Raw genomic sequence first — 114,461 nt, forward strand, 5'->3', positions numbered from 1 at the left:
TTGAGGCTTTGCAGCACGTGACGGTGACCGGGCTCGGCACCGCGATGGCCGAACAGCAGCCATTCGCGGCAGGCCGGATTGAGGCGCGTGGCGACCAGCGCCGCGACCGTGCAGATAAAGCCGTCCACCAGCACCACGACGCCCTCTTGGGCACAGGCCAGGTAGGCGCCGACCAGCGCGGCAATTTCGAAGCCGCCGAGGTTGAACAGGGTTTTCAGCGGGGCATCACGCTCGCCTGCGTGCAGTGCCAGGGCGCGTTCGATGACGGCGACTTTGTGGCTGACACCCTGGGCGTTCAGGCCGGTGCCGGGGCCGGTGAGGTCACTGACCTGGCAGTCCAGCAGCGCGCAGGCCAGGGCGCTGGCGGCGGTGGTGTTGCCGATGCCCATTTCGCCGCCAATAAACAGCTGCGCGCCGCTCGCAATGGCGCGGTGCACGCTGTCGCGGCCGGCTTGCAACGCCAGTCGGCCCTGAGCTTCAGTCATTGCCGGGCCGTTGACGAAGTTGGCGGTGCCGGCACCGATGTTGAGGTGGCGCACGCCGGGCAGGTTCAGTGTGGGGGTGATGGTGCCGAGGTCGACCACTTCCAGTTTCGCGTCCAGTTGGCGGGCCAGCACGCTGATGGCGGCGCCGCCGGTGACGAAGTTGTGGAGCATCTGGCCGGTGACTTCCTGGGGGAAGGCGGAGACCCCTTCGGCGACGACGCCGTGGTCGCCGGCGAAGATGGCGATCCACAGGTGGTCGACGCTGGGTTTGACCTGGCCTTGGAGGCCGGCTAATTGGACGGCTACGGCTTCCAGTTGGCCGAGGGAGCCGGCGGGTTTGGTCAGTTGCTGTTGGCGAGCCAGGGCTTGTTCGTGGGCTTGGGCGTCGATTGCTTTGCAGGGGTTGAGCCACCAGGTGTCGGTCATAACGCAGTACCTTTCAGAGTCAGGGGCAGGCCGGCGACGGTCAGGACAACGCGCTGACAACGTTCGGCCAAGGCTTGATGCAGCCAACCGGCTTCATCGACGTAGCGGCGAGTCAATTCGCCCAGCGGCACGACACCCATACCGGTCTCGTTGCTGACAAAAATGATTTCTCCCGGGAGGGTGGCCAGGGTTTGCAGCAGGGTTTCGCGCTCTTGCTTTAGACGGTCAGGGTCTTCGAGCATCAGCAGGTTGGTGAGCCAGAGGGTCAGGCAGTCGACCAGCAGGCAATGGTTGGGGCTGGCGTTTTCCCTGAGGACGCGGGCCAGTTCGATGGGCTCTTCGATCAAGCCCCATTCGGCTGGGCGACGCTCGCGATGGTGGGCGACGCGCGCACTCATTTCGCCGTCCAGGGGTTGGCTGGTGGCGATGTAGGTGACGCTCAGGCCGCTGTCGGTGGCGAGCGTTTCAGCCAGGCGGCTTTTGCCGGAGCGGGCGCCGCCGAGGATCAACTGGAGCATGGGTTGTGCCTCTGCTTTGTGTGTATATCCGTTATTTAGGTAACGGCCACTATTGGTTCCGCTCTTACAGCGGCTCACTTTTGAAAAGCGCAAAAGTAAGCAAAACGCTCTTGCCCCACCACTCGGCACCTCGCCTAGGCTCGGTGTGCCCTCAGCTCCGGTAGCACGAAGCGGGCCGCCGCGACGGGGCGTCCCTGCCCCGTCGCGGCTAAACCGGCGTCCTGCCGGTTTACCCGCTCCGTACTACCTGCGTTCGGCCAGCGTGGTTTAACGGGGCGCCTAAGATCAAGATCAAAAGCAGATCAACAGCACAGCGGCCTGCAGGCCGGCTTGAGTGTGGTGAAGCAAAGGCAAAATCTAAAGCGGGCACGATCCCCTGTAGGAGCTGGCTTGCCGGCGATGGTCGTTAACGATGACGTTGGCGTCCTGAATGAACGCGGCGTTCTCAGGTTCTTCGCCGGCAAGCCGGCTCCTACAGAAAAGCAGCTCTTGCCTTTGCTTCTACCACTCAGGTCGGCTTTCAGGCCGCCGTGCTCTTGCTTTTGATCTGCGGGCCCCGTCAACCACGATGGCCGGAGTGCGGGCATGCCGAGCCTAAGCGAGGCACCGAGTGGTGGGGCAAAGACCTTTTGGTTACTTTTGGGGCGTTTGGGTGACCCGCTGTAAGAGCGGAACCCTAAGCGGCCGTGACCGCAGGAATGGATATGTACACAGTCCAAAAAAATCAAACCCCACACAAATCAAGCAGCAACCCGGTATCCAAATGCTGCTCTACAAGGTCCGCCAACCGCTCGATATCCCGCTCCCGCAACCCGTGATAATCCACCTCTTGCACATCCTCCAACCCAGCCCACCGCAACAACGCACTACACGCAGCCGGCGTCTCAAACACCCCATGCAGGTAAGTGCCAAAGATCTGCCCATCCTCACTCTGCGCCCCGTCACTGCGCCCATCATCCAACTGCACCGCAGCCCGCAATAGACCTGCGCCACTGGTTACGCCCGCGTGGATCTCATACCCACTCACCTCGGCATCCTCCAGCAACAACCGCCCCCGCACATTGCGCAATTGCTTCTCTTCTTCCAACGTCGTACTGAACGCCAGCAACCCCAAACCAACACTGGAACCGCTGGGCCCTTCCAACCCAAGCGGGTCATGCACCTGCTCCCCGAGCATCTGCAACCCACCACAAATCCCCAACACCTTCCCGCCGTAACGCAGGTGCCGCGCCAAAGCCGTATCCCACCCATTGGCCCGCAAATACGCCAAATCACTGCGCACACTTTTCGAGCCCGGCAAAATAATCAGGTCCGCCGCAGGAATCGCCTGCCCCGGCCCGACAAACTGCAAATCCACCTGCGGATGCAACCGCAGCGGATCAAAATCCGTGTGATTACTGATGCGTGGCAACACCGGCACCACCACCTTGAGCACCTGCGCCGCCTTGTCGATCTGACGCTGGTCGATACCGTCCTCCGCCTCCAGGTGCAAATCCATCACATACGGCAACACCCCCACCACCGGTTTGCCGGTACGCGCTTCCAGCCAATCCAGCCCCGGCTGCAACAGCGCAATATCCCCACGAAACCGATTGATGATGAAGCCTTTGACCCGCGCCTGTTCGGTCGGCGACAACAATTCCAGCGTGCCCACCAGGTGCGCAAATACCCCGCCACGATTGATGTCGGCAATCAGCAGCACCGGGCAGTCCACCGCTTCGGCAAAGCCCATGTTGGCAATGTCATTCGCCCGCAGGTTGATCTCGGCCGGCGAACCCGCGCCCTCGACTATCACCACCGGATACGCCGCACTCAACCGCGCATGGGAGGCCAGCACTGCCTGCATCGCGATGGCTTTGTAGTCGTGGTAGGCCACGGCATTCATGGTGGTCACGGCACGCCCATGGATAATCACCTGGGAGCCCGTGTCGCTGTTGGGCTTGAGCAGCACCGGGTTCATGTCGGTGTGGGGCGCCAGGTTCGCCGCCTGGGCCTGCACCGCCTGGGCGCGGCCGATCTCGCCACCTTCGGCGGTCACGGCGCTGTTGAGGGCCATGTTCTGGGGTTTGAAGGGCACCACGGGGATGCCCTGGCGCACCAGCCAGCGGCAAAGTGCGGTCACCAGCGTGCTTTTGCCCGCGTCGGATGTGGTGCCCTGCACCATCAAGGTACTCATGTGGCGTCCTTGTAGGCGCTGAGCGCCTGTTCCAGTCGCAGCCAGTCGGCCTCGGTGTCCGGCAGGCCAAACCGCAAGCTGCTGTTGTCAACAAACAGGCGCAGCAGAATCCCGCGCTGGGCCATGAATTCATGCAACAGCTCAGCCCGGTCGGTGATCATCCACTGGAAAAGCGCGCAGCCGCCCTGAGGCCGCAAGTCGTGGCGTTCGAGCACATCAAACAGGCGCTGGCTGGCCGATTCGCAACGCAGCCGCTGTTGCGCATGGCCGGCGGTATCGCGCAGGCACACTTGCCCCAGCACCCGCGTCGGCCCGCTGACGGCCCACGGTCCCACCTGTTCGGCGAGCAGTTTGAGCAGCTTGCGCTCGGCCAATACAAACCCCAGCCGTACCCCGGCCAGACCAAAGAATTTGCCAAACGAGCGCAGCACGATCAGCCCGACTTGATGAGCCTGGCTCGCCAGACTCAACTGCGGAGTGATGTCCATGAAGGCTTCATCCACCACCAGCCAGCCACCGCGCTGGGCCAGGCGTGCGTGCCAGTCCAGCAAGCGTTGGGGCGCAAGGCTCAGGCCGGTGGGGTTGTTGGGGTTGACCACCACCAGCACGTCGAGGCTGTCGAGGAAGAAGTCGACTTCCTGCTCCAGCACTTCGCGCACGATATAGCCGGCGCGACGCCAGGCCTCCGCGTGCTCGGCGTAGCACGGCGACAACACACCGACCTTGCCCGCCCGGCGCAGGCGCGGCAGTAACTGGATCGCGGCCTGGGAGCCAGCAACCGGCAGCACATGGGTCGCCCCATAATATTCGCAGGCGGCCTGTTCCAGGCCGTCATCGGTTTCAGGCAGGCGCGCCCAGGCCCGCAGCGGGATTTCCGGGATCGGAAACGGCCACGGCGCCAGGCCGCTGGACAGGTCCAGCCATTCGGCTTCTGGAATGCCGTACTGCATCGCCGCCTTGCGCAAGCGGCCACCGTGCTCAAGCATAAAACTCAGCCCCCACGCACAGGATCAACAACCATAGCCACACGCCGCGCTGCACCAGTTGCCAGCCACGCTCGATGGAGTCTGCGTCCGCTGGCGGGCCTTCGCCCAGTTGCGGGCGCTGGTGCAGTTCGCCGTGATAAATCGCCGCGCCGCCCAGTTCGACGCCGAGGGCGCCGGCACCGGCCGCCATCACCGGACCAGCGTTGGGGCTGTCCCAGGTCGGGCCCTGGGTGCGCCAGCATGTGAGGGCCAGGCGGGTTTTGCCCAGCAGCGCGTAGGTCAACGCCACCAAGCGTGCAGGAATGTAGTTGAGTACGTCGTCGATCTTTGCTGCGGCCCAGCCGAAACGTTCAAAGCGTTCATTGCGATAGCCCCACATGGCGTCCAGGGTGTTGCTCAGACGATAGAGCACCACGCCGGGCACGCCTGCGACCACAAACCAGAACAAGGCGGCAAATACCGCATCGCTGCCGTTCTCCAGCACCGATTCGGTGGCCGCGCGGGCGACTTCGGTGCGGTCCAGTTCGCTGGTCTGGCGGCTGACCAGGTAGCTGACACGCTTGCGCGCCTCGTCCAGGTCGTCGCTGCGCAGGGCTTGCGCCACCGGCAGCACGTGCTCGCCGAGGCTGCGCATGCCGAGGGCGCAATACAGCGCGAGGATTTCCAGTACCCAGCCGATGTAAGGCGCCCACGACAGGGCCGTGGCCAGCAGGGTCAGCGGCACCACCGCGATCACCCACGCAGTGACACCATGGCTGCGCCAGCCACGACCGCCGGAATTGAAACGCTGCTCGATGCGCCCGGCAAAATTGCCGAACGCCACCAGCGGATGCCAGCGCCTGGGCTCGCCCAGCAGCGCATCCAGCGCCACCGCAGCGACACTCAGCAAGGCCACACTCATTGACTCACTCCCCAAACATTCTCATACAACATGTCACTCAGTGGCCGTGGTTCGGTCCAGCCTTCGAGCTGCAACATCGGTGCCGGGTAGAACTCGGTCACCGGGCCCAGGCACAACACGGCCAACGGCTTGGCGCCGGGCGGCAGGCCCAGCAGTTCGGCCAGGGCCTGGGGCTCGAACAGCGAGACCCAGCCCATGCCCAGGCCTTCGACGCGGGCCGCCAGCCATAGATTCTGGATCGCACAGGACAACGACGCCATGTCCATTTCCGGCAAGGTGCGTCGCCCGAAGATATGCCGCTCGCGGTCGTCCATCAGGGCAGCCACCAGCACTTCGGCGCAGTCGTTAATGCCTTCGACCTTGAGCTTCATGAACTGGTCGGAGCGCTCGCCGAGGGCTTCAGCGGTGCGTACGCGTTCTTCTTCCACCAGTTGCTGGATCTGCCCGCGCAAAGTGCGGTCGCTGATGCGGATAAACCGCCAGGGCTGCATCAAGCCGACGCTCGGCGCCTGGTGCGCGGCTTGCAGCAGGCGATGGAGCAATTGCGGCGCGACGCTGCCGCCGCTGAAGTGACGCATGTCGCGGCGTTCGGCGATGGCGCGGTAGACGGCTTCGCGGTCGGCCTGGGGAAAGGCGTTGTCAGTCATGGCCTCATCGCGGGCAAGCCCGCTCCCACAGTGGATTGCGTTTCAACTCGGTCAAGTGTGGGAGCTGGCTTGCCTGCGATGGCGGCCTGAGGGTCCGGCGCAAACAAGGCAGCCACCGCCACCGGGTTGGACGGGAAATAAAAGTGCACGTAGGACGCCGTCATCCGGCCCTGACGGTAAACCGCCTCGGCGCCGCGCCCGCCATTCGGGCTCAGGCCCCGGGCAATCGGCTGCCACTCGGTAGTGGTCAGCGAGTGATGGTACGTGTGGCCGCGCAACAGGCCTTCAGGCAGTTCGACGTTTTGCAGCGCCAATGCCGCCAGACGCTTTTGCATCACGGCATCCCCCTGGAGCAGGCCGACCAGTTCAGCACGGGCGCCATCGACATCGGTGAGCGAGTCCAGCAGATAGAGCATGCCGCCGCATTCGGCCAGCAGTGGCTTGCCGGCAGCGTGGTGGGCGCGGATGGCGTCCAGCATCGCGGTATTTTCCGACAGCGCCTGGTGATGCAGTTCCGGGTAGCCGCCGGGCAGGTAGAGGCTGTCAGCTTCAGGCAACGCGCTGTCGCGAATCGGCGAGAAGAATCGCAACTCAGCACCCATCGCCCGCAGCAGGTCGAGGCTGGCGCCGTAGGTAAAGGCAAAGGCTTCGTCGCGGGCCACGGCAATGCGCACGCCGGCCAACAACGGCTGGGCCTCGATCACCTCGGGCGCGGCGAACTCCACCGGCGGTGGCAGTGCTACCTCGCAGCTGCTGCCCAGGGCCTGGGCGGCTGCGTCAAGGCGCAGGTCGAGGTCATTCAGTTCGCTGGCCTGCACCAGGCCAAGGTGCCGGCTGGGCAACTCGATGCCGGTTTCCCGGGACAGTGCGCCATACCAGCGCAGGCCTTCGGTGAGGCTGCCTTCGAGCAATTGCGCGTGGCGCAGGGTGCCGACGCGGTTGGCCAGCACACCGGCAAACGGCAGGTCCGGCTGGTAGCGCGCCAGGCCCAGCGCCAGGGCGCCGAAAGTCTGGGCCATGGCGGTACCGTCGATCACGGCCAGTACCGGCACGCCAAAATGGCGCGCCAGGTCGGCACTGGACGGCGTGCCGTCGAACAGGCCCATCACGCCTTCGATCAGGATCAGGTCGGCTTCCCCCGCCGCTTCCCACAGCAACCGGCGACTTTCCTGCTCGCCCACCATCCACATGTCCAATTGATAGACCGGCGCACCACTGGCGCGCTCGTGGATCATCGGATCGAGAAAGTCCGGGCCGCATTTAAACACCCGCACCTTGCGCCCCAGGTTGCGGTGCAAACGGGCGAGCGCGGCGGTGACGGTGGTTTTGCCCTGGCCGGATGCCGGTGCGGCGATCAGGACTGCAGGACAGTGACGGGGCTGATTCAAAGTTCGATGCCTTTCTGTGCCTTGATACCGGCCTGGAAGGCGTGCTTGAGCATGCCCATTTCCGTCACGGTGTCGGCCATTTCAATCAATTCGGGTTTGGCACCCCGGCCGGTCACCAGCACGTGTTGCATGGCCGGGCGGGCCTGCAGGTCGCTGAGCACCTGGTCCAGGTCGAGGTAGCCGTGCTTGAGGGCGATGTTCAGCTCATCCAGCACCACCAGGCCGATGGCCGGGTTTTGCAGCATTTCACGGGAGACCGCCCAGGCGGCTTCGGCAGCCACGATGTCGCGGGCACGGTCCTGGGTTTCCCAGGTGAAACCTTCGCCCATCACGTGGAACCGCACCTGCTCGGGGAAACGGCGGAAGAACAGTTCTTCGCCGGTGCTGTTGCGGCCCTTGATGAACTGCACCACGCCGCACTGCATACCGTGGCCCATGGCCCGGGCCAGCATGCCAAAGGCTGAGCTGCTCTTGCCTTTGCCATTGCCGGTGAGCACCAGCAGCAACCCGCACTCGTTCGGTGAATTGGCAATGCGCTCGTCAATCACGGCTTTTTTGCGCAGCATGCGCGCCAGGTGGCGTTCGTCACGATCGGGGGATTCAGTCATGGCAGCTCTCCGTTGGGGCTGGACAAAAACGGCGGGCAGGAAAAAGGTACAGATAGACAGCCAAGCATCGCCCACCGTGATGCTGTTGGATGGATCAGGCCGGTCTCCGGGCTCATGAGTGACATGCAATGCCGAGGGTGCGCCTTCCCATATCGCGGGCGATACAGTGGCTTAAGGCACCGTCTTGACTCATTTACCGTTGCGGGGGCAGCGCCGGGATCGTGGCTGCACTGTAGAAAAGTACGCTCACTCACCGGCTTCCCTGTTTCACTCAGTCGACGCGTACGCCACAGAGCACCTGAAACAAGCCGCGAAGGTTAGTGGGTTGGGGGTGGAGCGTCAATTAAAGCCGGACACGCGCGTGAACCATCCGGCCGCTACACGCCTCTACCCCTACAGGTATCAAGGAGAAAACCATGCACAAGACCCGACTTGCCCTACTGATCATGCTCGCCGGCACCCTCGCCGCCTGTGGTGAAAGCTCTACCCTGCAAGTGTCCGACGGCACCGGGCCGTCGCCCAAGCTGCCGGAACCGAATAAAACCCTGATTCCCACGGTGAATATCGCACCGGCGATCGGCTGGCCGGAAGGCACCAAGCCGACCCCGGCGGCGGGCACCCAGGTGGCAGCGTTTGCCGAAGGCCTGGATCACCCGCGCTGGCTGTATGTGCTGCCCAATGGCGACGTGCTGGTGGCGGAAACCACCGCGCCGCCCAAGCCGGACGACTCGAAGGGCATTCGTGGTTGGGTGATGGAAAAAGTCATGGGCCGTGCCGGCGCTGGCGTGCCCAGCCCGAATCGCATAACCCTGCTGCGAGACGCTGATCACGATGGCGTCGCCGAGACCCGCACGGTGTTCCTGGAGAACCTGAATTCGCCCTTCGGCATGACGCTGGTGGGCAACGACTTGTATGTCGCCGATTCGGACAAGCTGCTGCGTTTCCCTTATCAGCCGGGCGAAACCTCGATCAAGGAAGCCGGCACCACCGTGACCGACTTGCCGGGCGGCAGCATTAACCATCACTGGACCAAAAACGTGGTGGCCAGCAAGGATGGCAGCAAGTTGTACGTGAGCGTGGGCTCCAACAGCAACGTCGGGGAAAACGGCCTGGAAGCCGAGCAAGGCCGGGCCGCGATCTGGGAAGTGGACCGCGCCACCGGCGAGCACCGCATTTTCGCCTCCGGGCTGCGCAACCCCAATGGCATGGCTTGGGAACCGCAAAGCGGCAAGCTGTGGACGGCCGTCAACGAGCGCGACGAGATCGGCAGTGATCTGGTGCCGGACTACATCACCTCGGTCAAGGACGGGGCTTTCTATGGCTGGCCGTTCAGCTACTACGGGCAGCACGTGGATGTGCGGGTGAGCCCACAGAACCTGGATCTGGTGGCCAAGGCCATTGCGCCGGACTATGCGGTAGGGCCGCACACGGCGTCCCTCGGGCTGACCTTTGCCGACGGCAGCAAGTTGCCGGCGCAGTTCAGCAACGGCGCGTTTATCGGCCAGCATGGCTCGTGGAACCGCAAGCCCCACAGTGGCTACAAGGTGATCTTCGTACCGTTTGAGGCAGGCAAGCCAAAAGGCCAGCCGGTGGATGTGCTGACCGGGTTCCTCGACAGCGATGAGAAAGCCATGGGCCGCCCGGTCGGCGTGGTGATCGACAAGCAGGGGGATTTGCTGGTGGCGGATGATGTGGGGAACAAGGTGTGGCGGGTGTCGGCGGCGAAATAGCCGATTCAACTCACCACACAAAACAATGTGGGAGCTGGGCTTGCCCGGCTCCCACATTTTGATTAGCGTTTTTCCTAAGGGTTTCGCGCCAGGTGCTCAGCCGGCAACACACGCTTGGCGCTCAGGTAGGCATTCTGCCAATAGGCCTTGGACAGCGTGTCCAGCTTCACCGTACCGCCGGTTTGCGGCGCATGCACAAAGCGCCCTTCTCCCACGTAGATCCCGGCATGGCTGACCTGGGAGCCGCCACCGGTGGCGAAGAAGATCAGGTCACCGGTTTGCAGGTTGTTTTCGCTCACGTCCTGGGCGCGCATCACGATCAGCTCGCGGGTGGTGCGCGGCAGGGAGATGCCGGCTGCATCACGGTAAACAAAACCGATCAGGCCGCTGCAATCAAACCCCGAGTCCGGCGTATTGCCGCCCCAGCGATAAGGCGTGCCCACCAGGCCCAGCGCACGAAAGAGCACGTCTTCGGCTGCCGGCGAGAAACTTTGGGTGGCGTAGGTGTTGAACACCGGCTTGGGCTTGACGGCCACGGGAGCAGGCGGAGGACGACTTGCGCAGGCGCTGAGCAGCGCGGCGCAAACGAGAAGAATTAGGCGGGCCGAGGTCGACATGGGCAGAACAATCCTGATCTGGATGCGGCTTTCGCTGCCGAACGTTGAAAAACAGAACGCGCAAGCAAAGCTCGCGCGATCGATTTACAACAATGTCCAGGGATTCTAGCGCTTACACGTCAAACTTCAAGTATCACTTTAACTTTACTTGCTGGCGGTAACGGTAGTCGGGGCCATCGCCAGGGCGCGCTTGGCTTCGATGAAGGTTTTGCTCCAGTAGCTGTCACCCAGGTTGTCGACTCGCACACCACCGCTGCGGCGGCTGCTGGAGTGGATAAACTGGTTGTCGCCCAGGTAGATACCGGCGTGACTGACACGACCACGGCCAGCCGTACTGAAGAAAAGCAGATCACCGGGCTTGAGGTTGTTCCGTGCGACCAACGGTGCATTAACGTTGATCATTTCGCGGGTGGAGCGCGGCAGGTTCATGCCGGCTTCCTCACGGAACAGGTAGCCGATGAAACCGCTGCAGTCGAAACCGGCTTCAGAGGTACCGCCGAAACGGTAACGGGTACCGATCAGGGACATGCCGCGTTCGAGAATGCTGTCGGCCAGAACTGGAAGCTGGTAAGGCTTGGCGCCGGCGAAATCGGCAAGTTCTTTTTCAGTTGCGATCTCTTCCTGATAAACAGTGGAAGACTGCGATGCAACGAATTTTGCCTGGGACTGTTGTGCCGGTTTTTGCTGCTCAGCCACGTTTTGAGTGTGGGTGGCGCAACCAAACAACAGGGTAACGAGTGCGAGAGGCACGAGGGGTGCGAAGCGATTTAGCATGGGCACGACCGTGGCTGATGTGTAAAGAAGCCGAGACTATGCCTTCTATCACATCGATTTGCAAATTCAATCGTGATCTATGTGACTTCTTGTTTGGACTATGACATCTAAGCCCTTAACACCCTATACAAGCCATTTGCGTGGCCAAAACGGCCCAAACGCAGGTTTTCTGGCGCCTGGAATTTGCCGAAAGCCCCGATTTTGAAGGGCTGGCTACCAGCCGAGGGTTTCTTTAAGGAAGGGAATGGTCAGCTTGCGCTGGGCCTGCAAGGAGGCCTGGTCGAGCTGTTCGAGCAAGTCGAACAGTGCGCTCATGCTGCGGGTGCCACGGGTGAGAATAAAATGCCCGACTTCGTCGGTCAGGTGCAAGCCGCGACGGGAAGCACGCAACTGCAGGGCGCGCAATTTGTCTTCGTCGGACAAAGGGCGCATCTGGAAAATCAGCGCCAGGGTCAGTCGTGACTTGAGGTCGGCCAGCTTCACCGGCAACTCTCGGGGCGAGGTGGATGCGGCAATCAACAAACGCCGGCCGCTGTCACGCAAGCGGTTGAACAGGTGGAACAGCGCCTCTTCCCAATCCGCCCGCCCCGCCACTGCCTGCAAATCGTCCAGGCAGACCAGTTCGTATTGTTCAAGGTTGTCGAGGATCTCGATACCGCGGTCCAGCAGCTCCGCCAACGGCAGGTACACCGCCGGTTCGCCCATCTGCTCGAAACGCAGGCACGCGGCCTGCAACAAGTGGGTACGCCCCACGCCGTCCTTGCCCCAGAGGTAGATCAGGCTTTCGGTCCACCCGGCGTCGGCTTCGCAGAGCCGCTCGACATAGCCGAGTGCAGCGGCATTGGCGCCTGGGTAGTAATTGATAAAGGTGGCGTCGTCACGCAGACGCACACCTAGGGGCAGCTGAATCGGTTTCATGCTGACTGAACGGTTCCAATCGAACCGTTAGTGGCCTCTGTGTAAAGTTTGCAAAGTTTATACCCGTGACGCCGGGCGCACAATGCAGCAGACCACAAGCAAAATCAAAGGTTTGCGTTAACTTGTTGGATTTGGTGAAGATTGTTTGACGCATCGGCAAAACGCCAGAGCCGTTAAATGACAAACCCGGCCTTGAGCCGGGTTTGTGATGCTGCGGTTATAACTCCGGTTCGTCTGTTCCGGCGTACATGTCCGAATCCTTGTACAAGTCGTGCACATGGCGCACCAGCACCATGATCACGGCCGCCACCGGCAGCGCCAGCAGGATGCCGGTAAAGCCGAACAGCTCGCCGCCCGCCAGGATCGCGAAAATCACCGCCACCGGGTGCAGGCCGATCCGGTCGCCCACCAGCAACGGCGTCAGCACCATGCCTTCCAGGGCCTGGCCAACCATGAACACCGCGACAATCCCGAGCATCGGGTACAGGTCGCCGTGGAACTGGAACAACCCAGCCACCAGTGCCGCACCAATCCCGATCACGAAGCCCATGTACGGCACGATGGCCGCCAGGCCGGCGATCAGGCCGATCAACAGCCCCAGCTCCAGGCCGATAGCCATCAGCCCCGCCGCGTAGATAATCCCCAACGCCAGCATCACCAGCAACTGGCCACGGACGAAGGCGCCGAGCACCTCATGGCACTCCCCGGCCAGGGAAACCACACGCTCTTCGCGGTCGCGCGGCAGCAGGCTGCGGATTTTGGCCATCATGATGTCCCAGTCCCGCAGCAGGTAGAACGCCACCACCGGTATCAGCACCAGGTTGGTCAGCCAGCCGATCAGCGCCAGGCTCGACGCCGTCGCCTGGCTCAGTACCACGCCGACGATGTCAGTGGTCTGGCCCATATGCTCGCTGATGGCCGCCTTGACCTTGTCGAACTTCCAGAAGCCGTCTGCCAGCCCCAACTTGGCCTGCGCCCACGGCATGGCCGTGTGTTGCAGCCAGTCGAGCATCTGCGGCGCCAGTTCATAGAGCTTGAACAATTGCTTGGCCAGCATCGGCACCAGCACCAGCACCAACGCCGTGATGATCAACGTGAACAAGGCAAACACCGCCACCACGCCCCAGGTACGTGACAGGCCGAGCTTTTCCAGGCGATCCACCACGGGATCGAACAGATAGGCCAGCAGTAACGCAACCAGGAACGGCGTCAGGATCGAATGCAGCAGGAACACAAAAACGCACAGCAGGACAATCCCGCCAATCCACACCCAACGACGCGTATCCGCCATATACCACTCCGTCTGTTATTTGCTTCCTGCTTCTATATAAGGAGGAAGAACGCTTACCAATGAAAACGTAACTGCGGCGTCGGCTCGACCGGCGCCGGTTGTGCACCTTCCACCACCGGCTGCGGAGCCGGCGCTTCACCTGCCGGGACTTCCTGCAACTTGGCCAGGCTCAACTGGGTACGCAACTGCTCGGCGCTGCCATTCACGCGATAGACAATGCGAGTACCGTCCACGCGTACCGGCTGGGCGCCAAACGGCTCCAGCAGATGACCGAGGGCGGCGTAATGCTCCAGGTTCATGCCCTGCACTTCCAGCAACTGATCGCTGGTGGCAGCGCCGGCCTTGACCGCAAAGCGCGGCGCAAGGCGTTCGCTCACGGCCAGCAGCACGGCGTCGGCCAATGCGCCGGTGTCTGTGCCGGTGGCAGTGCCCTGCTCGCTTTTATCCCCCAGCCACAGGCGCCATTTGGCCGACCATTGGCCGCCGTCTTCGCGGGCGTGCACCGCCAGCAAGGCGTCGGCGCCATAACGTTCGGAGGCGGCACGCAGCGGCGTGGCGTCGGGGCTTTCAAGATTCGGCGCGGTGGCGACGATTTGCTCGTCCAGGTCACCCAACGGCAGGCGCAACGGCAAACCACGGTGCTGGGCCGCACGGCGCAGCGGTTGGGCGACGGCCTGGCCATCGCCGACCAAACTGCTGCCTTCAACGGAATCGTTCAACCACCAACCGAGGATCGACGGCCGATTGCTGCCCCACAGCGCCAGGCCCGCGCCACGCAAGGCGCGATCAGTGCTCACGGGATCGAAATCCACCTGCAGGCTTTCGGGCGGGCCGGCGTCGTAGCCGTATTGGCTGATGATCTGTTGCGGGTCCTTGCGGATCGCCGCCAGGGCTGGGCCATCGGCGGCCTTTGCGTCGCCGGTCAGGCGGATCACCAGGGTTTGCAGGGCACGCTGGGTAGCCTGGTCACGCTCCTGGGGAGACTGACTGCTGACCGGTTCCAGCACTTGATAGAGGCCATTGAGGGTTTCGGCATGACTCGCCAGGCTGACCAACGACAAACAGCCCACAAAAAAATATTTACTCAGACCCATGAAAGAAGATTCCCGAACGGCAAAATAAGCGGTTGGAACAGACCGCGTGAACAGTGTTTAGCAAGGCTGTGACCACAGCGACCGGCAAAACATTCACAGGGCCTCGGCAAGTTTTTGTACTGTCATAACGATAGCGAGTTAAAGGCTATACCTTAATACGGCCCGTGACCGACTCGATTAGCGATTTTTTTAACAGCTATTGCCCCTGCCCGTCGGCCCGAGGATGGCCGCTGCCCCTCAAGCCTGATAAAATCGCGCGCCTTCGCAGACCGTCAATGGCAGGCCATGCTGAAACTTCAGGTTTCGGTATACCCGCCGCATTCGGTCGTTACCCAGAAATCCCCCCTAAAGGCCTGGATCATGAGCAAGCAACCCTCCCTGAGCTACAAGGACGCCGGTGTAGACATCGACGCCGGTGAAGCATTGGTCGAACGCATCAAGAGCGTCGCCAAGCGCACTGCGCGCCCCGAAGTCATGGGCGGCCTGGGCGGTTTTGGCGCCCTCTGCGAGATCCCGGCCGGCTACAAGCAGCCTGTACTGGTCTCCGGCACCGACGGTGTGGGCACCAAGCTGCGCCTGGCACTGAACCTGAACAAGCACGACAGCATCGGCATCGACCTGGTTGCCATGTGCGTGAACGACCTGGTGGTGTGCGGCGCCGAGCCGCTGTTCTTCCTTGACTACTACGCCACCGGCAAGCTCAACGTCGAGACCGCGACCCAAGTGGTTACCGGCATCGGCGCCGGCTGCGAATTGTCCGGCTGCTCCCTGGTCGGCGGCGAAACCGCTGAAATGCCAGGCATGTACGAAGGCGAAGACTACGACCTGGCCGGTTTCTGCGTCGGCGTTGTAGAGAAATCCGAAATCATCGACGGCTCCAAAGTCGCTGCCGGTGACGCCCTGCTGGCCCTGCCATCCTCCGGCCCGCACTCCAACGGCTACTCGCTGATCCGCAAGATCATCGAAGTGTCCGGCGCCGACATCGAAACCATCCAGCTCGACGGCAAGCCTCTGACCGACCTGCTGATGGCCCCGACCCGCATCTACGTGAAGCCGTTGCTCAAGCTGATCAAGGACACCGGCGCGGTCAAGGCCATGGCCCACATCACCGGTGGCGGCCTGCTGGACAACATCCCGCGCGTTCTGCCAAAAGGCGCCCAGGCCATCGTCGACGTGGCCAGCTGGCAGCGCCCTGCGGTATTCGACTGGCTGCAAGAGAAAGGCAACGTCAATGAAACCGAGATGCACCGCGTGCTGAACTGCGGCGTGGGCATGGTGATCTGCGTGGCTCAAGAGCACGTTGAAACCGCGCTGAACGTACTGCGTGAAGCCGGCGAGCAGCCTTGGGTCATCGGCCAGATCGCCACCGCCCCCGAAGGCGCTGCTGCGGTTGAACTGAAGAACCTCAAGGCACACTGATGCAAGGGCAGATGTCCCAGACCTGTGATGTCGTGGTGCTGCTCTCCGGCACCGGCAGTAACTTGCAGGCCCTGATCGACAGCACGCGCGCCGGCGACAGCCCGGTGCGCATCGCTGCGGTGATCTCCAACCGGAGCGACGCCTACGGCCTGCAACGCGCCAGGGACGCAGGTATCGACACCCGCTCCCTGGATCACAAGGCTTTCGAAGGCCGCGAGGCCTTCGACAGCGCCTTGATCGAACTGATCGACGCCTTCAATCCCAAACTCGTGGTACTGGCTGGCTTCATGCGCATTCTCAGCGCTGACTTCGTACGCCACTACAACGGGCGCCTGCTGAATATCCACCCGTCCCTGCTGCCAAAATACAAAGGGTTACACACCCACCAGCGTGCCCTGGAGGCCGGCGACACCGAGCACGGTTGCAGCGTGCACTTTGTTACCGAGGAACTCGATGGCGGGCCTCTGGTCGTACAGGCAGTAGTTCCGGTAGAGTCTGCGGACTCTGCGCAGACGCTTGCGCAACGGGTTCACACCCAGGAACACAGGATTTACCCGCTGGCTGTTCGCTGGTTCGCTGAGGGGCGGTTGATTCTTGGCGACCACGGTGCATTATTGGACGGTCAGTTACTTGCGGCCAGCGGCCACTTGATTCGAACCTAGGAGACTTTATGCGTCGCGCCCTGCTCTTCGCTTTTGCGCTGTTCGCCTTGCCTGCCGTGCAAGCGGCAGACCTTCACCCTTTCTCCGCCAGCTACACCGCCGACTGGAAACAGTTGCCCATGAGTGGTTCGGCAGAACGCAGCCTGACCAAGAATGACAACGGCACCTGGACCTTGAATTTCAAGGCGTCCATGATGATCGCCAGCCTGACCGAAACCAGCGTGATCCGCTTCGACAAGGACGCCCTGCAGCCGCAGAGCTACACCTTCGAACGCGGAGGCCTGGGCAAGGCGAAGAAGATCAACCTGGACTTCGACCGCACGGCCAACAAGGTCACCGGCTTCGAAAACAAGGACCCGGTCAATGTCGCCCTTGAAAGCGGCATGATGGACAAGTCGACCTACCAGCTTGCCCTGCAGCGCGATGTCGCAGCCGGCAAGAAAAGCATGAGCTACCGCGTGGTCGAGGGTACTGATACCGATACCTACGACTTCCGCGTGATTGGCCCGGAAAAGGTCCAGACCAAAGCCGGCTCCATCGATGCGATCAAGGTCGAGCGCGTGCGTGACCCGACGCAAAGCAAGCGCATTACCCAAATGTGGTTTGCCAAGGACTGGGGCGGCATCCTGGTTGCCCTGCGTCAGGTCGAGACCGACGGCAAGGAATACAACATCATGCTGCAAGACGGTACCGTTGACGGCAAGGCTGTCAAAGGCAGCTGATCCGCTGCGCAATGAAAGAGCCTCGCTATTGCGGGGCTTTTTTTCGCCTGCCGACTGACGCCAACATGAAACTTTTGTCATAAAACTCAGCGCCCTGCGACGCAATGTCGCGGTTTACGGGGGCCCGGTGATTGTTCCAGCTTCTGTAAAGGTGTGTTGCAAATTCTGGTTATTTACTTAGCAAGCTAACAAATCATATAACAAAGGCCTGCGACGCCTTGCCGCAGATCAACCAGAGATTGGAGCAAGCAGATGACTGTAAAAGTAACTGAACGCGACGATGAACATATGTCCCATGAAGCAGTAGCCCACGGGATTCACATCTGGGATGTACACCAGCAAGACCTGCTGGTCGGCATGTTTCACGACGAGACCGAAGCTCATAATTATAAAAACGAGCTCGAGACCCTTGAGATGAAACGCCAGGCGCAAAGCTCCTGAGACTCTGAAATCCTTAGACACCCGGCCCCACGCAGCTGGAGTGTTTATAAACACAAACCCCGCCTTTTGAGCGGGGTTTGTGTTTTTTGGGGGGCGGGGGGATTTTTGGGGGCGCTTCGCGCCCCAGCGGGAGCAAGCTCCCTCGCCACAGCAAGCCCCCTTGCCACAGCAAGTTCACTCACCACAGCAAGCGCCCTTGGCACAATGTCGTTTCTACAGCCTTACCACATCAGGTCATCAGGGATCTGGTAGGCGGCGTATGGATCATCCTCATCCGGCACCTGGCTTTCGGTCAGGACGTTCATCTGCACGATGCGCTCCGGCGCCCGCTCCTGGATCTTCAGCGCTGCCTCGCGCGGGATCACCTCGTAACCGCCACCGTGATGGACGATTGCCAGGGAGCCGTTGCTCAGCTTGTTACGCATCAGGGTGTTGACCGACAGGCGCTTGACCTTCTTGTCGTCCACAAAGTTGTAGTAGTCCTCGGTGGTCAGCTTGGGCAGGCGCGAGGTTTCGATCAACTGCTTGACCTGGGCAACACGGGCCTTGGCCTCGGCTTTTTCCTGCTGCTGACGGTTCAGCTCCTGGTCACGCCGGACCTTCTCGGCATGGGCTTCAATGGCCAGGCGCGCCTGGCTGTCATCCGCTTCAGCCTGGCCTTTATGCACCAGACGCTGCTGTTTCTGTTTCTCTTTGCCGACCTGCTTGGCCTGCTTTTGATTGACCAGGCCTGCTTTGAGCAACTGGTCGCGAAGGGAAATGCTCATGGTGCTTACTCACTTGGGCAACGGCTCAGCCGCAGCTGGACAGATTCTTTTCCTGGCGTTTGGCTTCGCCCCACAGGGCGTCCAACTCTTCGAGGGTGCAATCTTCTATGGGACTATGGGTCTCGCGCAATGCCTGTTCGATAAATCGGAAACGTCGTTCGAATTTAGCGTTGGCTAAACGCAACGCAGCTTCCGGGTCGACCTGCAGATGACGGGCCAGGTTCACCGCCGCAAACAGCAGGTCACCCACCTCGTCGGCGATGGCTGCCGGGTCGTTGTCGGCCATGGCTTCGAGCACTTCATCCAGCTCTTCGCGCACGTTATCCACCACCGGCAATGCGGCGGGCCAATCAAAGCCGACCTGACTGGCGCGCTTTTGCAATTTGGCGGCACGGGACAACGAAGGCAGGGCTGTGGGCACATCGTCCAGTAAGGACAACTGCTCCGGCGCGTCGGATTTTTCCGCACGCTCCTCGGCCTTGATCTGCTCCCAGCGTTCCTTGACCTGTTCTTCGCTCAGTTGCGGGATATCCAGCGGCGCATACAAGTCGCCGGTGGGGAACACGTGGGGATGACGACGAATCAGCTTGCGGGTGATGCTGTCGATCACCCCGGCGAACTCGAAGCGCCCTTCTTCCCGCGCCAGTTGGCTGTAATACACCACCTGGAACAACAGGTCGCCCAGCTCACCTTGCAGGTGATCGAAATCCCCGCGCTCGATGGCGTCGGCGACTTCATAGGCTTCTTCCAGGGTGTGGGGCACGATGGTGGCGTAGGTTTGCTTGATGTCCCACGGGCACCCATATTGCGGGTCGCGCAGGCGGTTCATCAGGTGCAGCAGGTCTTCAAGTGAATACATCGATCAATCTCTATCCGTGTTCTGTGGGAGCTGGCTTGCCTGCGATGGCATCGACTCAATACATCTGAAATACCGAGGCGTCTGCATCGCAGGCAAGCCAGCTCCCACACAAGCCCGGCTCCCACAAAAAAATGGGTTATGGCGTGCGGTTGCGCCGGGTCTCAATGATGTTCGGCAACTGGGAAATACGCCCCAGCAACCGCCCCAACGCGTCCAGCCCCGGAATCTCGATGGTCAGGGACATCAACGCGGTGTTGTCCTCTTTGTTCGAGCGGGTGTTGACCGCCAGCACGTTGATCCGCTCATTGAGCAGCACCTGCGACACGTCACGCAGCAGGCCGGAACGGTCGTAGGCGCGGATGACGATATCCACCGGATAGGTCAACACCGGCACCGGGCCCCAGCTGACCTGGATGATCCGCTCCGGCTCGCGCCCGCCCAGTTGCAACACCGAGGCACAGTCCTGGCGGTGAATGCTCACCCCACGGCCTTGGGTGATGTAGCCGACGATGGCGTCCCCCGGCAATGGCTGGCAGCAGCCGGCCATCTGCGTCATCAGGTTGCCCACACCCTGGATCTGGATATCGCCACGCTTGCCCGGCTTGTAGCCGGTGGCCTTGCGTGGAATCAGTTCCAGTTGCTCGCTGCCGCGCTCCGGCTCCACCAGTTGCTGGGCCAGGTTGACCAACTGCGCCAGGCGCAGATCGCCAGCACCGAGGGCGGCAAACATGTCTTCGGCGATCTTCATGTTGGCCTTTTCGGCCAGCTTGTCGAAGTCCACCTGCGGCAGGCCCAGGCGCGCCAATTCGCGTTCGAGCAAGGTCTTGCCGGCGGCGACGTTCTGGTCGCGCGCCTGCAACTTGAACCAGTGGACAATCTTCGCCCGCGCCCGGGACGTGGTGATGTAGCCCAGGTTCGGGTTCAGCCAGTCGCGGCTCGGCGTACCGTGCTTGCTGGTGATGATCTCGACCTGTTCACCGGTCTGCAGGCTGTAGTTGAGCGGCACGATGCGCCCGTTGATCTTCGCGCCACGGCAGTTGTGGCCGATCTCGGTGTGCACGCGGTAGGCGAAATCCAGTGGCGTGGAGCCCTTGGGCAGGTCGATCGCGTGGCCGTCGGGGGTGAAGATGTAGACCCGATCAGGTTCGATATCCACCCGCAACTGGTCGGCCAAACCGCCGATGTCGCCCAGCTCTTCATGCCATTCCAGCACCTGGCGCAACCAGGAGATTTTCTCTTCGTACTGGTTGGACCCGGCCTTGACGTCGGTACCCTTGTAGCGCCAGTGGGCGCATACGCCCAGCTCCGCTTCCTCGTGCATGGCGTGGGTGCGAATCTGCACTTCCAGCACCTTGCCCTCGGGGCCGATCACCGCTGTATGCAACGAGCGGTAGCCGTTTTCCTTGGGGTTGGCGATGTAGTCGTCAAATTCTTTCGGGATGTGCCGCCACAGCGTGTGGACGATACCCAGCGCGGTGTAGCAGTCGCGCATTTCCGGCACCAGCACGCGCACGGCGCGCACGTCGTAGATCTGGCTGAAGGCCAGGCCCTTGCGCTGCATTTTGCGCCAGATGGAATAGATGTGCTTGGCCCGGCCGCTGATGTCGGCTTCAACCCCGGTGGCCTGCAATTCCGTGCGCAGCTGGCTCATCACGTCGGCGATGAAACGCTCACGGTCCAGCCGCCGCTCATGGAGCAGCGTGGCAATCTGTTTGTATTGATCGGGTTCGAGGTAACGGAAGGACAAGTCCTCCAGCTCCCACTTGATATGGCCGATGCCCAGGCGGTGGGCCAGCGGCGCGTAGATGTCGAACACCTCGCGGGCGACACGGTTGCGCTTTTCGTCGTCGGCGGTTTTTACCGCACGAATCGCGCAGGTGCGCTCGGCCAGCTTGATCAGCGCGACGCGGACGTCGTCGACCATCGCCACCAGCATCTTGCGCAGGTTTTCCACCTGGCCCTGGGTGCCCAGCACCATGGATTGGCGCGGGCTGAGGCTGGCACTAATCGCCGCCATGCGCAGCACGCCGTCGATCAGCTTGGCCACCACGGTGCCGAAACGCTGGCTGACGGTGGGCAGTTGAATATGCCCTTCGCGCACGCCGCGATACAGCACCGCCGCGATCAGCGAATCCTGATCGAGCTTGAGATCGGCGAGGATCTCGGCGATCTCCAACCCGGTGCGAAAGCTTGAAGTGCCTTCGGCCCACAGGTTCTTGGCCGCATTGTCTTGCTGTTCAGACTCACGAGCGAACTCGCAGGCTGCTTTCAAGGCTTCACGGTCCAGTGCCGGGTCGACACTGATGGCATGATCCAGCCATGCCTCGAGATTGATACTGCCGTCGGTGTTGATCGGCTGGTGTGCTCTCACCTGTACCATCTTGCTTACCTTCCCTACGACGCACCTTTTAGTGCGTCAAAATCATCGCTGACCTGCTTTACAAAAAAGCTTGTGCACGCTCCCTGGCAGGTCACAGGCCCAGGAGATGCAGGCCAGTCGGATTAAACGGGCATCCTAGCCCGCTTCAAATAACGCCATGGCCTCGACATGGGCCGTCTGGGGAAACATGTCGAGGATCCCGGCACGTTTTAGCCGGTAGCCTTGCTTGACCAACTCGACCGTGTCCCGCGCCAGCGTTGCCGGATTGCAGGACACATACACCAGGCGATCGGCCCCCAGAGTGGCGAGCTTGCGCACAACCTCCAGGGCACCATCACGGGGTGGGTCCAAGAGTACCGCAGAAAAGCCCTCTTTGGCCCATTCCGCGTCGGTCAAAGGCTGGGACAAATCGGCCTGAAAAAAATGCGCATTATGCAAATTATTGCTGGCGGCATTTTGTGCCGCCCGGTCCACCATGGCCTGTACACCCTCCACCGCCACCACTTCCCGCACCTGGCGGGCCAGCGGCAAGGCGAAGTTGCCCAAGCCACAAAACAAATCCAGCACCCGCTCGTCGGGCTTTGGCGCCAGCCATTCCAGGGCCTGGGCGACCATTGCCTCGTTGACCCCGGCGTTGACCTGCACAAAGTCTCCCGGGCGGTACGCCAACTGCAGATCCCACTGTTCCAGACGATAGCCCAGGGCCTGGTCCGGTTCGAACGGTTGCGGCTGGTCCTCGCCATGCAGCCACAATTGCGCTTCATGGAAGGTACAAAATTCCTGCAGGATCGTCAGGTCCGCTTCGGACAACGGCGCCATGTGTCGCAACAACACGGCAATCGACGACCCGCTGAACAATTCCACATGGCCCAACGCCTGAGGTTTGCTCAAGCGCCGCAGCATGTTGGGCAACCGCTGCATGATCGGTTGCAAGGCCTGTACCAGCACCGGGCAATCATCGATGGCGACGATGTCCTGGCTGGCCACGGCGCGAAAGCCCACCTCGAGTTTCTTCGCCTTGGCATCCCAGCGCACGGCCACGCGGGCACGCCGGCGATAGCCGAATTCCGGCCCGCTCAACGGCGCTGCCCACTCTTGGGGTTCGACACCCGCCACACGGGATAATTGCTCGGCGAGCATGCGCTGTTTCAGGGCAAGCTGTTCGTCATGGGGCAAGTGTTGCAGGCTGCAACCGCCACAGCGGCCGGCGTGCACACAGGGTGCCGGGCGGCGCAGTTCACTGGCGGTAAATACGCGCTCGGTGCGTGCCTCGACCACTTTGCCATGGGCGCCCAATACCCGCGCCTCAACCTCTTCACCAGCCAGGGCACCCACCACAAACCAGGTGCGGCCTTCGAAGAACACGATGCCACGGCCGTCATTGGCCAGGCGTTCGATGGTCAGGCGTTGCTTCTTGCCTACTGGAATCTGTGGGGCCCGGCTGCCGCCCGTCGGTTGGAAGCGCAGGCCTCTCTCGTGCTTGGCCATCAGTTGGGCGCGTCGAAAATGCCGGTCGACAGGTAACGGTCGCCACGGTCACAGATGATCGCGACGATCACCGCGTTTTCCAATTCCTGGGACAAGCGCAACATCCCGGCCACGGCGCCACCCGACGATACGCCGCAAAAGATGCCTTCTTCACGGGCCAGGCGGCGGGTGGTGTCTTCGGCTTCACGCTGGGCCATGTCGATGATGCGATCAACGCGGGCCGCGTTGTAGATCTTCGGCAAGTACTCTTCGGGCCAACGACGAATCCCCGGGATCGCCGCGCCTTCCATCGGTTGCAGGCCGACGATCTGGATCTCGGGATTCTGCTCCTTGAGGTAGCGCGAGTTGCCCATGATGGTGCCGGTGGTGCCCATCGAACTCACAAAGTGGGTGATGGTGCCCTGGGTCTGGCGCCAGATTTCCGGGCCGGTGGTGGTGTAGTGCGCCTCGGGGTTGTCGCCGTTGGCGAACTGGTCCAGCACCAGGCCACGGCCTTCGGCGGCCATGCGCTCGGCGAGGTCGCGGGCGCCCTCCATGCCTTCTTCCTGGGTGACCAGGATCAGCTCGGCGCCATAGGCCGTCATCGCCGCCTTGCGCTCGGCGCTGCCGTTGTCGGGCATGATCAGGACCATCTTGTAGCCCTTGATTGCCGCAGCCATGGCCAGGGCGATCCCGGTGTTACCGGAAGTGGCTTCGATCAGGGTGTCGCCAGGCTTGATCTGCCCACGCAACTCGGCACGGGTGATCATCGACAGCGCCGGGCGGTCTTTGACCGAGCCGGCCGGGTTGTTCCCTTCGAGCTTGAGCAACAAGGTATTGCTGGTGTTGCCCGGCAGGCGCTGCAAGCGGACCAGCGGGGTGTTGCCGACGCAATCGGCGATGGTGGGGTACTGCAAGGTCATGGCGTATTCGCAATCCAGACTGCGGGGGCGACCATCATACCGGGAAAGGCTGGCGGGCCATATCACGCAAAGTGCGGTGCTTATTACCTAAAGACATAAGCAACGAATCAACCCACCACGAAATTTTCCCATTCCTGCTGCGTGAGTCCCTCAATCAAGGTGTTTTTGGCCATTTGCCTCGCGCCTTGCAGCACCGTGATGTAGTTCAGGTACTCACCCTCTGTCATCAAGCCATTGGCAACTTTGTCTGTCGCTATTTCCAGGGCCCGGTCAAAGCGTTTGAGGACTGACTCGAATCGTGTCGTATATTTACGCTCCAGAAACGTCACCCAGTGGTGCGCTCTCTGAAGCCGCGCAGGCCAGTTGATTCCCGACTCTTGACGCAAAATCGCCCGACGCAGCGTGTCGACCGATTGCGCATCAGGGATCGCGGTGGAGGCACTAAAACGCTCCGGTAATACTTGAGGCAGATCGAGGCTGGTGGCTAACGCGATGCGATAACTCAAAATTCGCGTGCAGGCGTGCCCCGTGGATTGAGGGGCGAAGCGCTCGGCAATCAGCTGGTTCAAGGCATCAATCCGACGTAATGCCCGGTAATAATGCACAAAGGCCGGCCCGGCACTCTGTACGTTGGCGGCGAGCATTTGTTGCGGCAACCTGTGCAACTCAAGCTCATGCAAGCACAGCAGCCAGCCGTCGATACCACCACTCATGAATCGATACGCCGGCAAGTAGGCAATCATGTTCACGCCGTCATGAAATAGCGCTTCGTCGATCAACGCCCAAATGCGTCGTGTCACATTTTCTCGCTGTGCCCGATATTCAGGGTCAACAAACCCAGGAAACTTGGCGATGCTGCCCAGCAGCTCAAAAAAGTAGTCCGCCATCGGCTGCTCTTGAAGCGCCGCCCAATCACGTTCGCGCCCTTGCACTTCTGCGGGAGGAAGCAACGCCAGCCAACGGTTGGCGCGCTGGTCAAGCGAAGCCGCAGGCTCCCACAATCCGAAATCGATATCCGGCTGCCCCTGGCGCTCACCGAGGCGGCGCAGCATTTGCCTGGCCTGGGGGCTCAGTGGATTGCCCCTCAGATTGATCCCCCGATGCACGTGCGGATAGATGAACAGGTCCGTCTCGGCCAACTCGCTGATCTGGTTGTCACGCAGATCAAAGCTGCGCAGTGAACGCAGGGCTACCGCGCCCCGTGGCAAGCGGTTCAACCCGGCAGCACGCAAGCTCAACTCCTGCAAATTGGTCAAGCGATAGAACGACAATTGCCGCCCCTGCCCCAGCGGGTTGAACGACAAATCGAGCGACCTCAACCCGGTCAATGCTTCCAGTTCAAGCTCGCTCTGCAAGTCAAACTTCAGGCGGTTATGGGCCAGGTTGAGCACCGCCAGATAGGGAGCCCCCTCCAGCGATGGCAGCCGGGTTAGCCGGTTGCCGTTGAAATACAGGACACGAAGGCCTGGAAAGCTTCGCAGAAAGTGCGAAGGCAATTCGGTCAGGCGGTTGTTCTTCAAGCTCAACACCGTTACATGCCCGAAATGGGCACTTAATGTCGGCAAACTCGCCAGGTCGAGGCTGTCCAGGTTGAGTTCCTGGGCAACGCCCAACGTCAAGCCTTCCCTGGCCCAGCAACGCTGAATCCGTGTCACCGCCAAGGCGCGCAAGCCCGCCGAAATGCTGTCCGGGTCGCTTACCAACGCCTCGTCGTTCCAGCGCTGCAATGTTGTATTCAACGCGTTTCGCTCGCTGAACAGATGATCAATGATTAACTTGCGCTCCCCGAACGAATCGCCAGCGTCCAGCAGTAAATCCAACACTTCTGTATCTGTCAGGGAAGGAAACAACTCACGCATTCGCAACACTTGCGCGCGATCCATCGGCCTCAGTTCATCACCGCCACTGAGCGGATACCCGATACGACCATCGGCAATCCGCCGCGGCAGGATGCGCCAGGAGTTGCGCCCAATTTTGAGTAAGGCTTGCGAGGACTCCCGGTTACGCTCCAGGTGATCGCCAATAATCAACGTCAGTTCCTCGACTCCGGACGCATGGGTGTAGCCAAGTACACGGCGCTCAAACTCCGGCAGCGCAGCTAACAGAGCGGGCAAAAAAGCCCCAAGGTTTCCTATCGGCTGCCGGCCGCCGTTCAGTTGGGGGATGTAGGCCTGGTATTGACCGGCCACCGACTCTAATTCACGCTTGAGCGACCCGTCGACGGGGCCGATGCTGTCGATCAGTCGCCCCCTTTCCCACACCTCGACTCGCAAATGATTCGGCCAGCCGTCTATGTACGGCAATGTATGCAGGATCAACTTGGAACTGTCTCCACTCGCCGCAGCAGGCAAGTGCACGCCCTCAAAAGCCCGAGCCTTTCGCAAATAATCGATCCACCAGCGCACGTACGGGGTGAGTGTCCAAGGCACACGGCCCGACTCCAGGAGCCGTGCCTCATCCGCATTGGTTTGACGCACCAGTTCTTCGGCGACGGCCGCCGTCAAACCAGGAAAATGCCGTTGCACCACCTGCGCCAAGGGGTCAGACGACAGTTCGCTCTTGTGAAGCAACGCCTTGAAAAAGTACCGCTCCATTGTTGGTGGGCTGAACAGGACTTTCTCCTCAAGCAGGGCGATCTGCTCGGCGCGACCGAGGCCCGCTCGACCAACGAGCGCATCGGCCCTGGCAGCCCCGACCTCAGCAAGCACCTCATCGAAAAAGTCCGCGCCAAGCTCCATGCCAGCCTTGACTCGCTGATGAACCTTGAAACGCTCGATGGTCTCCACCAGCACCGCCGGCGGGCGCTCGTTACGCACATGCATGCGCCGCAGGATGTCCGGGGAAACGCCACTGATCTGCTGAATCCGCATGATGTCATCCGGCGATAACGTGCTGACCAATGGCCCCAGGCGATGAAACGGTTTATGGCCGTCCCAGGTCAGCGGGTTCTCCCATTCATGATGCCAACTGCCTGCACTGTTGTGGCTCAACACCGGTGCATACGCGTCCTTCAGCACCGGGTGCTGGACGCGCCAGGGTTGAGGCGGCTCGCCCTGGACAACCTTGAGAAACGCACTGTCAAGAAACAGATAGCGATCCGCCCCCAGCCTGTAAAGGCCGAGAGCATCAGGCTGCGGCTCAAGACGAGCGGCATCGACGGCGCTGGCATAGTGCTCGATTGCGCGCTGGCAGGGATAAAACGAGCCATCAGAGACACGGTTGCTCAGCAGGGCCTGGGCGACCCGATAACGAAACCCGGTGATGGCCTGCTGCGTACTCACACCAAATCGGCGCTGATCATTCTCCGAGAGCTGGATGAGGACCGCTTGATAGAAGCTGTCTGCGCCGGTAAACATCGCCCCGACAAGGCCTTCACCCTGAAAAAATGGCGAAAATCGTCCACGGTTTTGATCGATCACCACAACGGTTTGATCCCCGGCCCGCCGCGAAACGTAGGGAACCGCCTGCTTCGCGGGGCTGACGACCAATGCCAGGCCAGTAACGTCGCGCAGTACGCCATCGGCGAACGCTGCGGCCCAGGCCTGAGTCTGCCGATTGAACCGCCGGGGATGGAAAACCCCATCAACGATGGCTGAACGGCGCGCTGCCTGAAGAGCAGCGCGCAAAGCGTCATAAAGCGCTTCGGGTTGCAGTTGCGAGTGCAACAACTGCGTTTGCTGATGCTCCGACAAGGGATGTTCGCGCAGCACTTCCAACAACCGCGCCTGACTCAGTTCGGGGTACAAGGCCCGCAGTTGGGTAATCACGGCAGGTACGGGATACTCGTGACCGATGCTGTCGGGTAATAACCTGCGCACTGAAGCACCGGCACCTCCTGGTACAGAACGACTGGCATCAGCGAACTGGGTAAGTGCCTCAAACAGATCGATTTTCAAGGCCTTTGCCAACGCCGCCAATTGCTGACGAAGCGGCTGTGTCCCACCCGCAAAAACCGCCGGCAACAATTCCACGATTGCCTGTGGAAAATCGATGCTGATCCGGCGCGCAGTGGCATAAGCGAACTGATGATTTTCCAGCCGGGTGACCCTGATCACGTCCGTCGCCGGCGATGACGCCATCTTGCTATAGCGCCGGACTTCCAGGCCCTGTTGGTTTTCAATGCTCAAGGCCGTTTCCGCAGGCCAATTGTCCAGTTGGGTCAGCAACGGAGCCATGACCTCAACGGCCCCCACCAGCGATGGCACACCGGGATCAGCGCCTTGCGCAACCCACTCAATCAGCCTGTCGGCCCTGAACCGATTCACAGCCTCGGTCAGCGATGCAGAAGGACGCACGCCCTGCCAGACCTGGTTTAGCGTTTGTCGTGAAGTGGCACTTGAGTCGAGCAGAATATCCAGGTCCCGGGCCGGAATATTCGGGGTGCCGAGCATTCTTTCCAGAACCTGTGGGTTGGTCAGCGCTTGATGATTGGAAGCGCCTGCGCGTGGCACGGACAGCCGCTGGAACAAGCGCTGATGCCGACGTTGCACGGAACGGTCCAATCGGGTATGCAATCGACTGCCAATCAGCAGATCGGCCACGTCGACAAGCCCTTGAAGAAATTCGCCAGGCTCCCCTTGAAGCGCCAGGGCACCGCCCTCGACCAACGCCTGCTCCATAGCCACAAACATCGCCAAGGCCCGCACCCGCCCCAAACCTTTCAACGCCCCCGGCGCAGGGATCAACAGCACATCGAGAATCTCAGTGATCAAGGCCTGGAACAGTTCGATCAGAGTCGTCATGAAACCCGATGTTTCATTGGCCAGCTCCTGCAAGTTGGCACGGCTGCGTCTGACATAAAAATCGTACAAACTGACGATCGGCACTTTTTCCACTGGCGTGCGTACATAGCCGATCTGCTTGACACCATCGACCCTCGGAATGGCTTGAGCCAGCGAATAGAGGAGCTTGGCAAGCAACCCGGCGTCGGGAGGCGGAGTGACTTTGACGATTTGTTTCAACCGTGCGCAATCACGCAGCAACATCATCTGATACAACCAGTCGACATGACCCGAGCGATAGAACGCTTGGAACGCCACATGGAACTCCTGGCAGGCCTCTCGATGGCTGCCATGGTGGCGCAGAGACCCGCCAGGGCGGTTCGGAAAAAAGCTGAAGGCCCCATTGCAACCGCTGACGGAGAACACCAGATGAGGAATCGTCAGGCGATCGCCTGGCGGTGGGCCCACGTACTGCCCGGTCAGGCCCAAGGATTGAGGCACCCAACTGACGTTGTCCACACCATGCGGCACGAACAGCAGCATCTCTTCCATCGAGCCCCAACGCACCTCCCCCGTCAAAGCGCGTTTAACGTACTGGTACTTGTCCCGGTCGATTCGACTGGCCGTTGTGTTTTTCAGTGCCTCTATCAAGGCGAACTCAAACTCGGTCGTCGCCAGCCCCATGAGGCAACTTCCCAGGGCCGCGTTGGCCATCAACGCCTGGTCCAGACGGGTTTTGAGTTGACCGCCGATATCAAGCCTGCGCACCAACGCAATGAACTGTCCGGCGGTGGCATTGATACCTGCATCGAGATAACTGGCATCGGCCAGGCCGGTCCGGCCGGGATAGCTCCAGCCAGTCAGACCGTCGTAACTCATGCAGGCCGCGTCCCAAAAAGTAATGCTGGCGACCTCCACCGTTCCGCCGGCGCCCGAAGATGCCCGTCGCACACGGCTTGCCGGTTGCAGATAACGCGTATGGATACGCGCGACGCTGGGGTCGATGTCCTGGCCTGTCAGGATTTTCAGCTCGCTGCGCAATGAAGCCAGTGCCTGCTGCCGAAACGCGTCTGTGAGTTCAAGAACCGCCTGCTCCAGGGCTTTCTGCGCCTCCACCCATGCCCCTTGCAGGCGTACATACTCAAGCCGTTCTTCGTGGTTGAGCGCACCGAAAAAATCGTCGAACGACGCTCGCATGGCATCCAGTGCTTGCAACACCTGCCACTCTGGCTCAGCCATCAGCGGAGCGCGTTGCTGCATCATGAATTCGTACAGCGTGTCCGGGAGCGCTGCGGGGGTAATCGGGTCGGCCATTTCCGTGTTCCTGAAAAGGTCAGCCTATCCCGTCACCCGCCGCCTGCGCGGTATCTATGGCGCGTGCACATCAACCATGGTTCTTCTCGAAAACCGCTGGCCCCATGGCAGCAATCTGACCGTCGATAAGGGCCTCGAACGGTTTCAGCAGCGGCTCAAATAACGCAGGCGCTTCGAGCGTCTGCAAGGCTTGAACGATGGCCTCCACCGTCGACAACGCTCCAGGGCCCGGCGCCTTGCGCAAGCGGTAGCGGGACACGGCACCTTCCGCCAGCGTCACCCGGGGCAACGCCGCCAGCAAGGGATTGAGGTGCAGCAACTTGCGCGCCTTGCGCCAAGTTCCGTCCGGCACCACCAACAACAACGGTTCGTCAGATGACGTGTAAGCCTGCAACGGTTGCGCACCCTCGGCAGGGAATAACAAACGCGCCTGGTAGCCCGGAGGGTTTAATAGCGTCTGCATGTCCTCAAAGACCTCCCCCACCACCAACTGCGCATTCACCAATCCCAGCGCCGCCAACCGCGCCGTATTCAAGGCGTGATTGACCTCACTGGGATGCTGCAACAGCAATACGCGGGTGCGGCTGTCCAGGCGGGGGATCAGCGCGCACAGGCAATGGGTGGTGGGGCGCAGGCAGCGGGAGCATTGGGGTCTGGACATGGTTTTCAGGCCTGGTTGAGCTGGGCTTTGAGTAAATCGCGGAAGGTCTGGATCAACGGCTCGCGGCTGCGGCCCCGGCGCATGATCATCGAGAACGGCGCCTGGTAACCAAAGGTCGCCGGCAACAGCACCCGCAAATCGCCCTTGTCGGCCCAGGCCTGGGCGTAGTGTTCCGGCAAGTAGCCGATGTAGGCGCCGGACAGCACCAGGATCAACTGCGCCTCCATACTTTCCACCGTGGCGGCGCTGTGCTTGAAGCCATGGCGCGCCAGTTCGGCCTGGCTCCAGTAGCCGCGGCCAACCATGCGCTGCTGGGTGATGACTTGCTCAGGGATGCGCCGCTCGTTGAACAACGGATGGCGGGTGCTGCAATACAGCCAGTGCTGTTCGCGGTAGAGCGGCATGTAGATCAGCCCGCTCATGCGGTTGGAGAAGGCACCGATGGCCAGGTCCAGGCGATTATCCTGGACCCCCAGCTGCAATTCGTACGGGCTCATCACCGACAGGTGCAAATGCACCGCCGGGTGCTCCTGGCTGTAGGCACCGATCACTTCGGCAAACGGCAGGGCCTTGTCGCTGACGGTGGAGTCGAGCACGCCGAGCTTCAGAGTGCCGCGCAACTCGCCTTTGAGTGCAGCGGCGTATTGCTCGAAGCCTTCCAGCTCGCCCAACAGACGCAGGGTTTCCTGATGGAACAGCTCGCCCTTGCTGGTAAGGCTGAACCCGCCCCGCCCGCGATGGCACAGCACCAGGCCCAGCGCGGCTTCCAGCTGGCTCATATAGGTACTGATGGCCGAGGTGGACAGGTTGAGTTCGTGCTGAGCATTGGCGAAACCCTGGTGCCGCACGACGCTGACGAAGATGCGCAGGAGTTTCAGGTCGGGCAAGGCGTTGGCCATAAGATCTCCAAGTAACACAAAACCTGTAGGAGCTGGCTTGCCTGCGATGGCATCCACTCGGTGCGCCTGGTACACCGAGGCGCCTGCATCGCTGGCAAGCCAGCGCCTACAGTTGCAGCCGAGTTTACCTTAAGCGTTAGTTTAGAAAAATCTGAACTAAGTATTTGCCCCTGCCGATTCTTCCCTTCCCGTGCATTTCGCAGAATCGGCTTCTAATAAACAAAACGATGAGGCAATCCCGTGGACAAGATTTTCCACCAACCACTGGGCGGCAACGAAATGCCGCGCTTCGCCGGCATCGCCACCATGATGCGTCTTCCCCATTTGCAATCGGCCAAGGGCCTGGATGCCGCCTTCGTCGGCGTGCCCCTGGACATCGGCACATCCCTGCGTGCCGGCACCCGTTTCGGGCCTCGGGAAATCCGCGCCGAATCGGTGATGATCCGCCCTTACAACATGGCCACCGGTGCCGCTCCGTTTGACTCGCTGTCGGTTGCCGACATCGGCGACGTGGCGATCAACACCTTCAACCTGCTGGACGCCGTGCGCATCATCGAAGAAGCCTACGACGAGATCCTCGAACACAACGTGATCCCGATGACCCTGGGTGGTGACCACACCATCACCCTGCCGATCCTGCGGGCGATCCACAAAAAACACGGCAAGGTCGGGCTGGTGCACATCGATGCCCACGCCGACGTCAACGACCACATGTTCGGCGAGAAAATCGCCCACGGCACCACCTTCCGCCGGGCGGTGGAAGAAGGCCTGCTGGATTGCGACCGCGTTGTTCAAATCGGCCTGCGGGCCCAGGGCTACACCGCCGAAGACTTTAACTGGAGCCGCAAGCAAGGCTTCCGTGTAGTGCAGGCTGAAGAATGCTGGCACCACTCGCTGGCACCCTTGATGGCTGAAGTACGCGAAAAAGTCGGCGGCGGCCCGGTGTACCTGAGCTTCGACATCGACGGCATCGACCCGGCCTGGGCGCCTGGCACCGGCACCCCGGAAATCGGTGGCTTGACCACGATCCAGGCGATTGAAATCATCCGCGGCTGCCAAGGCCTGGATCTGATTGGTTGCGACCTGGTAGAAGTTTCGCCGCCGTACGACACCACCGGCAACACCTCGCTGCTGGGCGCCAACCTGCTGTACGAAATGCTCTGCGTACTGCCTGGCGTGGCGCACCGCTGATGAACGACCAGGCCGAGGTATTAAAAGCCGCGGCCGACCTGGTGTCGGCCTTCGCCCGCAATGACCGCGAGGCTTACTTTGGTGCGTTCAGCGCCGACGCCAGCTTCGTGTTCTACACCCTCCCCCAGCCGCTGCTGAGTCGCGACGCCTACCAGGTGTTGTGGGACAGCTGGCGCCGGGACGAAGGATTCGAGGTGCTGTCCTGCACCTCAAGCAACGCATTCGTCAGCCTGCAAGGTGACGTCGCGGTATTTGTGCATGACGTGGCCACCGAGCTGCGCATGAACGGGGAGCAATTCTTTAGCCAGGAACGCGAGACCATTGTCTTCAAACGACAAGGTGATCGCACACAACAAAAAGAAGGCCTGTGGCTGGCCTGTCACGAACATTTGTCCGCTATGCCGGAAGGGCTGCCGCCCCCTTAGCCAATGTGATCGGAGCTGATCATGAATAATAAAAACAACGAAAATAGTATTCGCAACATAGAAACCAACGGCGTCGAACAGATCCCGGACCACGAACGTACCGCCGGGCCGAAGGATTTGTTTCGCCTGATTTTCGGCGGCGCCAACACCTTCGCCACCGCCGTGCTGGGGAGCTTTCCGGTGCTGTTTGGCCTGTCGTTCCAGGCCGGCGTCTGGGCGATTGTGCTGGGCGTGCTGGTGGGGGCGGTAATCCTCGCGCCCATGGGCCTGTTCGGCCCGATCAATGGCACCAACAACGCCGTGTCTTCGGGCGCGCACTTTGGGGTGCACGGGCGGATTGTCGGCTCGTTCCTGTCACTGCTGACCGCTATCGCGTTCTTCTCACTGTCGGTGTGGAGTTCAGGCGATGCGCTGGTGGGCGGTGCGAAACGTCTGGTGGGCTTGCCGGAAACCGACCTGACCCTGGGCCTGGCCTACGGCGTGTTTGCCATTCTCGTGCTGACAGTGTGCATCTACGGCTTTCGCTTCATGCTGTGGGTCAACCGTATTGCAGTGTGGGCGGCGAGCCTGCTGTTCCTGCTGGGCATCTTCGCCTTCGCTCCCGCTTTCGACAGCCACTTCGCCGGCACCGTCGCCCTCGGCCAAACCGGCTTCTGGGCGGCGTTTATCGGTGCGGCGCTGGTGGCCATGAGCAACCCGATTTCCTTCGGTGCGTTCCTCGGTGACTGGTCGCGCTATATCCCGCGGGAAACCTCGAAAGTACGGATCATGCTGGCGGTGGTGTTCGCGCAGATCGCCACCCTGATCCCGTTCCTGTTCGGCCTGGCCACGGCGACCATCGTGGCGGTCAAGGCACCGGACTATATCGCGGCCAACAACTACGTCGGCGGCCTGCTGGCGGTGGCACCGAGCTGGTTCTTCCTGCCGGTGTGCCTGATCGCGGTAATCGGCGGCATGTCCACCGGCACCACCTCGCTGTATGGCACCGGGCTGGACATGTCCAGCGTGTTTCCACGGCTGCTGTCGCGGGTCAAGGCGACGCTGCTGATCGGGGTGATGTCGATTGCCTTCATCTTTATCGGACGTTTCGCCGCCAACCTGGTGCAGAGCGTGTCGACCTTCGCCGTGCTGATCATCACCTGCACCACACCGTGGATGGTGATGATGATCATCGGGCTGATCGTACGCCGGGGTTACTACTGCCCGGACGACCTGCAAGTGTTCACCCGCGGTGAAACCGGCGGGCGCTACTGGTTCAGCCACGGCTGGAACTGGCGCGGCCTGGGGGCCTGGATCCCGAGTGCGCTGGTGGGCCTGTGCTTCGTCAACCTGCCGGGGCAGTTCGTCGGGCCACTGGGCAACCTCGCCGACGGCATCGACATCAGCCTGCCGGTGACCCTTGGCCTGGCCTCGCTGGTGTACCTGACACTGCTTCGCGTATTCCCTGAGCCGGCCTCGGTCTACGGCCCGACTGAGGCGAGGGAGCTTGCTCCCGTTCGACTGCGCAGCAGTCGCGAGGCCGCCTGATGAATGGCGTGGAATGGATTGGGGCTGCTGCGCAGCCCAGCGGGAGCAAGCTCCCTCGCCACACAGCCCCCTTTAGCCCCACATAAAAAAGATAAATCGGAGACTCGCCGTCATGGCTTTAGATCTATTCGTCGTCCTCATCTACGCCGCCGGCATGCTGGTGCTCGGCTACTACGGCATGCGCCGCGCCAAGACCCATGAAGACTACCTGGTAGCCGGCCGCAACCTCGGCCCGACGCTGTACATGGGCACCATGGCTGCCACCGTGCTGGGCGGAGCGTCCACCGTCGGCACCGTGCGCCTGGGTTATGTGCATGGCATTTCCGGGTTCTGGCTGTGCGCCGCACTGGGTGCGGGGATCATTGCGCTGAACCTGTTCCTGGCCAAGCCGCTGCTGAAACTGAAAATCTTCACCGTGACCCAGGTCCTGGAAAAACGCTACAACCCGATGGCCCGCCAGGCCAGTGCGGTGATCATGCTGGCCTACGCGCTGATGATCGGTGTGACGTCGATCCTGGCCATCGGCACCGTGCTGCAAGTGCTGTTCGGCCTGCCGTTCTGGATCTCGGTGCTGCTGGGCGGTGGCGTGGTAGTGGTGTACTCGACCATCGGCGGCATGTGGTCGCTGACCCTGACCGACATCGTGCAGTTCGTGATCAAGACCGTCGGCCTGATGTTTATCCTGCTGCCTATCTGCCTGTATCGCGTCGGCGGCTGGGATGAATTGGTGGCGAAGCTGCCCGCGTCGAATTTCAGCTTCACTGAAATTGGCTGGGACACCATCATCACCTACTTCATGATCTACTTCTTCGGCATCCTGATCGGCCAGGACATCTGGCAACGGGTGTTCACCGCCCGTGACGAAAAGGTCGCCAAGTACGCAGGCACTTTCGCCGGTTTCTACTGCATCCTCTACGGCCTGGCCTGCGCGCTGATCGGCATGGCCGCCCACGTGCTGATCCCGGACCTGGACAACGTCAACAATGCGTTTGCCGCCATCGTCAAAGTCTCGCTGCCGGACGGTATCCGCGGCCTGGTGATTGCTGCTGCACTGGCGGCGATGATGTCCACCGCCAGCGCCGGCCTGCTCGCCGCCTCCACCGTACTGACCGAAGACCTGCTGCCGCGCCTGCGGGGCGGCAAACAGTCGAGCCTGAAGATCAACCGCCTGTTTACCTTGCTGACGGGGATTGCCGTATTGGGTATCGCGCTGGTGGTGACCGACGTGATCAGCGCACTGACCCTGGCTTACAACCTGTTGGTGGGCGGCATGCTGATTCCGCTGATCGGGGCGATTTTCTGGAAACGTGCAACCACTTCCGGGGCAATCACCTCCATGACCCTGGGCTTTGTGACGGCGCTGGTGTTCATGATCAAGGACGGTTTGGACGCCAACACCCCGATCTATTACAGCCTGGGCGTGGGCCTGGTGAGCTTTGTGGTGGTGAGTTTGCTGTCGCGCCGCCCGGAGGCGGTGGCGGCGCGGGCGGTCTGAACGAACATTTGGAAGCAGCTTTCTTCAGCGGGTGCGACGTCGGATGTCGCACCCGTTTTTTTTTCATTCCCACATTGCCGAAACCGCAGACGCTCTTGCCTGGATGACCTCTTGAACCAACGAGGCCCATACCATTCCCTGGGTTGTGCCTGCGGCATACGTTGCCCCCGCGACAATTCGGTTGTAGGCCGACCAATAAACGATTGAAAGTCCATCTGCGGTGCCGGGTCTCGCACACTCGATAATGTGCAAGTCGCCACTTTCGATCGCCCTGCGGTAGGACGTCGGAAAGTGCCGAGAAACAGCAGCCAGGCACGCCGCCAATATCTGCTCCTTGTCCTCCTGCGTCGAATCGGGCGGAACCTGTCCACCGGAGACAAGAATGCAGTCCCCATCCAGGCGGCAATTCATGACGCCGATTGGCAAATCGTATTGCAACTTGAGCCCGCGCATTCCAGCACCTTCATTACCCACAGCACGCAGTTTGAAAAACCAGCCAGTGATCGCGATGACTTCTGCTTCCTCTACCCCCATGGCGGTGATGACGAAGTGTTCTCTGCTCAGGTCAGCAATTTGCACCGGACTCAGATATTGGGGCAGGAACTGCACACCGGAGCGCTGCAAAAGCACCTCTATCTCATCCATGAGATGGACAAACTCCAGATCGTAGCCCGATACCTCAATAGACCGGCCGATCCCAGGGATTCCATGTTTTTCCTGGAATTGCCGCTGGCTGATCTCTACAGGTTCACGTCCCGGCTTGCCACTCGGCCAAGGCCTGTTTTCGATATCGCATTGCTCGCGGATCGCGGCATCTACGCCAATGGCATCCTCCACATAGGCTCGTACAATCCGCGATCGCGCGAATCGTGCCAGCGACGGGTTGTCGGCCAGGAGCTTTTCAAACAACTCGATGCCCGCACGATTGCACTCAAATGCCAAATACCGGTTTCCGCACGTCAGGTAATCGTTTTGCAGCGGCTTTGCAGTGGTCTCCGTCGCTGACAAATGGCGCATGTTCACCTGCTTGTGACTGGCTCCATCTGCCTGCTGATTTCCCCCATAAACCATGACTTGATAATTCGCCAAGCGGAACATCACGGCCTGGAGCAGGCCGTTGATACCCCGGCCGATAATCGAGACGCGCGGCGCCCCGGCATGCGCCTGCTGAGAAGGGATGATCAATGAGTGTGCAAGTTTGCGCCTGACAAGGCCGCGCAAGGCCACCAGGCTCAGTTGAACAGAGACCGCATAGTCAAGGTCTCCATTGCAGGCTTCGGTGGTTGCCGCCTGTGTAGTCAGTGTCGCCGGCTTGCGCCATGTGGAAACACCACAGCCGAGCGCTTGTGTACGCAGCCGAAACGCATCCAGTGTCCCGGGCCCGTAGTCCAATACAAGCTGGATGCCTTCAGCTGTTGCCAGGGCCTGCAAAGCATCGTCGCTGAAGACATCGGGCTTGGCGACACAGACCAGGCGAGCGTGTCTGTGCATATGCTGAATGAGGGCCTGATCAATGCGATGAACAGATTCAACATTCAGGGATAAGCAGAGGGCGACCGCCTTGGCCCCTTCCAGCGCCTCGAACCAGTCTTCGACAAATGACACCCTGCAATCGGAAAAGGCTTTCTCGACAGTGTCCGGAATCCGACCGCGTCGACACAACACCTTGATCCGAACCCCCGGGTCCAGTTCAAGCAATAACTTGACGAGTTCTTTTCCTACATTGCCGTATCCCAGTACACAGACATCACGAGGCAGGGAGCCATCGGCGAGTGTCAACCAGTGCGCAATATAAGCAGCAACATGCGGCGCATTAACTCCGGGCGTATGGATCACCCGAATGTTGTTGGATGCGCACAAATCCAATCGCACCTTATCCAGGCTCGTACCTCTGCGAACTAAGTAAAGGTCTCCAAACGGGTGCGATATACGCCATTGCTCTATGACATCTGCATCGATAGTTTGGTCTGCGACAATGATCGTTGTTGGACGCAAGAGTCCGATCTGTATGAGCAGAGCTTGCTTGGTTAATGATGGAGGGAAAAACACTACGTTACTGGGTGCATCGGCCTTCCAGCACCTCGACACAGGTGCGATATGCAAGATATTTCCGGTTGTGGCGATCAGTGACGCGGCGACTGGCGGGACGGAAGAAAGCATCATGGCTTTATCTCCAACAACTCTGACTTGCTCAAGGGGAGTTCAATAAAGTTGGGATGTTTGGAAACGCAAACGATACAAATCTTTTCCTAACGGAACTCAACCTACGCTGATCTTCAGAATTGAATAAGCCAGACACTTCCGATAAACAGGTAGTCCACTTCCGACACTTGAACGCCAAAGCCTGACTAGAGTGCACAGAATCGGACTACTTAGGTATTACCGTGAAACTATCAAATGGCTTGTTCGAAAAACTTCCTGACCGCAGCCTGTTTTTGCAAGTGTACAAAGCAAATGTGGGAGCGGGCCTGCTCGCGAATACGGTGCGTCAGTCAGTGTAAAGGTCACTGATACACAGTATTCGCGAGCAAGCCCGCTCCCACATAAAATTTATGCCGCTTCAGAACGCGCCCAAACACAGGGGTTTGAGCGCTTTTCAGGACTTACCTGCGACGCGGGCGACGCTGCTCGTCATCGGTGCGAATTGGCACCGGTTGCAGCGGTGGCTCGATCAAGCCGAGTGCGACGCCGAGGTCGTGCAGCCAGTTTTGCAGTTTCTCTTTCATGGTGCCCCCTTGGGGTAATGCCGAGCGGCAATTCTGTGGCCGCTTCCTACAGATAGTAGTCTTAAGTCCTACGGATTGCTTGAACGAAACCACAACGAACTATTACTGAATTGATCAAAATCCTGACGGATCGTTCAAGCAATCGCTCTGGTTTCAGTGTCTGGTAGCACCTTGCCCTCTTGTTGCAGGTCAATCCATGCATTGAGGTTAGCGCCGAGCATGCCCTTGCGCCACATCAACCAGGTGGTGGCGCTGGCAAACGGCTCCGCCAGCGGATGAATGGACACGCTGTCCTTGCCCGGCAGGCTGTCGAGCATCGACTCAGACATCAATGCCACCCCGGAACCGGCGATCACACAGGCGAGCATGCCCTGATAGGACTCGATCTCGATGGCCCGGCCCATGGCCACACGGTCGTGGGAAAACCAGGCTTCCAACCGTGCCCGGTAGGAACAGCTGCGTCGGAAAGTGAACACCGAGCGGCCGGCAACATCCTGCGGCCCACGCACGGGTGGGTGATCCGCCTCGCAGATCAGCAACAGGCGTTCTTCACACAGCGGCACGCCGTCAAGGGTGGCCAGGGTCAACGGCCCGTCCACCAACGCGGCGTCCAGGCGCCCGGTGATCAAGCCTTCCAGCAGCTCACCGCTGGGAGCCGACTGCACCTGCAGATTCACCATCGGATACGCCTTGTGGTAGCGCGCCAGCAGCTTGGGCAGATGAATCGCCGCTGTGCTGTACATGCTGCCGAGCACAAAGTCGCCGGCCGGTTGCCCGCCCTGCACCGCGCCATGGGCCTCGTCATGCAGGGCCAGCAGGCGTGCGCTGTAGTCCAGCAACACTTTGCCTGCGGGAGAAAGCTGCAAACGCTGGCGCTCACGTACGAACAGATCGACACCCAGCTGTTCTTCCATCTGTTTAAGCCGGGTCGACAAGTTGGACGGCACCCGGTGCAAACGCTCGGCGGCGCGGGTGATGGAACCTTCCTCGGCCACGGCCTGGAAAATACGCAATTGACTGAACTCCATCACCATTCTCCAAAACTGAACAAGTTACTCACTATTATTCATTTTTACAGAAAGTCAATTCACTTTAGCCTGAGGGTCACTTGCTGCTCCCAGGAAAAACCACCATGTCACCGCTGATCCGCTTACTCGCCAGCTTTATCGCCTTGATGATGGCCATGGGCATTGGCCGCTTCGCACTGACCCCGCAAATGCCGCATCTGCTCAGCGAGGGCCAGATCGACCTGACCGGCGCCGGCCTGATCGCGGCAGCCAACTACCTGGGCTACTTCGTCGGCGCGGTGGATTCGATATTCGCCCGCAGCCATCACCATGTACGCGGGCGTTTGTATGGCGGGCTGTGGTTATGCGTGCTGTTGACCCTGGCGTCGTACTGGGCCCACGGGTTTTGGCCGCATCTGCTGCTGCGCTTTGGGACCGGTGTGGCGAGCGCATGGGCGCTGGTGATGATCACCAGCCTGAGCCAGCCGCTGGCCATTGCGGCCGGGCGCCCACGCCTGGGTGCGCTGGTATTTGCCGGGCCGGGGCTGGGGATTCTGTTGACCGGGTTGCTGGCCCTGGGCTCCAACCTGCTGGGGCAAGACTCTGCAACCTTGTGGCTGGTGTATGGCGTGGTCGCACTGGTGATGCTGCTGGCCATCCTGCCGTTCCTGCCCAAGCCTTCCGCCGCCAGCTCACCCGTTGCCAGCCACACCGACGTGGCCAGCAACGGCAGCATCACGCACCTTTGCTGGATCTACGTGCTGTACGGCCTGGGCTACATCATCCCGGCGACCTTCCTGTCACAGATGGCCAGCGCGCAATTCAAGGGTGCATGGCAGGCGGACCTGTTCTGGCCCTGCTTTGGCCTGGCCGCCGCGATTGGCGTGGTCGCCGCCAGCCTGCGCCGCAAGGACCCGGACACCACCCGCCGCTGGCTGATGACCACGCTTTGGCTGCAAGCGGCCGGGGTGTTTGCCTGCCTGCTGGGCAACGGTTGGGGGCTGGCGCTGGGGGTGTTGCTGTGCGGCGGGCCATTCCTGGCGTGTATGCAACTGGTGATGGCGCGCTTGCGTGAGGTCGCCCCCCACGGCTACCAGCGCAGCACCGGGTTGCTGACCGCCAGCTTTGCGATCGGCCAATTGAGCGGGCCGTTGCTGGCATCGGTCAGCAGCCACCTCAGTGGTGGCCTGCAACCGGCGCTGGTGGTCGCTGGCGCCGGTTTGTTGGTGGCGGGATCGGTGCTGGTCAACCGGCAACCATCGGCACAGCTGCGCGAACCTGTTCACGCCGCGCCAACACCAGGAAAAACAGCCCACCCAGGAAGCAGCCGGTAAACCAGGCGAAGTTGGCCATGCCCTGCAACGCCGGGGTGAAAGTGATCGCGACGCCCACCAGCGTCGCAGGCACCAGCGCCTTGACCGCCGTCCAGTTCACGCCGCCGTCAAAGTAGTAGCGCCCGTTCGGGCTGTCATCGAACAGCGCGTCGACGTCGATCTTCTGCTTCTTCACCAAGTAGTAATCCACCAGCAGAATCCCGAACAACGGCCCGATAAACGCCGCGAGGATGTCGAGGGTGTAGTGGATCATCAACGGGTTGTTGAACAGGTTCCACGGGGTGATGAAGATCGAGGCCACCGCCGCAATCATCCCGCCGGCGCGCCAGCTGATCTTGCTCGGGGCCACGTTGGCAAAATCAAAGGCCGGCGAGACGAAGTTGGCGACGATATTGATGCCGATGGTCGCGGTGACAAAGGCGAACGCCCCCAGCAGCACGGCCATGTCGTTGTCGATACGCGAGACGGTGGCGATCGGATCGTGGAGCATTTCGCCGAACACCGGCAAGGTGCCCGAGACAATCACCACGGTGACCAAAGAGAACGCCAGGAAATTAACCGGCAAGCCCCAGAAATTTCCGCGACGTACGTCCCTCATCGTGCGGCAATAGCGACTGAAATCACCGAAGTTCAAAGTCGGGCCGGAGAAGTACGACACCACCAATGCGGTCGCCACGATGATTTGGCCAAAGGCCTGCCAGCCCGACAAGGATTTTTCCGCCAGGGTGAAGCTGATATTGGCCCAGCCTGCCTTCCAGACGATCCAGCCGGCCAGGGCAAACATCACTGCGTAGACGATCGGACCCGCCCAATCAATGAAGCGGCGGATAGATTCCATGCCGGTCCAGAACACCAGTGCCTGGAGCGTCCACAGGCTGAGGAAACCGAACCAGCCCAGATACGACAGGCCGGCGAAATGTGGCTCTGCGTATACCGCCATCTGTGGGAAAAACCGCAGCACCACGATGATCAGTGCGCTGGACGCCAGGTAAGTCTGAATCCCGTACCAGGCCACTGCGATCAAGCCGCGAATCACCGCGGGAATATTCGCCCCGAACACACCAAAGGCCAACCGACAGATCACCGGGTATGGCACCGCGGCCTGCTGGCTCGGCTTGGCCACCAGGTTGGCGATCAATTGCACAATGCAAATCCCGGCAAGCAAGGCGATCAGCACCTGCCAACTGGCCAGCCCCAGGGCAAACAGGCTGGCGGCAAACACGTAGCCGCCAACGCTGTGCACGTCGCTCATCCAGAAGGCGAAGATGTTGTACCAGTTCCATTTTTGCGGCAGCGGCCCCAGGTCCTGGTTGTACAGGCGCGGGCTATAGCCTTTGGGCAATTGTTCGGTCATCGCAGGGCTCCTCGTAAATACCGGCCTGCCACCCGCGACGGGAGTGCGTACGGGAGGCGGCATGGTTTGTATACGAGTTGATGAGCAGAATGCGTGCCAATGGCGCGAAACCCGGCACAATCCCGCGCCAGGCCTGGATCTACAGGAGGCGTAAAGATGATTAAACGGTGCGGCTTCGCTCAGGGATGGTGCAGATCAATCCTGTACACAATCAATTGTGCACCTTGCGTGCACATTGATAGCCGAAGGTGCAGCAAACTGCACTGAGCAAAGTGCCCCAGGCAATGTCCATGACGGCCAACCCGGCGGACCAGCCCTGCAAGGTCGCCCAATTGCTCAGGTCATACGTGCCGTAGGCCACCAGGCCCAGCAACGCGCCAAGCCGCGCGGCGCGTTGCCAGCCTCCGCTTGTCAAAGCGGGCAGGACGACAAACACCACACAACCGAATACATAAAGAAGGTAGAACGCCACGGCCGGGAACAGGCGCGGCTGATCGAGCATCAGCGGGCCAAGCAGGGCTTTGTAGGTCGGCCCCATGAACACGCCGAGCCAAAGGCCGTCGAGGATCAAAAAGGCGAGCAAGGTGCCAAGGTAGGCGAAGAGGGTTTTTCTGGACATTCATATGATCCTGTAGGAGCTGGCTTGCCAGCGATGGCGTCAGAAGAATCGCCCAAGGCTCACGGGCCTTATCGCCGGCAAGCCGGCTCCTACAGAAGAGCAAACCGCGATCAGCTTAGTTCAATACGATCCGCGTGGATCACAATGCTGCCTTGCTTGTAGAGGGCACCGATGGCCTTCTTGAAGTTGCCTTTGCTGACACCGAACAAACTGCTGATCACTGCCGGGTCGCTTTTATCGCTGACCGGCAACGTGCCGTTGTTCTCGCGCAACTTGGCGAGGATCTTCGAGTTCAGGCTGGACGCCGCTTCCTCACCCACCGGTTGCAGACTCAGGCTGATATTGCCGTCGGCACGGATTTCCTTGATGAAGCCTTTCTCTTCCTTGCCCGGGCGCAGGAACTTGAACACTTCGTTCTTGTGGATCAGGCCCCAGTGCTTGTTGTTGATAATGGCCTTGAAGCCCATGTCGGTGGCCTCGGCCACCAGCAAGTCAACTTCCTGGCCTACCTTGTAGGTGGCCGGGGTCTTGTCCAGGTAGCGGTCAAGGCGCGCGGTGGCGGTGATGCGCTTGGTGTGTTTGTCGAGGTAGACGTGCACCACGCAATATTCACCGGCGGTCAGCTGGCGCTTTTCTTCGGAGTAAGGCAGCAGCAGGTCCTTGGGCAATCCCCAATCGAGGAATACACCAATGCTGTTGACTTCAACTACTTTCAGACTGGCAAATTCACCCACCTGTACTTTTGGTTTTTCGGTGGTGGCGATAAGTTTGTCATCGCTGTCCAGATAAATAAAAACGTTGAGCCAGTCTTCATCTTCACTGGGAATATCTTTGGGGATATAACGATTGGGCAAGAGGATTTCGCCCTCTTGATCACCATCCAGGTACAAACCAAAGTTAGTGTGTTTAACCACTTGCAAGCTGTTGTAGCGCCCGACTAAAGCCATTTTCAATACCCTCATTGCGTGGGCGGCATTCTACCCGAGTTGACGGCGGCGGTCCCGCGTACCGGCGCACAGGCCTGAAAAATCATGGGTTTGCCGGCCACCAACCCGCTCGTCAGATCATCGGCCTGGATTCTGCCAGTGCACGCAGCCTGTTTTCCCCATGGGTTTCGAGTTAAAACAGCAAGTTAGGTGACTATTTCAATCATTAACTGTGGGCAATTCATAAGCCCGCCATTATTTCAGAAGGATATTTGCCAAGCAATTGTCAAGCATTTCATGTACGATGCATGGCCAAGTTAATTTTCTACAGGTTAGTGGCCGCCATGCGCGTAAAAGCATCCAACAGCAAAGCAAAGCCAGCTCCCGCCGTTGAAACCAGCGAATCGATCAACAACCAAATTGCTGCATTCCTCAAGCAGGGCGGCGAAATCCAGCAGATCGCCAAAGGCGTAAGCGGCCAGACTTTCGGCCCGTCCAAGCAGATCACCCTGGGTAAAAAGTAATACTCGCGCATTACACCTGGTCCCTATGCGCTTTGCCTTTCAAGGCGCTAGGACTAGAGCCCGCAACACCCCCTGATACTCCCCCTTTTGCATCAATCGACGAACGGGCTTCATCCGCGAACCATCGCCGGTATGCTTGCACACGTCTAGATCGGGCATTTGCCTGATATTCCCCGTTACTGCTCCTCGCTTTTCATGGAGTGAAGCATGCTCAAATCCTGCATATTCCTGGCCGGCGCCCTGTTGGCCAGCCCCCTTGCCGAAGCGCAGGTTTTCCAGCGTGAACTGGGTGACTTCGACCTGAAATTGGGCACCACACCCAGTCGCAGCATGGCCCAAGGCCTGGTCAAACCCACTTCGCCCGGCAGCGACTCGTTCCACGGCGGGCTGGACCTGAGCCACGACAGCGGCCTGTACCTCGGCCAATTCTCACCGAGCATGGGGATTTCCCCGACCAGCAACCTGGAAGTCGATTCCTACCTGGGTTTCAAGCGTCCCTTTGACCAGACCCTGGGTTATGAACTGGGGATGATCCACTACAGCTATCCCAAGCTGAGCCCACTCGACAGCCAGGAGTTCTACGGCGGCCTGACCTTGCTGGGCAATCGTTTTGGCGCCTCCTTCAGCAACGACCCGGACCGACAGGACAGCACCCTGTTCGCCGACCTCGGCGGCACCAAGCCTTTCGGCATCGGCGTCAGCATGAAATACACCACCCACCAGTTGGGCACGCCGGTCTCGGTCGCCGATGGCAGCTCCATTCGCAGCTTCAGCGACTGGTCGGTGCAATTTTCCAGGCCGTGGATGGGCGTCGACCTGAACCTGATCTACAGCGACTCCAGCCTCAGCGGCGGCGATTGCTCGGCCTACTCCGGACACAACTCGCAATGCGACGGTCTCTTGACCCTGAAGGCCGAGCGGGCGTTTTATTGATGGGATGAACTGTCGCTGCATTGATGGGTTCAGATGCAATACTCTCGTCTGCGCAAGGACTCGCTCATGCTGCGTCGGTTAAAACTTCTTGTTGTATTGCTAACCGTCAGCCTGGTGCTTGCCGGCTGCAACCGGGTGGGCCTGGCCTATCGCAACCTGGATGTGATCATCCCCTGGACCCTCAGCGACTACCTGGACATGAACGCCGGGCAGAAGAGCTGGTTCAACGACAAACTCAAGGAACACCTGGCCTGGCATTGCACCACGCAACTGCCAGGCTACCTGGATTGGCTCGACCGCCTCCAACAGATGGTCGACGACAACCAGGTGACCGACGCCGCCCTGCAAACCCGCACCGCCGAGGCCAAGCAAGCGATTGCCGAAAGCGCACGGGCGATCACACCCTCCGCCGCCGAATTATTGCAGGGGCTCGACGACCAGCAAGTGCAGGACATGGAGCAAGCGTTCGCCAAGGACCTGCGCAAGCGTCAGGATGAATACCTCAAACCGTCCCTCGAACAGCAGATCAAGGAACGCGCCGAGCGCATGAACAAGCGGCTGGATGCATGGCTCGGGCCGTTAAGCGCCAGCCAGCAGAATCGCGTCACCGCCTGGTCAATTGCCCTCGGAGAGCAGAACCAGCAGTGGATCGGTAACCGCGCTCACTGGCAGGCGCTGTTTATCGCGGCGGTAAAAGACCGCCACAGCAGCGATTTCCCACAGAAGATCGAGCAGTTGCTGGTAGACCGCGAAAGCCTATGGACTGCGGAGTATCGCCAGGCCTACGCCCAGACCGAAACCGCCGCCCGCAGCCTGATCGTCGACCTGATGGCGCAGAGCACCGTGCAACAACGCCAGAAGCTGACGCAGAAGATCGACAAGGTGCGCAGCGACTTCAAGGCCCTCAAATGCCTGAAGGCTGGCACCCCGTAGTCATCAGGCAATCTGTGGTTTAGAGGCCAGTTCATCAAACGTCGCCGGATCCAGCGCATCCGCCTGCTCATCCAGCACCTGGCGCGGGTGATTATCGCCAGGGATGCAGCTGTCGATCAGGCTCAGCAGCTGTGAGCCGCGCGGGGTCAATTTGAAATTCTCGCCATTGCCACGCTCTTCCTCTGACCGCGACTCAATAAAGCCGCGTGTGAACAACAATCCCTCGTAATCCGCTGCAGTCTTTTTAAACTCATCGAGATTACCGATGGGCTCACCAGCGGCAGCCCTTTTGGCGGCTTCTTCCTCGGCATATTTGCGCGGGGCAAAGCTGCTGCCACCGTTCTGCACCTCATGCAGCAATCGTTCGATCAAATCCCAATCGTAAGTCGTCATCCTGATTCCTCCTGAAGGCACACGAATATAGGCCCTTCAAAGGTGTGACATGCCGGACCCATCGTCCGTTCAGCCTAGCGGACAGGCGCGATTTCGCTGAACTTTTCAGCGTTCGAAGCCCTCAACCGAATATCATCGCCAAGGAGGTCCGAACCATGAAAACCCTGCTGAATATCGCCGTCGCGGCCACGCTGCTCACCGCCCTGCCCGCCTGGGCCTGCACGCTGGAAGAAGCCACCGCCAAACGTGAGCAACTGGCCAAGGAGGTGACCAAGCTCACCCAACAGAACCCGCAGAAGGCCAAGGAGATCAACGAGGAATTGCAGAACATGAAGCTGGAAACCGCCAGCGCAGACCTGCCCGACAAGTGCCAACTGATCGACCAGCGCCTCAAGGAAATGGACGAAGCGGCCGCCAAAGCCAAAAACTGAGGCGAAAAAAAACCGGACATTGTCCGGTTTTTTTGTGGCTCAAGCCTTACTCGGCAGCCGGTGCTTCCGGCTTGCGGCGCTTCAGGGGAGCCATGCCGTCCTTGCTGACCAACGACAAGTTGTCGGTCTTTGGACGGTTGGCGATCTTGCGCTTGGTCGGCGACTTGGCGCCGGCCTTCTTCTTCTCGCCCTTGGCATCGACCTTTTTCTTCTTCACGCCAACGGCCTTGCCCGACGCCTTGACCTTTTTCGGCCCGCCGTAGGTGCCTTTGACTTCCTTGATGGTGCGGCGCTCGAACGACTGCTTCAAGTAGCGCTCGATGCTCGACATCAGGTTCCAGTCGCCATGGCAGATCAGCGAGATCGCCAGGCCATCGTTGCCGGCACGCCCGGTACGACCGATACGGTGCACGTATTCGTCGCCGCTGCGAGGCATGTCGAAGTTGATCACCATGTCCAGGCCGTCCACGTCCAGGCCGCGGGCGGCAACGTCGGTGGCCACCAGGATCTTCACGCCGCCTTGCTTGAGGCGGTCGATGGCCAGCTTGCGGTCCTTCTGGTCTTTCTCACCGTGCAGGACGAACGCCTTGTACTCCTGAGCCACCAGGCGACCGTAGATGCGGTCGGCCATGGCGCGGGTGTTGGTGAACACGATGGCCTTCTGATAGGTCTCGTTGGCCAGCAGCCAGTTGAGGATCTGCTCTTTATGCACGTTGTGGTCAGCGGTGATGATCTGCTGACGGGTGGTGGAGTTCAGGTCGCTGACGTTGTTGACCTGCAGGTGCTCCGGGTTGTTCAGGACCTTGGCGACCATCTCGCGCAAGGTCGAACCACCGGTGGTGGCCGAGAACAGCATGGTCTGCTGGCGGTTTACGCACTCTTGCACCAGGCGCTGCACGTCGTCGGCGAAGCCCATGTCGAGCATGCGGTCGGCTTCGTCGAGCACCAGCACTTCAACTTCCTTGAGGTCCAGGTTGCCGGCGTTCAGTTGCTCGATCATCCGGCCCGGGGTGCCGATCAGGATGTCCGGCACCTTGCGCAGCATGGCGGCCTGGACCTTGAAGTCTTCGCCGCCGGTGATCAGGCCGGACTTGATGAAGGTGAACTGCGAAAAGCGCTCCACTTCCTTCAAGGTCTGCTGGGCCAGCTCGCGGGTCGGCAGCAGGATCAGGGTCTTGATGCTGACACGGACTTTGGCCGGGCCGATCAGACGGTTCAGAATCGGCAGTACGAAAGCGGCGGTCTTGCCACTCCCGGTTTGAGCCGTCACCCGCAGGTCACGCCCTTCGAGCGCGAGCGGGATGGCCGCTGCTTGCACAGGCGTTGGCTCGACAAATTTAAGCTCGGCCACGGCTTTGAGCAGGCGTTCGTGCAGGGCGAATTGGGAAAACACGGGTGCTACCTCGAAGAAATACAAAAAAACAGCTGCATAGGGTAACGGTTTCGGGCGCCGAGGCCGAGTTTCTTTACGCGTACTGCGTCAATCAGGCGCTTTTTTGTCAGCGAATTTGTCCACAACGACAACTTTGAAGGACTTAAATGCTCTAATCGCCCCGTCACGTCTTACAGAAGAATCGCGTTTACCCATGGATATCAAACAGCTCTGGCTCAACGCCCAAGACCTTTGGGGCACCCTCGACGAGCACCCGTTGCTGCATTCCAGCCTCGCGCTGGTGGTGTTGCTGGTGGTGGCCTTGCTGCTCGGACGAGTGGCGCGGTACCTCATCCTGCACGCCGTCAAGTTGCTGGGCCGGCAACCCGCGCTGCACTGGCTCAACGACCTGCGGCACAACAAAGTCTTCCACCGCCTGGCACAGATGACGCCGTCGCTGGTGATCCAGTTCGGCCTGTACCTGGTGCCGGACCTGAGCAAGACCAGCGCCCTGTTCATCGGCAACGTAGCCCTGGCGTTCACCATCCTGTTCATGGTGCTGGCGATGAGCGCCCTGCTCAACGCCCTGCTGGATATCTACGCCCGTACCGAACACGCCCGCACCCGCTCGATCAAGGGCTACGTGCAGTTGGCAAAGATGGTGCTGTTCGTGTTTGGCGCAATCATCATCGTCGCCACGCTGATCGACCGCTCGCCGCTATTGCTGCTTTCCGGCTTGGGTGCGATGTCGGCGGTGATCCTGTTGGTCTACAAGGACACCCTGCTGTCGTTCGTCGCCAGCGTACAACTGACCAGCAACGACATGCTGCGGGTCGGCGACTGGATCGAAATGCCTCAGGTGGGCGCCGATGGTGACGTGGTGGACATCACCCTGCACACCGTCAAAGTGCAGAATTTCGACAAAACCATCGTCTCGATTCCCACCTGGCGCCTGATGTCCGAGTCGTTCAAGAACTGGCGCGGCATGCAGGCCTCCGGTGGCCGGCGGATCAAGCGCAGCCTGTACATCGACGCCAGCGGCGTGCGCTTCATCCGCGACGACGAAGAGCTGAGACTCTCCCAGGTACACCTGCTGACCGACTACATGAGCCGCAAAAAGGCCGAACTCAAGGCCTGGAACGAAGCCCAGGGCAATGTCGCCGCGATGTCCGCCAACCGCCGGCGCATGACCAATATCGGCACCTTCCGCGCGTATGCGTTGGCCTATCTGAAAAGCCACCCGGAAATCCAGCCGAACATGACCTGCATGGTGCGGCAGATGCAGACCACGGCCCAGGGCATTCCGCTGGAGATCTACTGCTTTACCCGCACCACTGCGTGGGCCGATTACGAGCGCATCCAGGGCGATATCTTCGATTACCTGCTGGCGGTGCTGCCGGAATTTGGCTTGAGCCTGTACCAGCAGCCGAGCGGCGGTGACTTGCGGGCGGGGATGTTGCCGGCGGTGTTGGGCGCCAGTCATTTGCCGGCGCCCGAAAGCCGCGCGCTTTAAGCCACGGAGCGGCTGGGCGACTTGATGCCCAGCCGACTGATCCACACCGCCCCCAGAATCACCAACCCGCCCAGCAGCAACCTGCCCAGCGGCTCGTGCTGGTTCCAGATCAGCAGGTTGAGCAATAACCCCACCGGCACATGCAGGTTATTCATCACCGCCAGGGTGCCGCCATTGACCATGCATGCGCCCTTGTTCCACCAGTACATTCCCAGTGCCGTGCTGACCAGCCCCAGGAATACCAACACGCCCCATTGCAACGGTGCTTCCGGCAGGTAGTTGGCCTTGCCGAACATCAGGAACGCCGGCAACGCCACCGCCAATGCACCAAGGTAGAAGTAACCAAACCGCCGGTAATGCGGCAGATCGCTCGGATGACGAGCCACCAGATGCTTATAAAGCACTTGCCCGGCGGCGTAGGTGAAGTTGGCCAGTTGCAGCAGCAAAAAGCCCATGAAGAAGTTCGGGGTGATCTGGTCAAAGCGAATCACCGCCGCTCCTGTCACCGCCACCAACGCAGCCACCAGCGCCCACGGGTTGAAGCGGCGGTTCAAGGCGTCTTCGATCAAGGTCACGTGCAACGGCGTCAGGATGGTGAACAGCAGCACCTCCGGCACCGTCAGCACGCGGAAGCTCAGGTACAGGCACACGTAGGTCACGCCAAACTGCAGCGCGCCGATCAGCAGCATGCCGCGCATGAACGCCGGCTCCACCGAACGCCAGCGGGTCAGCGGGATAAACACCAGCCCGGCCAGCACCACGCGCACCAGCACCGCGAAGTAACTGTCGACGTGACCGGCCAGGTATTCGCCGATCAAGCTGAAGGAAAACGCCTGGATCAGCGTCACAACAAGTAGATAGCCCATGCTCGCCTCATTTTGAATGGGCGCGACATTAGCGGTTTTCGGCCCTTTACGAAACTCAAGGCAAAAAAAACCCGACCTCGCTAAAAGCGTCAGTCGGGCAGGAGCACTCAGGAGCAAAAAGTGCAAAGGGAGGTTCGATACGCGTACTTGAAGGGTTGCGTGGAGCCATCTAAACAGCGGGCGATTATCTGACGATTAACATCTCACGCCACTTGTGCCAGCAGTGCCTTGGCCTGGTTCACGCCCTTTTCCTGGAAATCACCGCCCAGGTTCACCCCTTCGGCGTGAATGAACGTGACGTCATGGATGCCGATAAAGCCCATGACCTGACGCAAGTACGGTTCCTGGTGGTCGGTGCTGCCACCGGCATGGATACCACCGCGAGCGGTCAGCACAAAGGCGCGCTTGTCAGTCAGCAGGCCCTGTGGACCGGTGGCGGTGTACTTGAAGGTCACGCCGGCACGCAGCACATGGTCGAGCCAGGCTTTGAGGGTGCTGGGAATCGCGAAGTTGTACATCGGCGCGGCCATTACCAATACATCGGCGGCCAGCAGTTCGTCGGTCAGTTCGTTGGAGCGGTCCAAAGAGGCCTGTTCGATGGCGGTGCGCTGCTCGGCAGGTTTCATCCAGCCACCCAACAGGTTGGCGTCCAGGTGCGGCACCGGGCTGACGGCCAGGTCACGCACGGTGATCTGATCCGCCGGGTGGGCGACTTTCCATTGGCTGATGAATTGTTGGGTCAGTTGGCGGGAGATTGAGTCCTGCTGACGGGCGCTGCTTTCGATGATCAGAACACGGGCCATGATTATGTAAGCTCCATCGGTGAATGCTGTAAGGCGATGGAGTGAAGGTTAATCAGGGCTCGTTCGATTAAAAAGCGTAAAAAACTGCTATAACCCATCTATAAATTTGTTTATAAGCGGAGTATTGCTGTACGCAATCTCCGCTTTTGCCTTATTTCGGTGCGCACGTCAGCTGGATACGCATCTTGATAATGGCACGGCTGAAATTGACCGTGGTGTTGGTGGTTTTCCCCGCAGCCACCGTGAGCTTGCGAGTACGCGGGGCTTCCGGGCCGTTGGTAAAGCGTACCTTGCACTCCGCATCATTGGGGCCGTAGTTGGTGAGTTGGATCGAACTGATATTGCTGTCGACGTCCGACGCGCTGTAATCGATCTTCACGCCCTGAATGTCTTTCGTAACGTCGGTAGTAAATGCAAACGCGCTCAATGGCAGCAGCGCCAGCAGCACACAACAGAATTTTCTCATTCGGCAGTCTCCAATAAGGACCGCCAGCTTAGGACAAGAGGAGCTCATCTTGAAAGCGCCCCGCGTTACCCTCGATCAATGGCGCACTTTGCAAGCCGTGGTCGACCATGGCGGCTTTGCCCAGGCCGCCGAAGCCCTGCACCGCTCGCAATCCTCGGTGAGCTACACCGTAGCCCGCATGCAAGACCAGCTCGGCGTGCCGCTGCTGCGCATCGACGGGCGCAAGGCGGTGCTCACCGAAGCCGGCGAAGTGCTGCTGCGCCGCTCCCGGCAACTGGTGAAAAACGCCAGCCAACTGGAAGACCTCGCCCACCATATGGAACAGGGTTGGGAAGCCGAGGTGCGGCTGGTGGTCGATGCCGCTTACCCCAACGCCCGCCTGGTGCGCGCCCTCACCGCTTTCATGCCGCAAAGTCGCGGTTGCCGGGTGCGCCTGCGGGAAGAGGTGCTGTCCGGTGTCGAAGAGCTGCTGATCGATGGCATGGCCGACCTTGCCATCAGCAGCTTTATCATTCCGGGTTACCTGGGAACGGAAATGAGCGACGTCGAATTTGTCGCCGTGGCCCATCCCGATCATCCGTTGCATCGCCTGCACCGTGAACTGAGCTTCCAGGACCTGGAAAGCCATATGCAGGTGGTGATCCGCGACTCCGGCCGCCAGCAACCACGGGACGTCGGCTGGCTCGGTGCCGAACAGCGCTGGACCGTCGGCAGCCTGCCCACCGCCGCCACCTTCGTCAGCAGCGGCCTGGGCTTTGCCTGGTTGCCCCGGCATCTAATTGAACGCGAACTCAAGGAAGGCTTGCTCAAGCTGCTGCCTCTGGAACGGGGTGGCAGCCGCAACCCGACCTTCTATCTTTACTCGAACAAGGATAAACCCCTCGGCCCGGCCACGCAGATTCTTGTCGAGTTGTTGCGCACCTTCGACACGGCTCCGCTGGACGCACCTTTCGCCGCACCGCAACAAGCCTGAACAAGGAGTTCACATGGCCTATTTCGAACATGAAGGTTGCACCCTGCATTACGAGGAATATGGCCATGGCACGCCGCTGATCCTGATCCACGGCCTGGGCTCGAGCTGCCTGGACTGGGAGCTGCAAGTGCCGGTGCTGTCAAAACACTACTGGTTGATCGTGGTAGATGTGCGCGGTCACGGCCGCTCCGACAAACCCCGGGAACGCTACAGCATCGCGGGCTTCACCGCCGACCTGGTGGCCTTGATCGAACACCTGCAACTGCCGCCGGCCCATGTGGTCGGCCTGTCCATGGGCGGCATGATTGCGTTCCAATTGGCGGTGGACGAACCACAGAGGCTCAAGAGCCTGTGCATCGTCAACAGCGCGCCCCAGGTCAAGGTTCGCACCGCCAGTGACTACTGGCAGTGGGCCAGGCGCTGGAGCCTGGCGCGCATCCTCAGCCTGAACACCATCGGCAAAGCCCTGGGCAGCATGCTGTTCCCCAAGCCCGAACAGGCCGAACTGCGCCGCAAGATGACCGAACGCTGGGCAAAAAACGACAAACGTGCTTACCTCGCCAGCTTCGACGCCATTGTTGGCTGGGGCGTACAGGAACAACTTTCGAGAATTTCCTGTCCAACCCTGGTCATCAGCGCCGACCACGACTACACCCCCGTGGCGCAGAAAGAAATCTATGTAAAACTGCTGCCCGATGCGCGGCTGGTGGTGATCGAGGATTCCCGCCATGCCACGCCGCTGGACCAACCCGAACACTTCAATAACACCCTGCTCGATTTTCTCAAGACAGTCGAAACCACAACCCAGGATCACTGACCCATGCTGAAAAAAATCGCCTTCTTTGCCGGTTCCGTACTGTTCGCTGCCAACCTGATGGCGGCCGAGCCTGCCAAGGCACCGCACGTATTGATCACTACCACCAATGGCGACATCGAAATCGAACTGGACCCGGTCAAGGCCCCGATCAGCACCAAGAACTTCCTGGCCTATGTCGACAAGGGCTTCTACACCAACACCATTTTTCACCGGGTAATCCCGGGGTTCATGGTGCAGGGCGGCGGTTTCACCTCGCAAATGTCGCAAAAGCCGACCGAAGCACCGATCAAGAACGAAGCCAGCAACGGCCTGCATAACGTGCGCGGTACCTTGTCGATGGCCCGTACCAACGACCCGAACTCCGCCACCAGCCAATTCTTCATCAACGTTGCGGACAATGCCTTCCTCGACCCGGGCCGCGATGCCGGTTACGCCGTGTTCGCCAAAGTGGTCAAGGGCATGGACGTGGTCGACATCATCGTCAACTCGCAAACCACCACCAAACAGGGCATGCAGAACGTGCCAATCGATCCTGTCCTGATCAAGTCGGCCAAGCGCATCGACTGAAGGCTACAGGGAGTTTCGCGCGGTGCCCAAAAGGCACCGCGCGCATTTGAACAGGAGAGCCCGCCGCGCGGGCGTCAGACCTAATGCTCTATCGTCGTTTTGAACAACTGATCGACATCTTCCGCGACGCTCCCAGCGCCGCTCCTCCCGATAAAGTCCTGCCCTTCTATATCTATTACCTGCGCCAGGTATGGCCATGCTTTGCCGCCTTGCTGGTGGTGGGCCTGATCGGCGCGCTGATCGAAGTGGCGCTGTTCAGCTACCTGAGCCGCATCATTGACCTGGCCCAGGGCACGCCACCCGCCAACTTCTTCCAGATCCACGCCACCGAGCTGATCTGGATGGCCGTGGTCGCCCTGCTGCTGCGCCCGATCTTCGGCGCCCTGCATGACCTGCTGGTGCACCAGACCATCAGCCCGGGCATGACCAGCCTGATCCGCTGGCAGAACCACAGCTATGTGCTCAAGCAGAGCCTGAATTTCTTCCAGAACGACTTCGCCGGGCGTATTGCCCAGCGCATCATGCAAACCGGCAACTCCCTGCGCGACTCTGCGGTGGCCGCCGTGGATGCAATCTGGCACGTGGCGATCTACGCCATCAGCGCCCTGGTGCTGTTCGCCGAAGCCGACTGGCGCCTGATGATCCCGCTGATTACCTGGATCGTCGCCTACAGCCTGGCCTTGCGTTACTTCGTGCCGCGGGTCAAGGAACGCTCGGTGATTTCCTCCGAGGCACGCTCCAAACTGATGGGGCGAATTGTCGACGGCTACACCAACATCACCACCTTGAAGCTGTTCGCTCACACGAATTTCGAGCAGAACTACGCCAAGGAAGCCATCGTCGAGCAGACCGAGAAAACCCAGATGGCCAGCCGTGTGGTGACCAGCATGGACATCGTGATCACCACCATGAACGGCCTGCTGATCGTCACCACCACCGGCCTTGCCCTGTGGCTGTGGACCCAGTCGCTGATTTCGGTGGGCGCCATCGCGCTGGCCACCGGCCTGGTGATTCGTATCGTCAACATGTCCGGCTGGATCATGTGGGTGGTCAACGGCATTTTCGAAAACATCGGCATGGTCCAGGACGGCCTGAAAACCATCGCCCAGCCGCTGGCGGTAACCGACCGGGAGAACGCCCCGCGCCTGGAAGTGCCCCATGGCGAAGTGCGGTTTGATCAGGTGGATTTCCACTACGGCAAGAAGAGCGGAATCATCAGCGGCCTGAACCTGGACATCAAGCCAGGTGAAAAAATCGGCCTGATCGGGCCGTCCGGTGCGGGTAAATCCACCCTGGTCAACCTGCTGCTGCGCCTGTACGACCTGCAAGGCGGACGCATCCTGATCGACGGCCAGAACATCGCCGAAGTCGCCCAGGAAACCCTGCGCGAACAGATCGGCATGATCACCCAGGACACCTCGCTGCTGCACCGTTCAATCCGCGACAACCTGCTGTATGGCAAGCCGGACGCCACCGATGAAGAACTCTGGGCTGCCGTGCACAAGGCCCGGGCCGACGAATTCATTCCGCTGCTGTCGGACGCCGAGGGCCGCACCGGCCTGGATGCTCACGTCGGCGAGCGCGGGGTCAAACTCTCCGGCGGGCAACGCCAGCGCATCGCCATTGCGCGGGTACTGCTCAAGGACGCGCCGATCCTGATCATGGACGAAGCCACCTCGGCGCTGGATTCGGAAGTCGAAGCGGCGATCCAGGAAAGCCTGGAAACCCTGATGCAGGGCAAGACGGTAATCGCCATCGCCCACCGCCTTTCCACCATTGCCAGAATGGACAGGCTGGTAGTGCTGGAAAAAGGCCAGATTGCCGAGAGCGGCAGCCATGCCGAACTGCTCGCACACGGCGGTTTGTATGCGCGATTGTGGCAACACCAGACCGGCGGGTTCGTCGGAATAGACTGATTCCGTTGGTTAACGACTACCTCAATTCCGAACAATTCTGACAGTTTTCTCTATCCCGCTGGTCTCGCGACACAATCCTGCTGTACTCCAATCAGGCCCCAGGAGGGCCCTGATTTAAGGCAGCAGGGACGCATTACAGACCCGTTAATCAGATAGAGAAATCTACTAAGGATGTGTTCATGTCACTGTTCAAACGTTCCGTTACGGAAGGACTGGGTACGTTTTGGCTGGTGTTGGGCGGCTGCGGGAGTGCGGTGTTGGCCGCAGCGTTCCCCAACGTCGGGATCGGTCTGCTCGGTGTGGCCCTGGCGTTCGGGCTCACGGTGCTGACCATGGCATTTGCCATCGGGCATATCAGCGGCTGTCACCTGAACCCGGCAGTCTCGGTGGGGCTGGTAGTGGGCGGAAGATTTCCGGCCAGGGAGTTACCGGCGTACATCGTGTCCCAGGTGATCGGCGGCACCATCGCCGCCGCGCTGTTGTACTTCATCGCCAGCGGCAAGCCCGGGTTCGAACTGGCCTCGGGGCTCGCCAGCAACGGCTATGGCGAGCATTCGCCCGGTGGTTATTCGATGGCAGCGGGGTTTGTCTGTGAGCTGGTGATGACAGCGATGTTTGTGCTGATCATCCTCGGCGCCACCGACCGTCGTGCCCCGGCAGGCCTGGCGCCGATCGCCATCGGCCTGGCGCTGACGCTGATCCACCTGATCTCGATCCCCGTCACCAACACCTCGGTCAACCCGGCCCGCAGTACCGGCCCGGCGCTGATTGTCGGCGGTTGGGCGCTGCAGCAGCTGTGGATGTTCTGGCTCGCGCCGATCCTGGGTGCAGTGGTCGGCGGTTTCACCTATCGATGGCTGGGCAAGGAAGAAACAGCCTGAGCCAACCGGGTTCAGCCCTGCCGGTAAGGCAGGGCTGTTCTCGCCTCTTCGGCATACGCCAGAATCCCCACGCTTTCGCGCTCCAGGAAATCCGCCACCGCCGCCTTCAATCCCGGATGCCGCAGGTAGTGCCAGGAATGGGTGATCACCGGCTCAAACCCGCGAATCAACTTGTGCTCGCCCTGAGCGCCGGCGTCGAAACGCTGCAAGCCATGGGCAATCGCATAGTCCATGCCTTGATAGAAACACGTCTCGAAATGCAGCCGGTCGAACTCCGCCAGGCAGCCCCAATAACGTCCATAAAAACTGTCGCCGCCGATCAGGCTGAAGGCCATGGCCACCGGCCGTGAACCTTGCTTGGCCAGCACCACGCGAATGGCCTCGGGCATGCGTTCGGCCAGCAGGCTGAAAAACGCCCGGGTCAGGTAGGGCGATTGTCGGCGCACGGCGTAGGTATTGGCGTAACAGGCATAGACAAAATCCCACTGCGCCTCGCTCAACTCATGGCCTTGCAACCACTCGAACTCGACGCCCTGCCCCGCCACCTGTTCGCGCTCCTTGCGCATCTGTTTGCGCTTGCGTGAACTCAGGGCGTCGAGGAAGTCCTGAAAGTCACGGTAACCGCGGTTCTGCCAATGAAACTGGCAACCCAGGCGCTGCAGCCAACCCGGCTGCTCAGCCAGTGCCGTGTCTGCCAAGGCATCGGTAAAGTTGATATGCGCGCTGGAAAGGCCTTCGATCTCCAGGTAACCGGGCAGGCTTTTAAGCAATTCGAAACCGTCCTGGGCGCTGGCCGCCAACAGGCGCGGACCGCTGACCGGACTGAAGGGCACGGCCGTCAGCAACTTCGGGTAGTACTCGATGCCCGCTCGCTCGCAGGCGTCGGCCCAACCGTGGTCGAACACATATTCGCCGTAGGAATGCCATTTGCGATAGCTGGGCAACGCGGCAATCAACCGGCCACCTTCGTAATGCAGCAAATGCTCGGGCTGCCAGCCGGAATGCGGGCCAATACTGGCACTGTCTTCCAGGGCACTGAGAAACGCATGGCGCAGAAACGGCTGATCGACGGGGACCAAAGCGTTCCATTCATCGGGCGCAATCTCGGACAGGTTATTCAAACGTTGTAACGGCATCCCATTCCCCGACGGTCACAGCTTTGTGTAGGAGCGAGCTTGCTCGCGATGGTCGTTAACGAAAACGCGACCATTCTGACAGAACGCGGTGGTCTCTGGTTCTTCGCGAGCAAGCTTGCTCCTACAAGGCTCGACCCAAAAAAAAGCCCCGCCAAACGGCAGGGCAAAACCAAATGAGGAGCGCTTTAACGGATGAAGAAAGAGCGCCTTGGAGCGGTGTTACAGGTTGCTTAGAACACGTATTGCACGCGGGCTACGATGGCGTCGCCGCTGTCGTCGCCATTGGCGTTCTGGATCTTGTCAGTGCTGACCTTGAGGTAGTTGGCAGATATCTTCACCGCTTCGTTGGCGTACCAGTTGACGCCGATGGTGTTCAGGCTGGCCTTGGCGTCGCCCACTTCACGGGTCGCGCTGTTACGCACCACGTTTTTGTCGTCAACGCTGATGTTGTCGTAGCGGTAGAACACTTCCCACGCACCGAATTGCTTGTTCTGCGGCTTGATGGTGTCGAACTTGGCGCCGTCGAGTTTGTAGACCCGGGACTCGCCGGTCAGGGTGTAGGCCACCTGACCGTAGAAACCTGTGGCCTTCACGTCCTGATAAGCGGCGCTGTCGGCCTTCATCTTGCGATTCAGGTATTCGGCCTGCACAGACAGCGGGCCACGGGCGAAGGCAAATTCACCACCGAACACCGTGTCGGTGTCGTAGGCATCGTTCGCGGTCAGGTTGCCGGAGTCCAGCCCCACGCCGCCGCCGAATGTCGCACGGTTGCCGTTGGCGCCGGCATCGTTGCCGCCGTTGGTGGCAACGCCGCGAGCGTCCAGGCGAGGACGAATTCGTGAGTCGAACGAGGTGTCCTTCAGGTCACGCACCGCTACGTCCACACCCAGGTGCAAGACGTTGCCGCTGTCGTGCATCGGCGCAAACACGGCACGGGCGTTGAACTGCTTCACGCCTTTGCCGTTCTTGTCGTTGATGTCCTTGGACGACACGCCGGAGGACAGGTAGGCCATGTCGGCCACCACGGCACTGACTTGCAGCCCCATGCCGTTTTCATGGGAGTTGACCCAGTCGGCGACTTCATAACCCAGGTTACGCTCGATGGCGGTCACCCACTTGGAGCTGGTGGCTTTTTCCAGGCCAAAGTCCTGGTCGAAACGACCCGCGCGAATCACCACCGGCTTGAAGCCTACGTACGAGAAGGACGCTTCGTCGAAGTAGCCATCGTCGGCGTTACCGGAGTTGTGGGAGAAATCGTAGTTGATCTGGTATTTCCAATCCTTGTACACCGTGCCGCCCAATTCGAGGTAGGCGCGACGGAAGTACGTCGCGTCGGCCGAGTTGCCGTTCTTGGTGTAAAAGCCATCAAAGGTGCCGTAATCAGCCTGCAAGCGACCACCCAGCTTGAAGCTGAAATTCTGGTCGGTAGTTGCAACCTCAAGGCCGCCCTTGGTTTTGACAACGATATCGGCACCGTCAGTAGTGACAGTACCGGCGAAAGCCTGGGCGGTGACAGCCAGGGCCAGGACGCTGACCGCGAAACCGGCGAAGTGCTTACGGATCATCGAAGAATTCCCCTAATTGATGGTCTTGTGCATTGGCAAAACACGCGGTTTAGAGCCGCTCGTGTTGGGTGGCGATCTTGGCGAGGGGATATTTCAGGTGGGTTGCTGGAACATAAAGATTTTGTTACTCGGGAACTTTTTAATAGCCAATCGAAATAAGCCAAAGGCCCCATACATCAAGGCTTCAGAGCAATAAAATGGTGAAAATGTCAGATGTTGCAAAATGTAAAAACACCCGAGAAAAATGAAATATTTTTCATGTTGATTATTTTTTGAGCAAAAAAAAGCCCGCATCTTTTACCGATGCGGGCTTCGTTTCAGTGTGAAAAGTGACGGGTATTACTGGTCGCGGGAACGCTCGGCGGCCAGGCGTTCGGCCAACGCATCAATATCGGCGATTGGCGGCTCGGGCAGGATCTTCAGCGTCGCCTGCATCAAGCGCATCTGCCGGATAAAGCGCCGGCAGTTGGGGCAGAACATCAGGTGATGGCGCACCAGCAGACGTTCGCGAAAGGTCAGTTGCCCATCGAGAAAGTCACTGGAACGCGCCACTTGTTCCTTACAGGTCAACATTCGCCGGTTTCCTCAAAATGCTCCACCGTGGCGAAGACTTTAAGCCGTGCTCGATGCAGCAGCACACGAACATTGGAGAGCGATAGTGTCAGAAGATTACAAATCTCTTCCAATTCCAGGCCCTGACGCTCCCGCAGCAGCAACACACTGCCTTGCAGCTCGGAAAGACTGGCCAGGGTGTGCTCCAGGCATTCGCGCAGTTCGTCTTCGGTAAGCAGCGCTTCGGGTGTGTCCTGGTGCCAGGCAAACGGCGCGACGGCCCAGTGACCGTCATCCGGCACAAAGCGATCATCGCCGATGGTGCCGTGGGGTGACGGCAGGTCATCGAGCAGCACTTCCCGGCGATTTTGCTTGTAGCGGCCCTTGGCCGAGTTGGCCGTGATGGTCAGCAGCCAGGTCTTGAGGCTGGAGCGCCCCTCGAACTTTGCCAGGTTGCGCACTACCGAGAGCCAGGCGTCCTGCACCACTTCATCGGCATGGCGCTGGCCGACGATGGCATAGGCCACGGCGCGCATGGCGCTCTGGTAGGTGGTGACCATTTCCTTGTAGGCCCGCTGCTCGCCCTTGAGCAATCGTTCAAGCAGGTGCGCGTCGTCCGCTGCTGCCATTCAAGACCTCGATTTCAAAACATGATCAGCGTTTGCGCAGAATCACGCTACCAATCGAATACCCAGCGCCAAACGAGCTGAGCACGGCCACAGCCCCCTTGGGCAAGTCGTCCTGATAGGTGTGAAACGCAATCACCGAACCGGCCGAGCTGGTGTTGGCGTAAGTATCGAGGATCACCGGCGCTTCTTCCACCGAAGCCTCGCGGCCCAGCAGTTTCTTGACGATCAGGTGGTTCATGCTGAGATTGGCCTGATGCAGCCAGAAACGCTTCACATCGCCCACATTCAGCTGGTTTTCCGTCAGGTGCTTGCCGATCAACTCGGCGACCATCGGGCAGACATCACGGAAGACTTTGCGGCCTTCTTGCACGAACAGCTTGTCTGGAGCACCGATGCCCTCTTCCGCCGCGCGGTTGAGGAAACCGAAGTTATTGCGGATGTTGTTGGAGAACTTGGTCAGCAGCTTGGTGCTCACTACGTCGAATTGATGCTTCGATGTAGCAAGGTCCGCGCGCTCCAGAATCACCGCAGTGGCCGCGTCACCGAAGATGAAGTGGCTGTCACGGTCACGGAAGTTCAGGTGACCGGTGCAGATCTCCGGGTTGACCATCAGGATCGCCCGGGCCTGGCCGAGCTGGATGCTGTTGGCGGCGTTCTGGATGCCGAAAGTCGCCGACGAGCACGCCACGTTCATGTCAAAGCCGAAACCCTGGATGCCCAGCGCTTCCTGGACTTCGATGGCAATCGCCGGGTACGCCCGCTGCAGGTTGGAACAGGCGACGATCACGCCATCGATGTCGGCGGCGGTCTTGCCGGCACGCTGCAAGGCTTGCTCGGCAGCACCCACGGCCATCTGGCAGAGGATCGACCACTCGTCGTTGGAACGCTCGGGCAGGCGCGGTGCCATGCGCTGCGGGTCGAGAATGCCAGCCTTGTCCATGACAAAGCGGCTCTTGATGCCCGAGGCCTTTTCGATGAAGGCGGCGCTGGATTCGGTCAGGGCCTGAACCTCACCGCGTTCGATGGCGGCGGCGTTATCCAGGTTGAACTGTTGCACGTAAGCATTGAAAGACTGCACCAGCTCTTCGTTGGAGATGCTGTTGGCCGGGGTGTACAGGCCTGTGCCGCTGATGACGACGTTATGCACGGTCGTTCCTCTAAATCTGTTCAGGCAGAAGGGTATTGGTACCGTCGTACCAAACCGTAAGTAGTTTTATGCCGCCCAGCGGCCTTCAAACTGGAAACGCTTTATTCCATCGCGCCACGGCTGCACCAGCCCAACTCGACGATCCCGGCATTTATAACCGCGAAGTTTGCCACAACATCGAGAACTTGGCGCCCTGTCCCGGACAAACACCTTTACCCCTGTGGCGAGCGACTGTGGCTTGCTCGCTCACCACAGTCGCTCGCCACAGTTGCTTGCCGCACGTCGGTCATGCTTCGACCAGGCTCCATTGTTTACTCAAACGCTTGTCGGAAATCGGCACCTTGGTACCCAACTGCTGGGCGAACAACGACACCCGATATTCCTCCAACCACCAGCGATAGAGCTCCAACTGAGGGTCGCGCTTGCCTTCCTGGGCGTGTTTGTTCAGGCGGTTCTGATACTGGCTCCACAGGCCGCCCAGTTCGGTACTCCAGACCCGATCCTTCTGCACCTGGCTCGGCAATTTCTCCAGGCGCAGTTCGATGGCCTTGAGGAAACGCGGCAGCTCCTTGAACCACTGAGCCGGGGTTTCCCGCACGAAACCGGGATACACCAGGTTGCTCAGTTGTTGCTTGATATCGTTCAGGGCCACGGCCTGGGCCAGGTCAATCTTGCCTTTGAAGCGTTTTTGCAGGCCATGCCACAGCTTCAGGATTTCGAGGGTCAAGCGTGCCTGGCGCTCGGCATGCTCGGTCCAGCTGCCGCGCTTGCGCTCGGCCAGGGCGGCCAGGCCTGCGCCGTCTCGCGGCAGGCTGGCCTCGCCTTCCAGCACGCAGCTGTCGAGGCTGGCCAGCAGAATGTCTTCCACCAGGGCTTCGATACGCCCCAGCTCGCGGTACATCAGCCCCAACTCGGTAAGGCCGGGCAACTTGCCCCGCAGGAATTTTGCCGGTTCGGCCAATTGCTGCAACAGCAAGCGCTGCAATGCCCGACGGTGCTGGAACTCGGCCTCGGCGGCGGTGGAGAAACGCCCTTCCTTGACCGTGCCACTTTCTTCTACCAATGCCGGATAAACCGTCATCGACAGCCCGGCGATGTTTTGCTGGGTTTTCTCGGCCACCGCCGCGAACACCTTGGCCTCCACCGGCTGCTGGCTTTTCGCAGTCTGCGGCACGGCCAACGCCGCCTGGCTGGCTTCGGCAAAACGCGCGGTCAGCTCGGCCAGGTCGCGGCCTTCGCCGAGGAACTTGCCCTGGCCGTCGACCACTTCCAGGTTCATCTTCAGGTGGTTTTCCACCTGCTGCGCGGCCTCGGCCCAGGCTTCATCGCTGACCCGTGCCCCGGTCATGCGCAACAACTCACGCCCCAAGGCCTGGGGCAACGAACCTTGGCCGAACTCGATACGCTGCAACGCTGCCTTGACGAAATCCGGCACCGGCACGAAGTTCTTGCGCAGCGCTTTCGGCAGGTTACGCACCAGGGCAATGCACTTGGCCTCGATCACACCCGGCACCAGCCACTCCAGGCGCTCGGGAGGCAACGCCGGCAACAGTGGCGCCGGCACGCGCAAGGTCACACCGTCCCGCGGGTGATTGGGCTCGAAGTGATAACTCAAGGCCAGGGCCAGGTCCCCCAGGTGCAAGGTGTCGGGGTAATGGGCGGCGGTGACTTCACTGGCCTCGCGGGCCAGCACATCCTCCTCGCGCATGATCAACAGTTGCGGGTCTTTCTGGCTGTTGACCTTGTACCAGCTGTCGAAGGTCGCGGTCTGGTGAATCTCCGCCGGCAAGCGCGCGTCGTAGAACGCGTACAGGGTTTCTTCGTCCGCCAGGATGTCGCGCCGGCGGGCCTTGGCTTCCAGCTCGTCGAGCTGCTCCAGCAGTTGCTGGTTGGCCGTCAGGCAGCGGGCCCGGGACTGAATCTCGCCGCGCACCAGGCCTTCGCGGATAAACAGTTCGCGGGACGTCACCGGATCAATCGGCCCGTAGTGCACCGGCCGGCGACCGACGATGATCAACCCGAACAGGGTGATCTGCTCAAACGCCACCACCTGGCCGCGCTTCTTCTCCCAATGGGGTTCGAAGTGGTTTTTCTTGATCAGGTGCCCGGCCAACGGCTCGATCCAGTCGGCATCGATCTTGGCCACCATCCGCGCATACAGCTTGGTGGTCTCCACCAGTTCGGCGGTCATCAGCCATTGCGGGCGCTTCTTGCCGATGCCCGACGAAGGGTGAATCCAGAAACGCCGCTGACGCGCGCCGAGGTAATCGCCCTCTTCGGTCTTCTGGCCAATCTGGCTGAGCAGGCCGGACAGCACGGCTTTGTGCAGTTTCGGGAAGTCTGCTGGCTCTTTGTTGACGGTCAGCTGCATGTCGCGGCAGATCAGGCTCAACTGGCGGTGGGAATCACGCCATTCCCGCAGGCGCAGGTAATTCAGGAAATTCTTGCGGCACCAGTTACGCAGCGGGCTGGCGGTCAGCTCCTGGCGCTGTTCTTCAAAGCCGCGCCACAGATTCACCAGCCCGGCGAAATCGGAGTCGGCATCTTTCCACTGTGCGTGAGCCTGGTCGGCGGCCTGCTGGCGCTCCGGCGGGCGCTCGCGCGGATCCTGGATCGACATCGCACTGGCGACGATCAGCACTTCCTGCAAGCTGCCAAGCTTGGCGGCTTCCAGCAACATGCGGCCCATGCGCGGGTCCACCGGCAAGCGCGCCAGCTGGCGGCCCATCGGCGTCAGTTGGCTGTTGCGGTCGACGGCCGACAATTCTTGCAGCAGGTTGAAACCGTCGCTGATGGCCTTGCCATCCGGCGGCTCGATAAACGGGAAGTCGGTGATCTCGCCCAGACGCAGGTGCAACATCTGCAGGATCACCGCCGCGAGGTTGGTACGCAGAATCTCGGGGTCGGTAAATTCCGGGCGCCCGATAAAGTCTTCTTCGCTGTACAGGCGCACGCAGATGCCCGGCTCAACCCGCCCGCACCGGCCTTTACGCTGGTTGGCGCTGGCCTGGGAAATCGCCTCGATCGGCAAACGCTGGACCTTGGCCCGGTAGCTGTAGCGGCTGATGCGCGCGGTGCCGCTGTCGATCACATAGCGAATGCCCGGCACGGTCAGCGAGGTTTCCGCGACGTTGGTCGCCAGCACCACGCGGCGGCCCGGGTGGGACTGGAAGATCCGCTGCTGCTCGGCCGGCGACAGGCGCGCATACAGCGGCAGGATTTCGGTGTGCTTGAGCTGGGCCTTGCGCAGCATGTCGGCGGCATCGCGAATCTCGCGCTCGCCGGGCAGGAACACCAGCACATCGCCAGGGCTCTTGCGCTCGCTGCGTTCAAAGGCGGCGATCTCATCGAGGGTGGCAAGAATCGCCTGGTCGACGGTCAGGTCATCCTCGACACGGTTGCCTTCCTCATCCTGCTCCAGGGTCAGCGGGCGGTACCAGGTTTCCACCGGGAAGGTGCGGCCCGACACCTCGACAATCGGCGCATCGTCGAAGTGCTTGGAAAAGCGCTCCAGGTCGATGGTGGCCGAGGTGATGATGACTTTGAGGTCCGGGCGCCGTGGCAGCAGGGTTTTCAGGTAACCCAGCAGGAAGTCGATGTTCAGGCTGCGTTCATGGGCCTCGTCGACGATGATCGTGTCGTAGCGTTCGAGGTAGCGGTCATTCTGGGTTTCGGCCAGCAGGATACCGTCGGTCATCAGCTTGATCAGGGTGTTGGAGTCACTCTGATCCTCAAACCGCACCTGATAACCCACCAGCGACCCCAGCGGCGTCGCCAACTCTTCGGCAACCCGGCTGGCCACGCTGCGCGCCGCAATCCGCCGTGGCTGGGTGTGGCCGATCAGGCCGTATTGGCCACGGCCGATTTCCAGGCAGATTTTCGGCAACTGCGTGGTTTTACCCGAACCGGTCTCACCGGCAATGATCAGCACCTGATGCTTGAGCAGCGCCTCTTTGATCTCATCGCGCTTGGCGGCAATCGGCAGGCTGTCGTCGTAACGAATCACCGGCAGGCTGGCACGCCGCGCCGTCACCTGGGCACAGGAGGCCTGCATCCGCGTCACCCACTGCGCAAGTTTTTCCTCATCGGGTTTCTTGCGCAGCTCAAGCAGCTGCCGCCGCAAGCGGTGGCGGTCGGCGAGCATGGCGTGATCGAGGTTTTTCAGCAGTTGGTCGATAGCGGGCGCTTGGTCAGTCATCAGATACGCAAAGGTCTTCTTAGTGAGGCAGGTGGGCCTGCGGTGACGTGATCGGCAAAATTCAGGGCCGCGATTGTCGCAGATTTCGGCGAACAAGGACGAGTCTGTCGCCGAATGCTCTTTCCTACGTCGTTGGTAAATAGATCACACGTCCCACTCAGAACAATCTTTACAGTTCAAATAGCGAGAGTCGTTCTAATGGGGCGTTGATGATCGCAGCCTTTGCGATACACAACGCCAGGGAGAAGTTCTTTATGCCCGCGGATGGGGCCTTTTTGAAAGAGGATTATCCTGATGCTGATCGGAAAGACACTGCATGACCCGCAGCCCCAAAGAGCCAATACCCTAACCCTCACATCACCCACAACGGGCAACCAGGCCGTCACCAACGCCGACAAACCACTTGATCCTCACCGGGTGCGCGACCTGACCTTTGTCGGTGTCGGCAGCAGCGTGGCCTATCTGGCCAACGAACTGAACGGGCGATTTTCCGCAGGTGACCAACAGCAACCCCTGCGGGGCAAAGTGAGCATTATCGGCCAGGAAGACCCTTGGTCGGCATCTGTTCGCGGCCAAGGCTACATCAATCACCAACATGAAATCATCGACCAGTGGGGCCCCAAGGCTCCCGCCTACAACCCCGGATACGCGGATCGGGCCGAGTTTGCAGCGAGTAACCAGCAGCAGCTGGATCGGGCACAAGCGCTTGGGGCAGAACACCTGCCGACACAGGTCAGCAGCATTCGCCAGCTGAAAAACGGCACCTATCAAATTCAGCTGGACAACGGCCAGACGTTAGACAGCCGCCAAGTCGTGCTCGGCATGGGCGCCGGGCCGCACACTCGCTTATGGAACAACGACGGCCCCCAGACATTGGCAGAAAAACGCCTGGATAACATCCAGCTGCACCAGCAGGAGGCCCTGCGCGGCAAGGTATTGGACCTGGACGAGTTCATGCGGGAAACCGACAGCCATCCTGAAAAATTCGCGGGTAAACACGTGGTAGTGCACGGCCCCAACGCCGGCATTGATGCGGTCGAGCGCGCGGGAGAACTGGGGGCCCATGTTGATTGGCTGATTCGGAGCACCCGACCGGTGCTGCTCGACGGTCATCAGCTGAAATTTGCGCCAGAGGTGGCGAACAACCACCTGGTCTCGGTGGATGCACTGGACATCCACCCGGCTACCACGCCTGGAGGTGCCCCTTTACGGCTGAGCTACAGTGCTCCCGGCGATAACCCACAGGCAACGCGCAAAACCCTGGACGCCGATTACTACGTGTACGCCCTGGGTCAGGATATCAATAAACCTGGAAGCGCCGGCGCAATACTGGGAGCCCTGCAGGGGACACTGGAACCAATCTACGACTACGATCAGATTTATAGCGACCAGCCCTACAAGACCGTCCTGGGCCTGCAAACACGCGGTAGCGACAGCAGTAACGGCCTGCTCATTGTCGGTGCCGCCGTGGCGCAACTGGCGGGGAATGTTCAGCACAGTTATCTGGACCATGCCGCCGAGCGTATTTTCCAGCAACTGGAGCACCTTCCTGGCGAACAGGCCGAGCGGTTGTCGCAGTTGATCTTGCAAGGCGCCAGCGCGACAGACATTCAGCAATACCAGCAGGCGTGGGCCGCAACCACGGTCTTCGCACCGGCAATGCAGGTATTGAAGCATCAGGTGACGGACTACCTGGCGGCCCGGGCTTATTTCCAACAGCAGGCGCTGGAGAAAAAAGGCCCACGTGGCGTTGCGGCAGAAGTGGAAAACCAGACATCGAGCCAGGTACCGTCGGTGGTCGTATCCCCTCAATTGGGCACGGTGAAGGCCTCAACGGCCGCCCTGTCGGGGCTCATGCCCGCCTATGTGGCCAAGGGTGAGAATAACTTTACGGCGGATGATCGCACCATGCTGCGTGCCGGAATCGCCGATCGATACCCGAATATCGACAATGCCGGCGCCACTGATTTCATTAATGAAGTGATCAACTTGCGCCACCTTGGCAGCCAGGCCTTTATTGAAAAGGCCATGGCCGAGGGAGCAAACACGCCTCCCGTGCACGCGCCCGTCGTGGGTGTACCGGCGCAGGTCAGGGAAGGCTATGAAGCACACCTGAAAGCCTTGAACGAGGGGGCCGATACCCCGCCGTTAAGTCGTCAGTGGCAGCCGCCTGCATAACAGGAGCTCAAGGGCAATGTTCCGCCCGTTGCCCTATTCGTTATCCAGCCCCTTGCGCCGGTAAGGAAACACATCGATCACCTTGCCGGCGCGAATCGCCTCTTGCAGGCTTTTCCAATAGTCGGCGTTGTACAACTCGCCATGCAGTTCATCGAATAGCCTGCGCTGGCCGGAATCGGCAAACAGGAACGGCGGGAATTCCTCCGGGAACACATCCAGCGGGCCGATGGAGTACCAGGGCTCGGAGGCCATTTCATCTTCGGGGGTGCGCGGCGCCGGGATATGCCGGAAGTTGGCCTCGGTCAGGAAGCATATTTCGTCGTAGTCGTAGAACACCACGCGGCCGTGACGGGTGACGCCAAAATTCTTCAGCAGCATGTCGCCGGGGAAAATATTCGCCGCCGCCAGTTGTTTGATCGCCAGGCCGTAGTCTTCCAGCGCTTCGCGCACCTGAGCTTCGTTGGCGTTTTCCAGGTAGAGGTTGAGCGGAGTCATGCGCCGCTCGGTCCAGCAGTGGCGGATCAGCACGGTATCGCCTTCCACCTCGACAGTGCCGGCGGCGACTTCAAGCAGCTCAGCCAGGCATTCGGGCTCGAACTTGCTCAGCGGAAAACGGAAGTCGGCGAACTCCTGGGTGTCAGCCATGCGCCCTACCCGGTCGACACTTTTCACCAGCCGGTACTTCTCGATCACGGTGGCGCGGTTGACGTTTTTCGACGGCGAAAACCGGTCCTTGATGATCTTGAACACGGTATTGAAGCCCGGCAGGGTAAACACGCTCATGACCATGCCGCGCACGCCCGGCGCCATGATGAACTGGTCGTCGGTGGTGGCGAGGTGGTTGATCAGCGCCCGGTAGAACTCGGATTTGCCGTGCTTGTAGAAGCCGATGGAGGTGTACAGCTCGGCAATGTGCTTGCCCGGCAGGATGCGCTTGAGGAAGCCGATAAACTCGGCCGGTACCGGCACATCCACCATGAAATAGGAACGGGTGAACGAGAAGATGATCGACACATCGGCCTCGTCGGTGATCAGTGCATCGATCTGGATACCGCGGCCTTCCCGGTGCAGCAGCGGAATCACCAGCGGCCATTGCTCATCGCGGGTGTAGATACGCCCTACGAGGTACGCGCCTTTGTTGCGGTACAACACCGAGGAAAACAGTTCGACGTTGAGGTCCGGGTCTTTGCACACCCAGTCCGGCAGGTTTTCCCGCAGTTGCGCTTCCAGGCGGCGCAGGTCAGCGGGCAGGTCGGCGTAAGGCTCGCTGAAGCGGTAGTCGGTGAACATCTGTTCCAGCATGCCCGCCAGCTTGCCGCCGGGCTTGTAGGTGCGGGTTTGCGCAGCACGGGCGCGACGCAGGCTGGGCCGGGTGGTATGAATGAACATGCAGCCGTCACTGATCAGGTCATGGCTGAACAGGCCGCAGAACGTCGAGTTGTACCAGGTCTCGGACAGCTCATCGTCAAACCGCAGGTCGATCAGGCTGATGTAGGCGCTTTTCACCAGCGGCCAGAGGCCAATGTCGAGTAATACGGCCTCATCAAAGGCTTCCCGCAACCGCGCCGTGACTTCGCTGACCTTGTCTTCATACAGATTGATGCGTGCAGCCGAAGCCGCCTGCCCTTGCTGCCACTGCGCCTTTTCGAAACGTTCCCGGGCGCCGTCGGTGATCTGGCGGAAGTGCTCGCGGTAGTCGTCGAAGCCGTCGAGGATCATCTGCGCAATGTCGAGGGCTGGCGTTTGCTGCGGCATTTGGGAAACCTCTGCGGGCATCTGGAGTGAGCTGAGCTTAGCCAGTGTACGAGAACAGGAGAAGGGTCATTTTTCATACAGCCTTGTACAAGATTGTTCATTTCGTACATTTATTTACTGTTTATTTAATTCGACCAATCGGTCAGTAAAAGCATCAATCAGTCACTCTTTCGCCATTAAACGTTTCACCTGCAGGCCTTGAGCGGCGTGCCTTGCCCGCGAGCGCCCGGGTAAATGAGAGTTTTTGCTCTACCGCGCCTGGCCTCCGTTACCAAGCGAGCATTGGATCCAACGTAAGGGAAACCCTGATTACAAGAGTGATGGCTCTTTGCTATATAGCGCGCCCTCTCCCACCCTAACAAGGTCAGAAGACCGATCCGGGAACAGGTTCTAATCGCCCAAGGAGCATTGAGATGTCATTGAGGAATATGGGGATCGGTCTGCGTGCCAGTCTGAGTTTTGGGGTTTTGGCCAGTCTGTTGATCCTGGTCGGCCTGTTTGGCCTGGGCCAGATGGCCAAGCTGCGGGAAAGCGCGCTGATCATCGAAGAATCATGGATGCCGAGCATTGAGAACATCCACGACAGCGCCGCCTATGTCGCCAGCATCCGCCTGGAAGCGTTGCGCTTGCTGACCACTGATGAATCCAGAGTGCGGGACAACAGCAAAAACCTGATCACCCGCCAAGGCGCTGACCTTGAAGAATTGCTTAAGCGCCACGAAGCCCTGCTGAACAACGAGCAAGAACGCGACATGCTCAAGCAGTTGAAAGCCAACGTTGCGAGCTACATGACGATCGTCGCCCAGATGATTCAATTGGTCGACCAGGACCAACAGCAAAACGCCATGGACCTGCTCAACAGCCGCCTGGCGCCCCAGGGCACGGTCCTCAATAAAAGCCTGGAAGACATGATCACCTTCAACCAGAAAGGTGTGGAGGACGCAGCAGAATCAGCGGCCCGGATGTACACCAGCGCCCAGTGGGTAGTGGGCACCATTATCCTTACCGCCCTGCTGGCCACCTTGTTGCTGGCCTGGCTCCTGACCCGCAGCATCACCACGCCCATCGGCCAGGCACTGACAGTGGCCCGCACCATCGCGTCCGGCGACCTGAGCCGGCCGATCATCGTGGAGGGCAAGGATGAAGCGGCCCAACTGCTCACCGCCCTGGCCACCATGCAGGCCAACCTGCAGGAAACCATCCGTGGCATCAGCGAGTCCTCGCAACAGCTGGCATCGGCGGCGGAAGAGATGAGTTCGGTGATGGAACAGAGCACCCGTGGCCTGCAGGCGCAGAACGACGAGATCGAACAGGCGGCCACCGCCGTGACGCAGATGAGTGCGGCAGTCGACGAAGTGGCAGGCAATGCGGTGTCCAGCGCCGAAGCCTCAAAGGCCTCCGACGAAGACAGCAAGCACGGCCACTACCAGATCAGCGAAACCATCAGCTCGATCCAGAACCTGGTGGACGAAGTGCTCGGCGCCTCGACCAAGGCCGAAGGCCTGGCGGCGCAGGCCCAGGACATCAGCAAGGTACTGGAAGTGATTCGCGGGATTGCCGGGCAGACCAACCTGCTGGCGCTCAATGCGGCCATTGAGGCGGCCCGCGCAGGCGAGGCCGGTCGTGGTTTTGCGGTGGTGGCGGACGAAGTGCGCTCCCTGGCACAACGCACCCAGGACTCCACCGAAGAAATCGAGCAGATGATCAACGGTATCCAGCAAGGTACCCAGGACACCGTCGGCGCCCTGAACAGCAGCGCCGAACACGCCGGCCAGACCTTGCAACGGGCCAATAGCGCCGGCAGCGCGCTGGAGAAAATCACCGCGGCGATCTCGCAGATCAGCCAGCGCAACCTGGTGATCGCCAGTGCCGCCGAGCAGCAGGCGTTGGTGGCCCGTGAAGTGGACCGCAGCCTGGTGAACATTCGGGATCTGTCGACACAAACCGCAGCCGGAGCCACCCAGACCTCGGCGGCCAGCCAGGAGCTGTCGCGGCTGGCGGTGGACCTCAATGGCTTGGTGACCCGTTTCGTGCTGTAAAAACATGTATTAGCGATTGTGTCAGGCAGGCCCGTGGGCAACACTTCCGCCCTTATCGAGTAGGAGTTTTTCCGTGAGACCTGTCGACACCCTGCACCTGTTGGTGCTGGCCGCTATCTGGGGCGCGAGTTTTCTGTTCATGCGGATTATCGCGCCGGAAATCGGCATCCTTCCTACTGCGTTTTTCCGGGTGTCGATTGCCGCCACCGGGCTGCTGGTGATCCTCGCCTTGATGCGGGTGAGTTGGGATTTCCAAGGCAAGTTCAAGACGGTGCTGTTGCTGGGCGTGATCAACTCGGGTATTCCCGCCACTATGTATTCGGTGGCGGCCCAAGTGCTGCCGGCCGGTTACTCGGCGATCTTCAATGCCACGACGCCTCTGATGGGCGTGATGATTGGCGGGCTGTTTTTCAGTGAGCGCTTGACCCCGTCAAAAATTGCCGGGGTGTGCCTGGGTTTGTTCGGTGTGGGCATCCTGACCCGCGCGGGGCCGGTGGCCTTCGATATGGAATTGCTGATGGGCGCGCTGGCGTGCCTGTTGGCGACCACCTGTTATGGCTTCGCGGGCTTTTTGGCGCGGCGCTGGCTCGATCAACGGGGCGGCCTGGACAGTCGCCTCGCGGCCTTGGGCAGTATGCTGGGGGCCACGCTGTTTCTGCTGCCGCTGTTTGCCTGGAGTGCCATCAGCCATCCACCGGTCAGTTGGGGCGGTTGGCCTGTGTGGTTGTCGCTGCTGGGATTGGGGCTGGTGTGTACGGCGTTTGCCTACATCCTGTACTTCCGCCTGCTGACGTCCATCGGCCCGGTGAAGTCGATGACCGTGACCTTCATGATTCCGCCGTTCGGGGTGTTGTGGGGCGCGTTGCTGCTGGATGAGCCGCTGTCCATGGCGCATCTGTATGGCGGGTTGTTGATTGCGGGGGCGTTGTGGCTGGTGCTTCGGCCAGGGAAATTGGCCAAATCCTTGTAGGAGCGAGCTTGCTAGCGAAAAACGAAAGATCAACGCGGGGGGTCAGGCTTCCCGCGTTATCGTTGACGTCCTTCGCGAGCAAGCTCGCTCCTACAGGGGGGGTTGATCAGCTCTTACGGAACACAAAAGCCAATCCGACAATGATCAAGCCCATCCCCAGCAAGCTCAGCATTGCCAGGCGGTTGCCGAAGATCAGGTAGTCCATCACCGCCGTCACTGCCGGCACCAGGTAGAACAGGCTGGTGACATTCACCAGATTGCCCCGGGCGATCAGCCGGTACAGCAACAGTGTCGCCAGCAGTGACACCACCAGCCCCATCCACAGCACCGGCACGAAAAAGCCGATGCTGTGTTCGAAGTGAAACGGCTGGAACGGCACAAACACCGAGCACAGGACCAAGCCGGCCAGGTACTGCACCGGCAGCGTACCCAACGGGTTATCGGTGATGCGTTTCTGCATGATCGAGCCGAAGGTCATGCTGGCCAGGGCCAGCAAGCCGAAGAGCATCCCCGCCAGGGACATACCGGACATGCCGATGCCCTGATACACCACCATGATCAACCCCGCCAACCCCAGCGCCAGGCCGAACATCCGGCTCCAGGAACGCCGGCGCTCCATCAACACCACGGTAAGGATAGGTTGCACGCCCATGATGGTCGCCATCATGCCCGGCGTCACTTTGAGGTCCAGGGCCAGCAGATAGAAAATCTGGTAAGCCCCCAACAGCACCAGGCCGGTGGCCGCCGCGTAGAGCATCGGCTTGCCGGGGCGTGGCAATTTCAGTTTGAGGACCGGCACCAGAATCACCAGCCCCGCCAGGGCGATGGCAAAACGGATCAGCAGAAATGCAAAGGGTGAGGCGTGGGCCAGGCCCCATTTGGAGAAAATTGCCCCGCTGCTCCACAGCAAGACAAACAGGCTCGTCGAGGCCGCCGCGGCCACGGATTGTTTCGAAAGAACAGACATGGATACCACCTGTGATCAGGCAAAAAGCCAACTCAGCAACAGCTGAAATTCAGTAGGTTTTTTTCAGGCGGGCACAGGGGAACAGCAATCAGCTGATCAGCCCGAAATGCCAACACCCGGCGGTGATACGACTGCGTACACCGGCGTGCTACTGACAGGTGGGGGGTAGTGACTGATCTGCGCAGGCTGCTGGTTCCCGCACGGCACGACCGCAGCGTTGACCGCTGAATCGACTACCGCTATGCGCAGGGAAGCTGGCATGTGCTGATCTTTTTTGAGGGGATGAATACGGTGTCTGAAAACACCAGTGGGCGACTATAACCAGCAGGGGACATGCTTTGCAATGAGTTTGCCAAAAGGCCAGTAAGGACAGGCGATGGGTGCATGCCTAGGCTGGAAAAACCAGCCCCCACAACCTCAAGAGAAAAAATGCCGCGACCACACACCTTTCTCAGGTACCAGTTGAATAGGTCAAAAGCCCGCAACTTTGCCAACGCAACACTAGCCCGATTGCCGACCAAATTGGAGCACGCAACCGACGGTATACCAAACCTCACGCACGTCCGATTTGAAGCAATAAATGGGGCTGCCCTGGATGCTTATCACACATGGGAGTCGCCCTGCTTTTCATGGGAAGAGGTCGTACAGTGGAAAGCGAAAGAGCTGATGTATTTCGACCTTTCAATCTGGTTGGATCGTGAACTCTGTGGACTGTGCTTTGCCAACCCGAACCACAGCCGGCTAAGGATGCGGATCGTCCGATTAGAGGCAAAACCAGGAGGTGGTCATTCACTGCGCGGTTACATTGCCCCGCTTGCATTGATGGCCGTCGAACATTACGTACGGATCGTTGGCAGCAACACCATCGAAATACAGGAGCCTTTACCGGGAGCAGTTCCAATCTATGAAAAACTGGGCTTTACATTCGATGCTTCCGGCAGGCTTGCAAAGGAAATAGGCAACGCTTAGGATTCTGAGCATCGATCAATTAATGATCAATTCGGAGACACCATGAAAGGTCTCGTTCAAAATAAAGCAACAAAAAACAAAAAATCAGCCCGTAGCCACGAACAGCTTACCGATGAGCTCCCGGCAATTGATCCACGCATACTTCGAGCTCTCCTTGAGGGAGTCGACGAGCCAGCAGGCGTATTGGCAGGCCGTAAATAATCCCCCATAAAAAAACCGCTCCAACAGAGCGGCTTTTTCGTTTCAGGCACTTGGATCAGCCAAACAACCAATACCCCAACGCCGTCAGCACCACCACTGCCAGCACCGGCCGCAGGATGCGATACGCCTTCGGATGCTTGCGCTTCCACTGCTTGACCACACCGCTGAAGCTGTCGCTGAAGCGCTTGCTCCAGGCATACGCCTGGTTGATCCCGCCAACGCGTTCGTCGTCCAGGTTCTGTGGCGCGGTAGCACGGCCCAGTTGGGCGCTGACCCAACGGTTGATGCGGGTCATCAGGCGGCTGCTCAGCGGGCGTTCGATGTCGCAGAACAGAATCACCCGGGTGTGCTCGGTTTCGTTCTTCACCCAATGCACGTAAGTTTCGTCGAACATCACGTCTTCACCGTCGCGCCAGGCGTATACCTGGCCGTCGACGAAGATGCGGCAGTCATCGGAGTTGGGCGTAGACAGCCCCAGGTGGTAACGCAGGGAACCGGCAAACGGGTCGCGGTGCGGGTTGAGGTGGCTGCCACCGGGCAACAGGGCAAACATCGCGCCCTTGACGTTGGGAATGCTGCTGACCAGGGCCACGGTTTTCGGGCACAGCAGTTCAGCCGACGGCAACGGTTTGTCGTACCACTTGAGGTAGAAACGCTTCCAGCCCTTCTTGAAGAACGAACCGAAACCGGCGTCATTGTTCTTCTCGGCGGCGCGGATGTAACCCTCGTCGAACAGGTGCATGGCCTCTTCGCGAATCACTTCCCAGTTGTCCTTGAGCACATCCAGCTCCGGGAACTTGCTGCGGTCCAGGTACGGCTTGGACGGCACGGCAGAGAAGATATACATCAAGGCGTTATACGGGGCGAACAGCGCCGAATGGTTGACGAACTGACGCAACATCGGCAAACGGGCCTTGCCACGCAAATGCACATACAGCGTGCTGCCGATAAACAGCAGCAACACCGACAGTTTGGCGGCCAAAGAAAAGGTCATGCAGCAACTCCTGGAAATAGGCGTCTGGCCATTAGCCTCCCGTTATCGGGAAACCAGACGTAGCAGCCGGCCATGATAAACACTCCGGGCCTCGGGAAAAACCCGCGCACTCCAACAATAAGCATCCTGCGGTGCGCGATGATGGGCCAATTATGCATAAGGCCCGTGCCATCGCGCTGATTTGAATCAAGCCTGGTTTTCCTGATCGGTAAACAAATCGGCGAACAGCATGCTCGACAGGTAGCGTTCACCGGAGTCCGGCAGCACCACGACGATGGTCTTGCCCTGCATTTCCGGCTTCTCTGCCAGGCGCACCGCCACGGCCATCGCCGCGCCACAAGAGATACCGCACAGAATCCCCTCCTCCTGCATCAGGCGCAAGGCCATGGCCTTGGACTCTTCGTCGCTGACCAGTTCGACCCGGTCGACCATCGACAGGTCGAGGTTTTTCGGCACAAAACCGGCGCCGATACCCTGGATCTTGTGGGGGCTGGGCTTGATCTCTTCACCGGCCAGCGCCTGGGTAATCACCGGCGAGCTGATGGGCTCCACCGCCACCGACAGAATCGGCTTGCCCTGGATGTTCTTGATGTAGCGCGACACCCCGGTGATGGTGCCGCCGGTGCCCACGCCCGCCACCAGCACGTCCACGGCGCCATCGGTGTCGTTCCAGATTTCCGGACCGGTGGTTTTCTCGTGGATCGCCGGGTTGGCCGGGTTTTCGAATTGGGCCGGCATGAAGTACTTGGCCGGGTCGCTGGCGAGGATTTCGCCGGCTTTTTCAATGGCGCCCTTCATGCCCTTGGCCGGCTCGGTCAACACCAGTTCGGCGCCGAGGGCCTTGAGCACCTTGCGGCGCTCGATGCTCATGGATGCGGGCATGGTCAGCAACAGTTTGTAACCACGGGCGGCGGCGACAAACGCCAGGCCGATCCCGGTGTTGCCGGACGTTGGCTCGACAATGGTCATGCCCGGCTTGAGTTTGCCGCTGCCTTCAGCGTCCCAGATCATGTTCGCGCCAATCCGGCACTTCACCGAATACCCCGGGTTACGCCCCTCAATCTTGGCCAGGATGGTCACGCCACGGGGGGCGATGCGGTTGATCTGAACCAGGGGCGTGTTACCGATGGAGTGCGCGTTGTCTGCAAAAATGCGGCTCATGACGGGTCCTTAAGGCAATTTCAGGAAGGCCCCAAGGGTATGCCTCGTGTTGCAACGCGTCCAGTCAAGCGAACGTCCGGCGGCGCCCGCAGTCAATCGCCTACACGGATGGAGAAAATTCCCATGAAACGTCGCTACAGTTGGCCGCTCTGGACCCTCGTCGGGGTCGTGGTACTGCTGGTCGTCCTGGATATCGCCCTGCCCTATCTGGTGCGCAATTACCTGAATGACAAACTCGCCGACATGGGCGATTACCGTGGCCAGGTCACCGACGTTGACCTCGCGTTATGGCGCGGGGCCTATCGAATCAACGGTTTGCAGATCGTCAAGGTCGACGGCAAGGTGCCGGTACCGTTCGTCAAGGCGCCGGTGATAGACCTGTCGGTCAGTTGGCACTCGCTGTGGTACGACCACGCAGTAGTGGCCGAGGCACAGTTCATCAAGCCGGAGCTGAACTTCGTCGATGGTGGCACCAACAAACAGGCGTCCCAGACCGGTCAGGGCACCGACTGGCGGGCGCAACTGGGCAAACTGTTGCCAATCACCCTCAACGAGGTGCGCATCGACGACGGAAAGATCGCCTTCCATAACTTCAGCTCGAAACCGCCGGTCAATCTATACGCCACCCAAGTCAACGCCAGCTTCTACAACCTGACCAATGTGGTGGATGTAAAAGGCCAGCGCGACGCGCGCTTCGACGGCAAGGCGCTGTTCCTGGGCCAGGCACCGTTGGAAGCCACCGCCACGTTCGACCCCTTGAGCAATTTCGAAAACTTCGAATTCCGTTTCCGGGCCAAGGATATCGAGCTCAAACGCATGAATGACTTCGCCTCGGCCTACGGCAAGTTCGACTTCAATGCCGGCACCGGCGACCTGGTGGTGGAGGCCCAGGCCGAAAAAGCCCAATTGACGGGCTACATCAAGCCCTTGCTGCGCAACGTCGAGGTGTTCAACTGGCAACAGGACGTGGAGAACAAGGACAAGGGCATCTTCCGTTCGATCTGGGAGGCAGTGGTGGGCGCCAGCGAGACCGTGCTGAAAAACCAGAACAAAAACCAGTTTGCCACCCGCGTGGAGCTGAGCGGCAACGTACACCAGCAAGATATCAGCGCGTTCCAGGCGTTTTTGCAGATTTTGCGCAATGGTTTTGTCCAGGCCTTCAACGCCCGTTATGAACAGCCCAAGCCCTCGACAGATTGATATTCAACGTGACTGCCCATTCAGAGACTGGACAAGAGATTTCGTTTTGGACCAATGAATACGGGCACTTCGGCGGTGATCCGTTCAAATGGGCACATCGTGTGGGCGGAGCATGTGCCCCACTGTTTACGGGCCAATGACTCAACGCAACAAAGCGCAACAGTTCTGGACTGGGTGGTGAGTACTGGCAAATTGCCCTTTCAAACTTGAAGCGGCATACTCTAACGCCTCGACTTAAGTAAGGGTTCTATCTACTCGGCTTGCGTCGTTTTTTTAGTTCTATTCAACCGTTTGGCAAAAGGAAAGCCATGTCAATCCCAACGATGATCTGTTCGCATGTATCAGTCTTGAAAGAATACCTTTCAAAATTCATGACCAACCTAGAGGCCAAACCCAATGGCCAATTAATGTATAGTTTCACTGACGGATTAGTTTTGAACGTCTATGAAACAACAGGAAAAGTAGTCTTCCAAGGTACTGCCCCTGGCGGTGGTATAGCGAATCAAATTGCAGCAATGATCAATCAAATAAACGCTCCGGTACCACAAGCTTAAACTTTGTGACGGTACGCCTACGCGCAGTATTCAACACAGGCGTCGCTGTTTGACTGACTGGAGCATTCCCTGCGGCCCTGGATTATGAGTGCATGAGCGACCTAAATTCGCTCTATTCGTATGAAGGGGCCTCTCTGATCCCATCACGTCGCCTTCCCCCGTAGGCCCTCTGTAGCACGCCAGTGGTTCCAAGCGCCGGGGGGGTTCCCTGCGTCTCCAGCGATATAGACGACCTTGAGAGGTGTCGCAATGTGGCGATGAGCTAGCAAGGAGTAGTTATGCCTACGAGATATCGTGATGCGGTGACTGGGGAATACATTACTGAGGGTGAAGCGAAGCGCAATCCTAGAGAGTCGGTGAAAGAAACTGATAAGCCCAAGCCTAAGTCTCCTCCACCTAAGAAGAGGAAGTAAGGCGCGTGACGGGGCTAGATGGCTAGCCGCGCTCGTCACCATGTAGCGAATTAGGTATACCTCAAGCACTACCGCTTGTCGGGTCGAATGATCCGTAGCGTTATTGCAGCTTGACCACTTCAATCGCTACACTCATCATCGCTACACCCAAACCGCTACAGAGACTTCGCCATGATAATCCGTGCCTACCTCCGCGCTTCCACCAACGAGCAAGACGCTACCCGTGCAAAAGATCAGTTGAGGGCATTCGCCGCTGAGAACGGTCAACGAGTTGTGTCGTGGTATGTTGAGAACGAAAGTGGTAGCACGCTACAACGCCCTGAGTTGTTCCGACTGCTGGATGACTGCGAAGCGGGGGACATCCTCCTGATTGAGCAGGTAGACCGCCTCTCACGCTTGAATGAGGTTGATTGGCAAAAGCTGCGTGCAGAACTCAAAGCCAAGGGCGTATTGGTTGTGGCACTAGACCTGCCAACCTCGCACCAGTCGATGCGGGCTGGCCGCAAGGGTGATGACTTCACCACGCGCATGCTCACCGCCATCAATGACATGCTGCTGGACATGCTCGCCGCTGTCGCTCGCAAGGACTACGAGGACCGCCGCCGCCGTCAAGCACAGGGCATCGAGAAGGCAAAGGCGGATGGCGCATATAAAGGACGCACAACTAACGAGGCGCTGCACTCGCGCATCGCTGGGCTTTTGAAGGAAGGTAAGTCGATTCGCAAAGTTGCGGACCTGCTGGAGTGCAGTACAAACACTGTGCAGCGGGTTCGCCAGATGCAGGCAGTGGTGCCCGCAGAAGCATAAGCAGCGCACTTGCGTGGGAGGTGCAATGCCTCCCGAGCAGTGGCAAATGGTGTTTGGGCATTACTTTTTAAATGTCACATACTCCGGTAAGAATGCTAGCGAATTCAATTGGTCCCGTTGGGCACCCGAGATTCAGCAGGGCAACCCGCAATTGATCCCGCTTCACTGTGCCGCCTAGCTCTCTGCTGAATATGCGCACCCGGCCGCAAATCCCCATTCCTGATACACGCCCCAGCAAACACGCTGTGAGCCCGTGAGGCGCTGCCTGAGCCGCCTTAACCCTCTCGACAAGCAACCTCAATGATCCGTAGAACCCGCAGCCCACAAGGCTATGCGGGGTTTCTGTGCATCTTGAGATTAGCTATCTCATCCTGGAGATTTACCAATGACCAGACCGACCTTCGGGACTGATCCAACCTGGCATCGCCAGGAGAAATACAAGCGCTATCACGGCGACAACGGGGCCAAACCACGGGCCAAGATGGCCGTTGTACAGGCGCTAAGGACACTTAACAACACGCATGGATTCGTCCCGGTTGGGATGATCCTCAAGCAAGACCCCGCACTGACCCGCCCCTCGGTCCACCGTGTGCTGCTGGAGCTGGAGCGCGAAGCGTGCCTAGTCACCCGTGGGCAACCATTCCAACAACACATTCGGCAGTACTGCCTGGGCACGATTGCGCATCACCAGCGACTTGTGGTTCTGCCACCCGACGACCTGCGATCAGCCACTGAGGCAGAGCGCCGACTGCATTACCTGCACCTGGAACTCCAGGGCTGAGGCCGTTGCACTCGCAACTTAAACGCACCCGTCTTACATGGATGAACATTAATGACCAGCAAGTTAGAACAATTGCGGGCTATGCCTGCGCAGGATATGACAACAGCACCGAAGGTCTACGCATGGGAACAACAAGACGGCATGACCGTTAGTGTTGTGTGCCGCGCTGTCGGAATAGCTGTAAGCACACCTGTACTTGATAAGGCCGAAGCATTTAAAAAGAAACACGGCACCCTGGAAGGCTGGAGCCCAGCGCAGGCAACTAATGTCGGAGTGCTAATCAAGAAGGCGGTAACAGCCGCAATGAAAGAGGCGGGTGTAGAGCCGCACCAGTTGCCACAGCACGTAGTTGAACTCATCTACAGCGACAGCCTGGACCGTATCGGACAAGGCGCCCGCCCTTCGGTAAGCCAACAGATCAATGCGCACAGTGTATCTATGCCGCGCCCCACACAGTGGGCATCCGCTATCCGTGGTCGCAAGACTGACTCCCGGAACAAAGCTGCCTTGTCCAAACTAGAGGATCATCCAGTTATGCAAACCATCACCCGCTCAGGGACCGACGTTGCTGGCATCCACAACGGCACCATGTCCCACAGCATCAAGAAGATTGGCGAAGCCTTCACCCTGGCGCAGCGTGTGGCCCAGCTTGAGGACGCTCTTGCAGCCGTTGTACAGCATCAGCAGCAGCAAGACGCTCGACTGGCAAGGCTGGAGGCAGGCGACACCTGGAAGGCTGTAGCGGAGCGCATGCGCAGTGAGGGCGCTGGCTATGGCGCTATCGCCAAACTGACGGGCCGCAGCAAGTCCACGATCAGCTCCTACCTGACTCGAAAGAAAGATTGATAGGTATTTATACCTCTAGCAAAAGGGTACGCATATGGGTACGCGTACCCCACGCCTTGGTCAATAACAAACAATGAGAAGCCCTATGCAACTGACACTAAACGAGCTGCTGGTTGCCTGCGAGCTGCCACCATCCGAGCAACACAACACCGACGATCACGAACCCCGCCGCGCCCTAGATGCTGAGCCTGGGGCCATGTACAAAGCAGCGGTTGCCCTGGCTAATGGAGGTGATGGTGGGGCGGCAGGCCAGCGGCTCGCCCTGCGCGCTAACGCCCGTTACCGAGACGCAACCGCCCTAGGCCAGCGGCGTGGATTGAACGTGGCTGAGAGAGCCTCACAAGACCTCACAGGGCGCAAGGCCCGTGGCCGTTTGCGGGACTGATTAACGCTGCATTCCCGGCCTAAATTCGCGCCACTTATCCGAATGAACTTTGACCTTCCTGCACTTGCGGGAGAGCCAACCCTGCACGAAGGAGTCATCCAGTGAAGCACTACATACGTAACGAAAAACATGTCGGCTTGTTCAAGCAACGTGGCCGACCACCACTCCATCGCATTCGCTGTATGCACACCATCCAGTCGATGTTGGCGGCTGGTGAGCCCATCACTGTCGGCGGTGTGCATAAGCGCATCAGCGTCGGTGCGCCAGCTCAGACCTACACGGTAATGAATTATTTCCTGACCGCTGGCCTTACAGCCGCTCCGTTGGTTGGCGCTCCGCATATCAACCGCTTCGAGATTGCATGCCCTGCTACCTGGGCAGCGACGATCCGCGAACTTACTGAAATTGAGAAATTGTTATGACTGAACAAAATACCGAGACAACCCGCCGTCGCCGTAAACGTAAGCCCCTGGATGTCCACGCCGAGGGGCTGGCGCTGCTGGCTGAGACACTGGCCGCGTCCCGCAAGAAGTTGGAGTGGTGCGCCGAGAACGACTACCCCGTCGATGCTGCCCAGGTAAGCGCCAACGTCTCGCTACTGAAATTGCTGGAGACGATGCGGCACGTCGATGACGACGACAAGGACAAAGAGACCGCCGCCCTGGTAGCTGGCTTCCATGCCAAGACTGCCGAACGTGCCGCCCGTCCCACCGCTGCCCCGACCAAGGAAGACCTGCTATCGGAGTACGGCTTGTGATCGACGACCGCAGCACCTCACAGCTCAACGTCGACCGCATCTATGCCGACATGCAGGCGAAGGCCGCGAGGGCCACTGACGACGCCCGGCTGGGTCGGCTGGCCGCGCTAGCCTCCAGCGCCTCAATGCAGTCCCTGGACAGCACACCGGCCTCCGGATTCCTCAACTTCCGCACTGACACGGACGTGGTCCCCACTTCTAGCGGCATCAAAGTCCCTTAGCCAACCGGCTCCCAAACAATCCGTTCTATAGAGAGAGATTCCATGACTCATAAATTCGCTGCTGCCCGCAAATCCGCTAACGCCATCGCATTGTTCGATGCGCTCAAGGCTGCCGTCCCCTTTAATCTGGTCGAAGTCCCGGCCACTAAATACCCGACTGCCCCGGCCAACCTGCAAGAGCTGCGCAAAGGCATCACCACGATGACGGAGCTGTTCACCTCTGACGAACGTGCTGACTCCAAAAAGACCAGCCGCGACGATGTAGAACATGAGCTGATGGCGGTGATGACCACGCTGTCCAATCGCGGCTTTGCATTCGCGGACCTCCCGAACCTATTCGCCTTTGAGCAAGATCGTAACCAGCACCTCGACACCGTGACTCGATACACCCGAGCGGCCAACGCGAACACCGAGGCTCTGTCGGCCAAAGTGGCCGAATGGTTCTCTGACATCACCGCCGTCCTGTCCGTATCGAAGGTCGTAGGCGCTGAAGTAATGGCCGAGGCTGCCGCTGCCCCGAACAAGACCATGGCGGCGCTGGGTATCGACCTGCACGTTCGCGAGAAGCTGAACGCATCGGCCCAAGCTGGCGTTCCGGTAATGGCAGCAGGCCGTGGTCTGATGGTTCTCAAAGCTGCCAACATCGACGCCTTGTCCCTGGACCTGGGCGACGTTGAGCTGGCTGCCGCAATGGCCTTGCACAGCTACTTCCCGGATGCTATCGAGGGCGCGTCGATGCAGGAAGCTGGGCTGCGCTTCGGTTCGATTGTCCTGGGTGCCAATGCTGATGGCGTCGTGGCGTACCGCGAGGCGGTCCAATCGAACGCATCGGGCCTGCTGCCGCACACTGCCCTGGTGGCTGCTGATGGCAAAGCCCTGGCCGCGCTGCAATCGAAGATCGACGTTCGCCTGGGTGGCGTAGACCATGCCTTCACCGGCACCGTGGAGAACGGCGGCATGACTGTTGCGGAACGCCGTCTGCGTGACTTCGGCAAATCTGCTGTGACCACGTACTAAACCCTACCCCGCTTGCCTAATCGGCTTGTGGGGTATTTTGCTTGTCGAGCCGCTCCCGGACTCCGGCCAGCAGTTCCCTCTGTCGTGTGAGTGGAGCCGTTCCACCATAAACGCCAGTGTGTTTGTTCCCGGCCTGGGTGTGTCCAAGGATACCACCCACCTCTGCCTCACTCGCCCCTGCTGCCCTCAGCAAATCCGCTGCCGTGTGCCGTGCGCTGTACAGACTGAGCTGTCCCTTGAGGTTTGGTATCTTGAGCAAGGCCGCACTAACCGCACGACTCAACCGCGTAACGCGCTGCCGTCCTCTCTCCGCTGTGCTGCCATTACCAAAGCCTGATAGCACCAGATTGAATAGCGGAACGTCCTCCGCTGCCACAGGCAAATCCCTGCGACTGGCTGCGTTCTTGGCACCAGATAGGCCAGCCTGGAATACCTGCTCCCTGTTACCCACGATGTCCTCCCGCATGGTCAATGCCGCAGGACCTTCGCTCAACAGCTCCAGGGGCCGGACACCGTACCGGACAAGCAGACGCATGGCTGCCGCGTCTACTGCATCACCACGGGCGTCCAGGGCGGCCTGCACCTGGGCCACCACGGCTAACGGCATTGGGTCGCGGGCGTTCTTCTGGAGTGCACCACCTGCACGGATGGCCCTGGCTACTGCGCCCTGCTTCGGTAGGCTGATTCCATCCCATCCCGGCACCTCCCGCAATATCGTTATCAGCCCCGCCGCCTGGGTGTGGACTGACGACGCCTTGCCACCGCCATCTAGCTTGCCCTCGGCATAGGCCATGATCCGTTGCACCTGCTGCGCCGGGGTGCTGGGCCAGCGTAGAACGTCATTGCAGAGCTTGCGCATGATCCCCACACGGCCAGCGCTGACTCGCTCACAGTACCCGTCCAGGGCTTCCGCGAACTGCTGGGCGGAACGTCTATCGCCCTGCTGGCTGACCGGCTCCACAGGCGCTTCCACCGGGCCAGGAATGCCAGCGCCAAGGGTTGGTGGTTCACCGCGCTCCAGGGCTTCCAGCGCCCTCACAGCAGCCATAGATTCGAGTGGGTGAACGGCTTCCATCCCAGGCGGCGGCATCCCCTGCGCGGCCATTGTGTACGCCCGCTTCTGCCAATCCAGTTCGGTCTGCCAGTTCCGCGTTACCAGCTTCGCCCCTGGCGCCATGTCTGTAACAGCACGGAGTGTTACCCGCTCGACCACGGCCTGTAGGCTTGCCAGGACGGCGCGGGGATCAACCGGGACCGACGCTCTGCGCTCGGCTGGATCGTTCGCCACAGGCGCCAGGGCTTCGCTACAGATGCGGTCAAACTCTACTGACACCTGCCGGGCAAGGCGCAGGGCTTCTGTGCGGTCGGCGGTGCCTAGGGCTTTGCGGTATTCAGAGCGGCCCAGCAGTTCGGCAACTGGTAGTGGGAAGCGGCGGCGGTAGTGATAACGCCCCTCACGGCGGGACAAATAGGACATTCAGAATTCTCCGGGGCACGTGGTACGGTCATGTGGTGGTTTCGCGGGGCACATACAAGCGCTGAATACACCGCCATGTGTCACACGACCGAACCGCTGCAAGCCTTATTCTACCTGGCCTGCCGACGACTCGACAGTTTGAAAGTGTACCAACGAGTCAGAGACTGAATAGCCCGTCTGCGTTCACAGTCGCCGGGGCTGCGCGGTATAGTCGGGCAAAGCTGATTACTCGCCCGCTTCGGTGCTGCACCGTTCGGCGTCACGTTCGAGGATTGATAGATGAAGTTCGAAGGCACCCAGGCCTACGTTGCCACCGATGACCTGAAACTGGCCGTCAACGCCGCCATCACACTGGAGCGGCCACTGCTGGTCAAGGGTGAACCGGGCACCGGCAAGACCATGCTCGCCGAACAACTGGCCGAGTCCTTTGGTGCCAAGCTGATCACCTGGCACATCAAGTCCACCACCAAGGCCCACCAGGGCCTCTACGAGTACGACGCGGTGAGCCGCCTGCGGGACTCGCAACTGGGCGTGGACAAGGTGCATGACGTTCGCAACTACCTGAAAAAGGGCAAGCTCTGGGAGGCTTTCGAGTCCGAGGAGCGGGTGATTCTGCTGATCGACGAAATCGACAAGGCCGACATCGAATTCCCCAACGACCTGCTGCAGGAACTCGACAAGATGGAGTTCTACGTCTACGAAATCGACGAGACCATCAAGGCCAAGAAACGCCCGATCATCATCATTACCTCCAACAACGAAAAAGAGCTGCCGGACGCCTTCCTGCGCCGCTGCTTCTTCCACTACATCGCCTTCCCGGACCGCACCACCCTGCAAAAGATCGTCGACGTGCACTACCCGGACATCAAGAAAGACCTGGTCAGCGAAGCCCTCGACGTGTTCTTCGACGTGCGCAAGGTACCGGGCCTGAAGAAAAAACCGTCCACCTCCGAACTGGTGGACTGGCTCAAACTGCTGATGGCCGACAACATCGGCGAAGCGGTGCTGCGCGAGCGTGACCCCACCAAGGCCATCCCGCCCCTGGCCGGTGCCTTGGTGAAAAACGAGCAAGACGTGCAGTTGCTGGAACGCCTGGCGTTCATGAGCCGTCGCGGTAACCGATAAGGGCGATTGCCATGCTGCTCAATCTGTTCAATGAAATGCGTGCAGCCAAGGTGCCGGTCTCGGTGCGTGAGCTGCTGGACCTGATCAACGCGCTGAAACAGCGCGTGACCTTCGCCGACATGGACGAGTTCTACTACCTGGCCCGGGCGATCCTGGTGAAGGACGAACGGCATTTCGACAAGTTCGACCGGGCCTTTGGCGCCTATTTCAATGGCCTGGAAAAACTCGACGATCACCTGCAGGCGCTGATCCCCGAAGACTGGCTGCGCAAGGAGTTCGAGCGTTCGCTGACCGACGAAGAGCGCGCGCAGATCCAGTCCCTTGGCGGCCTCGACAAGCTGATCGAAGAATTCAAGAAACGCCTGGAAGAACAGAAAGAACGCCACGCCGGCGGCAACAAGTGGATCGGCACCGGCGGCACCAGCCCGTTCGGTTCCGGCGGTTTCAACCCCGAGGGCATTCGCGTGGGTGACGCCGGCAAGCGCCAGGGCAAGGCGGTCAAGGTCTGGGACCAGCGCGAGTACAAGAACCTCGATGACTCGGTGGAACTGGGCACGCGCAATATCAAGATCGCCCTGCGCCGCCTGCGCAAGTTCGCGCGCCAGGGTGCGGCCGAAGAGCTGGACATCGACGGCACCATCGACCACACGGCCCGGGATGCCGGGTTGCTGAATATCCAGATGCGCCCGGAGCGGCGCAACACCATCAAGCTGCTGTTGCTGTTCGACATCGGCGGTTCGATGGATGCGCACGTGAAGACCTGCGAAGAGCTGTTCTCCGCGTGCAAGACCGAGTTCAAGCACCTGGAGTACTTCTACTTCCACAACTTCATTTATGAATCGGTGTGGAAGAACAACATGCGCCGCACCTCCGAGCGCACATCGACCCAGGACTTGCTGCACAAGTACGGCGCCGACTACAAAGTGATCTTTATCGGCGATGCGGCCATGGCGCCGTATGAAATCACCCAGGCTGGCGGCAGCGTCGAGCACTGGAATGAAGAGCCCGGGTACGTGTGGATGCAGCGGTTCATGGAGAAGTACAAAAAGCTGATCTGGATTAATCCGTATCCGAAAGATACCTGGGGCTACACGGCCTCCACCGGGATTGTTCGGGATTTGATCGAGGACCAGATGTTTCCGTTGACGTTGCGGGGGCTTGAGGAAGGGATGCGCTTTCTTTCCAAATAGGCGGAGCACTCACCGACGTCATCGCAGGCAAGCCAGCTCCCACAGGGAAATGCATTCCAAACTGTGGGAGCTGGCTTGCCTGCGATGCTTTCAGCGGTTCATAAAGCGGCGCAAATACTCCACTTGCTGTCGATGCGCCGTCTCCTGCACCACCGGCGCCAAACGCACTTTCTCCCCCGGTAAACACTGCGCCAGCCGCGCCAGTGCCAATGGCGTCAACGCGCCCAATCGCGGGTAACCTCCGATGGTCTGCCGGTCATTGAGCAACACGATCGGCTGCCCGTCCGGCGGCACCTGGATCGCCCCCAGCGGGATGCCTTCCGAGATCAGTGATGGCCCCTGATACTCCAGCGGCGTGCCCAGCAAGCGCATGCCCATGCGGTCGGCGCGGCTGTCGAGGGTCCATTCGCTGTTGAACACATCAAACAGGCTCTGCCCGCCAAACTGGCCGATCTGCGCGCCGAGGATCACCTCCAGTGGCGCCTTCGTGTCCAGTTTCGGCAACTGCCCGGTGGACAACTCCCGCATTGCACCGCCCGTGCCTGAATACATCAGCTGCGCACCTTCAGCCAGCGCCCGGCCAAAACCATCCAGCCCGCCCAGCTCCTCACGGCCCACCGTGGCGCAACTGCCCAGCACCTGAGGCGCATCAAACCCGCCCGGCGCAGCCAGGTAAGCCCGCGCACCGCTGAAGGGCTGGGTAAAACGCAGACGCTGGCCTTTTTGCAGAATAAAGCTGCGCCCCGGGCTGATCGCTCTTTCATCGACATAAGCGCCCAAGTCCGCCCCGGCCAGTGCCAGCAGGCAGTAATCCTCGGCCTGCACCGTGAAGCCACCCAGGGTGATTTCCACCACCGGTGCATTCAGGCCGTTACCCAGCAACCAGTTGGCCCACGACATCGACACCCAATCCAGCGCGCCGCCCTGGGTGACGCCCAAATGCCTTACGCCAAAGCGTCCAGCGTCCTGCAACAGGCACAACGGTGTGCTGGCCTCGATCAGCAAGCGGCTCATACCTGTGCCTCCAACGGCGTGTCATCACCGCCCAGGTTGATGAATTCACGATGGCTGACCGCTTCGTAACGTACGGTGTCCCCCGGTTGCATCAGGCTGTAGCCCTCGCGCTCGCGGTCAAACAGCTTGGCCGGCGTGCGGCCGATCAGGTTCCAGCCACCCGGCGACACCACCGGATAGGCCGCTGTCTGCCGTTCGGCGATCCCCACGCTGCCCGCTGCCACTCGCTTGCGCGGGGTACTGAGCCGAGGCGCCGCGAGCAATTCGTCCACCAGGCCCATAAAGGCAAACCCCGGGGCAAAGCCCAAGGCGAAAACCTGGTACTCGTGCTGACTGTGGCGACGAATCACCTCCTCCACCGCCAACCCACTGCGCTGGGCGAGTAATGTCAGTTCGGGGCCGACACTCAGGTCATACCAGACCGGTAACACATGGCACTGCCCGCTACCCTTGGGTTCTGGCTGCAATTCTTTGAGCGCCTGATTGATCAGCTCCCGCGCCTGGCCTGGGTCGAGCGCCAGCAGGTCGTAGTGCACCATCAGGGTCGTGTAGGACGGCACCAGGTCCACCAGTGCCGGGCCAAAACTCTCCCGCAAACGCCGGGTGGCGGCGAGCATCCAGGGCATGTTGTCTTCGGCGATCACCTCAAACAGGCGCACCATCAGGCAGTCGATGGCCACCACTTCAATCCGTGGCTTCATGCTGGGGTCAACGCCTCGCGGATGCGCTGCACGGCGGCCACCGAACTGGCGTTATCGCCATGCACGCACAAGGTATTGGCTTGCAGGTGCAACGGGCTGCCATCACTGGCGACCAGCTGTTCACCGCGGGCGATGATCAAGGCCTGCTGGATGATCTTTTCCGGATCGTGGTGCACCGCGCCCGGCAACTGCCGGGAGACCAGATGGCCAGCGCTGTCATAGGCCCGGTCGGCGAAGGCTTCGAACCACAGGGTCACGCCATATTCGTCACCCAGGGCCTGGGCGGCGCTGTTGTCGCGCGTGGCCATCAGCATCAAGGGCAGGCTGGCGTCGTAGGCCGCCACGGCCTGGATCACCGCGCGCAATTGCGCGGGCTTGGCCATCATGTCGTTGTACATCGCGCCATGGGGTTTGACGTAGCTGACCCGCCCGCCCTGGGCCCGGCAGATGCCGTCAAGGGCGCCGATCTGGTAGTGCAACAGGTCCTGGATTTCCTGCGGGGTGTAGGCCATGGAACGGCGCCCGAAACCCTGCAGGTCCTGGTACGCCGGGTGCGCCCCCACCTGCACGCCATGCTGGAAGGCCAGGCTGACGGTCTTGCGCATGATGCTCGGGTCGCCGGCGTGGAAGCCGCAGGCAACGTTGGCGCAATCAATGAACGGCATCACCTCGGCGTCCAGACCCAAGGTCCAGTTGCCAAAGCTTTCGCCGATGTCGCAGTTCAATAGCAGGCGGCTCACGGTGAGGGCTCCTGTAGTCTTTATATTTTTCTAGTGTGGGACCTTTCTTCAGGATCCCGCAACGTTCAGGTTACTGTGCTTCCAGCTGCTTGCCACGGGTTTCCGGCAGGCTCAGCGCCGCCAGGATCACCACGCCGTAGGACACCGCCGCAAACCCGCCAATGCCCATGCTCAGCGGCACCTTCTGGCTCAGCAGGCCAATCAGCAGCGGGAAAAACGCCGCGAGTGCCCGGCCGATGTTGTAGCAGAAGCCCTGGCCGGAACCGCGAATCCGCGTGGGGAACAGCTCGGTGAGAAACGCGCCCATGCCGCTGAAAATCCCCGAGGCAAAGAAGCCCAGCGGGAAGCCCAGCCACAGCATGACTTGGTTGCTGACCTGCAATTGGGTGTAGAGCACAACGATGATGAACGAGCCGACGGCGAATAAAATAAAGTTCTTTTTTCGCCCGAGCAGGTCGGTCATGTAGGCACTGATCACGTAACCGACGTAGGAACCCACGATCACCATCGCCAGATAACCGCCGGTACCGAGGACGCTCAGGCCCCGTTCGTTTTTCAGAAAAGTCGGCAACCAGGAGGTGATGGCGTAATACCCGCCCAGCGCGCCGGTGGTCAACAACGAAGCGCGAATCGTCGTGCTGAGCATGCCGGGGGCAAAAATCTCGTAGAACTTCGCCGGGTTGCTCGGCGCTTCCTTGGCCTTGGCTTCGCGATAAATCTCCGGGTCCTTGACCAGCCGACGCACAAAAATCACGAAGATCGCCGGCAGCAGGCCCAACATGAACAGCGCACGCCAGGCGTCTTCGGGTGGCAACCAGGAGTAGAGCAATGCGTAGAGAATCGCCGTGATGCCCCAGCCCAGCGCCCAGCCGGATTGCACCATGCCCACCGCCTTGCCGCGGTCCTTGGCGCGAATCACCTCGCCCATCAGCACTGCGCCGGCGGTCCATTCACCGCCAAACCCAAAGCCCATCAGGGTACGGGCCACCAGCAACTGGTCGTAGCTTTGCGCCAGGCCACACAGGAAGGTGAAGACCGCAAACCACAGCACCGTCAATTGCAGGGTGAGCACGCGGCCAATACGGTCCGACAGGATGCCGGCGATCCAGCCGCCCAGCGCCGAGGCGATCAGGGTGCTGGTGTGGATCAAGCCTGCCTGGCCAGTGGTAATGCCCCACATCGCAATCAGCGTGGGGACCACAAAGCTCAGCATCTGGGTGTCCATGCCATCCAGGCCGTAGCCGATCTTGCAGCTCCAGAACGTACGACGCTCCTGCTGGTTGATATTGCGGTACCAGTCAAAAGGTCCGGCGCGGCGTTCGGGCTTGGCCACCTCCAGGGTATCGGGCGCACTCATGGCGGATCTCCACGTGAATATTATTGGTATTGTTCTGGGCCCCTACGACGCTTATCGTGAGACGGGCCGATTTTTGGCGTGCGACCCCTGCTGCGTCCAACTAATAAAAACCGCCCCAATGCATAAGAAAAAGTTGATCCCATGAATTTGAAGTTCCTTGAAACCTTCGTCTGGGTGGCCAAGCTCAAGAGCTTTCGCCTCACCGCCGAAAAGCTCTTCACCACCCAGGCGTCGATTTCCAGCCGCATCGCGGTGCTGGAAAGTGAACTGGGGGTGAAACTGTTCCTGCGCGATTCCCGCGGCGTGAGCCTGACGCCGGAAGGCGTGAAGGTGCTCGATTACGCCGAGCAGATGATGGCCACCATGCAAGGGCTGAAGCAGTCCCTGGAAACCACCAGCAGCCAGGTCGGACGGATCCGCATCGGTGCAATGGACACGGTGATCCATACCTGGCTCAGCCCGCTGGTGACCGAGCTGATGGAGCGCTTTCCGCGGGTGGAGATCGAACTGGTGGCCGACACCTCGTTCAACCTCATCGATCAGCTGCAAAAAGGCTTTCTGGACCTGATCCTGCAAACCGACCTGCTGCGCCAGGAAACCCTGCGCAGCCTGGAACTGGGCAGCCACCCCATGGGCTGGATCGTCGCCAGCGATTCGATCCACAACCGCGACTACGCCTCCCTCGCCGAACTGGCCCAGGAGCGCATCATCACCTACTCGAAAAACTCTTGCCCGCACCAGGACGTGCTCAGCCTGATGCAGGCCAACGGCGTGGCCGCGCCCCGGATGAACTGCGTGAATTCGGTGTCGGCGATCACCCGCTTGCTGCGCGACGGGTTCGGGATTGGCGCATTGCCACCGGTGCTGGTCAGGGAAGAATTGGCGCGGGGCGAGATGACCTTGCTGGCCATGGAGCAACGCCCGCCGAACCTGCAGGTGGTGGTGTCGTGGCGGGTCGGGGTGGAGTTGGTGGAGGAGATTGTGGCGCTGTGCCAGATCGTGGTGGGGCGGTATGCGCAGAAAGTGGGCGAGGATTTGATGGTGCTGAGCAAGCCCATTCCACTGAAGGAACCGATTTAAAACTGTGGGAGCGGGATTATGTGGGAGCCGGGCTTGCCCGCGATGCAGTCAACTCGGTCTGTCAGTTACACCGAGGTGATGCTATCGCAGGCAAGCCAGCTCCCACATTTTAAAGTCCTTTGAGGTCGCGCTCTTCGATCGGCCGGCTCTGGCGCAGGCGCTTGCCGCCCAATACCACCCAGTCGATCAGGCGGAACAGGCATTCGATGCCAAACGACAACAGCATCGCCCCGCCCAAGCCCCACCCCATGGCTTCCGGAGTCAGCAACAGCATGTAGCTGTAGCCGTTCCAGGTTTCCTGGCGAATCGCCGGGTCGGCGGCCACGGCCACTTGCAGCGCGCGGATGTACCACGGGCCCTGCATCGCCTGGAACTGTTTATCCAGCGCTACCTGACGGTCAAGCAAAGTGCCCAGGCTGTTGGCATCACTGCGAAACACCGGGTCGTCACTGGCGCGGTAATGGGCCACCAGCGCCTGCAAGTCACCGTTGAAGAACTGCTGCGCCGTGGCGTCGAAGCCGCGCAAACCGGTCTGGGCCTCGATCAAATGGGCTTCGACGCGCTTGGCGTAGTCGCTGATAAACCCCGGCACCTGCACACCCACTAAGAGGCCCACAGCAAACAGCACCAGTCGCAAATAGCTGAGCAACATATTCGGCGTCCTTACTCGGTTGTACCTTGGGACACGCATTCGCCGCGTCGCCACAGGCTCCACTGGCCCGGTTCGTAGCGGGTCCAGGTCTCGTTTTCGGTCAGGGGTTCGGTGGCAATCACCGTCACCACATCATTTGGCGTGGTTTCGGCCTGAAAATCGACGATCACGTCGACATCTTTCAAGCGCGCAGGGCCAAACGGCGCGCGCCGGGTGATCTGCGCCAGTTTGGTCGAGCAATAGCAGAACAGCCAGTCGCCGTCGCTCAGCAGGCAGTTGAACACGCCTTTGCTGCGGTATTCGCTGCAGGCCGCAATCAGGTCCGGCAGCACCTGTTCGATGTCCACCGGCTCCGGGAAGGCTTCACGCACGCGGTTGAGCAAATCGCAGAACGCCGCTTCGCTGTCTGTATCGCCCACCGGGCGGTAGAAGGTGGCGCGGGGATTGAAGTCCGCCAGTTGGCCGTTATGGGCAAAACACCAGTTGCGGCCCCACAGTTCACGCACGAACGGGTGGGTATTGGACAGGCACACCTTGCCCACATTGGCCTGGCGGATATGGCCGATCACCACTTCACTCTTGATGGGATAACGCTGCACCAGCAGCGCGACTTCCGATTCGCTGCTGGCCGCCGGGTCCTGGAACAAACGCAGGCCGCGGCCCTCGTAGAAGGCGATGCCCCAACCGTCGCGGTGGGGGCCGGTACGTCCGCCGCGCTGCATCAGCCCGGTAAAGCTGAACACGATATCGGTCGGTACGTTGGCACTCATGCCCAATAATTCACACATGCCAGGCTTCTCGATTGCTGAGCGTACGACGTTAAAGGCGCGGTTCGACCCGCATGCCGCCGACAGGTGCCGGACGACCATAGCGTTCATCGGCGAAGGGTTCGTCGTCTTCCGGCTCTGCCGCTGCAGCCGCGGCGGCTGCCGCTTTGTGCTCACGGCGAGCCTTGGCGGCACGTTCGAGGGGCCAGCGGATCAGCACAAACACCAGGTACACACCGAATGCGATCATGGAATACATGAACAAATCGGAAATCGCCCGCCAGGCGTTGTTGCCGACCTTGAGCACCAGGTCCAGGGCGGTGATGGCCACGGCCGGGGCAAACTGGGTCTTCACCGGGTCGACAATGGTCGGACTGAACAGCAGCACCGCCATCAGCAGCCGCAACGGCTCGCGCAGCCAGCGCCACATCCAGCGGGTCATGGCAAACCACACCAACAGGCAACCCAGGGCTGCGAAGGCGTAGAGGCCCCAAGCGATCAGATAGTCGTTCTCGGTCATGGTGTCCATGGCAAGGTAGGCAAACAGGCCGCTATGATAACGGCTTTTCAGTGCCGAGGCTGCAATGCCGTCGGCCAACCGCCAGACAGAGAGTGATCCATGCCCCCATCGACCCACATCACTGCCGCCCCGATCGCCCGCAAGGCCCCGGGCACCGACCCGTACGCCTGGCTGCAAGAGCGCGACAGCACCGAGGTGCTCGATTACCTCAAGGCGGAAAATGCCTGGCAAGAAGCAGAATTGTCCGACCAGCAGGCCCTGCGCGAAACCCTGTTCGAGGAGATCAAGGGCCGCATCCTCGAAACCGACCTGTCCCTGCCCTCCCCCTGGGGCCCGTACCTGTATTACACCCGCACCACCGCCGGCGACGAGTACGCCCGCCATTACCGCTGCCCGCGCCCGGCCGATGACAGCCAACAGGTCGACGAAAGCACGGAAGAGTTGCTGCTGGACCCGAACGAACTGGCCAACGGCGGCTTTTTCTCCCTCGGCGCGTTCAGCATCAGCCCCGACCACCAGCGCCTGGCCTACAGCCTGGACACCAGCGGTGAAGAGATTTACACCCTCTACGTGAAGGAATTGGCCACCGGCAAGGTCAGCGAACTGGAGTTCGAAGACTGCGACGGCAGCATGACCTGGGCCAACGACAGCTTGACCCTGTTCTTCAGCGAACTGGACGACACCCACCGCCCGCACAAGCTGTATCGCTATCGCCTGGACGGCACCGCCGCCGAAGAAGTGTTCCACGAGCCCGACGGTCGTTTCTTCCTGCACTGCTACCGCTCAAGCTCCGAGCGCCAGTTGCTGCTGGCCCTGGGCAGCAAGACCACCAGCGAGATCTGGGCGCTGGACGCCGAGCAGCCGCAGCAGGCGTTTACCTGCATGGCGCCACGGGTCGAAGGCCATGAATATGACGTGGACCACGGCAAGCTGGACGACCAGTGGACCTGGTTTATCCGCAGCAACCGCGAAGGCATCAACTTCGCGCTGTTCCAGGCCGCCGACACCGGCAGCGTGCCGACCCAGGACGACTGGCAGAACCTGATCCCCCACGACGACGCGGTGATGCTCGATGGCGTGAGCCTCAATGCCCGAGCCATGACCCTGAGCTTGCGCATCGGCGGCCTGCCGATCATCGAAGTGCACCCGCAAGGCCAAGCGCCTTATCGGGTGGAACTCCCGGACGCGGCCTACAGCCTCTATGTGCAAAACAGCCTGGAATTTGTCAGCGACAAGATTCGCCTGCGCTATGAAGCGCTGAACCGCCCGGCCCAGGTCCGTCAACTGGAGCTGGCCAGCGGCGCACAACAGGTGCTCAAGGAAACCCCGGTGCTGGGGGTGTTCAACGCCGACGACTACGTCAGCCAGCGGTTGTGGGCGACCTCGGCCGATGGCACCCAGGTGCCGATCAGCCTGGTGGTCCGCCGCGACCAGTTGGGCAAGCCGACCCCGCTTTACCTGTACGGCTACGGCGCCTATGGCCATAGCCTCGACCCGTGGTTCTCCCACGCGCGCCTGAGTTTGCTGGACCGTGGCGTGGCCTTCGCCATTGCCCATGTCCGCGGCGGCGGCGAGCTGGGTGAAGCCTGGTACCGCGCCGGCAAGCAGGAGCACAAGCAAAACACCTTCAGCGATTTTATCGCCTGCGCCGAACACCTGATCGCCCAGGGCCTGACCACCTCCAAGCAACTGGCCATCAGCGGCGGCAGCGCCGGCGGCCTGTTGATCGGCGCGGTGCTCAATCAACGCCCGGAGCTGTTCCAGGCGGCGATTGCCGAAGTGCCGTTCGTCGACGTGCTCAACACCATGCTCGACCCGGAGCTGCCGCTGACCATCACCGAGTACGACGAATGGGGCAACCCTGAAGAGCCCGAGGTGTATGAGCGAATCAAGGCCTATGCACCGTACGAAAACGTCAGCGCCCAGGCCTACCCGGCCACGCTGGTGATCGCCGGCTACAACGACAGCCGCGTGCAGTATTGGGAAGCGGCCAAGTGGGTGGCCAAGCTGCGAGACACCAAGACCGACGAAAACCTGCTGCTGCTCAAGACCGAGCTGGGCGCCGGTCATGGCGGCATGAGTGGTCGTTACCAGGGATTACGTGACGTAGCACTCGAATATGCATTTGTTTTCAAGGCGCTGGGGCTGATTTAAGGAACTCCGCTCGGCGGGCGGGTCTGAACACCTGACCGCCGGGCGCGCGCCCTGCACGATTTATGGACAAAGACTGTAAGCCTCATGCCAGAACCGACCTTACTCAATAACGAAATCCGCGACATGCTGATGGATTGCGGCCTGTTCGACCCGTTGCTGCCGGAAGACTTCCATGTGGCGGCGGGCTATTTCAACATCAGCAGCATCGCCCGCGATGAGGTGATTTTCCTCGAGGGCGACGCCGGCACGTTCATGTGCATCATTCACAGCGGCCAGGTGGCGGTGCAGAAGACCAACCATGAAGGCCAGCGGCTGACCATCGCCACCTTGCGCAGCGGGCGTGCCTTTGGCGAGATGGCGGTACTCGATGGCGAGCGCCGTTCCGCCAGCTGTGTGGCGGCCAGCGATTGCGTGCTGTTGAACCTGGGCAAGGATTCCCTGGAAAAAATGCTCAACGACGCGCCGAAAATCGCGGCCAAGATCATCCGTGCGATTGCGATCGCCCTGTCCAAACGCCTGCGCATGGCGGACGGGCAATTGCTGTCCCAGCAGTTTTAACCGCCCGGGGACTTGGGCTTGATGTCGTTCTGCTGCAAGCCGGGGATCGTCTGGTCCTTCGGTGGCGTCGGCAACACGATAGGCGCCAGCATCGGTTCACCGCCGCCGGAGGTCTTGGGCGTCGCCGGTGGCGTGACTTGCGGGTAAGGTGTGGGCGTTGCAGTACCCGGCGAACCCGCAGCGGGCGCGGGCGTAATCGGCACGGTTTGCGACTCCTGGGCCCCGGCCGCACCGCTAAGGGTGAGCGCGCCCCATACAATGACCGTTAGAATGCTGCACTTCATCGATGGCTCCATGGCCTGACCGTAAAGTCGTAAGGCTACTCCCAACCGCGCAAGAATGCCCTTCCCAATGAGATTTCCATGAAACGTTTCGTTCTGCTGGACACCACTCCGATCCCCGACAACGGCGGTGCCTTGTGCCTGTTCGAATACGGTGAGGATTTTGTCATCAAGATTCAGGGCGGTGACGGTGGCCAGTTGATGAACACGCGCATGCACGGCTCCGAAGACGCGCTGGCGGAGATTCCGTGCCGCAAGGTCGCCGGTCGGCCCGGTTCCCGGGTATTGATTGGCGGCCTGGGCATGGGCTTTACCCTGGCGGCGGCGCTCAAGCACTTGGGCAAGACCGCCGAAGTGGTGGTCGCCGAGCTGGTGCCCGGCGTAGTGGAGTGGAACCGTGGGCCGCTGGGGGAAAAGTCCGGCCGCCCGCTGCTGGACCCGCGCACCGTGATCCGCCTGGAAGACGTGGCCAAGGTGCTGCAGGCCGAGCCCCAGGGGTTTGACGCGATCATGCTGGACGTCGACAACGGCCCCGAAGGCCTGACCCAAAAAGCCAACAGTTGGCTGTATTCCGCCGGTGGCCTCAGCGCCTGCGCCAAGGCCCTGCGGCCCAAGGGCGTGCTGGCGGTGTGGTCGGCCAGCGCCGACAAGCAGTTCAGCGACAAGCTGCGCAAGGCCGGCTTCAAGGCCGAGGAAGTGCAGGTGTTTGCCCATGGCAACAAGGGCACGCGGCATACCATCTGGATTGCCGAAAAACTGAAAGGCTAGCGGTTGCGCACCACCTCGATTGAATTCTGACACTCCTCACCGGCATGCCCTGCGGCTGAAAAAGCCGGAGGTTTATTGGCCCGCAAGCAGCTAGAATCAACGCTATCCGTGATCCACTAAAAGACAGGAGCCATGATGAGCTCGACCAACCCGCCCTCCCACACCGCCAAGCTGGACCGTATCCTCGCCGATGCCCAGCGCGACCGGGAAATGGGCTACCGCGACAAAGCCCTGAAGATGTACCCCCATGTGTGCGGCCGCTGCGCCCGTGAATTCGCCGGCAAGCGCCTGAGCGAACTGACCGTGCACCACCGCAACCACAACCATGACGACAACCCCCAGGACGGCTCCAACTGGGAGTTGCTGTGCCTGTATTGCCACGACAACGAGCACTCGCGGTATACCGACCAGCAGTATTTCGGCGAAGGCTCCACCAGCAGCCCGACGATTGCCAAAGCGACGCACAACCCGTTTGCGGCGTTGGCCGGGTTGATGAAGAAGGACGACTGAAGCAATGTGATGAACGACTTGCTGTGGGAGAAGGCTTGCTGTGGCGAGGGAGCTTGCTCCCGCTGGAGTGCGAAGCGCTCCCAAAAATCTTGGGGCCGCTACGCAGCCCAGCGGGAGCAAGCTCCCTCGCCACAGCAAGCTCCCTCGCCACAGTGTTGCACCCCATGCGGTTCAAACTGACCGCCTTTCGAGCAATCCCCGTATAATCGCCGTTTTTCTCGAAGGCACCCTCTCCCGTGGGCAATAAACGCTACAGCTGCATCGGTCTGTATAACCCCAAATCCCCCGAAAACGTCGGCTCGGTGATGCGCGCCGCCGGCTGCTACGGCGTGGCCTCGGTGTTCTACACCGGCAAGCGCTACGAGCGGGCCCGGGACTTTATTACCGACACCAAGAAGGTCCACCACGACATTCCGCTGATCGGCATCGACGACCTGAAAAAGATCCTGCCCCTGGGCTGCATCCCGGTCGCCGTCGAGCTGGTTGAAGGCGCCCGCCCTCTCCCCGAGTACACCCACCCGGACCGCGCGCTGTATATCTTCGGACCGGAAGACGGCTCCCTGGACAAGGAGATTCGCGACTGGTGTGAAGACGTGATCTACATCCCGACCACCGGTTGCATGAACCTCGCTGCCACCGTCAACGTGGTGCTTTACGACCGCCTGGCCAAGGGCAACAACACCCGCTCGGGTCCCAAGTACTGATTTTTTGGGAACATCCACGGCCTGTGCGCAGTCAGCTGCATATCACTAAGCCCTTGTTGGAGACAGATCATGAGCGACAGCAAAACCCTGCGACCCGTTATCCGGTCCACGCCGTTCGAGCCTCAACCCACGCAAAACGTCCAGGGCTGGGAACGCATCGGCTCCCTGGCCGGTGGCGTGGTGATGATGGGCAAAGGCCTGCGCCGTGGTGGCTTTTTCGGTTTGATTCAGGTGGCGATTGGCGGCGTGGCGCTGGCACGCGGGATCAGCGGGCACAGCTCGGCGAAAGAGTTGCTGGAACGCAGCCGTCAGGAAATGAACACCGTGCGGACCAAGATTGAACGCGCCGGTGAGGAACTGAAAAACCTCAAGACCAAGGCTGAAGTGGCGGCAGAGAACGCCAGCAAAACCACAGGTTGAACCCGATACTGTAGGAGCCCGGCTTGCCGGCGATGGCGTCCTCAAGGGCCTCATCGCCGGCAAGCCGGGCTCCTGCAGGGATCAGCGCAGCAGCTTGCTGTCGAGCACCACCGACGACTCCCCGATAATGCTCTCCCCCAGCTGCACAAACTCCTTCGTGCTGATGCTATTCATGCGCATCACCGCCTGGGTCAGGTCATCCAGCGAACGTTTGTTGTGGGTTTTCACACGAATCTCGCGGTCCAGCTCCTGCAACAACACCACCGCCCGTGCCACCGTCGCGCTGTTGGCGTGTTCGACCCGCAGGCTGGTCACGTCCTTGCCTTCCTGGGCCAGCTTGGCCTGGATAGCGGTGTAACGATCGTCACTGATCCCGCCGGCACGACGCATCAGTTCAATGGCGTAATACTGCGCCAAGCCCTCGCTGATCCAGTCGCTGCCCTGATGGTCGTTGAAGCGACCGATGGCCTGCACCACTTCACGGAGCAACGGGCTGCTGCCGTTTTCGCTGACCAGCGGCGTGCGGCTGTTGAGGTAGATCGAATCCCGCGCCGAGAACGCACCGCGACGCATCGGGTCACTGGCGCCCACCACCAACAGTTTCGCCGGATGCCGCGGGAAGGCCGCTTGCACTTGAGGCCAGACAAATGTGAGCAGGGTCAGCACGTCCATGCGGTGCATGCCCTGCCCCTTGGGTGACGCCACGGTGATTTCAGTCTCGCCCAGGCGCATCCTGCGGCTGCCCAGGTTGCCGGCGAGCATCCAGCCGGTGGGCCGGTCAAACAGGCGGGACACGTTGTCGATGCGGAATTTATTCCTGCCGATGCGCGGCCAGGCCGTCTCGACGCTTTTCCAGCCGGTGGGCAGTTCAAACACCAGGCGTGACACCAGCTCAATGCCGTCCTGCTGGTCGAGACGCGCAGCGGGCACCAGGTCCTCACCGCGAAACAGCGCCCAGCTCGGGGTCATGCGGGCTTCGTAGACGCCCTTCTTGCGCGCATGGCTCAGGCGTACGCGGTAGGTCAGGCTGGCCTTGTCGGCGCTGGGTTGCCACAGGCCACGGCTGTCACCCGGCGTATTGCCCGGCAGTACTTGCCACTGGCCATCGGCCTTGAAGTCGCTGTAGTCACCGTCGCGGCCCAGGTCGAAGTTGAGGCTGCGCACCGCCGAGCCCTGGGACAGGCTCAGGCGTACTTCAGCCTGATCACTTTGGGGCAACAGCTTGACGTGATAGTCCAGGTCGACTTTCTTCGCCCACGCCGACGTACTCAATGCCAACAACAGCAGGCTTGCCGCCAGCCTGGCTCCAACCGTCATACACACTCCTTCTCAACCTGCGCGAAAAATCAGGTAATCCTCCCAGTCATCCTCGGGCACGCTGCCTTCGGCCAGCATGCGCCCGGACTGGGAAATGCGTTCGTGGTGCACCGCGTCGCGATCGCCGCACACCAGGTGGTGCCACAGCGGCAAGTCCTTGCGCTCGCTGACCAGCCGGTAGCCGCAGGTAGGCGGCAGCCATTTGAACTGGTCGGCCTGGCCCGGGGTGAGCTGGATGCAATCGGGCACCGAGTCCCGACGGTTGGGGTAATCGGTGCACTGGCAGGTTTTGAGGTCGAGCAGTTTGCAGGCGATGCGCGTGTAATAGACGCTGTTGTCGTCTTCATCCTCGAGCTTTTGCAAGCAGCACAGGCCGCAGCCGTCGCACAACGACTCCCACTCATCCTGGTCGAGTTGTTCGAGGGTTTTACGGATCCAGAAAGGTTCGACTTTGGCGGCCATGGCTCTACATCAATATCGGTATGTTAAAAGGCCGCCAGTCTAGTGCCCATGGCCGCCGGGGCCAAGCGCTTACGACTGTCGGTAGAACAAGACTTGTCAGTCGACCGGCGGCGAAGTAGCTTTGAGCTCCGGTTTTTTCATCAGGATCAGCCCAATGAGCAGCAACCCACGCGTCGCCGACTACCCGATCCACCCACAATTCACCGACCGCTGGTCGCCGCGCGCCTTCACCGGCGAGAGCATTCCGGTGGACACCCTGTTGAGCTTCTTCGAAGCGGCCCGCTGGTCGCCGTCGGCCTACAACTCGCAGCCGTGGCGTTTTCTCTACGCACGCCGTGACACGCCGAACTGGGAGCGTTTCCTGGGCCTGCTGAACGAATTCAACCGTGGCTGGGCGCAGCATGCGTCGGCCCTGGTGATCGTGGCATCGAAGACCGACTTCCAGGTGCCCGGCGCCGCCGAAGAAACCCCGGCCCTGTGGCACACCTTCGACACGGGTTCCGCCTGGGGTCACCTGGCATTGCAAGCCAGCCTCAGCGGCTGGCACACCCACGGCATGGCCGGTTTCGACCAGGCGCTGACCCGCAAGGAGCTGAAGATCCCCGAAGGCTACGCCCTGCATGCGGCCGTGGCGATCGGCAAGCTGGGAGACAAGTCGACCCTGGCTGATTACCTGCAAGCCCGGGAAACCCCGAGCCCGCGCAAGCCTTTGAGCGAGCTGGTAGCCGAAGGCGATTTCAGCCTCTAGGCAGAGCCTGGGAGTTACCGGGCTTTCGACAAAAGCCGGTAACTCCCAAAAGCCCCGCTACCTGACAAGCGAACCGAAGTCCCTGAGCAACTCATTCTTTCTACTGTTGTACGTCTTCATCTCCCACTCATACAGACCATCACCGGGCACCATGTCTTCAAGGGACAACGACTGGATATCCACCGGGTAAACTCTTTTATCCGCCGCGGAATACAGAAAGTTCTTAAGCTGCAAGTCCTGATGGCGTATGCCCTTTTCCTCCATCCCCTTCAATGCGTCATCCAGCCAGGTTCGTGCCTCTGGCGTCAATCTGCGCCGTTCGACCGTGGCCAGGTTGACCCCATCCAGTTTGCCCATCTTGATATAAGCCCGGCCGCTCTCGACGACTGCCGTCGCGAAACCCTCGCCATAATATTTATTCAGGCAGTCCCGCTCCTGCGTTACATAATCGGGAATGCGCGTGGCGTTTGTAGTGTTGAAGTCTTTATAGACGCTTTTGCCATCCAGGCTTTCGTAGACCACGCCCTCACCGCCCCGGCCAATTTCAGGCCCAAGGTCAGAGGCGACCGACTGCGGGCTACCACCCCGGGCGCCCAATCGTTGCCACTGATCACCCTGAACATGCTGGACCAACAACGGCGTCTGCCGGTTGTTGTGATAAATCCGCGCCTGGACCACGCCGTCGGCGGTTCGGGTCGCCTCCCGCACCTCATAGACGGCGCTTTGGCCGGTACTGTCGGTATGGCGTATATGCGACACGTGCCCGTCTGCGGCCACATAGAGCCCCTGGCTGTTACGTGAAAGCCCGGCGATTTTCGATTCAGGCACCTTGAATTCAGTCAGCAGTCGATTGCCTAGCTCAGTGCCCTCCATTGTCGCTGCGCCGCCCCGGCGTATCAGCCGGGCGCCCCCCCAGCACCAGATCGTCCAGGCCATTGAGCGGATTGAATTCGCGGATAAGCGTGGTGCCAATAATCCTCGATACCTTGGCCGCCTTGGCAGCCGTGCCGGCAAGCCGGGTTCCGGCCTTCGCCACTTTCCCCGCAACCCCCGCCCCGGCAGTGAGGAAACCAAAGGCATCCATGGCCAGGTCCATTGCGCCGTCGACATAGTTACCGTTCTGAAAATTGACGATGGCGGACCGAAGCGGAACCAGGTCCAGAAAGAAATTCGTAACCTTCCACTCCTGTTCCATTTGTCGGTCCAGGGGAGTGATTCCCTTGGCCTGCTTCACCACGTCCTGGTTGTCGATATTCAGGTGCTCGACAAATACATCGGCAATGGCCTTGGTACGCGCCGTGGTAAAGCTTGACGGTGGCAATGAACCCTGCGGCTGCCCTCGACCCAGGTCCGAAGTACCGGCCTTGGTCGGCGTAAAGGTTTCTGTCTTGTAAGTCTTGTTGGCATTACGCGGTATCTGCTCCGTCAACACTGAGGTGGGTACCGTGGTTATCTCTGCATTTTTCAGATCGATTTTATAAACGACAACACCGTTGGCACCCGAGGCTTTCAGCAGCAGGCTTTCATCGGTGTGATGCAGGGTTTTAGACGTGAAATCCGTCCCCAGTGCGTAGGTCTTTTTTTGAAAGAACTCAAGCTGGCCCTGTTCAAGATTTCGCCTGTCGGCCAACGGAAGCTTGGCCACCATGTGTTTGATGGTGGTCGCAATCCCTTGCTTGCGTGAGTCGATGGCCTCGCTGAACTGTGCGTCGAAGGTTTTATTCACCTCCAGTTTCAGCGGAGCATTTATCGCCGCAACAGGAATGCGCCGGTCGCTGGTTTTCCAGCGGTAGCCATTCAGTTCCATCATGGCGATATCCAGCATCGAATAAAGCCCGGCGGGTGCGCGGTTTGGGTTGTAAAGCGGCTCGATGCCCGGCTGCCGTGGATCATCGACTTTCAGGAGTTTTTCTTCAAATGGCAGATCGTTCCCAAACTGCTCTTTGAGCTTGGCCAATGCAATGTCTTGGCGACTCGGGATTTCTACCTCCAATAACCGCGAGGCGACTATCCGTTCCTTTTGCTGCTGATTGAACGCAGTCCTTGCACGCTCCACTTCATCAAGACTGTAGTGATCATCGGCTTTTCCCGGGACAATCCCGTTGACCACGCCCCAGTCAATCAGCGCCGCCACTTGGGCCTGCTCGGTCACCGCACGATCATCCAGGCCAGCACTTTCAGCGGCCGACATCACTTGGGCGAAGGTCATGTTCGGCACCTTCCCCGGCGCCTTGGCTTCAATGGTCGCCGCCGCGATGGCCAGGCTGACCCAGGCGGGGCTGCCGTAGGTAACGCTGTCGGGGATGTCCTTGATCAGAAACACCGGGGCCTTTCTGGCCAGCAGCAGGTAAGCGCCGGTCGCGGCCATTGCCGGGCTGGTCTTGCCGTTGCTGCTCAGGTGCTCGCTCAAGGCCGCCAGCACCGCCGAAGCCGGCTTGCCCCAGTGGTCCGGGTGCGCCAGGTTGAATCCTGCCACCCGGTTTCGCAGGGGCTGGGCGATGGATTCCGGGGCCAGCGTCAGATTGATGGCGGCCAGTGTGTATTCATTCACACTGGTATCGGTGGCGAGGCCATTCAGTTCGGTTTGAATTACCTGGCCCAGCGCCCGCCCGCGTGCGGAGTTAACGAGGGCTTCCAGGGTGCTGGCCGGGTCATCGAGTGGCGGTTGATTGCGGTGCAGATACTCCAGCACCCCGAGGCTTGCGCCGATCTGTGGCGGGTTCGGGTTCTGGCTGCCATGGCGCAACGCGGCGGCGAGAGCCTTGCGCTGATCATCGGCATGCATCGGGACCGGCCAGGACAAAGCGCCACCGAAATTGCCCAGGGGATGCTCAAGGGCCTTGAAGCCGGAATGTGCGCTGACCACCGGGGCATCCTGCGTCAAGGGCATGTTTGCGGCCGACACCGTTGCACGATCAGTGGGCAGTAACGGAATAACGCGGGCAGGTGCAGCGCCAGTATGAAAATTCAACATCGGACCAGTTCCATTGGAAAGAAGGGTCCAAGCCTCACATAGGCACTGCCAGGGGAGAATTGCAGGAGTGTTTACAGAGATTTGTCAGGGCCAGTCATCAGGCCCTGCCGAGCCGCTCCAGAGAACCCGGAACTGCTCGCCAAGCCTCGTATTTTCAGTAGCCGCGCTCGAAACTCACTTCGCCGCGCAACACTTCGTTTGCCTGGTACGCCCGTAAATTTTCGACAAACAACTGCACCATCATCCCCGGTGAGGTCGGCGCCGAGCTGTGACCGGTCAGCAGCAAACCCCAGGCGGTCCAGAACGGATGGCGCTGTGGCAACGGCTCCTGACGGCAAACGTCGATCACCGCGCCCGCCAGATGCCCTTCCTTCAAGGCTTCCACCAGGTCCGCATCCACCACTGCCACCCCGCGCCCGACGTTGATAAACAACCCGGTCGGCTTGAATTGCTTGAACAGCGCCGCATCGTACAAGTCATGGGTATTGGGCGTGTTAGGCAGCAGGTTGACCACGTAGTCCACCTCGCCCACCAGGCGCGGCAACTCGTCGAGCCCGGCCACTTCGATAAACGGCGCCTGTTCGCGGGCTTCACTGGCGATGCCATACAGCTCAACGCCAAACGGCTGCAAAAACTGCGCAACGCTACGGCCGATATCACCAGTGCCGACGATCAGCACCTTGCGCCCCGCCAGGCTCTGGCCCATGCGGTTGTCCCACTTGCGCTCGACCTGGCTGACCAGCCGCGCCAGTACTTCTCGCTCGTGGCCAAGCATGTAGGTGAGCACGTATTCAGCCATCACCTGGCCAAAAATGCCCACGGCGCGGGTCAGGCGGTAATCCCGCGGCAGGCCTTCAGCCAACAATGGCGTGATGCCAGCCCAGGTGGATTGCAGCCATTGTGGCTGGTGGCCCTGGCGCAACAAGGTGGCGAGCAGGTCCGGTTGGCCCAGCCACACCGGGCAATCGGCCGCCAGGCGCGACAATTCAGCGGAGTCGCCGCTGGTCATGACCTCAAGGTCCGGCGCCGCTTCGCGCAGCAGTCGGGCGTACAGCGGGTGATCGTGTTCAGCAATCAGAACGCGCATGGTTCAAACCTTTCAAAAACACTGCAGGCGGCCGCCGGCCCAATTCACTGTCCGTTGCGGCCACCGCCAAAAATTGAATTCCATTGATGAATGTGCCCCGGACGGGGCACTGACCGATCACATCGGGTCATTACGTCGCAGCAGCTCTTCGGGCAAGTGTTCGATGTACTCGTCCTCGGCCGGCGGCATCTGCAGGTGGTAGCCCTGCTTCTCGAGGTTGTCCAGGACCACGGTGATGTCCTCGCGGGACAGCTTGCGCTCCGGGCTCAACACCAGGTCAAAGGCGTGGTGCGGCTTGCCGAAGGCGGCCAGCAGGCTTTCCGGCACGCGCTCCAGTGCATCGCTTTTCAGCACGTAGAGGTACATCTCGTTGCGTTTGAGGCTGCGATAGATGGAGCAAATACGTTTCAAGGCTGTTCTCCGGCAGTGGCCAGGCTGTCCAGCAGCGCCTGGCCCATCAATTCGCGGCGCCAGCCACGCAGCGAATCTGGCAATTTGTAAGGCCCCTCGGGGTAGCCGCTCTTGACCAGGGCTTCGAGGGTTTTCTTGCGCAGCATCAGTTCCGGCGCCATGTCCAGGCGCTCAGCCTCGGCCTGGCCCAGGGCGCGCAGTTGCTTGATCAGCGTGGCGGCGTCCACCGGCAATGGCTCGGCAACTGCCGGCGGCCATTGGTCCATGGAGACGCTGCCGGCACGCTTGATCAGGCCCAGCAGGAACTCGCCGTCCTGGCGCACGGTGCGCGGGTGCATGTCTTCGATCTTGCCCAGCGCGGCGAGGTTATCCGGCTGGGATTTGGCCAGGGGCCATAACGAGTGTTCACGAATGATCCGGTTGCGCGGCAGGTCGCGGGCACGGGCCTGCTGCTCGCGCCAGGCGCACAGTTCACGCAATACGGCGAGCTGGGCACGGGACAGTTTCCAGGCCAGCTTGGCGTCGCGATAGACCTCGTACGGGTCGACTTCGCGGCGCAGGTTGGCCACCAGTTCGGCACCGTCTTCCAGGACCCAGGCGTATTTGTCGTCGGAAAGCTTCGGGCGCAGGCGTATGTAGACTTCCGCCAGGTGCACCGCGTCTTCGGCGGCGTAGCTGACTTGCGTCTCGGACAATGGCCGCTGCAGCCAGTCCGAGCGGGTCTCGCCCTTGGGCAGCTCGATATCGAGCACGGCTTGCACCAAGCGCGAATAGCCCATGGAAAAACCGAGGTTCAGGTAGGCCGCCGCCAGTTGCGTGTCGAACAACGGCACCGGCAGGCTGCCGGTCAGGCGCAGCAACACTTCCAGGTCTTCGCTGCAGGCGTGCACCACCTTGATCACGCCTGGGTTTTCCAGCAAGGCGGCCAAGGGTTGCCAGTTGTCGATGGTCAGGGGGTCGATCAGGTAAGCGCGAACGCCATCACCAATCTGGATCAGCCCGGCAATGGGATAAAAGGTGTCGACCCGCATGAATTCGGTGTCGAGGGCGACGAATGGCAACTGCTGCCATTCGGCGCAATGCTGGCCGAGGCTATCGTTGTCGCAGATCCAGTGAATATCGATGGCCACACGGCTCTCCCTTGAAGAATGGCGCGCAGTATATATCGCGAAAGGGAGTTGCGAGCATTCGCAGTGCACCTGCGACCATGAAAACTCCTATAGGCTCTGAAGAATAGTCCGACAGGCGGGACTTATCCTCTCTTACGCAGGACGTAGACCCGCCACATGGCTGAGCCGGGCATGAATTCCTGTTGGTTGAGGACCTTGAAACCGGCCTGGCGAAACTCCGCCTCCACCTGTAACCGATGGCTGGCAACCGCCGCCAGGGCCGGCTGCGCAGCGCGGTAGCCGCTGTCGCTGTTGACCGAGACGATCACCGTGTCGCGGCTCACCCGGTGAAACTCCCCGAGCAGCGCCAGGCGCCCTTCTGCCGTCGGCACATGACGAAACAACTCCAGGCAAAAAATGCAGTCCACCGCGTTGGCCGACAGGCCGATGGAAAAGGCCGAGCCCTGGAAAGTCTTGATCCGCTTGAGCAAGGCCGGCGCATGGTGGGTGCGGGCATGGTCAAGCATGTCCTGGGAGTTGTCGGACGCGAGGATCACCCGGTTGCCGTGCTCGGCCAGCACCGGCCAGAAGCGCCCCGAGCCGCACGCCAGGTCGAGGATCAGCCCCGGTTCGCCGGCGATTTTCAGCGCACGGCGTACCAGTCGCTCATCACGCCACAGCGCCAGGCGCCGCAGCAACTTGGGCGGGCGCGTGTCAGCACAGACCCGGGCATGCTCCTGGCCTGCACGTTCGGCAAATTCAATCTCGATGGAAGACGGCGGTTGCGACTGCATCACACGACTCAGTTAATGGATCAGACATTCGCAGCTTAACCACCGTCTCGTGAAAAAAAGGTCGAAGGATTGTTTACCGCGCATGCAGGGCCAGTATCCGGCGCACAGCCTGTCGGTTAACTGTCTGTGATCAAGGCTTCATCTTCAGGCCTGGTGCAAATACCAGCGCCAGTCCTGCTCCCCCACTTCACCCATGAACTGGCGGTACTCGGCCCGCTTGACCGCCAGGTACACGCCGAGGAATTCACCACCAAAGGCTTCCCGGGCCCAGGACGAGCCTTCGAGGGCGCGCAGGGTGGTCAGCCAATCGGTGGGCAGTAACTCCTTGGCCTGGGCGTAACCGTTGCCTTCCACCGGCGCGCCGGGGTCGCGCTGTTCGCGGATGCCCCGGTGAATACCCGCCAGGATCGCCGCCGCCGCAAGGTAGGGATTGGCGTCGGCGCCGCAGATACGGTGTTCGATATGCCGGGAAAACGCCGGGCCGCCGGGCACCCGCAACGTCACCGTGCGGTTGTCCACGCCCCAGGTGGCAGCCAGCGGCGCATAGCTGTTGGTCTGGAAGCGCCGGTAAGAGTTGGCGTTCGGGCAGAACATCAGCAACGAGTCGAGCAAGGTGCTGAGCATGCCGCCCACCGCATGGCGCAGCAGCGGCGTGCCGTCGGGTGCTTCGCTGGCAAACAGGTTGTTGCCGTCGCGGTCCGCCAGGCTGACGTGCATGTGCATGCCGGTGCCGGCCAGGTCGTCGAAAGGCTTGGCCATGAAGCATGCGGTCATCCCGTGCTTGTGGGCCACGCCCTTGACCAGGCGTTTGTAACGCACTGCTTCGTCCATGGCTTGCAGGGCGTCGCTACGATGTTCCAGGGTGATTTCCACCTGGCCCGGGGCGTATTCGGAAATCGCCGTGCGCGCCGGTATGCCCTGGAGTTTGCAGGCGCTGTAGAGGTCGGCGAGGAAAGGTTCGATCTGCTCCAGTTCCCGCAAGCCGTAGACCTGAGTCGAGCGCGGGCGACCACCATCCACATCCCGCGCTGGTTGCGGGCGGCCGTTGCTGTCGGGTTTCTGGTCGAGCAGATAAAACTCCAGCTCCGCCGCCATCACTGGGTAATAGCCGTCGGCCTTGAGGTCGTCGATCACCTTGGCCAGCAGGTGCCGCGGGTCGGCCACCGTGGCGGGCATACCTTCGGTGGGGTGCATGCTGACCTGCACCGCCGCCGTCGGGATCAGGCGCCACGGCATGCGCTGCAAACTGCCGCTGACCGGGTAGGCGCGGCAGTCGATATCGCCGACTTCCCAGACCAGCCCGGAGTTCTCCACGTCGTCGCCATTGATGGTCAGGCCGAGGATGGTACTCGGCAGCGGCCGGCCACTTTCGTAGACCGCCAACAGCTCATCGCGGTGCAACAACTTGCCCCGGGGCACTCCGTTGTTGTCGAGGATGAACAGCTCGAACATCTCGATATCCGGGTTCTGGGCAAGAAAGGATTGGGCTTCGTGCAGGGTGGCAAAGGGCGTGCTCATGGGCATTCTCATACGTTCGCGTCAGGCAGGCGCGTGGGCGCTGCCAGGCAGATGCGCGGGGCATCCGGTTGGGCAAATCAACGTGTGAGAACGATGTCCGGTGGGCGCGCGTGGCGGCAGTGCCAGAGCGCCCAGAAGGCGAGTTCGGAGGGAAGTGCATCAGCGGTGATCCGACGACGGTCCGGACGGCTGGACGCGTTGGCGCCTGGCGATGTCTCAGGGTGTGTGTCGGGGGAACCGTCCATGCGGGAATCACAGTAAAGAGATGCCGGGCAGCCTCACACGCAAGGTTAAGCCGTTAAATCCAGTCTTGACGGAGTTTGGTTGTGCCACGGCTAAACATTTGCAAATAATGGCGGCCCTGCTCATGCCCAAGGACCCGACCGCATGAAAGCTTTGCTGACCCTTTCCCTGCTGGCCGGCCTGTCGACCCAGGCCCTGGCCGACAGCCCCGTATCGCGCCTGGATGAAGTGCTCCAGCGCGGTGAAATGAGCGTGTGCACCACCGGCGACTACAAGCCCTACAGCTATTTGCGCCCGGACGGCAGCTACGAAGGCATCGATATCGCCATGGCCCAGTCCCTGGCCAAGAGCCTTGGGGTGCAGGTGAAATGGGTGCCCACCACCTGGAAAACCCTGATGCCGGACTTCCTGGCCCAGCGCTGTGACATTGCCCTCGGCGGTATTTCGGTGTCGCTGGAACGGCAGAAGAAGGCGTTTTTCAGCCAGCCATTGGGCGTCGACGGCAAGATCCCGCTGGTGCGCTGCGCCGATGTGCAGCGCTATCAGACCGTGGAGCAGATCAACCAGCCGCAGGTGCGAGTGATCGAGCCTTCGGGCGGTACCAATGAAGTGTTTGCGCGGGCACATCTGGGCAAGGCGCAACTGACGCTGTTCCCGGACAACGTGACGATTTTCGAGGAACTGCTGGCCAACAAGGCCGACGTGATGATCACCGACGCCAGCGAGGCCCGCTACCAGCAGAAGCTCAAGCCGGGGTTGTGTGCGGTGAATCCAGAACGCTACATGCAATACAGCGAGAAGGCGTTCTTGCTGCCTCGGGATGATGTGGCCTGGAAGAGCTACGTGGACCAATGGCTGCACTTGAGCACGGTGACCGGTGTGTATGACGGCATCATCAACCAGTGGCTGGCTGCGCCCTGACCAGTTCGACAAACGCCCGGCACGCCGCGCTGCGATAACCTCCCTTGCGACTGAGCAGCGCGGCCGTGCGTTGCGGCAACGGCGGGCTCAGCGGCACCGCCTGCAAGCCTGTCTGCACCCGGGCAATCGCGCTGGGCAGGATGGTCGCCAACTGAGTGTTCCGTACGATTTCGATAATCGCGCTGATGGAATTGGCCTCCATGGTGATCAGAGGCTTCGCCGCCTGGCTGCGAAAATACTCATCGATATAGCGGCGAGTGGCGAAGCCTGAGTTCAGCAGCACCCATGGCTGCTGAAGCCACGACTGTTGGCCAATACCCGGATGGCCGTCACTCACCACCACGCTCAGCGCCTCGACAAACACCCCTTCACACTCGATATCCGGCAAATGCTCGCCGGTGAAACCGATGCCGATATCCAGCAAATCCTCGGTCAGCGCCGCCTCGATGCGGTCCTGCGTCAGTTCCTCGACGCTGACGGTTATTCCCGGATACAAGCCGCTGAACCGCGCCAGCAGCGGCCCGATCAGGTAGGCGGTAAACGTCGGCGTCATGGCCAGGCGCACGCTGCCGCGGCTCAGGTCCTGCACGTCATGCATGGCCCGGGTGCCGGCCTGCAAATCCTGCAAGGCCAGGCGCGCAAACCGCACATAGGCCTCACCCGCGTCGGTGAGGCTGACGCTTCTGCCGGAGCGATCCAGCAACGCTGCGCCGAGGGTGTCTTCCAGTTGCCTGATCTGCTGCGACAAGGTCGGCTGCGACACATGCAGTGCCTCGGCCGCCCGGGTGAAATTGCGGTGCTCGGCAACAGCCAACAGGTAGCGGATATGACGCAGCAACATGAATGGCGCTCCAACTATAGGCATGACTTATGGAAACCATAATAAGCCGGTCTTGGACGCTATAGCTGAAAACTTCCATCCTTGCCCCATCAGCGACGCAAGGAGAACCACCATGCAAGATCTCATCGACGGCTTTCGCAAGTTTCAGGGTGAAGCCTTCACCCAACGAAGCGATCTGTTCAAGCACCTGGCCACCACGCAAAACCCCGGCACGCTGTTCGTGTCCTGTTCCGACAGCCGCGTAGTCCCGGAACTGCTGACCCAGCAGGAACCCGGTGACCTGTTTGTGATCCGTAACGCCGGCAACATCGTGCCGTCCTACGGGCCGGAGCCTGGCGGCGTGTCGGCCACCGTCGAATACGCAGTAGCCGTTCTCGGCGTCAGCGACATCGTGATCTGCGGCCACTCCGACTGCGGCGCCATGACCGCGATTTCCACCTGCAAATGCCTGGATCACTTGCCTGCCGTGGCCAACTGGCTGCGCCACGCCGAGTCGGCCAAGGTGATCAACGCCGCCCGCACTCACGCATCAGACGCCGACCGGTTGAACTCACTGGTACGGGAAAACGTGGTCGCACAACTGGCTAATCTCAAGACTCACCCTTCAGTGGCACTGGCCCTGGAACAAGGCCGGTTGAGCCTGCACGGCTGGGTCTACGACATCGAAAGCGGCGGCATCGACGCCCTTGACGGCCGCAGCGGGCGCTTCGTCTCGCTGTTGGACAACCCGAACACCCGCGCCCACGCCGCCTGAAACCTATTAAACCCCAAGAGGAAATCACCATGCTGC

Annotated in this window: 108 protein-coding genes and 1 riboswitch (2 of these 109 cut by a window edge); of the genes, 47 read left to right on the forward strand and 61 right to left on the reverse strand. The window is 60.6% G+C overall.

The annotated features are described in order from the left end of the window. The 8 genes from cobT to cobO all read right to left on the reverse strand — a co-directional run. On the reverse strand, positions 1-911 hold the 5' portion of the coding sequence (cobT, locus tag V3W39_RS04460; protein WP_330212252.1) for a nicotinate-nucleotide--dimethylbenzimidazole phosphoribosyltransferase. The gene continues 145 nt to the left of window position 1, outside the view; the window shows 911 of its 1,056 coding nt (coding positions 1-911); its start codon is at positions 909-911; its stop codon lies beyond the left edge, outside the window. Then, positions 908-1,429, reverse strand: a complete 522-nt coding sequence (gene cobU / locus V3W39_RS04465; protein ID WP_177044808.1) for a bifunctional adenosylcobinamide kinase/adenosylcobinamide-phosphate guanylyltransferase — start codon at positions 1,427-1,429, stop codon at positions 908-910. The genes cobT and cobU overlap by 4 nt, the downstream gene beginning before the upstream one ends. Before the next feature lie 724 nt (positions 1,430-2,153). Further along, positions 2,154-3,605 carry a cobyric acid synthase gene (locus tag V3W39_RS04470; protein ID WP_330212253.1) on the reverse strand — a complete coding sequence of 484 codons (1,452 nt, stop codon included), beginning with the start codon at positions 3,603-3,605 and terminating at the stop codon, positions 2,154-2,156. Then, on the reverse strand, positions 3,602-4,591 hold the full coding sequence (cobD, locus tag V3W39_RS04475) for a threonine-phosphate decarboxylase CobD (RefSeq protein ID WP_177113814.1): 990 nt from the start codon (positions 4,589-4,591) through the stop codon (positions 3,602-3,604). The genes V3W39_RS04470 and cobD overlap by 4 nt, the downstream gene beginning before the upstream one ends. Then, positions 4,584-5,492 carry an adenosylcobinamide-phosphate synthase CbiB gene (gene cbiB, locus V3W39_RS04480; protein WP_177044813.1) on the reverse strand — a complete coding sequence of 303 codons (909 nt, stop codon included), beginning with the start codon at positions 5,490-5,492 and terminating at the stop codon, positions 4,584-4,586. Before cbiB ends, cobD begins: the two co-directional genes overlap by 8 nt. Then, complete coding sequence (gene bluB, locus V3W39_RS04485) at positions 5,489-6,139, reverse strand: 5,6-dimethylbenzimidazole synthase (protein WP_330212254.1); 651 nt, start codon at positions 6,137-6,139, stop codon at positions 5,489-5,491. The genes cbiB and bluB overlap by 4 nt, the downstream gene beginning before the upstream one ends. After that, entirely contained in the window at positions 6,136-7,527 is a 1,392-nt protein-coding gene (locus V3W39_RS04490; protein WP_330212255.1) for a cobyrinate a,c-diamide synthase, read from the reverse strand. The genes bluB and V3W39_RS04490 overlap by 4 nt, the downstream gene beginning before the upstream one ends. After that, the gene (gene cobO, locus V3W39_RS04495; protein WP_177044826.1) at positions 7,524-8,135 is read right to left on the reverse strand and encodes a cob(I)yrinic acid a,c-diamide adenosyltransferase; all 612 of its coding nucleotides are present in this window, start codon (positions 8,133-8,135) and stop codon (positions 7,524-7,526) included. The genes V3W39_RS04490 and cobO overlap by 4 nt, the downstream gene beginning before the upstream one ends. Before the next feature lie 80 nt (positions 8,136-8,215). Then, positions 8,216-8,452, reverse strand: a riboswitch (cobalamin riboswitch). Between the two features lie 99 nt (positions 8,453-8,551). Between cobO and V3W39_RS04500 the strand changes: the two genes are divergently transcribed. Next, positions 8,552-9,865 (forward strand): PQQ-dependent sugar dehydrogenase, encoded by a 1,314-nt coding sequence (locus tag V3W39_RS04500; RefSeq protein WP_330212256.1) that lies wholly within the window; start codon positions 8,552-8,554, stop codon positions 9,863-9,865. Between the two features lie 74 nt (positions 9,866-9,939). Here the strand turns inward: V3W39_RS04500 and V3W39_RS04505 are convergent, their stop codons facing one another. From V3W39_RS04505 to V3W39_RS04525, 5 genes are all read right to left on the reverse strand, one after another. Further along, the gene (locus tag V3W39_RS04505) at positions 9,940-10,482 is read right to left on the reverse strand and encodes a C40 family peptidase (RefSeq protein ID WP_003210749.1); all 543 of its coding nucleotides are present in this window, start codon (positions 10,480-10,482) and stop codon (positions 9,940-9,942) included. Between the two features lie 144 nt (positions 10,483-10,626). Beyond that, entirely contained in the window at positions 10,627-11,256 is a 630-nt protein-coding gene (locus V3W39_RS04510) for a C40 family peptidase (RefSeq protein ID WP_177044830.1), read from the reverse strand. A 213-nt stretch (positions 11,257-11,469) separates the two neighbouring features. After that, a complete protein-coding gene (gene hda / locus V3W39_RS04515; protein WP_010176467.1) occupies positions 11,470-12,174 on the reverse strand; it encodes a DnaA regulatory inactivator Hda in 705 nt (234 codons plus the stop codon). Positions 12,175-12,391: 217 nt separating this feature from the next. Beyond that, a complete protein-coding gene (locus V3W39_RS04520) occupies positions 12,392-13,465 on the reverse strand; it encodes an AI-2E family transporter (protein WP_177044832.1) in 1,074 nt (357 codons plus the stop codon). A gap of 53 nt (positions 13,466-13,518) precedes the next feature. After that, on the reverse strand, positions 13,519-14,559 hold the full coding sequence (locus tag V3W39_RS04525; RefSeq protein WP_330212257.1) for a DUF2066 domain-containing protein: 1,041 nt from the start codon (positions 14,557-14,559) through the stop codon (positions 13,519-13,521). A 360-nt stretch (positions 14,560-14,919) separates the two neighbouring features. Between V3W39_RS04525 and purM the strand changes: the two genes are divergently transcribed. The 4 genes from purM (at position 14,920) to V3W39_RS04545 (ending at position 17,803) form a co-directional block, all read left to right on the forward strand. Then, positions 14,920-15,978 (forward strand): phosphoribosylformylglycinamidine cyclo-ligase, encoded by a 1,059-nt coding sequence (purM, locus tag V3W39_RS04530; RefSeq protein ID WP_010176470.1) that lies wholly within the window; start codon positions 14,920-14,922, stop codon positions 15,976-15,978. A gap of 11 nt (positions 15,979-15,989) precedes the next feature. After that, on the forward strand, positions 15,990-16,640 hold the full coding sequence (gene purN, locus V3W39_RS04535; protein WP_177079489.1) for a phosphoribosylglycinamide formyltransferase: 651 nt from the start codon (positions 15,990-15,992) through the stop codon (positions 16,638-16,640). Positions 16,641-16,648: 8 nt separating this feature from the next. Further along, entirely contained in the window at positions 16,649-17,362 is a 714-nt protein-coding gene (locus tag V3W39_RS04540; protein WP_088426114.1) for a DUF3108 domain-containing protein, read from the forward strand. 252 nt (positions 17,363-17,614) lie between these two features. Further along, on the forward strand, positions 17,615-17,803 hold the full coding sequence (locus V3W39_RS04545; protein ID WP_008438187.1) for a hypothetical protein: 189 nt from the start codon (positions 17,615-17,617) through the stop codon (positions 17,801-17,803). A 221-nt stretch (positions 17,804-18,024) separates the two neighbouring features. Here V3W39_RS04545 and V3W39_RS04550 read toward each other — a convergent pair whose 3' ends face one another. From V3W39_RS04550 to V3W39_RS04585, 8 genes are all read right to left on the reverse strand, one after another. After that, entirely contained in the window at positions 18,025-18,570 is a 546-nt protein-coding gene (locus V3W39_RS04550; RefSeq protein ID WP_177044838.1) for a DUF2058 domain-containing protein, read from the reverse strand. Between the two features lie 25 nt (positions 18,571-18,595). Continuing rightward, complete coding sequence (gene mazG, locus V3W39_RS04555) at positions 18,596-19,429, reverse strand: nucleoside triphosphate pyrophosphohydrolase (RefSeq protein WP_330212258.1); 834 nt, start codon at positions 19,427-19,429, stop codon at positions 18,596-18,598. A 136-nt stretch (positions 19,430-19,565) separates the two neighbouring features. Next, entirely contained in the window at positions 19,566-21,809 is a 2,244-nt protein-coding gene (gene relA / locus V3W39_RS04560; protein WP_177044842.1) for a GTP diphosphokinase, read from the reverse strand. Between the two features lie 135 nt (positions 21,810-21,944). After that, positions 21,945-23,297 (reverse strand): 23S rRNA (uracil(1939)-C(5))-methyltransferase RlmD, encoded by a 1,353-nt coding sequence (gene rlmD / locus V3W39_RS04565; RefSeq protein ID WP_330212259.1) that lies wholly within the window; start codon positions 23,295-23,297, stop codon positions 21,945-21,947. Further along, complete coding sequence (gene cysM / locus V3W39_RS04570) at positions 23,297-24,199, reverse strand: cysteine synthase CysM (protein WP_003210736.1); 903 nt, start codon at positions 24,197-24,199, stop codon at positions 23,297-23,299. The genes rlmD and cysM overlap by 1 nt, the downstream gene beginning before the upstream one ends. A gap of 107 nt (positions 24,200-24,306) precedes the next feature. After that, the gene (locus tag V3W39_RS04575) at positions 24,307-30,234 is read right to left on the reverse strand and encodes an NEL-type E3 ubiquitin ligase domain-containing protein (RefSeq protein WP_330212260.1); all 5,928 of its coding nucleotides are present in this window, start codon (positions 30,232-30,234) and stop codon (positions 24,307-24,309) included. Positions 30,235-30,304: 70 nt separating this feature from the next. Further along, positions 30,305-30,895 (reverse strand): tRNA-uridine aminocarboxypropyltransferase, encoded by a 591-nt coding sequence (locus tag V3W39_RS04580; protein WP_177044855.1) that lies wholly within the window; start codon positions 30,893-30,895, stop codon positions 30,305-30,307. A 5-nt stretch (positions 30,896-30,900) separates the two neighbouring features. After that, the gene (locus V3W39_RS04585) at positions 30,901-31,794 is read right to left on the reverse strand and encodes a LysR family transcriptional regulator (protein ID WP_003210734.1); all 894 of its coding nucleotides are present in this window, start codon (positions 31,792-31,794) and stop codon (positions 30,901-30,903) included. A 240-nt stretch (positions 31,795-32,034) separates the two neighbouring features. Between V3W39_RS04585 and speB the strand changes: the two genes are divergently transcribed. The 4 genes from speB to V3W39_RS04605 all read left to right on the forward strand — a co-directional run bounded on the left by speB (position 32,035) and on the right by V3W39_RS04605 (position 36,432). Then, on the forward strand, positions 32,035-32,985 hold the full coding sequence (gene speB / locus V3W39_RS04590; RefSeq protein WP_003210733.1) for an agmatinase: 951 nt from the start codon (positions 32,035-32,037) through the stop codon (positions 32,983-32,985). Then, the gene (locus V3W39_RS04595) at positions 32,985-33,410 is read left to right on the forward strand and encodes a YybH family protein (protein ID WP_177044857.1); all 426 of its coding nucleotides are present in this window, start codon (positions 32,985-32,987) and stop codon (positions 33,408-33,410) included. Before speB ends, V3W39_RS04595 begins: the two co-directional genes overlap by 1 nt. 21 nt (positions 33,411-33,431) lie before the next feature. After that, positions 33,432-34,937, forward strand: a complete 1,506-nt coding sequence (locus V3W39_RS04600; RefSeq protein WP_330212261.1) for a purine-cytosine permease family protein — start codon at positions 33,432-33,434, stop codon at positions 34,935-34,937. 112 nt (positions 34,938-35,049) lie between these two features. Continuing rightward, entirely contained in the window at positions 35,050-36,432 is a 1,383-nt protein-coding gene (locus V3W39_RS04605; protein WP_177044861.1) for a sodium:solute symporter, read from the forward strand. Between the two features lie 63 nt (positions 36,433-36,495). On the opposite strand, the gene V3W39_RS04610 is transcribed toward V3W39_RS04605, so the two are convergent. The 3 genes from V3W39_RS04610 to ptrR all read right to left on the reverse strand — a co-directional run bounded on the left by V3W39_RS04610 (position 36,496) and on the right by ptrR (position 40,186). Continuing rightward, positions 36,496-38,595: an NAD(P)-dependent oxidoreductase gene (locus V3W39_RS04610; protein WP_330212262.1), complete on the reverse strand. Its 2,100-nt coding sequence runs from the start codon at positions 38,593-38,595 to the stop codon at positions 36,496-36,498. 440 nt (positions 38,596-39,035) lie between these two features. Next, entirely contained in the window at positions 39,036-39,158 is a 123-nt protein-coding gene (locus V3W39_RS04615; RefSeq protein ID WP_003210728.1) for a PA1414 family protein, read from the reverse strand. 134 nt (positions 39,159-39,292) lie between these two features. Further along, positions 39,293-40,186: a putrescine utilization regulator PtrR gene (gene ptrR / locus V3W39_RS04620; protein WP_177079495.1), complete on the reverse strand. Its 894-nt coding sequence runs from the start codon at positions 40,184-40,186 to the stop codon at positions 39,293-39,295. A gap of 104 nt (positions 40,187-40,290) precedes the next feature. On the opposite strand from ptrR, the gene V3W39_RS04625 reads away from it, so the two are divergent. After that, on the forward strand, positions 40,291-41,499 hold the full coding sequence (locus V3W39_RS04625; RefSeq protein ID WP_177113838.1) for an MFS transporter: 1,209 nt from the start codon (positions 40,291-40,293) through the stop codon (positions 41,497-41,499). On the opposite strand, the gene V3W39_RS04630 is transcribed toward V3W39_RS04625, so the two are convergent. The 3 genes from V3W39_RS04630 to V3W39_RS04640 form a co-directional block, all read right to left on the reverse strand. Beyond that, on the reverse strand, positions 41,411-42,853 hold the full coding sequence (locus tag V3W39_RS04630; protein ID WP_259198741.1) for an NCS1 family nucleobase:cation symporter-1: 1,443 nt from the start codon (positions 42,851-42,853) through the stop codon (positions 41,411-41,413). The genes V3W39_RS04625 and V3W39_RS04630 overlap by 89 nt on opposite strands. A 211-nt stretch (positions 42,854-43,064) precedes the next feature. After that, positions 43,065-43,472 (reverse strand): DUF2177 family protein, encoded by a 408-nt coding sequence (locus tag V3W39_RS04635; protein WP_177113840.1) that lies wholly within the window; start codon positions 43,470-43,472, stop codon positions 43,065-43,067. A gap of 110 nt (positions 43,473-43,582) precedes the next feature. Then, positions 43,583-44,419, reverse strand: coding sequence for a CvfB family protein (locus V3W39_RS04640; protein WP_177044871.1), 837 nt, complete (start codon positions 44,417-44,419; stop codon positions 43,583-43,585). Positions 44,420-44,742: 323 nt separating this feature from the next. On the opposite strand from V3W39_RS04640, the gene V3W39_RS04645 reads away from it, so the two are divergent. From V3W39_RS04645 to V3W39_RS04655, 3 genes are all read left to right on the forward strand, one after another. Further along, positions 44,743-44,922, forward strand: coding sequence for a hypothetical protein (locus tag V3W39_RS04645; RefSeq protein ID WP_088422903.1), 180 nt, complete (start codon positions 44,743-44,745; stop codon positions 44,920-44,922). 207 nt (positions 44,923-45,129) lie between these two features. Beyond that, positions 45,130-45,855, forward strand: a complete 726-nt coding sequence (locus tag V3W39_RS04650) for a TorF family putative porin (RefSeq protein ID WP_177044872.1) — start codon at positions 45,130-45,132, stop codon at positions 45,853-45,855. A gap of 66 nt (positions 45,856-45,921) precedes the next feature. Continuing rightward, entirely contained in the window at positions 45,922-46,788 is an 867-nt protein-coding gene (locus V3W39_RS04655) for a DUF6279 family lipoprotein (RefSeq protein ID WP_330212263.1), read from the forward strand. Positions 46,789-46,791: 3 nt separating this feature from the next. Here V3W39_RS04655 and V3W39_RS04660 read toward each other — a convergent pair whose 3' ends face one another. Then, the gene (locus V3W39_RS04660; protein WP_177044876.1) at positions 46,792-47,181 is read right to left on the reverse strand and encodes a transcriptional regulator; all 390 of its coding nucleotides are present in this window, start codon (positions 47,179-47,181) and stop codon (positions 46,792-46,794) included. Positions 47,182-47,336: 155 nt separating this feature from the next. On the opposite strand from V3W39_RS04660, the gene V3W39_RS04665 reads away from it, so the two are divergent. Next, positions 47,337-47,612, forward strand: coding sequence for a hypothetical protein (locus V3W39_RS04665; RefSeq protein WP_177044878.1), 276 nt, complete (start codon positions 47,337-47,339; stop codon positions 47,610-47,612). A 46-nt stretch (positions 47,613-47,658) separates the two neighbouring features. On the opposite strand, the gene V3W39_RS04670 is transcribed toward V3W39_RS04665, so the two are convergent. Continuing rightward, positions 47,659-49,005 (reverse strand): DEAD/DEAH box helicase, encoded by a 1,347-nt coding sequence (locus tag V3W39_RS04670; RefSeq protein WP_177044880.1) that lies wholly within the window; start codon positions 49,003-49,005, stop codon positions 47,659-47,661. Positions 49,006-49,198: 193 nt separating this feature from the next. On the opposite strand from V3W39_RS04670, the gene V3W39_RS04675 reads away from it, so the two are divergent. Then, positions 49,199-50,497, forward strand: a complete 1,299-nt coding sequence (locus V3W39_RS04675) for a mechanosensitive ion channel family protein (RefSeq protein WP_177044882.1) — start codon at positions 49,199-49,201, stop codon at positions 50,495-50,497. Here V3W39_RS04675 and V3W39_RS04680 read toward each other — a convergent pair. The 3 genes from V3W39_RS04680 to V3W39_RS04690 all read right to left on the reverse strand — a co-directional run bounded on the left by V3W39_RS04680 (position 50,494) and on the right by V3W39_RS04690 (position 52,632). Next, positions 50,494-51,363 (reverse strand): carboxylate/amino acid/amine transporter, encoded by an 870-nt coding sequence (locus V3W39_RS04680; RefSeq protein ID WP_177044884.1) that lies wholly within the window; start codon positions 51,361-51,363, stop codon positions 50,494-50,496. The two genes, V3W39_RS04675 and V3W39_RS04680, sit on opposite strands and share 4 nt — an antisense overlap. Before the next feature lie 203 nt (positions 51,364-51,566). Continuing rightward, positions 51,567-52,166 carry an FMN-dependent NADH-azoreductase gene (locus V3W39_RS04685; RefSeq protein WP_177044886.1) on the reverse strand — a complete coding sequence of 200 codons (600 nt, stop codon included), beginning with the start codon at positions 52,164-52,166 and terminating at the stop codon, positions 51,567-51,569. A 151-nt stretch (positions 52,167-52,317) separates the two neighbouring features. After that, a complete protein-coding gene (locus V3W39_RS04690) occupies positions 52,318-52,632 on the reverse strand; it encodes a 3-phosphoglycerate kinase (protein WP_177079499.1) in 315 nt (104 codons plus the stop codon). A 49-nt stretch (positions 52,633-52,681) separates the two neighbouring features. On the opposite strand from V3W39_RS04690, the gene V3W39_RS04695 reads away from it, so the two are divergent. The 5 genes from V3W39_RS04695 to aqpZ all read left to right on the forward strand — a co-directional run bounded on the left by V3W39_RS04695 (position 52,682) and on the right by aqpZ (position 57,786). Further along, on the forward strand, positions 52,682-53,605 hold the full coding sequence (locus V3W39_RS04695; protein WP_010176499.1) for a LysR family transcriptional regulator: 924 nt from the start codon (positions 52,682-52,684) through the stop codon (positions 53,603-53,605). 13 nt (positions 53,606-53,618) lie between these two features. Next, the gene (locus V3W39_RS04700) at positions 53,619-54,422 is read left to right on the forward strand and encodes an alpha/beta fold hydrolase (protein ID WP_330212264.1); all 804 of its coding nucleotides are present in this window, start codon (positions 53,619-53,621) and stop codon (positions 54,420-54,422) included. A 3-nt stretch (positions 54,423-54,425) separates the two neighbouring features. After that, positions 54,426-54,989, forward strand: a complete 564-nt coding sequence (locus V3W39_RS04705) for a peptidylprolyl isomerase (RefSeq protein WP_063032494.1) — start codon at positions 54,426-54,428, stop codon at positions 54,987-54,989. An 83-nt stretch (positions 54,990-55,072) separates the two neighbouring features. Then, positions 55,073-56,905: an ABC transporter ATP-binding protein gene (locus tag V3W39_RS04710; RefSeq protein WP_177044894.1), complete on the forward strand. Its 1,833-nt coding sequence runs from the start codon at positions 55,073-55,075 to the stop codon at positions 56,903-56,905. A 179-nt stretch (positions 56,906-57,084) separates the two neighbouring features. Then, positions 57,085-57,786, forward strand: a complete 702-nt coding sequence (gene aqpZ / locus V3W39_RS04715; RefSeq protein WP_177044896.1) for an aquaporin Z — start codon at positions 57,085-57,087, stop codon at positions 57,784-57,786. Positions 57,787-57,797: 11 nt separating this feature from the next. Here aqpZ and V3W39_RS04720 read toward each other — a convergent pair whose 3' ends face one another. From V3W39_RS04720 to hrpA, 6 genes are all read right to left on the reverse strand, one after another. Continuing rightward, complete coding sequence (locus tag V3W39_RS04720) at positions 57,798-58,922, reverse strand: GNAT family N-acetyltransferase (RefSeq protein ID WP_330212265.1); 1,125 nt, start codon at positions 58,920-58,922, stop codon at positions 57,798-57,800. 230 nt (positions 58,923-59,152) lie between these two features. Continuing rightward, a complete protein-coding gene (locus tag V3W39_RS04725) occupies positions 59,153-60,487 on the reverse strand; it encodes an OprO/OprP family phosphate-selective porin (RefSeq protein ID WP_330212266.1) in 1,335 nt (444 codons plus the stop codon). Between the two features lie 339 nt (positions 60,488-60,826). Further along, positions 60,827-61,060 (reverse strand): anti-sigma factor family protein, encoded by a 234-nt coding sequence (locus tag V3W39_RS04730; RefSeq protein ID WP_177044902.1) that lies wholly within the window; start codon positions 61,058-61,060, stop codon positions 60,827-60,829. Beyond that, the gene (locus tag V3W39_RS04735; RefSeq protein ID WP_177079502.1) at positions 61,054-61,668 is read right to left on the reverse strand and encodes an RNA polymerase sigma factor; all 615 of its coding nucleotides are present in this window, start codon (positions 61,666-61,668) and stop codon (positions 61,054-61,056) included. The genes V3W39_RS04730 and V3W39_RS04735 overlap by 7 nt, the downstream gene beginning before the upstream one ends. Before the next feature lie 25 nt (positions 61,669-61,693). Beyond that, the gene (locus V3W39_RS04740; protein WP_177044906.1) at positions 61,694-62,815 is read right to left on the reverse strand and encodes a beta-ketoacyl-ACP synthase III; all 1,122 of its coding nucleotides are present in this window, start codon (positions 62,813-62,815) and stop codon (positions 61,694-61,696) included. A gap of 286 nt (positions 62,816-63,101) precedes the next feature. Continuing rightward, positions 63,102-67,013: an ATP-dependent RNA helicase HrpA gene (hrpA, locus tag V3W39_RS04745; protein WP_259198032.1), complete on the reverse strand. Its 3,912-nt coding sequence runs from the start codon at positions 67,011-67,013 to the stop codon at positions 63,102-63,104. 453 nt (positions 67,014-67,466) lie between these two features. Between hrpA and V3W39_RS04750 the strand changes: the two genes are divergently transcribed. Continuing rightward, positions 67,467-69,191 carry a restriction endonuclease gene (locus V3W39_RS04750; RefSeq protein WP_330212267.1) on the forward strand — a complete coding sequence of 575 codons (1,725 nt, stop codon included), beginning with the start codon at positions 67,467-67,469 and terminating at the stop codon, positions 69,189-69,191. A gap of 33 nt (positions 69,192-69,224) precedes the next feature. Here V3W39_RS04750 and aceK read toward each other — a convergent pair whose 3' ends face one another. Then, entirely contained in the window at positions 69,225-70,946 is a 1,722-nt protein-coding gene (aceK, locus tag V3W39_RS04755) for a bifunctional isocitrate dehydrogenase kinase/phosphatase (protein ID WP_177044910.1), read from the reverse strand. A gap of 428 nt (positions 70,947-71,374) precedes the next feature. On the opposite strand from aceK, the gene V3W39_RS04760 reads away from it, so the two are divergent. Next, complete coding sequence (locus V3W39_RS04760; RefSeq protein WP_442968392.1) at positions 71,375-72,985, forward strand: methyl-accepting chemotaxis protein; 1,611 nt, start codon at positions 71,375-71,377, stop codon at positions 72,983-72,985. A 73-nt stretch (positions 72,986-73,058) separates the two neighbouring features. Beyond that, positions 73,059-73,955, forward strand: coding sequence for a DMT family transporter (locus tag V3W39_RS04765; RefSeq protein WP_259198036.1), 897 nt, complete (start codon positions 73,059-73,061; stop codon positions 73,953-73,955). A gap of 106 nt (positions 73,956-74,061) precedes the next feature. On the opposite strand, the gene V3W39_RS04770 is transcribed toward V3W39_RS04765, so the two are convergent. Then, positions 74,062-74,922, reverse strand: coding sequence for a DMT family transporter (locus V3W39_RS04770; RefSeq protein ID WP_177113854.1), 861 nt, complete (start codon positions 74,920-74,922; stop codon positions 74,062-74,064). 429 nt (positions 74,923-75,351) lie between these two features. Between V3W39_RS04770 and V3W39_RS04775 the strand changes: the two genes are divergently transcribed. Beyond that, a complete protein-coding gene (locus tag V3W39_RS04775; RefSeq protein WP_177121713.1) occupies positions 75,352-75,891 on the forward strand; it encodes a hypothetical protein in 540 nt (179 codons plus the stop codon). Positions 75,892-75,933: 42 nt separating this feature from the next. Next, positions 75,934-76,092 carry a hypothetical protein gene (locus tag V3W39_RS04780; protein ID WP_294735453.1) on the forward strand — a complete coding sequence of 53 codons (159 nt, stop codon included), beginning with the start codon at positions 75,934-75,936 and terminating at the stop codon, positions 76,090-76,092. A 55-nt stretch (positions 76,093-76,147) separates the two neighbouring features. Here V3W39_RS04780 and V3W39_RS04785 read toward each other — a convergent pair whose 3' ends face one another. Together V3W39_RS04785 and cysK are read right to left on the reverse strand one after the other, a co-directional pair. After that, positions 76,148-77,086 (reverse strand): aspartyl/asparaginyl beta-hydroxylase domain-containing protein, encoded by a 939-nt coding sequence (locus tag V3W39_RS04785; RefSeq protein ID WP_017479171.1) that lies wholly within the window; start codon positions 77,084-77,086, stop codon positions 76,148-76,150. A gap of 186 nt (positions 77,087-77,272) precedes the next feature. Further along, entirely contained in the window at positions 77,273-78,247 is a 975-nt protein-coding gene (cysK, locus tag V3W39_RS04790) for a cysteine synthase A (RefSeq protein ID WP_010176514.1), read from the reverse strand. A 123-nt stretch (positions 78,248-78,370) separates the two neighbouring features. Between cysK and V3W39_RS04795 the strand changes: the two genes are divergently transcribed. The 9 genes from V3W39_RS04795 (at position 78,371) to V3W39_RS04835 (ending at position 85,228) form a co-directional block, all read left to right on the forward strand. After that, positions 78,371-79,447 carry a DUF748 domain-containing protein gene (locus V3W39_RS04795; protein ID WP_177044915.1) on the forward strand — a complete coding sequence of 359 codons (1,077 nt, stop codon included), beginning with the start codon at positions 78,371-78,373 and terminating at the stop codon, positions 79,445-79,447. 308 nt (positions 79,448-79,755) lie between these two features. Beyond that, positions 79,756-80,001, forward strand: a complete 246-nt coding sequence (locus tag V3W39_RS04800; RefSeq protein WP_330212269.1) for a hypothetical protein — start codon at positions 79,756-79,758, stop codon at positions 79,999-80,001. Positions 80,002-80,585: 584 nt separating this feature from the next. Next, entirely contained in the window at positions 80,586-81,221 is a 636-nt protein-coding gene (locus tag V3W39_RS04805; RefSeq protein WP_330212270.1) for a recombinase family protein, read from the forward strand. 385 nt (positions 81,222-81,606) lie between these two features. Further along, positions 81,607-82,002: a hypothetical protein gene (locus tag V3W39_RS04810; protein ID WP_330212271.1), complete on the forward strand. Its 396-nt coding sequence runs from the start codon at positions 81,607-81,609 to the stop codon at positions 82,000-82,002. Positions 82,003-82,053: 51 nt separating this feature from the next. Beyond that, positions 82,054-82,848 (forward strand): helix-turn-helix domain-containing protein, encoded by a 795-nt coding sequence (locus V3W39_RS04815; protein WP_330212272.1) that lies wholly within the window; start codon positions 82,054-82,056, stop codon positions 82,846-82,848. A 486-nt stretch (positions 82,849-83,334) separates the two neighbouring features. Further along, entirely contained in the window at positions 83,335-83,655 is a 321-nt protein-coding gene (locus V3W39_RS04820; protein WP_330212273.1) for a hypothetical protein, read from the forward strand. Further along, on the forward strand, positions 83,652-83,990 hold the full coding sequence (locus V3W39_RS04825; RefSeq protein ID WP_330212274.1) for a hypothetical protein: 339 nt from the start codon (positions 83,652-83,654) through the stop codon (positions 83,988-83,990). Before V3W39_RS04820 ends, V3W39_RS04825 begins: the two co-directional genes overlap by 4 nt. Further along, positions 83,987-84,211, forward strand: a complete 225-nt coding sequence (locus tag V3W39_RS04830; RefSeq protein ID WP_330212275.1) for a hypothetical protein — start codon at positions 83,987-83,989, stop codon at positions 84,209-84,211. Before V3W39_RS04825 ends, V3W39_RS04830 begins: the two co-directional genes overlap by 4 nt. Before the next feature lie 42 nt (positions 84,212-84,253). Continuing rightward, the gene (locus tag V3W39_RS04835) at positions 84,254-85,228 is read left to right on the forward strand and encodes a hypothetical protein (RefSeq protein ID WP_330212276.1); all 975 of its coding nucleotides are present in this window, start codon (positions 84,254-84,256) and stop codon (positions 85,226-85,228) included. Positions 85,229-85,244: 16 nt separating this feature from the next. Here V3W39_RS04835 and V3W39_RS04840 read toward each other — a convergent pair whose 3' ends face one another. Beyond that, on the reverse strand, positions 85,245-86,705 hold the full coding sequence (locus V3W39_RS04840; RefSeq protein ID WP_330212277.1) for a DUF6538 domain-containing protein: 1,461 nt from the start codon (positions 86,703-86,705) through the stop codon (positions 85,245-85,247). Positions 86,706-86,984: 279 nt separating this feature from the next. Here V3W39_RS04840 and V3W39_RS04845 point away from each other — a divergent pair, with 279 nt between their 5' ends. Beyond that, positions 86,985-87,830, forward strand: a complete 846-nt coding sequence (locus tag V3W39_RS04845) for an AAA family ATPase (RefSeq protein ID WP_003210690.1) — start codon at positions 86,985-86,987, stop codon at positions 87,828-87,830. An 11-nt stretch (positions 87,831-87,841) separates the two neighbouring features. Beyond that, a complete protein-coding gene (locus V3W39_RS04850; RefSeq protein WP_010176516.1) occupies positions 87,842-89,020 on the forward strand; it encodes a vWA domain-containing protein in 1,179 nt (392 codons plus the stop codon). A gap of 90 nt (positions 89,021-89,110) precedes the next feature. Here V3W39_RS04850 and V3W39_RS04855 read toward each other — a convergent pair whose 3' ends face one another. The 4 genes from V3W39_RS04855 to V3W39_RS04870 form a co-directional block, all read right to left on the reverse strand. Further along, positions 89,111-90,034, reverse strand: a complete 924-nt coding sequence (locus V3W39_RS04855; protein WP_330212278.1) for a biotin-dependent carboxyltransferase family protein — start codon at positions 90,032-90,034, stop codon at positions 89,111-89,113. Beyond that, on the reverse strand, positions 90,031-90,735 hold the full coding sequence (gene pxpB / locus V3W39_RS04860) for a 5-oxoprolinase subunit PxpB (RefSeq protein ID WP_330212279.1): 705 nt from the start codon (positions 90,733-90,735) through the stop codon (positions 90,031-90,033). Before pxpB ends, V3W39_RS04855 begins: the two co-directional genes overlap by 4 nt. Next, positions 90,732-91,475 carry a 5-oxoprolinase subunit PxpA gene (locus V3W39_RS04865; protein ID WP_177121666.1) on the reverse strand — a complete coding sequence of 248 codons (744 nt, stop codon included), beginning with the start codon at positions 91,473-91,475 and terminating at the stop codon, positions 90,732-90,734. Before V3W39_RS04865 ends, pxpB begins: the two co-directional genes overlap by 4 nt. 70 nt (positions 91,476-91,545) lie before the next feature. Then, a complete protein-coding gene (locus tag V3W39_RS04870) occupies positions 91,546-92,832 on the reverse strand; it encodes an MFS transporter (RefSeq protein ID WP_177044921.1) in 1,287 nt (428 codons plus the stop codon). Between the two features lie 141 nt (positions 92,833-92,973). On the opposite strand from V3W39_RS04870, the gene V3W39_RS04875 reads away from it, so the two are divergent. Beyond that, entirely contained in the window at positions 92,974-93,912 is a 939-nt protein-coding gene (locus V3W39_RS04875; RefSeq protein WP_177044923.1) for a LysR family transcriptional regulator, read from the forward strand. A gap of 109 nt (positions 93,913-94,021) precedes the next feature. On the opposite strand, the gene V3W39_RS04880 is transcribed toward V3W39_RS04875, so the two are convergent. From V3W39_RS04880 to V3W39_RS04890, 3 genes are read right to left on the reverse strand one after another with little or no spacing between them, the layout of a single operon-like run. Beyond that, complete coding sequence (locus V3W39_RS04880; RefSeq protein WP_003210684.1) at positions 94,022-94,564, reverse strand: DUF2937 family protein; 543 nt, start codon at positions 94,562-94,564, stop codon at positions 94,022-94,024. Between the two features lie 11 nt (positions 94,565-94,575). Then, complete coding sequence (locus tag V3W39_RS04885; protein ID WP_010176522.1) at positions 94,576-95,352, reverse strand: class II glutamine amidotransferase; 777 nt, start codon at positions 95,350-95,352, stop codon at positions 94,576-94,578. Positions 95,353-95,383: 31 nt separating this feature from the next. Then, positions 95,384-95,860, reverse strand: coding sequence for an MFS transporter (locus tag V3W39_RS04890; protein ID WP_256390340.1), 477 nt, complete (start codon positions 95,858-95,860; stop codon positions 95,384-95,386). 90 nt (positions 95,861-95,950) lie between these two features. On the opposite strand from V3W39_RS04890, the gene V3W39_RS04895 reads away from it, so the two are divergent. Continuing rightward, positions 95,951-98,005 carry a S9 family peptidase gene (locus V3W39_RS04895; RefSeq protein ID WP_330212280.1) on the forward strand — a complete coding sequence of 685 codons (2,055 nt, stop codon included), beginning with the start codon at positions 95,951-95,953 and terminating at the stop codon, positions 98,003-98,005. A gap of 84 nt (positions 98,006-98,089) precedes the next feature. Next, positions 98,090-98,563: a cyclic nucleotide-binding domain-containing protein gene (locus tag V3W39_RS04900; protein ID WP_010176525.1), complete on the forward strand. Its 474-nt coding sequence runs from the start codon at positions 98,090-98,092 to the stop codon at positions 98,561-98,563. On the opposite strand, the gene V3W39_RS04905 is transcribed toward V3W39_RS04900, so the two are convergent. Further along, positions 98,560-98,847, reverse strand: a complete 288-nt coding sequence (locus V3W39_RS04905) for a hypothetical protein (protein ID WP_177113868.1) — start codon at positions 98,845-98,847, stop codon at positions 98,560-98,562. The genes V3W39_RS04900 and V3W39_RS04905 overlap by 4 nt on opposite strands. A gap of 78 nt (positions 98,848-98,925) precedes the next feature. Between V3W39_RS04905 and V3W39_RS04910 the strand changes: the two genes are divergently transcribed. The 4 genes from V3W39_RS04910 to V3W39_RS04925 all read left to right on the forward strand — a co-directional run bounded on the left by V3W39_RS04910 (position 98,926) and on the right by V3W39_RS04925 (position 101,246). Continuing rightward, a complete protein-coding gene (locus V3W39_RS04910) occupies positions 98,926-99,612 on the forward strand; it encodes a spermidine synthase (RefSeq protein ID WP_003210678.1) in 687 nt (228 codons plus the stop codon). Between the two features lie 135 nt (positions 99,613-99,747). Then, positions 99,748-100,122 (forward strand): YajD family HNH nuclease, encoded by a 375-nt coding sequence (locus tag V3W39_RS04915; protein WP_003210675.1) that lies wholly within the window; start codon positions 99,748-99,750, stop codon positions 100,120-100,122. 236 nt (positions 100,123-100,358) lie between these two features. Next, the gene (locus V3W39_RS04920; protein WP_003210674.1) at positions 100,359-100,826 is read left to right on the forward strand and encodes an RNA methyltransferase; all 468 of its coding nucleotides are present in this window, start codon (positions 100,359-100,361) and stop codon (positions 100,824-100,826) included. A gap of 69 nt (positions 100,827-100,895) precedes the next feature. Then, positions 100,896-101,246 (forward strand): YgaP family membrane protein, encoded by a 351-nt coding sequence (locus V3W39_RS04925; protein WP_177044933.1) that lies wholly within the window; start codon positions 100,896-100,898, stop codon positions 101,244-101,246. Positions 101,247-101,327: 81 nt separating this feature from the next. Here V3W39_RS04925 and V3W39_RS04930 read toward each other — a convergent pair whose 3' ends face one another. Both V3W39_RS04930 and V3W39_RS04935 read right to left on the reverse strand, forming a co-directional pair. Continuing rightward, positions 101,328-102,563: a hypothetical protein gene (locus tag V3W39_RS04930; protein WP_330212281.1), complete on the reverse strand. Its 1,236-nt coding sequence runs from the start codon at positions 102,561-102,563 to the stop codon at positions 101,328-101,330. A 12-nt stretch (positions 102,564-102,575) separates the two neighbouring features. Then, a complete protein-coding gene (locus V3W39_RS04935) occupies positions 102,576-103,025 on the reverse strand; it encodes a YcgN family cysteine cluster protein (RefSeq protein ID WP_177044936.1) in 450 nt (149 codons plus the stop codon). Between the two features lie 154 nt (positions 103,026-103,179). Between V3W39_RS04935 and V3W39_RS04940 the strand changes: the two genes are divergently transcribed. Next, positions 103,180-103,773 carry a nitroreductase family protein gene (locus tag V3W39_RS04940; RefSeq protein WP_330212282.1) on the forward strand — a complete coding sequence of 198 codons (594 nt, stop codon included), beginning with the start codon at positions 103,180-103,182 and terminating at the stop codon, positions 103,771-103,773. Between the two features lie 57 nt (positions 103,774-103,830). On the opposite strand, the gene V3W39_RS04945 is transcribed toward V3W39_RS04940, so the two are convergent. The 7 genes from V3W39_RS04945 to V3W39_RS04975 form a co-directional block, all read right to left on the reverse strand. Beyond that, complete coding sequence (locus V3W39_RS04945) at positions 103,831-104,646, reverse strand: OspG family effector kinase (protein ID WP_330212283.1); 816 nt, start codon at positions 104,644-104,646, stop codon at positions 103,831-103,833. Next, positions 104,633-106,747 (reverse strand): hypothetical protein, encoded by a 2,115-nt coding sequence (locus tag V3W39_RS04950; RefSeq protein ID WP_330212284.1) that lies wholly within the window; start codon positions 106,745-106,747, stop codon positions 104,633-104,635. Before V3W39_RS04950 ends, V3W39_RS04945 begins: the two co-directional genes overlap by 14 nt. Before the next feature lie 154 nt (positions 106,748-106,901). Beyond that, on the reverse strand, positions 106,902-107,834 hold the full coding sequence (locus V3W39_RS04955) for a D-2-hydroxyacid dehydrogenase (protein ID WP_177044943.1): 933 nt from the start codon (positions 107,832-107,834) through the stop codon (positions 106,902-106,904). 117 nt (positions 107,835-107,951) lie between these two features. Continuing rightward, positions 107,952-108,245 carry a YcgL domain-containing protein gene (locus V3W39_RS04960; protein ID WP_177044945.1) on the reverse strand — a complete coding sequence of 98 codons (294 nt, stop codon included), beginning with the start codon at positions 108,243-108,245 and terminating at the stop codon, positions 107,952-107,954. Next, entirely contained in the window at positions 108,242-109,375 is a 1,134-nt protein-coding gene (gene rnd / locus V3W39_RS04965) for a ribonuclease D (protein ID WP_177079517.1), read from the reverse strand. Before rnd ends, V3W39_RS04960 begins: the two co-directional genes overlap by 4 nt. Positions 109,376-109,497: 122 nt before the next feature. Continuing rightward, positions 109,498-110,148 carry a class I SAM-dependent methyltransferase gene (locus V3W39_RS04970; RefSeq protein WP_330212285.1) on the reverse strand — a complete coding sequence of 217 codons (651 nt, stop codon included), beginning with the start codon at positions 110,146-110,148 and terminating at the stop codon, positions 109,498-109,500. 144 nt (positions 110,149-110,292) lie between these two features. After that, entirely contained in the window at positions 110,293-111,666 is a 1,374-nt protein-coding gene (locus V3W39_RS04975; RefSeq protein WP_177044952.1) for a glutamine synthetase family protein, read from the reverse strand. Between the two features lie 387 nt (positions 111,667-112,053). Between V3W39_RS04975 and V3W39_RS04980 the strand changes: the two genes are divergently transcribed. After that, positions 112,054-112,830, forward strand: a complete 777-nt coding sequence (locus V3W39_RS04980) for a transporter substrate-binding domain-containing protein (RefSeq protein WP_177133814.1) — start codon at positions 112,054-112,056, stop codon at positions 112,828-112,830. Here V3W39_RS04980 and cynR read toward each other — a convergent pair. After that, entirely contained in the window at positions 112,805-113,671 is an 867-nt protein-coding gene (gene cynR / locus V3W39_RS04985) for a transcriptional regulator CynR (protein WP_177044956.1), read from the reverse strand. The genes V3W39_RS04980 and cynR overlap by 26 nt on opposite strands. A gap of 112 nt (positions 113,672-113,783) precedes the next feature. Between cynR and V3W39_RS04990 the strand changes: the two genes are divergently transcribed. Both V3W39_RS04990 and cynS read left to right on the forward strand, forming a co-directional pair. After that, a complete protein-coding gene (locus V3W39_RS04990) occupies positions 113,784-114,425 on the forward strand; it encodes a carbonic anhydrase (RefSeq protein WP_177044958.1) in 642 nt (213 codons plus the stop codon). 29 nt (positions 114,426-114,454) lie between these two features. Further along, on the forward strand, positions 114,455-114,461 hold the start of the coding sequence (gene cynS / locus V3W39_RS04995; RefSeq protein WP_088422841.1) for a cyanase. It continues 464 nt past the right edge of the window; 7 of the gene's 471 nt are visible here — the first part of the coding sequence; its start codon is at positions 114,455-114,457; its stop codon lies beyond the right edge, outside the window.

It is taken from the genome of Pseudomonas sp. Z18(2022), from assembly GCF_036346535.1.
Lineage (GTDB): Bacteria > Pseudomonadota > Gammaproteobacteria > Pseudomonadales > Pseudomonadaceae > Aquipseudomonas > Aquipseudomonas yamanorum_A.

Coding starts and splice junctions, on each gene's coding strand:
- cobU (WP_177044808.1), bottom strand. CDS start 1,429: ATGCTCCAGTTGATCCTCGGCGGCGCCCGCTCCGGCAAAAGCCGCCTG.
- V3W39_RS04470 (WP_330212253.1), bottom strand. CDS start 3,605: ATGAGTACCTTGATGGTGCAGGGCACCACATCCGACGCGGGCAAAAGC.
- cobD (WP_177113814.1), bottom strand. CDS start 4,591: ATGCTTGAGCACGGTGGCCGCTTGCGCAAGGCGGCGATGCAGTACGGC.
- cbiB (WP_177044813.1), bottom strand. CDS start 5,492: ATGAGTGTGGCCTTGCTGAGTGTCGCTGCGGTGGCGCTGGATGCGCTG.
- bluB (WP_330212254.1), bottom strand. CDS start 6,139: ATGACTGACAACGCCTTTCCCCAGGCCGACCGCGAAGCCGTCTACCGC.
- cobO (WP_177044826.1), bottom strand. CDS start 8,135: ATGACTGAATCCCCCGATCGTGACGAACGCCACCTGGCGCGCATGCTG.
- V3W39_RS04500 (WP_330212256.1), top strand. CDS start 8,552: ATGCACAAGACCCGACTTGCCCTACTGATCATGCTCGCCGGCACCCTC.
- V3W39_RS04505 (WP_003210749.1), bottom strand. CDS start 10,482: ATGTCGACCTCGGCCCGCCTAATTCTTCTCGTTTGCGCCGCGCTGCTC.
- V3W39_RS04510 (WP_177044830.1), bottom strand. CDS start 11,256: ATGCTAAATCGCTTCGCACCCCTCGTGCCTCTCGCACTCGTTACCCTG.
- hda (WP_010176467.1), bottom strand. CDS start 12,174: ATGAAACCGATTCAGCTGCCCCTAGGTGTGCGTCTGCGTGACGACGCC.
- V3W39_RS04520 (WP_177044832.1), bottom strand. CDS start 13,465: ATGGCGGATACGCGTCGTTGGGTGTGGATTGGCGGGATTGTCCTGCTG.
- V3W39_RS04525 (WP_330212257.1), bottom strand. CDS start 14,559: ATGGGTCTGAGTAAATATTTTTTTGTGGGCTGTTTGTCGTTGGTCAGC.
- purM (WP_010176470.1), top strand. CDS start 14,920: ATGAGCAAGCAACCCTCCCTGAGCTACAAGGACGCCGGTGTAGACATC.
- purN (WP_177079489.1), top strand. CDS start 15,990: ATGTCCCAGACCTGTGATGTCGTGGTGCTGCTCTCCGGCACCGGCAGT.
- V3W39_RS04540 (WP_088426114.1), top strand. CDS start 16,649: ATGCGTCGCGCCCTGCTCTTCGCTTTTGCGCTGTTCGCCTTGCCTGCC.
- V3W39_RS04545 (WP_008438187.1), top strand. CDS start 17,615: ATGACTGTAAAAGTAACTGAACGCGACGATGAACATATGTCCCATGAA.
- V3W39_RS04550 (WP_177044838.1), bottom strand. CDS start 18,570: ATGAGCATTTCCCTTCGCGACCAGTTGCTCAAAGCAGGCCTGGTCAAT.
- mazG (WP_330212258.1), bottom strand. CDS start 19,429: ATGTATTCACTTGAAGACCTGCTGCACCTGATGAACCGCCTGCGCGAC.
- relA (WP_177044842.1), bottom strand. CDS start 21,809: ATGGTACAGGTGAGAGCACACCAGCCGATCAACACCGACGGCAGTATC.
- rlmD (WP_330212259.1), bottom strand. CDS start 23,297: ATGGCCAAGCACGAGAGAGGCCTGCGCTTCCAACCGACGGGCGGCAGC.
- cysM (WP_003210736.1), bottom strand. CDS start 24,199: ATGACCTTGCAGTACCCCACCATCGCCGATTGCGTCGGCAACACCCCG.
- V3W39_RS04575 (WP_330212260.1), bottom strand. CDS start 30,234: ATGGCCGACCCGATTACCCCCGCAGCGCTCCCGGACACGCTGTACGAA.
- V3W39_RS04580 (WP_177044855.1), bottom strand. CDS start 30,895: ATGTCCAGACCCCAATGCTCCCGCTGCCTGCGCCCCACCACCCATTGC.
- V3W39_RS04585 (WP_003210734.1), bottom strand. CDS start 31,794: ATGGCCAACGCCTTGCCCGACCTGAAACTCCTGCGCATCTTCGTCAGC.
- V3W39_RS04595 (WP_177044857.1), top strand. CDS start 32,985: ATGAACGACCAGGCCGAGGTATTAAAAGCCGCGGCCGACCTGGTGTCG.
- V3W39_RS04600 (WP_330212261.1), top strand. CDS start 33,432: ATGAATAATAAAAACAACGAAAATAGTATTCGCAACATAGAAACCAAC.
- V3W39_RS04605 (WP_177044861.1), top strand. CDS start 35,050: ATGGCTTTAGATCTATTCGTCGTCCTCATCTACGCCGCCGGCATGCTG.
- V3W39_RS04610 (WP_330212262.1), bottom strand. CDS start 38,595: ATGATGCTTTCTTCCGTCCCGCCAGTCGCCGCGTCACTGATCGCCACA.
- V3W39_RS04615 (WP_003210728.1), bottom strand. CDS start 39,158: ATGAAAGAGAAACTGCAAAACTGGCTGCACGACCTCGGCGTCGCACTC.
- ptrR (WP_177079495.1), bottom strand. CDS start 40,186: ATGGAGTTCAGTCAATTGCGTATTTTCCAGGCCGTGGCCGAGGAAGGT.
- V3W39_RS04625 (WP_177113838.1), top strand. CDS start 40,291: ATGTCACCGCTGATCCGCTTACTCGCCAGCTTTATCGCCTTGATGATG.
- V3W39_RS04630 (WP_259198741.1), bottom strand. CDS start 42,853: ATGACCGAACAATTGCCCAAAGGCTATAGCCCGCGCCTGTACAACCAG.
- V3W39_RS04635 (WP_177113840.1), bottom strand. CDS start 43,472: ATGTCCAGAAAAACCCTCTTCGCCTACCTTGGCACCTTGCTCGCCTTT.
- V3W39_RS04640 (WP_177044871.1), bottom strand. CDS start 44,419: ATGGCTTTAGTCGGGCGCTACAACAGCTTGCAAGTGGTTAAACACACT.
- V3W39_RS04645 (WP_088422903.1), top strand. CDS start 44,743: ATGCGCGTAAAAGCATCCAACAGCAAAGCAAAGCCAGCTCCCGCCGTT.
- V3W39_RS04650 (WP_177044872.1), top strand. CDS start 45,130: ATGCTCAAATCCTGCATATTCCTGGCCGGCGCCCTGTTGGCCAGCCCC.
- V3W39_RS04655 (WP_330212263.1), top strand. CDS start 45,922: ATGCTGCGTCGGTTAAAACTTCTTGTTGTATTGCTAACCGTCAGCCTG.
- V3W39_RS04660 (WP_177044876.1), bottom strand. CDS start 47,181: ATGACGACTTACGATTGGGATTTGATCGAACGATTGCTGCATGAGGTG.
- V3W39_RS04665 (WP_177044878.1), top strand. CDS start 47,337: ATGAAAACCCTGCTGAATATCGCCGTCGCGGCCACGCTGCTCACCGCC.
- V3W39_RS04675 (WP_177044882.1), top strand. CDS start 49,199: ATGGATATCAAACAGCTCTGGCTCAACGCCCAAGACCTTTGGGGCACC.
- V3W39_RS04680 (WP_177044884.1), bottom strand. CDS start 51,363: ATGGGCTATCTACTTGTTGTGACGCTGATCCAGGCGTTTTCCTTCAGC.
- V3W39_RS04685 (WP_177044886.1), bottom strand. CDS start 52,166: ATGGCCCGTGTTCTGATCATCGAAAGCAGCGCCCGTCAGCAGGACTCA.
- V3W39_RS04690 (WP_177079499.1), bottom strand. CDS start 52,632: ATGAGAAAATTCTGTTGTGTGCTGCTGGCGCTGCTGCCATTGAGCGCG.
- V3W39_RS04700 (WP_330212264.1), top strand. CDS start 53,619: ATGGCCTATTTCGAACATGAAGGTTGCACCCTGCATTACGAGGAATAT.
- V3W39_RS04705 (WP_063032494.1), top strand. CDS start 54,426: ATGCTGAAAAAAATCGCCTTCTTTGCCGGTTCCGTACTGTTCGCTGCC.
- V3W39_RS04710 (WP_177044894.1), top strand. CDS start 55,073: ATGCTCTATCGTCGTTTTGAACAACTGATCGACATCTTCCGCGACGCT.
- aqpZ (WP_177044896.1), top strand. CDS start 57,085: ATGTCACTGTTCAAACGTTCCGTTACGGAAGGACTGGGTACGTTTTGG.
- V3W39_RS04720 (WP_330212265.1), bottom strand. CDS start 58,922: ATGCCGTTACAACGTTTGAATAACCTGTCCGAGATTGCGCCCGATGAA.
- V3W39_RS04725 (WP_330212266.1), bottom strand. CDS start 60,487: ATGATCCGTAAGCACTTCGCCGGTTTCGCGGTCAGCGTCCTGGCCCTG.
- V3W39_RS04730 (WP_177044902.1), bottom strand. CDS start 61,060: ATGTTGACCTGTAAGGAACAAGTGGCGCGTTCCAGTGACTTTCTCGAT.
- V3W39_RS04735 (WP_177079502.1), bottom strand. CDS start 61,668: ATGGCAGCAGCGGACGACGCGCACCTGCTTGAACGATTGCTCAAGGGC.
- hrpA (WP_259198032.1), bottom strand. CDS start 67,013: ATGACTGACCAAGCGCCCGCTATCGACCAACTGCTGAAAAACCTCGAT.
- aceK (WP_177044910.1), bottom strand. CDS start 70,946: ATGCCGCAGCAAACGCCAGCCCTCGACATTGCGCAGATGATCCTCGAC.
- V3W39_RS04760 (WP_442968392.1), top strand. CDS start 71,375: ATGGGGATCGGTCTGCGTGCCAGTCTGAGTTTTGGGGTTTTGGCCAGT.
- V3W39_RS04770 (WP_177113854.1), bottom strand. CDS start 74,922: ATGTCTGTTCTTTCGAAACAATCCGTGGCCGCGGCGGCCTCGACGAGC.
- V3W39_RS04775 (WP_177121713.1), top strand. CDS start 75,352: ATGCCGCGACCACACACCTTTCTCAGGTACCAGTTGAATAGGTCAAAA.
- V3W39_RS04780 (WP_294735453.1), top strand. CDS start 75,934: ATGAAAGGTCTCGTTCAAAATAAAGCAACAAAAAACAAAAAATCAGCC.
- V3W39_RS04785 (WP_017479171.1), bottom strand. CDS start 77,086: ATGACCTTTTCTTTGGCCGCCAAACTGTCGGTGTTGCTGCTGTTTATC.
- cysK (WP_010176514.1), bottom strand. CDS start 78,247: ATGAGCCGCATTTTTGCAGACAACGCGCACTCCATCGGTAACACGCCC.
- V3W39_RS04795 (WP_177044915.1), top strand. CDS start 78,371: ATGAAACGTCGCTACAGTTGGCCGCTCTGGACCCTCGTCGGGGTCGTG.
- V3W39_RS04800 (WP_330212269.1), top strand. CDS start 79,756: ATGTCAATCCCAACGATGATCTGTTCGCATGTATCAGTCTTGAAAGAA.
- V3W39_RS04805 (WP_330212270.1), top strand. CDS start 80,586: ATGATAATCCGTGCCTACCTCCGCGCTTCCACCAACGAGCAAGACGCT.
- V3W39_RS04810 (WP_330212271.1), top strand. CDS start 81,607: ATGACCAGACCGACCTTCGGGACTGATCCAACCTGGCATCGCCAGGAG.
- V3W39_RS04815 (WP_330212272.1), top strand. CDS start 82,054: ATGACCAGCAAGTTAGAACAATTGCGGGCTATGCCTGCGCAGGATATG.
- V3W39_RS04825 (WP_330212274.1), top strand. CDS start 83,652: ATGACTGAACAAAATACCGAGACAACCCGCCGTCGCCGTAAACGTAAG.
- V3W39_RS04835 (WP_330212276.1), top strand. CDS start 84,254: ATGACTCATAAATTCGCTGCTGCCCGCAAATCCGCTAACGCCATCGCA.
- V3W39_RS04840 (WP_330212277.1), bottom strand. CDS start 86,705: ATGTCCTATTTGTCCCGCCGTGAGGGGCGTTATCACTACCGCCGCCGC.
- V3W39_RS04845 (WP_003210690.1), top strand. CDS start 86,985: ATGAAGTTCGAAGGCACCCAGGCCTACGTTGCCACCGATGACCTGAAA.
- V3W39_RS04850 (WP_010176516.1), top strand. CDS start 87,842: ATGCTGCTCAATCTGTTCAATGAAATGCGTGCAGCCAAGGTGCCGGTC.
- V3W39_RS04855 (WP_330212278.1), bottom strand. CDS start 90,034: ATGAGCCGCTTGCTGATCGAGGCCAGCACACCGTTGTGCCTGTTGCAG.
- pxpB (WP_330212279.1), bottom strand. CDS start 90,735: ATGAAGCCACGGATTGAAGTGGTGGCCATCGACTGCCTGATGGTGCGC.
- V3W39_RS04870 (WP_177044921.1), bottom strand. CDS start 92,832: ATGAGTGCGCCCGATACCCTGGAGGTGGCCAAGCCCGAACGCCGCGCC.
- V3W39_RS04875 (WP_177044923.1), top strand. CDS start 92,974: ATGAATTTGAAGTTCCTTGAAACCTTCGTCTGGGTGGCCAAGCTCAAG.
- V3W39_RS04880 (WP_003210684.1), bottom strand. CDS start 94,564: ATGTTGCTCAGCTATTTGCGACTGGTGCTGTTTGCTGTGGGCCTCTTA.
- V3W39_RS04885 (WP_010176522.1), bottom strand. CDS start 95,352: ATGTGTGAATTATTGGGCATGAGTGCCAACGTACCGACCGATATCGTG.
- V3W39_RS04890 (WP_256390340.1), bottom strand. CDS start 95,860: ATGGACACCATGACCGAGAACGACTATCTGATCGCTTGGGGCCTCTAC.
- V3W39_RS04895 (WP_330212280.1), top strand. CDS start 95,951: ATGCCCCCATCGACCCACATCACTGCCGCCCCGATCGCCCGCAAGGCC.
- V3W39_RS04900 (WP_010176525.1), top strand. CDS start 98,090: ATGCCAGAACCGACCTTACTCAATAACGAAATCCGCGACATGCTGATG.
- V3W39_RS04905 (WP_177113868.1), bottom strand. CDS start 98,847: ATGAAGTGCAGCATTCTAACGGTCATTGTATGGGGCGCGCTCACCCTT.
- V3W39_RS04910 (WP_003210678.1), top strand. CDS start 98,926: ATGAAACGTTTCGTTCTGCTGGACACCACTCCGATCCCCGACAACGGC.
- V3W39_RS04915 (WP_003210675.1), top strand. CDS start 99,748: ATGAGCTCGACCAACCCGCCCTCCCACACCGCCAAGCTGGACCGTATC.
- V3W39_RS04925 (WP_177044933.1), top strand. CDS start 100,896: ATGAGCGACAGCAAAACCCTGCGACCCGTTATCCGGTCCACGCCGTTC.
- V3W39_RS04930 (WP_330212281.1), bottom strand. CDS start 102,563: ATGACGGTTGGAGCCAGGCTGGCGGCAAGCCTGCTGTTGTTGGCATTG.
- V3W39_RS04935 (WP_177044936.1), bottom strand. CDS start 103,025: ATGGCCGCCAAAGTCGAACCTTTCTGGATCCGTAAAACCCTCGAACAA.
- V3W39_RS04940 (WP_330212282.1), top strand. CDS start 103,180: ATGAGCAGCAACCCACGCGTCGCCGACTACCCGATCCACCCACAATTC.
- V3W39_RS04945 (WP_330212283.1), bottom strand. CDS start 104,646: ATGGAGGGCACTGAGCTAGGCAATCGACTGCTGACTGAATTCAAGGTG.
- V3W39_RS04950 (WP_330212284.1), bottom strand. CDS start 106,747: ATGTTGAATTTTCATACTGGCGCTGCACCTGCCCGCGTTATTCCGTTA.
- V3W39_RS04955 (WP_177044943.1), bottom strand. CDS start 107,834: ATGCGCGTTCTGATTGCTGAACACGATCACCCGCTGTACGCCCGACTG.
- V3W39_RS04970 (WP_330212285.1), bottom strand. CDS start 110,148: ATGCAGTCGCAACCGCCGTCTTCCATCGAGATTGAATTTGCCGAACGT.
- V3W39_RS04975 (WP_177044952.1), bottom strand. CDS start 111,666: ATGAGCACGCCCTTTGCCACCCTGCACGAAGCCCAATCCTTTCTTGCC.
- V3W39_RS04980 (WP_177133814.1), top strand. CDS start 112,054: ATGAAAGCTTTGCTGACCCTTTCCCTGCTGGCCGGCCTGTCGACCCAG.
- cynR (WP_177044956.1), bottom strand. CDS start 113,671: ATGTTGCTGCGTCATATCCGCTACCTGTTGGCTGTTGCCGAGCACCGC.
- V3W39_RS04990 (WP_177044958.1), top strand. CDS start 113,784: ATGCAAGATCTCATCGACGGCTTTCGCAAGTTTCAGGGTGAAGCCTTC.